The organism is Pseudomonas sp. Pseusp11 (assembly GCF_047304405.1).
Classification (GTDB): domain Bacteria; phylum Pseudomonadota; class Gammaproteobacteria; order Pseudomonadales; family Pseudomonadaceae; genus Aquipseudomonas.
This window is the reverse complement of the sequence record NZ_JBGLZF010000024.1, coordinates 1-96,201: the sequence shown is the minus strand read 5'-3', so window position 1 is coordinate 96,201 and position 96,201 is coordinate 1. Positions and strand designations below refer to the sequence as shown.

General features: G+C 59.7%; 60 protein-coding genes and 1 tRNA gene. 41 read left to right on the top strand and 20 right to left on the bottom strand.

Annotated elements, in window-relative coordinates; all coding sequences use genetic code 11:
- On the top strand, positions 1-1,164 hold a 1,164-nt coding region (gene alr, locus ACCC96_RS19925; RefSeq protein WP_413696708.1), incomplete at its 5' end, for an alanine racemase.
- Between the two features lie 63 nt (positions 1,165-1,227).
- Here the strand turns inward: alr and ACCC96_RS19920 are convergent.
- The gene (locus tag ACCC96_RS19920) at positions 1,228-2,793 is read right to left on the bottom strand and encodes a carbohydrate porin (RefSeq protein ID WP_413696707.1); all 1,566 of its coding nucleotides are present in this window, start codon (positions 2,791-2,793) and stop codon (positions 1,228-1,230) included.
- 167 nt (positions 2,794-2,960) lie between these two features.
- On the opposite strand from ACCC96_RS19920, the gene ACCC96_RS19915 reads away from it, so the two are divergent.
- From ACCC96_RS19915 to ACCC96_RS19890, 6 genes are all read left to right on the top strand, one after another.
- The gene (locus tag ACCC96_RS19915) at positions 2,961-4,235 is read left to right on the top strand and encodes an ABC transporter substrate-binding protein (RefSeq protein ID WP_413696706.1); all 1,275 of its coding nucleotides are present in this window, start codon (positions 2,961-2,963) and stop codon (positions 4,233-4,235) included.
- Positions 4,236-4,256: 21 nt separating this feature from the next.
- Complete coding sequence (locus ACCC96_RS19910) at positions 4,257-5,219, top strand: carbohydrate ABC transporter permease (protein ID WP_019578674.1); 963 nt, start codon at positions 4,257-4,259, stop codon at positions 5,217-5,219.
- Positions 5,216-6,058, top strand: a complete 843-nt coding sequence (locus ACCC96_RS19905; RefSeq protein ID WP_413696705.1) for a carbohydrate ABC transporter permease — start codon at positions 5,216-5,218, stop codon at positions 6,056-6,058. Before ACCC96_RS19910 ends, ACCC96_RS19905 begins: the two co-directional genes overlap by 4 nt.
- A 27-nt stretch (positions 6,059-6,085) precedes the next feature.
- A complete protein-coding gene (locus ACCC96_RS19900) occupies positions 6,086-7,219 on the top strand; it encodes an ABC transporter ATP-binding protein (RefSeq protein WP_413696704.1) in 1,134 nt (377 codons plus the stop codon).
- Positions 7,216-8,706: a glycoside hydrolase family 32 protein gene (locus ACCC96_RS19895; protein ID WP_413696703.1), complete on the top strand. Its 1,491-nt coding sequence runs from the start codon at positions 7,216-7,218 to the stop codon at positions 8,704-8,706. The genes ACCC96_RS19900 and ACCC96_RS19895 overlap by 4 nt, the downstream gene beginning before the upstream one ends.
- A gap of 75 nt (positions 8,707-8,781) precedes the next feature.
- The gene (locus ACCC96_RS19890) at positions 8,782-9,774 is read left to right on the top strand and encodes a LacI family DNA-binding transcriptional regulator (RefSeq protein WP_413696702.1); all 993 of its coding nucleotides are present in this window, start codon (positions 8,782-8,784) and stop codon (positions 9,772-9,774) included.
- Positions 9,775-9,811: 37 nt separating this feature from the next.
- Here ACCC96_RS19890 and ACCC96_RS19885 read toward each other — a convergent pair whose 3' ends face one another.
- The gene (locus tag ACCC96_RS19885; RefSeq protein ID WP_413696701.1) at positions 9,812-10,447 is read right to left on the bottom strand and encodes an FMN-binding negative transcriptional regulator; all 636 of its coding nucleotides are present in this window, start codon (positions 10,445-10,447) and stop codon (positions 9,812-9,814) included.
- A 129-nt stretch (positions 10,448-10,576) separates the two neighbouring features.
- Here ACCC96_RS19885 and ACCC96_RS19880 point away from each other — a divergent pair, with 129 nt between their 5' ends.
- Together ACCC96_RS19880 and ACCC96_RS19875 are read left to right on the top strand one after the other, a co-directional pair.
- A complete protein-coding gene (locus ACCC96_RS19880; protein WP_413696700.1) occupies positions 10,577-12,100 on the top strand; it encodes a PLP-dependent aminotransferase family protein in 1,524 nt (507 codons plus the stop codon).
- Between the two features lie 83 nt (positions 12,101-12,183).
- Positions 12,184-14,181, top strand: a complete 1,998-nt coding sequence (locus ACCC96_RS19875) for a peptidase U32 family protein (RefSeq protein WP_018928889.1) — start codon at positions 12,184-12,186, stop codon at positions 14,179-14,181.
- 171 nt (positions 14,182-14,352) lie between these two features.
- On the opposite strand, the gene ACCC96_RS19870 is transcribed toward ACCC96_RS19875, so the two are convergent.
- Positions 14,353-14,427, bottom strand: a tRNA-Gln gene (locus tag ACCC96_RS19870).
- Between the two features lie 224 nt (positions 14,428-14,651).
- Between ACCC96_RS19870 and ACCC96_RS19865 the strand changes: the two genes are divergently transcribed.
- The 6 genes from ACCC96_RS19865 to ACCC96_RS19840 all read left to right on the top strand — a co-directional run bounded on the left by ACCC96_RS19865 (position 14,652) and on the right by ACCC96_RS19840 (position 38,448).
- Positions 14,652-15,764 (top strand): CapA family protein, encoded by a 1,113-nt coding sequence (locus ACCC96_RS19865; RefSeq protein WP_413696699.1) that lies wholly within the window; start codon positions 14,652-14,654, stop codon positions 15,762-15,764.
- A gap of 154 nt (positions 15,765-15,918) precedes the next feature.
- Positions 15,919-17,658: a dipeptidase gene (locus ACCC96_RS19860; protein WP_413696698.1), complete on the top strand. Its 1,740-nt coding sequence runs from the start codon at positions 15,919-15,921 to the stop codon at positions 17,656-17,658.
- A 154-nt stretch (positions 17,659-17,812) separates the two neighbouring features.
- Positions 17,813-19,789 (top strand): preprotein translocase subunit YajC, encoded by a 1,977-nt coding sequence (locus ACCC96_RS19855; protein ID WP_413696697.1) that lies wholly within the window; start codon positions 17,813-17,815, stop codon positions 19,787-19,789.
- 342 nt (positions 19,790-20,131) lie between these two features.
- Positions 20,132-24,325, top strand: a complete 4,194-nt coding sequence (locus tag ACCC96_RS19850) for a DUF5801 repeats-in-toxin domain-containing protein (RefSeq protein WP_413696710.1) — start codon at positions 20,132-20,134, stop codon at positions 24,323-24,325.
- A gap of 365 nt (positions 24,326-24,690) precedes the next feature.
- Positions 24,691-32,106 (top strand): DUF5801 repeats-in-toxin domain-containing protein, encoded by a 7,416-nt coding sequence (locus ACCC96_RS19845; RefSeq protein WP_413696696.1) that lies wholly within the window; start codon positions 24,691-24,693, stop codon positions 32,104-32,106.
- A 282-nt stretch (positions 32,107-32,388) separates the two neighbouring features.
- Entirely contained in the window at positions 32,389-38,448 is a 6,060-nt protein-coding gene (locus ACCC96_RS19840) for a DUF5801 repeats-in-toxin domain-containing protein (RefSeq protein WP_413696695.1), read from the top strand.
- A 117-nt stretch (positions 38,449-38,565) separates the two neighbouring features.
- On the opposite strand, the gene ACCC96_RS19835 is transcribed toward ACCC96_RS19840, so the two are convergent.
- The 4 genes from ACCC96_RS19835 to ACCC96_RS19820 all read right to left on the bottom strand — a co-directional run bounded on the left by ACCC96_RS19835 (position 38,566) and on the right by ACCC96_RS19820 (position 44,354).
- Positions 38,566-39,282 carry a LuxR C-terminal-related transcriptional regulator gene (locus ACCC96_RS19835; protein WP_413696694.1) on the bottom strand — a complete coding sequence of 239 codons (717 nt, stop codon included), beginning with the start codon at positions 39,280-39,282 and terminating at the stop codon, positions 38,566-38,568.
- A 620-nt stretch (positions 39,283-39,902) separates the two neighbouring features.
- Positions 39,903-41,282: a TolC family outer membrane protein gene (locus ACCC96_RS19830; protein ID WP_413696693.1), complete on the bottom strand. Its 1,380-nt coding sequence runs from the start codon at positions 41,280-41,282 to the stop codon at positions 39,903-39,905.
- 2 nt (positions 41,283-41,284) lie between these two features.
- Positions 41,285-42,598, bottom strand: a complete 1,314-nt coding sequence (locus ACCC96_RS19825) for an HlyD family type I secretion periplasmic adaptor subunit (protein WP_413696709.1) — start codon at positions 42,596-42,598, stop codon at positions 41,285-41,287.
- On the bottom strand, positions 42,576-44,354 hold the full coding sequence (locus ACCC96_RS19820; protein WP_413696692.1) for a type I secretion system permease/ATPase: 1,779 nt from the start codon (positions 44,352-44,354) through the stop codon (positions 42,576-42,578). The genes ACCC96_RS19825 and ACCC96_RS19820 overlap by 23 nt, the downstream gene beginning before the upstream one ends.
- 210 nt (positions 44,355-44,564) lie before the next feature.
- Here ACCC96_RS19820 and ACCC96_RS19815 point away from each other — a divergent pair, with 210 nt between their 5' ends.
- Positions 44,565-45,239, top strand: coding sequence for a class I SAM-dependent methyltransferase (locus tag ACCC96_RS19815; RefSeq protein WP_413696691.1), 675 nt, complete (start codon positions 44,565-44,567; stop codon positions 45,237-45,239).
- Positions 45,240-45,717: 478 nt separating this feature from the next.
- Positions 45,718-46,758, top strand: a complete 1,041-nt coding sequence (locus ACCC96_RS19810) for an ABC transporter substrate-binding protein (protein ID WP_258673850.1) — start codon at positions 45,718-45,720, stop codon at positions 46,756-46,758.
- Between the two features lie 182 nt (positions 46,759-46,940).
- On the opposite strand, the gene ACCC96_RS19805 is transcribed toward ACCC96_RS19810, so the two are convergent.
- A complete protein-coding gene (locus ACCC96_RS19805; RefSeq protein ID WP_413696690.1) occupies positions 46,941-47,813 on the bottom strand; it encodes a DNA/RNA non-specific endonuclease in 873 nt (290 codons plus the stop codon).
- Between the two features lie 255 nt (positions 47,814-48,068).
- Positions 48,069-49,142, bottom strand: coding sequence for a GlxA family transcriptional regulator (locus ACCC96_RS19800; protein ID WP_413696689.1), 1,074 nt, complete (start codon positions 49,140-49,142; stop codon positions 48,069-48,071).
- A 75-nt stretch (positions 49,143-49,217) separates the two neighbouring features.
- On the opposite strand from ACCC96_RS19800, the gene ACCC96_RS19795 reads away from it, so the two are divergent.
- The 3 genes from ACCC96_RS19795 (at position 49,218) to ACCC96_RS19785 (ending at position 51,556) form a co-directional block, all read left to right on the top strand.
- On the top strand, positions 49,218-49,859 hold the full coding sequence (locus tag ACCC96_RS19795; RefSeq protein ID WP_230139023.1) for an HD domain-containing protein: 642 nt from the start codon (positions 49,218-49,220) through the stop codon (positions 49,857-49,859).
- Positions 49,860-49,956: 97 nt separating this feature from the next.
- The gene (locus tag ACCC96_RS19790) at positions 49,957-50,838 is read left to right on the top strand and encodes an NmrA family NAD(P)-binding protein (RefSeq protein WP_230139022.1); all 882 of its coding nucleotides are present in this window, start codon (positions 49,957-49,959) and stop codon (positions 50,836-50,838) included.
- Positions 50,839-50,935: 97 nt separating this feature from the next.
- Positions 50,936-51,556 (top strand): glutathione S-transferase family protein, encoded by a 621-nt coding sequence (locus ACCC96_RS19785; RefSeq protein WP_019648980.1) that lies wholly within the window; start codon positions 50,936-50,938, stop codon positions 51,554-51,556.
- A 117-nt stretch (positions 51,557-51,673) separates the two neighbouring features.
- Here the strand turns inward: ACCC96_RS19785 and ACCC96_RS19780 are convergent, their stop codons facing one another.
- Positions 51,674-52,270, bottom strand: coding sequence for a TetR/AcrR family transcriptional regulator (locus tag ACCC96_RS19780; RefSeq protein ID WP_258673844.1), 597 nt, complete (start codon positions 52,268-52,270; stop codon positions 51,674-51,676).
- Between the two features lie 529 nt (positions 52,271-52,799).
- Here ACCC96_RS19780 and ACCC96_RS19775 point away from each other — a divergent pair.
- From ACCC96_RS19775 to ACCC96_RS19740, 8 genes are all read left to right on the top strand, one after another.
- Positions 52,800-53,813, top strand: coding sequence for an SDR family oxidoreductase (locus ACCC96_RS19775; RefSeq protein ID WP_019648982.1), 1,014 nt, complete (start codon positions 52,800-52,802; stop codon positions 53,811-53,813).
- A gap of 80 nt (positions 53,814-53,893) precedes the next feature.
- Positions 53,894-55,414 (top strand): class I adenylate-forming enzyme family protein, encoded by a 1,521-nt coding sequence (locus tag ACCC96_RS19770; RefSeq protein WP_258673842.1) that lies wholly within the window; start codon positions 53,894-53,896, stop codon positions 55,412-55,414.
- Positions 55,404-56,015 (top strand): HAD-IB family hydrolase, encoded by a 612-nt coding sequence (locus ACCC96_RS19765; RefSeq protein WP_018927948.1) that lies wholly within the window; start codon positions 55,404-55,406, stop codon positions 56,013-56,015. The genes ACCC96_RS19770 and ACCC96_RS19765 overlap by 11 nt, the downstream gene beginning before the upstream one ends.
- A 3-nt stretch (positions 56,016-56,018) precedes the next feature.
- On the top strand, positions 56,019-57,782 hold the full coding sequence (locus ACCC96_RS19760) for an FAD-dependent monooxygenase (RefSeq protein ID WP_258673841.1): 1,764 nt from the start codon (positions 56,019-56,021) through the stop codon (positions 57,780-57,782).
- A 118-nt stretch (positions 57,783-57,900) separates the two neighbouring features.
- Entirely contained in the window at positions 57,901-58,986 is a 1,086-nt protein-coding gene (locus ACCC96_RS19755; RefSeq protein ID WP_018927946.1) for an acyl carrier protein, read from the top strand.
- Positions 58,987-59,070: 84 nt separating this feature from the next.
- Positions 59,071-62,481: a beta-ketoacyl synthase N-terminal-like domain-containing protein gene (locus tag ACCC96_RS19750; protein WP_258673840.1), complete on the top strand. Its 3,411-nt coding sequence runs from the start codon at positions 59,071-59,073 to the stop codon at positions 62,479-62,481.
- Positions 62,482-62,540: 59 nt separating this feature from the next.
- Positions 62,541-63,017, top strand: a complete 477-nt coding sequence (locus ACCC96_RS19745) for a polyketide cyclase (protein ID WP_019578642.1) — start codon at positions 62,541-62,543, stop codon at positions 63,015-63,017.
- Between the two features lie 84 nt (positions 63,018-63,101).
- The gene (locus ACCC96_RS19740) at positions 63,102-63,800 is read left to right on the top strand and encodes an outer membrane protein (RefSeq protein WP_026345792.1); all 699 of its coding nucleotides are present in this window, start codon (positions 63,102-63,104) and stop codon (positions 63,798-63,800) included.
- Between the two features lie 197 nt (positions 63,801-63,997).
- Here ACCC96_RS19740 and ACCC96_RS19735 read toward each other — a convergent pair whose 3' ends face one another.
- Positions 63,998-64,774: an alpha/beta fold hydrolase gene (locus ACCC96_RS19735; RefSeq protein WP_019648987.1), complete on the bottom strand. Its 777-nt coding sequence runs from the start codon at positions 64,772-64,774 to the stop codon at positions 63,998-64,000.
- A gap of 818 nt (positions 64,775-65,592) precedes the next feature.
- Here ACCC96_RS19735 and bcsQ point away from each other — a divergent pair.
- The 10 genes from bcsQ to ACCC96_RS19685 all read left to right on the top strand — a co-directional run bounded on the left by bcsQ (position 65,593) and on the right by ACCC96_RS19685 (position 82,899).
- The gene (bcsQ, locus tag ACCC96_RS19730) at positions 65,593-66,678 is read left to right on the top strand and encodes a cellulose biosynthesis protein BcsQ (protein WP_413696688.1); all 1,086 of its coding nucleotides are present in this window, start codon (positions 65,593-65,595) and stop codon (positions 66,676-66,678) included.
- Positions 66,675-68,906, top strand: coding sequence for a UDP-forming cellulose synthase catalytic subunit (gene bcsA, locus ACCC96_RS19725; RefSeq protein ID WP_413696687.1), 2,232 nt, complete (start codon positions 66,675-66,677; stop codon positions 68,904-68,906). Before bcsQ ends, bcsA begins: the two co-directional genes overlap by 4 nt.
- Positions 68,903-71,206 carry a cellulose biosynthesis cyclic di-GMP-binding regulatory protein BcsB gene (bcsB, locus tag ACCC96_RS19720; protein WP_413696686.1) on the top strand — a complete coding sequence of 768 codons (2,304 nt, stop codon included), beginning with the start codon at positions 68,903-68,905 and terminating at the stop codon, positions 71,204-71,206. Before bcsA ends, bcsB begins: the two co-directional genes overlap by 4 nt.
- Before the next feature lie 7 nt (positions 71,207-71,213).
- Entirely contained in the window at positions 71,214-72,455 is a 1,242-nt protein-coding gene (gene bcsZ / locus ACCC96_RS19715; protein WP_413696685.1) for a cellulose synthase complex periplasmic endoglucanase BcsZ, read from the top strand.
- On the top strand, positions 72,431-76,291 hold the full coding sequence (locus ACCC96_RS19710) for a cellulose synthase subunit BcsC-related outer membrane protein (protein WP_413696684.1): 3,861 nt from the start codon (positions 72,431-72,433) through the stop codon (positions 76,289-76,291). The genes bcsZ and ACCC96_RS19710 overlap by 25 nt, the downstream gene beginning before the upstream one ends.
- A gap of 17 nt (positions 76,292-76,308) precedes the next feature.
- Positions 76,309-76,977: an SGNH/GDSL hydrolase family protein gene (locus tag ACCC96_RS19705; RefSeq protein ID WP_413696683.1), complete on the top strand. Its 669-nt coding sequence runs from the start codon at positions 76,309-76,311 to the stop codon at positions 76,975-76,977.
- On the top strand, positions 76,974-77,648 hold the full coding sequence (locus ACCC96_RS19700) for an alginate O-acetyltransferase AlgF (protein WP_413696682.1): 675 nt from the start codon (positions 76,974-76,976) through the stop codon (positions 77,646-77,648). Before ACCC96_RS19705 ends, ACCC96_RS19700 begins: the two co-directional genes overlap by 4 nt.
- Before the next feature lie 18 nt (positions 77,649-77,666).
- The gene (locus tag ACCC96_RS19695) at positions 77,667-79,076 is read left to right on the top strand and encodes an MBOAT family O-acyltransferase (protein ID WP_413696681.1); all 1,410 of its coding nucleotides are present in this window, start codon (positions 77,667-77,669) and stop codon (positions 79,074-79,076) included.
- A complete protein-coding gene (locus tag ACCC96_RS19690; RefSeq protein ID WP_413696680.1) occupies positions 79,076-80,230 on the top strand; it encodes an alginate O-acetyltransferase AlgX-related protein in 1,155 nt (384 codons plus the stop codon). Before ACCC96_RS19695 ends, ACCC96_RS19690 begins: the two co-directional genes overlap by 1 nt.
- 245 nt (positions 80,231-80,475) lie before the next feature.
- Entirely contained in the window at positions 80,476-82,899 is a 2,424-nt protein-coding gene (locus tag ACCC96_RS19685; protein ID WP_413696679.1) for a glucose/quinate/shikimate family membrane-bound PQQ-dependent dehydrogenase, read from the top strand.
- Between the two features lie 59 nt (positions 82,900-82,958).
- Here the strand turns inward: ACCC96_RS19685 and pcaG are convergent, their stop codons facing one another.
- The 3 genes from pcaG to pcaQ all read right to left on the bottom strand — a co-directional run bounded on the left by pcaG (position 82,959) and on the right by pcaQ (position 85,328).
- Complete coding sequence (gene pcaG, locus ACCC96_RS19680; RefSeq protein WP_413696678.1) at positions 82,959-83,564, bottom strand: protocatechuate 3,4-dioxygenase subunit alpha; 606 nt, start codon at positions 83,562-83,564, stop codon at positions 82,959-82,961.
- 11 nt (positions 83,565-83,575) lie between these two features.
- Positions 83,576-84,295, bottom strand: a complete 720-nt coding sequence (gene pcaH / locus ACCC96_RS19675) for a protocatechuate 3,4-dioxygenase subunit beta (RefSeq protein WP_413696677.1) — start codon at positions 84,293-84,295, stop codon at positions 83,576-83,578.
- Positions 84,296-84,398: 103 nt separating this feature from the next.
- Positions 84,399-85,328, bottom strand: coding sequence for a pca operon transcription factor PcaQ (gene pcaQ / locus ACCC96_RS19670; RefSeq protein WP_413696676.1), 930 nt, complete (start codon positions 85,326-85,328; stop codon positions 84,399-84,401).
- Positions 85,329-85,575: 247 nt separating this feature from the next.
- On the opposite strand from pcaQ, the gene ACCC96_RS19665 reads away from it, so the two are divergent.
- Together ACCC96_RS19665 and ACCC96_RS19660 are read left to right on the top strand one after the other, a co-directional pair.
- Positions 85,576-86,622, top strand: coding sequence for a Rieske 2Fe-2S domain-containing protein (locus tag ACCC96_RS19665; protein ID WP_413696675.1), 1,047 nt, complete (start codon positions 85,576-85,578; stop codon positions 86,620-86,622).
- Positions 86,619-87,569: a PDR/VanB family oxidoreductase gene (locus ACCC96_RS19660; protein ID WP_413696674.1), complete on the top strand. Its 951-nt coding sequence runs from the start codon at positions 86,619-86,621 to the stop codon at positions 87,567-87,569. The genes ACCC96_RS19665 and ACCC96_RS19660 overlap by 4 nt, the downstream gene beginning before the upstream one ends.
- A 10-nt stretch (positions 87,570-87,579) precedes the next feature.
- Here ACCC96_RS19660 and ACCC96_RS19655 read toward each other — a convergent pair whose 3' ends face one another.
- The 5 genes from ACCC96_RS19655 to ACCC96_RS19635 all read right to left on the bottom strand — a co-directional run bounded on the left by ACCC96_RS19655 (position 87,580) and on the right by ACCC96_RS19635 (position 94,050).
- A complete protein-coding gene (locus ACCC96_RS19655; protein ID WP_413696673.1) occupies positions 87,580-88,293 on the bottom strand; it encodes a GntR family transcriptional regulator in 714 nt (237 codons plus the stop codon).
- Between the two features lie 83 nt (positions 88,294-88,376).
- Positions 88,377-89,618, bottom strand: a complete 1,242-nt coding sequence (locus ACCC96_RS19650) for a thiolase family protein (RefSeq protein ID WP_413696672.1) — start codon at positions 89,616-89,618, stop codon at positions 88,377-88,379.
- Complete coding sequence (locus ACCC96_RS19645) at positions 89,615-91,498, bottom strand: feruloyl-CoA synthase (RefSeq protein ID WP_413696671.1); 1,884 nt, start codon at positions 91,496-91,498, stop codon at positions 89,615-89,617. Before ACCC96_RS19645 ends, ACCC96_RS19650 begins: the two co-directional genes overlap by 4 nt.
- A gap of 143 nt (positions 91,499-91,641) precedes the next feature.
- Positions 91,642-93,090 carry an aldehyde dehydrogenase gene (locus ACCC96_RS19640; RefSeq protein ID WP_413696670.1) on the bottom strand — a complete coding sequence of 483 codons (1,449 nt, stop codon included), beginning with the start codon at positions 93,088-93,090 and terminating at the stop codon, positions 91,642-91,644.
- A gap of 129 nt (positions 93,091-93,219) precedes the next feature.
- Complete coding sequence (locus ACCC96_RS19635) at positions 93,220-94,050, bottom strand: p-hydroxycinnamoyl CoA hydratase/lyase (protein WP_007895816.1); 831 nt, start codon at positions 94,048-94,050, stop codon at positions 93,220-93,222.
- A gap of 212 nt (positions 94,051-94,262) precedes the next feature.
- Here ACCC96_RS19635 and ACCC96_RS19630 point away from each other — a divergent pair, with 212 nt between their 5' ends.
- The gene (locus ACCC96_RS19630; RefSeq protein WP_413696669.1) at positions 94,263-94,751 is read left to right on the top strand and encodes a MarR family winged helix-turn-helix transcriptional regulator; all 489 of its coding nucleotides are present in this window, start codon (positions 94,263-94,265) and stop codon (positions 94,749-94,751) included.
- 6 nt (positions 94,752-94,757) lie between these two features.
- Here the strand turns inward: ACCC96_RS19630 and ACCC96_RS19625 are convergent, their stop codons facing one another.
- Complete coding sequence (locus ACCC96_RS19625; RefSeq protein WP_413696668.1) at positions 94,758-96,068, bottom strand: OprD family porin; 1,311 nt, start codon at positions 96,066-96,068, stop codon at positions 94,758-94,760.
- Positions 96,069-96,201 lie beyond the last annotated feature (133 nt).

Genomic DNA, 96,201 nt, shown 5'->3' with positions numbered 1-96,201 from the left:
CCTCTGCTCGACCCCACCCCCGAACACCCACGCGCCGACAACCAACCAGGCCAGGCCAACACCTGGCTTGAGATTGATCAGGCCGCCTTCGAAGGAAACATCGCCAAACTCCAGCAACGGCTGGCGGGTAAAAGCCAGATGTGCGCCGTGATGAAAGCCGACGCTTATGGAAACGGCATTGGTTTACTGATCCCTTCCGCCATCCGGATGGGCATCACCTGTATAGGTGTGGCGAGTAACGAAGAGGCACGCGTTGCACGGGCAAAAGGCTTCAAGGGCCGCCTGATGCGTCTGCGCAGCGCTACCGTCGATGAAGTCGAGAATGCGCTGCGCTACAACATCGAAGAACTGGTCGGTAACCTGGAGGTTGCACGCCAGCTCAACGAACTGGCCACCCGCAAAGGCGTGAAACTGCCGATTCACCTGGCGCTGAATTCGGCGGGCATGAGCCGCAATGGCCTGGAAATGAGTACGGCGCAAGGGCAGCAGCAGGCGCTGGAACTGACTCAGCTGGATCACTTGGATATCGTCGGGATCATGACCCACTTTCCCGTTGAAGAGCGCGAGGATGTTCTGCGCGGGCTGGCCACATTCAAGGAGCAATCGAACTGGCTGATCGAACACGCCAAACTGGCCCGCAGCCGGATCACCCTGCACTGCGCCAATACCTTCACCACCCTCGAGGTGCCCGAAGGCTGGCTGGACATGGTTCGCCCGGGGGCTGCGCTTTATGGCTATCCAGTGGGTGGGCATAACGAGTTTCAACGGGTGATGCAGTTCAAGTCGCGGGTCGCGGCGGTCAACGCCTACCCGGCGGGCAGCACCATCAGCTACGACCGCACCTTTACCCTGAGCAAAGACTCATTGATCGCCAACATCCCGGCCGGCTACTCCGACGGTTATCGAAGAGCCTTCTCCAACAAAGCCTCAGTACTGATTCACGGCCAACGCGCGCCGGTAATCGGCAAGGTCACCATGAACACGCTGATGGTCGACGTCAGCGGTATCAAGGGTGTGCAGGCGGGAGATGAAGTGGTGCTGTATGGCAAACAGGGCGATGAAGAGATTACCCAGACCGAGCTTGAGACCATCAACGGCGCGCTGTTGGCCGACCTCTACACGATCTGGGGCAACTCGAATCCGAAGGTGTTGAAGTCCAGGTAAGGATGGACGTGTGGGAGCAGCCCTCGGCAGCTCCTACACAAGCACGTTCCGATCACCCGAAAATCAAAACCAGGTTTCCATCTGTATCCCGTATTGCCACACACCGCCGGCGTTGAAGTCGGTCTTGCCGAAGTTGTCTGTGGAGCTGTATCGGTCCAGGTCCGAAGACCAGTTCATGAAGCTGGCGAATACGCGCAACTCGGGGCGTGTGAGCAGGTCTCCAACGTCGGGTTTGAAGGTCGGGGCGATGGTGAATTTCCAGAAGTTACCGTCCACCGCATTACGTTGCAGGTAGCCCTTGGGGTCGAGGTTCATGGTTTGCCAGCTCATTTCGTAGGCCATCTCGAAATTGCTGTTGATTTCATTGGCCAGCCGCATGTTCAGGGTCATCCAGCGATAGTCGTCACCCTTGACGTAGCGATCCTTGCTTTGTTCAGCCAGTAAGCTGGGGCCGATACGCCAGTGGGGTGCAATCGGTGTTTCGCCGTACAGCGCCAGGCGCAGCGCACGGGCGTCGTCGATCAGTTCGCCGTCCGAGCCGATGTTCTTGACCTCGGCCCCCAGCCCTTGCCCGTAGAGCAGCGCCGTCTTGAAGAAGCCTTCCCTGCCGAAAAAGTTTTTCTGGTGGTTGGCCACCATGCTGTGCAAGCCGGAGTCCGCAGGCTTCAGGCCCGCTTCATTGGTGCGAGTGCTAAAGTCGTTTTTCTTTGAGCCAATACCATTGAACATCCACTGCCACTGACCATTATCGAAGAACTGGTTGGAGGTGAGGATGTAGCTTTCCACATCGGCATTGACACCGCCCTCACTGAAATCCCCGTAGTTACGCCCGATCAACGAGTAATTCGAGCGCCAGTTCTTGTTCATCTGCACGTCGTAGATACCACCCCCGGTGCCGGCCAGAAAGACGACGTCGGAGTCCAGCCAATGGATATCGAAGTTGTCCCTGTCGAATCGCTTGCCTGCCCACAGGGTGGCGTTCTCGAACGTCGAATTGCCCTTGAATGCGGCGAGATGATCGAGTTCCGTAAATACCTGGCGCACATTCAGGTTACTTTCGGCGGCCGTCCAGTCATTGGAGCTTTCCACTCCATCGGCGATGGAAACCGTGAATTTGGAATGGGTGCCGTTCTGCGCATAGGCTTCTTTCGACAGGTCTATACGCATGTAAGTGTCGTCTTCGTTACCGAGTCGCCCGACTGCACCACCGACTGAACCGGCAGGCGTCGTATAAGGACCGCCACGCCCACCACCCAGGCCATCGTTGATCAGCAATCCGGAGCGGGCGTAGCCCTTGAAGCTGAACCCGTCGGTGAGGTGCCCGGTACCGCCCTCCTTCTCCAGGCTTTGCTGACGGGCTTCGAGTTTTGCCAACCGCGTATCCAAACTGGGCGCCACAGTGGCGGTCGCAGTGGACGCAACAGGCTGCAAGGCGGGAGTGGACTGTTTGAGCTGCTGCAGTTCCCTGGCGAGTGCCTGGGTTTGCTGTTCGGCGGCGGCTGCACGTTTTTCCGCGGCGCTGGCACGGGCTTCAAACGCGGCCATGCGTTCTTCCAGAGTCGCGGCCTGAGCGGTGGCCGCCGAGGTGCCGAGTACGCCTGCGAGTAGCCAGCTTGATGCTTTCTGCATGGGGGATTTCCTGTTTTGTTTTTATTTTTTGTCCTGCGACCGGCCTTTTTTTCGTGAATTGTTAATTGTCAAAATCTACGAAAAAAAGGATGCCTCATCGCAAATACGCTGCTACATTTGGCGATGTTAACGTTAACTTTTCTAAAAACAAAAATAAAGAGGGCTTTATGAAACAGCTCAAATCACTCTTTCCAGCAGCACTGCTTGCCCTTTGCGCCGGGCTTCCATCCCTCTCCAGCGCAGCCAATCTGACGATTTCCTGCGGTGCGGTGGGCGCGGAATTACAACTGTGCAAAGAGGCCGTCGAGGCGTGGTCTCAACAGACCGGCAATCACGTCGAGGTGGTGTCCACGCCTAACTCGGCAACCGAGCGGTTGTCGTTCTATCAACAGATCCTCAGTGCGCAGTCCAGCGACATCGACATCATTCAGATCGACATGGTGTGGCCGGGGATGCTGGCCAAACATCTGCTGGATCTGCGCGAGGTGCTGCCCGCCGACGCAACCCAAGGCTACTTCCAGGCACAGGTGGACAACGCCACGGTGAACGGACGGCTGGTGACGATGCCGTGGTTCACCGACTCGGGCCTGCTGTATTACCGCAAGGACTTGCTCGAGAAATACAACAAGCAAGTCCCCCAGACTTGGGAGGAAATGACCGCTACCGCCAAAGATGTACAACAGGCCGAGCGCAATGCCGGCAACGCCAACGCATGGGGCTACATCTTTCAAGGGCGCGCCTACGAAGGCCTGACGTGCAATGCGCTGGAATGGATCAGCAGCCAACCGGACGGCGGGCTGGTCAATCCTCAAGGCGACATCGTGGTCAACAGCCAGGCCTCAAGAGCGGCGTTGACCCTGGCCAAAAGCTGGGTAGGCGACATCTCCCCGCGTGGCGTGCTCAATTACACCGAGGAAGAAGGACGCGGCGTGTTCCAGTCGGGCAATGCACTGTTCATGCGTAACTGGCCTTATGTCTGGGCCTTGGTGCAAAGCCAGGACAGTGCGGTAAAAGACAAGGTCGGGGTCGCTCCCCTGCCCCGCGGCGGCAACAGCGGCACCCATGCCTCCACCCTCGGCGGGTGGGGTTTGGCGGTGTCGCGTTACAGCGCTAACCCGAAGCTTGCCGCCGAACTGGTGAGCTACCTGACCAGCGCTCAACAGCAAAAAAATCGTGCGTTGATTGGCGCCTATAACCCGGTGATCGAGTCGCTCTACCAGGATCCCGAGCTACTCGCGGCCATGCCTTATTACAGTCAGCTGCACAGCATTCTCAACGACGGCGTCATGCGCCCCGCTTCAATAACCGCTGCTCGTTATCCACGGGTCACCAATGCGTTCTTCGATCAAGTGCATGGCGTGCTGGCCGGCGAGTTGCCGGTCGATCAGGCGCTGACCGAACTGGAAGGCGAACTCACGCGTATCAAACACCGGAACTGGTAAGCCACAAGGAAGAAAATCACCATGTCTGTCTCTATTGCCCATGCTCCCTGTGACGAGCTCCTGCTCACCAGGGAAACGCCGGTACAGCGTCGCCGAGTGCGCGCTGCCTGGCTATTTCTGACGCCGATGTTGCTGTGTCTGGCCCTGGTGGCGGCCTGGCCGTTGCTGCGGACATTCTGGTTCAGCCTGACCGACGCCAACCTGGCGGACACCGCTGGCGGCACCTTCGTTGGCCTGAGCAATTATCTGTTCCACAACGGTTCCAGCTGGTCGGGCATCCTGGTCGATCCGCAATGGTGGAATGCAGTGCGCAACACCTTGCATTTCACCGTGGTGTCGGTGGGGCTGGAAGTCGTGCTGGGGCTGCTGGTGGCGTTGCTGCTGAACATCCAGTTCGCCGGCCGTTCCCTGGTGCGAGCGTTGATTCTGATTCCGTGGGCGATTCCGACCATTGTCTCGGCGAAGATCTGGTCGTGGATGCTCAATGACCAGTTCGGCATCATCAATCACCTGATGCTCAGCCTCGGCCTGATTACCGCGCCTCTGGCCTGGACCGCAGATGCCGATCTGTCGATGTGGGCGGTGATTATCGTCGACGTCTGGAAGACCGTGCCGTTTGTCACCCTGCTGATGCTCGCCGCCTTGCAGATGTTGCCGAGTGACTGCTACGAAGCCGCCAGGGTCGATGGTATTCATCCGCTGAAGGTGTTCTGGCGGGTCACGCTGCCACTGCTGATGCCCGCATTGCTGGTGGCGGCGATCTTCCGCATCCTCGACTCCCTGCGGGTGTTCGACGTGATCTATGTGCTGACCTCGAACTCGTCGAGCACCATGAGCATGTCGGTCTATGCCCGCCAACACCTGGTGGAGTTCCAGGACGTCGGTTACGGCAGCGCCGCCTCGACCCTGCTGTTTCTGGTGGTTGCAGTGATCGCCATGCTTTATCTCTACCTCGGACGCCGTCAACTGGAGGTCCGGTCATGAGCCCGCGCCAACTGAAAAAAGCGCTGTTGCGCTTCGGGTTCTGGTGCCTGATCGGGGTGTTGCTGCTGTATGCGGTGTTCCCTTTCTACTACGCCATCGTCACGTCGCTGAAGCCGTCCAGCGCCTTATTCGAGGTGAGTTACTGGATCAAAAAACCCGACTTCTCCAATTACGCGGCGGTGCTCAACCAAGCCTCATTCCTGCGGGCTATCGGTAATTCACTGGTGGTTGCACTTAGCGTGGTGACGCTGGCGCTGTTCCTTAGCCTGACCGCTGCTTATGCCTTGGGCCGGGTGAAATTCCGTGGGCGTGGCACGGTGTTGATGATGGTCCTTGGGGTGTCGATGTTTCCCCAGGTCGCAGTGCTGTCGGGGCTGTTCGAGGTGATCCGCGCCTTGGGCCTGTACAACACGCCCTGGGCATTGATCCTCAGCTACACGATTTTCACCCTGCCCTTCACTGTCTGGGTGCTGACCACGTTCATGGGCCAACTGCCTCATGAACTGGAGGAAGCGGCAATCATGGATGGCGCCTCGCCCTGGGTCACGCTGACCCGAGTGCTGTTGCCGCTGCTCTGGCCCGCACTGGTCACCACTGGCTTGCTGGCTTTCATCGCGGCATGGAACGAGTTCCTGTTTGCCTTGACCTTCACCCTCACCGACACCCAACGCACGGTGCCGGTGGCCATCGCCCTGATTTCCGGCGGCAGCCCCCATGAGTTGCCTTGGGGTTTGTTGATGGCGGCATCGGTGCTGGTCACCGTCCCTCTGGTGATTCTGGTGCTGATCTTCCAGCGCCGAATCGTTTCCGGCCTCACTACCGGCGCGTTAAAGGGTTGATGCCCGACAACTACAAGGAACAGCATCGTGATCAAGTTGAAACTGGATAACGTGAACAAACAATTGGGCGGCGCGCGGATTCTGCGCGACGTCAACCTGGAGATCGCGGCGGGTGAGTTCGTGGTGTTCGTCGGCCCTTCGGGCTGCGGCAAATCGACCCTGCTGCGACTGATCGCCGGACTGGATTCGATCTGCGCCGGCGACCTGCTGATCGACGGGCGTCGGGTCAACGACCTGGAGCCGCGCGAGCGTGGCGTCGGCATGGTGTTTCAGTCTTATGCGCTGTACCCGCACATGAGCGTCTACGACAACATCAGTTTTGGTCTCAAACTGGCCAAGACCGAAAAGACCAGCCTGCGCGAACGTGTGCTGAAAACCGCGCAAATCCTGCAACTGGACAAACTGCTGCAACGCAAGCCAAAGGAATTGTCCGGTGGGCAGCGTCAGCGTGTAGCCATGGGCAGAGCCATGGCGCGGGAACCGGACATTCTGTTGTTCGATGAGCCGCTCTCCAACCTGGATGCGTCCTTGCGGGTGCAGATGCGCAACGAAATCGCCAGGCTGCATGCCCGGCTGGGCTCGACCATGATCTACGTCACCCACGATCAAGTGGAAGCGATGACCCTGGCCGACAAAATTGTCGTGCTCAATGGCGGTCGTGTCGAACAGGTCGGCTCACCACGCGAACTCTATGAGCGCCCGGCCAGTCGCTTTGTCGCCGGCTTTCTCGGCTCACCCAGAATGAACTTTCTGCCGGCACGCTTGCAGGCACCAGGCGAAACCAGCCTGGTCGACAGCCCCGTGTTGGGGATGACGTCCCTGCCCTTCGACAGCTCGAACCTGGCGACGGACGCTCCGCTGAGCCTGGGGATTCGCCCGGAGCATGTGTCGCTCAAGGCAGCGGAAGGAGCCGCCGGCATCGTGGTGACCGCGGTCGAATACCTGGGCAGTGAAACTTATGTGCACCTCGAGACAGGTCAGGACGAGCCACTGATCTGTCGTTGTGAGGTCCACGCTGGATGGCAGGCAGGCGACCGAGTCGAGCTGCTGCTGGACATCGACAACCTGCACCTGTTCGACGCCGACGGCACGGCCTTGAAGCGTCATCCACATGCCATTGAAACCGTCCCACTGCGCCCGGCACGAGCAGGCGCCCTATGACTTTGTCTTTGAATACCATGAACGATTCAATATCTGCTGCGCAGCGAGCGCTGAGTGATGGCCTGTCTCGGGTCATCCACGATTACCGCCCCGGTTATCACCTTGCCCCCCCGACAGGCTGGATGAACGACCCTAACGGGGTGGTGTACTTCCGTGGCGAGTATCACGTTTTCTATCAACACCACCCCTTTGACGCGAAGTGGGGCCCGATGTACTGGGGGCATGCCAAGAGTGCCGACCTGGTCCATTGGCAGCATCTGCCGATTGCCCTGGCGCCCGGTGATGACTTCGATCGCGACGGTTGTTTTTCCGGTAGCGCGGTGGTGTGTGGAGACACCCTGGCGCTGATCTACACCGGGCACACCTGGCTGAAGGACGTGGGTGATGAAAGCTCGATCCGTCAAGTCCAGTGCCTGGCCACCAGTGTCGACGGCATTCGCTTCGTCAAGCATGGCGCTGTCATCGAGACTGCGCCGCACGACACGATCATGCATTTTCGTGACCCCAAGGTCTGGCGGGAAGATGACTATTGGTTCCTGATTGCCGGCGCACGGCTGGGTGATAAGCCGCTGCTGCCGCTGTACCGTTCCACGGATCTGCACACCTGGGAGTTCCTCGACTATGTAGCCAGCGGCAGCGAGGGGGATGGCTATATGTGGGAGTGCCCGGATCTGTTTCGCCTGAACGGGCGCGACGTGCTGCTGTACTCCCCTCAGGGCATGCAACCCCACGGTTACGAACGGCTCAACAAATACCAGACCGGTTATCGAGTGGGCCAACTCGACAGCCAATGGCACTTCACCGGCGGGCCTTTTATCGAGCTGGATAACGGCCACGATTTCTATGCCGCGCAAACGCTGGTGGCCGCCGATGGTCGGCGCCTGGTATGGGCGTGGCTCGACATGTGGGAAAGCCCGATGCCGAGCCAGGCCCATCACTGGTGCGGCATGCTCGGTTTGCCGCGCGAACTTGAACTGCATGACGATCGCCTTTGCGTGTATCCGGCACGGGAGCTCACCGCACTGCGCGAGGCGCCATTGCCGGGTACGTCCTGGTGGGATGGTTCGGGGGCCCGGCGGGTACCGGAAGTGAATGGCGACCTGCTGGAAATCCATGTGCATCTGGATCTGCTCGGTTGCACCGACGGGCACTTGGGCATCGCCTTGCGCTGCAGCGACGATGGCCGTGAAGAAACCCTGCTCTATTACGATGCGGCATTACAGCGCCTGGTGCTGGACCGCAGCCGCTCGGGTGCGCAAGTCAGCGGCCAGCGCAGTGTGCCGATAGACCCGACACAAGAGCGACTGCAACTGCGCGTGTTTCTCGATCGCTCGTCCATCGAGGTGTTCGACGAAAACGGGCGCTTCAGCCTCAGCAGCCGCCTCTATCCGCGGTCCGACAGTCTGGGGGTGAAGTTGTTTAACCACGGCAGTGGCGGGCGTGCTTCGATTCCCAGGGCATGGCCTCTCGCTTCAGGTTGGGTATGAGCGTTGTCATTCGAGTCGCGAGAAGCCCGGGCCCTGTGTCATGATTCTGCGTCAACCTGACCGGCCTCGCCTCGCATGACTTCAGTGAAAGACGTTGCACAACTGGCCGGCGTGTCCCTGATGACGGTTTCTCGAGCGCTCAACAACCCGGAAAAACTGAGCCCCGAGACCCTTCAGCGGGTGCGTCGCGCCATTGATGAACTGCAATTCGTACCGAGCCTGTCGGCGCGCAAGATGCGCGGCGACAACCTCCAGTCGCGCACCATCGGTGTGTTCGCGCTGGACACCGCGACCACACCGTTCGCGGTGGAACTGCTGCTGTCCATCGAACAGACCGCGCAACAGGCTGGCTGGAATGTCTTCATCCTTAACCTGTTGAGCAACCCGCCCACTGACCAGAACATCGACCTGATGCTGTCGCACCGCCCCGACGGGCTGATCTTCAGCGCCATGGGCTTTCGCCACGTCAGCATTCCCGAGCGCTTGAAGAGCAAACCGCTGGTACTCGCCAATTGCCTGGCCGATGACAGTCGCCTGGTCAGTTACGTACCGGACGACGAAACGGGGCAGTATCGCGCCGTGCATCACGCGTTGAGCCAGGGCTATCGGCGCCCACTGTGCATCAATCTGCCAAAACAGAGCCTGGCCTGGGGGCTGCGACAAGAAGGCCTGCTGCGCGCCTGTCAGGCATTCGGGCTGGCGCCTGACGCGCTTCTGCAATACGACCTTTCCGAGCATGACGCCTACGGTGAAACCGCAGCCATCCTCGACCGGCACATTGTTGAGGGTCGCCCACAATTCGACATTCTGATCTGTGGCAACGACCGCATCGCGTTTTGTGCCTATCAGCTGTTGTTGAGCCGAGGCCTGAAAATTCCCGGCGATGTCGCCGTGCTCGGCTACGACAACATGATCGGTATCGCCGAACTGTTCATCCCGCCGCTGACCACGGTGCAACTGCCGTACTACGAAATCGGTCGCAATGCAGCCCGGCACCTGATCGAAGCCCTTGAGGTAGAGGGAGCCCAGCCGGTTGATTGTCCATTGGTGGTCAGGGCGTCGCTATGAGTGCGAGCGCCGTAGACCAGCCAGTGTACGAGGCGTCTCAGGATTTGGCATCGACACCCGCGAGCATTGCCTCTCCCAATACGATTTTTCCGCTGTCCTTGAGTGCCTGAGCGGCACCACGGATGTCTCTCGCTTCCTTGTTCTGACCCAGCTTGAACTTACCAACCAGGCGGGTGATCTCGATCTCTATCCCTACGATCGCCTTAAGCATTGAGGCAATGTAGTCCTTCGGGGCGTCCGTCATTTTCCATGGCTCGGGCTGGGATGACTCATGGGTTCGGGTCAGGAGCGCCACCAACCCACGGACATAGCGCTCATCATCGCGAATGGTGATCCTCCCATGGGCGTGCACCACCTTGTAGTTCCAGGTCGGAACCTGTTTATGGGTCTTGTGCTTGCTCGGATACCAGGTGGGCGAGATGTAAGCCTCGGCACCGCGAAAAACCACCAGCACTTCGTCCCCGTCTTTCACGTCTTGCCAGACTGGGTTGGCGCGCGCGACGTGCGCCTGGAGAACACCGAACTGCCCCTGCGCAGCCTTCAACTCGAAAGGAATGTGGTTGGCATCCAGTCCGCTTTCACCGTTGGTAAACAGAATGCCCAGCGGGTGCTGCACGATCAGTTCATGAAGGGCTTCGGCGCGAGGCTCATCAAAATGGGCAGGTACGTACATATCAACTCCTTCAATCGTTCAAGGGTGGGGACAGCGCGCCAGTGGTGAGGTGGCCTTCGTGTGAATTGTGTGGATGAACTGGCCCATGGTATAGAGCCAATATCCAACATAATCACTGAGCCAGAATTGATGGCACGAAAAGCCAACGTTGTTGAAATTCCATCACTGGGCACGCTGGATCGAACCGCCGGTCAATTGGGGCGACAGCTTGCTCAAGCGCTGCGATCCGCGATCCGCAGGGGCGACCTCAAGCCCGACGAACTGCTGCCATCGACGCGCATTCTCGGAAAGTCGCTGACGATTGCCCGAGGCACCGTCATCGAAGCCTTTGAGCAGTTGATCGCCGAGGGCTTCCTGGAATCCCAAGGCAGAGCGGGCACGCGGGTGGCCCGCTCTTTGGCAGAAGCGTCGCCAACCACCCGGCAGGAACAAGGTCGGCCAACTGAAACCAGGTCGTGGACGCCCTCTTCCCGAATCGAACGGTTCGCTCAGGTGGCCCGGCAATTTGCAGCAGCGCCGCAGATTCCGTTCTCGGTCTCGGTGCCGATTGGCAAAGCGGCGCCTGATGATATTTGGCGTCGCCTTGGCAATCGCATCAGGGCGCGAGGGGCTGGAGCGCCCTCGGGATACGGCGATCCACAAGGCGCGCTTGAGTTACGGGAAGCGGTAGCGGATTACGTACGCAAGTCACGCTCTGTGCGCTGTGAGGCGAGCCAGGTGATCATTACTTCCGGCACGCAACAGGGCCTGTATCTCGCCTGTCAGGTGCTGCTCGACGTGGGGGATTTCGCGTGGGTGGAGGATCCGGCCTACCGGGGTATCACAGGAATTCTGGAAAGCGCAGGCCATACAAATCAAATGATCCGCGTCCCGGTTGATGCCGAGGGGCTGAATGTTGAAAACGGCATAGCGCAATGCCTCCAGGCACGGGCAGCCTTCGTGACCTCGTCACATCAATATCCACTCGGCATGCCAATGAGCATGGCCAGGCGCGATGCCTTGTTGTCATGGGCCAGGGCGTCCGATGCCTGGATCGTCGAGGACGATTACGACAGTGAACTGCGTTACGCCGGCCACCCTTTTCCATCCTTGCAGGGGCTGGACCCCGACCGGGTGATCTACCTGGGGACGTTCAGCAAAATACTGTTCCCCTCGTTACGACTCGGCTACGCAATCGTTCCGCCTTATCTGGTGCAAGCCTTTTGCGGTGCGCGGGTCCTGATGGATCGGCATCCCGCCAACGCCGATCAGCACGTGCTCGCAGCATTCATCGCAGAAGGACATCTGGACCGGCACATCCGGCGAATTCGCGGCGTGTACGCAGACATCCACAAGCAAATCATCGAGGCGGTTGCCAGACTGATTCCTCGCGAACTTGCATGGCTGGAGCCGAGCGATCAGGGCATGCATCTGGTGCTTTGGCTGGCGGAGGGTATCGACGATCAGTGGGTCGCCGCCAAAGCTTCCGAAGTTCAGGTATCGGTACGTGCCGTGTCGCCGATGTATGCCGGTGGCAATGGCCGTTCGGGATTGATTCTGGGCTTGGGCGGTTTCAGTGCCGAAGACATTGAGTCCGCGACCAGGCGCCTTGCGCAGGTCATCACGTTGGCTGCGCGGCCCTCAGCGGCGGCCAAAGACTCGATCACAACGTAGCCATCGGGCAGCATACGGGTGCCGGTCAAGCGTTTCGCCGCTACAATGCGCACCTTGACCGTGACAAGCCAGACTAAAAAAACATGTCCCTACCCAAGCATCACCTGGAATTGCTCAGCCCCGCCCGTGACGTGGCCATCGCCCGCGAGGCCATCCTGCATGGCGCCGACGCGGTGTATATCGGCGGCCCGAGCTTCGGCGCCCGCCACAACGCCTGTAACGAGGTGAGCGATATCGCCCAATTGGTGGAATTCGCCCGTCGCTATCACGCGCGGGTGTTCACCACCATCAACACAATCCTGCATGACAACGAGCTGGAACCGGCGCGCAAGCTGATCCACCAGTTGTACGACGCCGGCGTCGATGCGCTGATCGTCCAGGATCTGGGCGTGATGGAGCTGGACATTCCGCCGATCGAGCTGCACGCCAGCACCCAGACCGACATCCGCACCCTGGCGCGGGCGAAGTTCCTCGATCAGGCCGGTTTCTCGCAGCTGGTATTGGCCCGCGAGCTGAACCTGCAGGAGATCCGCGCCATTGCCGACGAAACCGACGCAGCCATCGAGTTTTTCATCCATGGCGCGCTGTGCGTGGCGTTCTCCGGCCAGTGCAACATCTCCCATGCGCAAACCGGGCGTAGTGCCAACCGTGGCGATTGCTCCCAGGCTTGCCGTCTGCCGTACACCCTCAAGGACGAAAAAGGCGGTGTGATCGCTTACGAAAAACACCTCCTGTCGATGAAGGACAACAACCAGAGCGCCAACATCCGCGCGCTGGTGGAAGCCGGCGTACGCTCGTTCAAGATCGAGGGGCGCTACAAGGACATGGGCTATGTGAAGAACATCACCGCCTACTATCGCCAACGCCTGGACGACGTCCTCGAAGACCGTCCGGACCTGGCTCGCGCTTCCAGCGGCCGCACCGCGCACTTCTTCCTGCCCGATCCGGACAAGACTTTCCATCGCGGCAGCACCGACTACTTCGTCAGCGAGCGCAAGATCGACATCGGCGCCTTCGACTCGCCGACCTTCACCGGCCTGCCGGTGGGCGTAGTGGAAAAAGTCGGCAAGCGCGACCTGCTGGTGGTCACCCACGAACCGCTGTCCAACGGCGACGGCCTCAATGTGCTGGTCAAGCGCGAGGTGGTGGGCTGGCGTACCAACATCGCCGAACCGAAAGGCGAGTTCGAAGAAGACGGTGAAAAGCGCTACCGCTACCGTGTCGAGCCCAACGAAATGCCGAAGGGGCTGCACCAGTTGCGGCCGAATCACCCGCTGAGTCGCAACCTCGACCACAACTGGCAGCAGGCCCTGCTCAAGACCTCCGCCGAGCGCCGGGTGGGCCTGGCCTGGGTCGCTCGCCTGCGTGAGGATCGCCTCGAACTGACCGCCACCAGCGAGGAAGGTGTCAGCGCCAATGTCGCCCTGGACGGTCCATTCGGCCTGGCCAACAAGCCAGAACAGGCCCTGGAGCAACTGCACGACTTGCTCGGCCAATTGGGCACCACGCAGTACCACGCCACGGATATCAAGCTGGATGCACCGCAGGCGTATTTCATTCCGAACTCGCAGCTCAAGGCCTTGCGCCGCGAAGTCATCGAAGCGCTGACCGCGGCCCGCATCGAAGCCCACCCACGGGGTGGTCGCAAGGCCGAGACCAATCCGCCACCGGTGTACCCGGAGTCCCACCTGTCGTTCCTGGCCAACGTCTACAACCAGAAAGCCCGCGACTTCTATCACCGGCACGGCGTCAAGCTGATCGACGCAGCCTACGAGGCTCACGAGGAAACCGGCGAGGTGCCGGTGATGATCACCAAGCACTGCCTGCGTTTCTCCTTCAACCTCTGCCCGAAGCAGGCCAAGGGCGTCACCGGCGTGCGCACCAAGGTCGCGCCGATGCAGCTGGTGCACGGTGACGAGGTACTGACGCTGAAGTTCGACTGCAAGCCTTGCGAGATGCACGTGATCGGCAAGATGAAGGGGCACATCCTTGGTCTGCCGCAACCGGGCAGCGTGCAGCAGGTTGTCGGGCACATCAGCCCTGAAGACCTGCTCAAGACCATCCCTCGCGCGCCCCACTGAGTGACGGGCGAGCGCGCCGCCACGGCGTCGCGCTCGCTGCGTTCGGAGGGATATTTAACCGACACAAAAAAACGCCAGGCCGAATCGGCACTGGCGTTTCTCGTAAACACGACCATCCTGGACTCGCGCAATACTGCCGACTGAGTCATGACTGGATGAGTGTAAGGAAAATGGCAGGGGCGGCTGGATTCGAACCAACGCATGGCAGGATCAAAACCTGCTGCCTTACCGCTTGGCGACGCCCCTGTAGCTGTTGCGACGAGTGCCTGGCACTGTCTTTCTGAATGTGCAGCTTGCGAGCAATATCGAGCTGCTGCGTCCCTACGCTGCAAGCCCTGTAAGGGCCTCTGCAAGAACGCGCGGAAATTTATCAACTTTCGTTGCGTCTGGGAAGCCCAAAAACAAACTAATTTGTTTTAAAACAGACATTTACTGTTGATCCAGGCTATTCGGGATATCCGGAGGGTGCCATGGCAGCTGTTACCGATACGCTGAAGCTGTTTCTCACCGGCGATGTCATGACCGCCCGAGGCATCGACGCAGTGCTGCCGCATCCTGGCGATCCGCGGCTTTACGAAGACTATGTCAAGAAAGCCGGCGATTACGTCCGGCTGGCAGAAAGACACAATGGTCCGATCCCCCACCCGGTCGATTTCACCTATATCTGGGGCGTTGCGCTGGATGAGTTCGAACTTCGCCATCCATACGCACGCATCATCAATCTGGAAACAGCGGTGTCCCGACGCGGACGACCGGAGCCAAAGGGCATCAATTACCGCATGAGCCCGGAGAACTTCCAGGCCATCAGTGCCGCCGGTATCGACTGCTGCGTGCTGTCCAACAACCATGTGCTGGACTGGGGCGCACCTGGCCTGGTCGATACGTTGGCCACCCTGGCGAGCAACGGCATATGCAGTGCCGGCGCTGGGCACAACCGGCAATCCGCCGAAGCGCCCGCCGTGCTGGCGCAGCCTGACGGGCGGCGCTTGCTGGTGTTTGGCCTCGGCGCTCCCGACAGCGGCATTCCACCGCAGTGGGCCGCCACGGATAGCCGCGCGGGTGTCGCGCGGCTGGAAGATCTGTCGATGCAAAGCCTGCGCCCTGTCGCCGAACGAATTCTCAAGTACAAAAATCCGGGGGATCGGGTGGTCGCCTCCATTCACTGGGGCGGCAACTGGGGGTTCGAGATCCCGCAGGAACAGGTCCGGTTCGCCCATGCCTTGATCGACGAGGCTGGAGTTGACGTGGTGCACGGCCACTCCTCGCACCACATCAAGGGCATCGAGGTGTACCGCGAACACCTGATTCTCTATGGCTGCGGGGATCTGCTGAACGATTACGAAGGCATCGGCGGCCACACCACCTATCGCGGCGACCTGGGGCTTTTGTACTTTGCCTCGCTGGCCCCGGACGGGCACCTGCAGACGCTGGAGCTGATACCCACTCGCCTGCAGCGCTTTCGCCTCTGTCACGCCGAAGGGGATGACCGTCAATGGCTGCAAGACACCCTTTCTCGCGAGTGCAAACGCTTGGGCAGCGGCCTCCAGACGGACGCGCAAAATGCCTTCGAGTTGCATTGGTAGGCTTTTTCATTTCTGCGTCGCTTTTGCATTTCTGTGCGACAGATCGCACTTCAGGTACTCCCGTACTACTCCCTCTTGGTGGTAGTTTGGAAAAGTTTCTGACTAATCAATCAGATATTTCCTACCAACCACCTGCAAAGGAATGCCCCCAGCAATGGATTTCTCACTCAAGCACCTGGCCGCGACAACCCTGATGCTGGCCAGCCTTTCGTCGTTCACCACCTCAGCGCACGCCAACATTACCCCGCAACAGAGCGCGACCATCCTCAAGACCTTCAGCGATACATCGGTAACGGATTTCAGGCAGTTCCTGGAACGCCTGGCCAAGAGCGAGCTTGCCAAAACCGGCAATCTTGGCCCGACAATCAGTGCTTTCCAGGGCAACAAGCCCCTTTCCGCTGAGCAGCAGAACGAGATTCATCGCCTGCTTGGCCTCTATGCGCGGGTGAAGTACGGCAACGCTGCCACCGAGACCTTGCGCGAACTGGTGGCCATCCCGACCTTCCGCGTGGACGGTGTGGCCCAGCACGAGAACCCTGAATTCATCAAGATCGCCGACAAACTCAAGGGCCTTGCCCAGGCCTTCGACCTGAACTTTCGCAATATCGACAACCGCGTCTATGAAATCTCCCTCGAAGGGGCTGGCGACGAAATCGTGGGCATTCACGCACATGCCGATGTGGTGCCAGTGACGCCGGAGAACTGGGTCCTGAAAGACGGCACCCGCCTCGATCCGTTCAAGGTCACCCTGGTCGGCGATCGCATGTATGGCCGAGGCACCGAGGATGACAAGAACGGCATCGTGGTCGCGCTCTACGCCATGAAGATCATCAAGGAAGAGAAGCTGCCGCTGGCTCGCCATTTCAAGCTGCTGGTAGACACCACCGAGGAAACCACCGGCGACGCCATCCCTTACTACTTCGAACACAACCCGACACCCAACTACAACCTGGCGCTGGATGGCGGCTACCCGGTGGTGATTGCCGAGAAAGGCTACGGCACCGTCATGGCGAACTTTGCCCGGCGTAACGCTCAGGGCAAGGGCGCCGAAATCACCTCAATGACGGGCGGCCTGGCAACCAACCAGATTCCGTCGACGTCGGTCGCCACCCTTGTGACTGACAAGCCCGCCGAATTGGCCGCCAGTCTGCAGAAGGCAGGCAGCGATTATGCCAAGCGCAATGGCGGCAACTTCGAGGTGACTGCCAAGGTCGTCGGCAAGGACGTCAAGCTCACGGTCACCGGCGTTTCCGCCCACTCATCCGAGCCCGAGTCAGGCATCAACCCGGTGGCTAGGATGCTGGGCTTCATCAACAGCCTCGACGGCAAGGTCGCGCTCAAGCACAACCACATTACCGACGCCGCCCGTTATGCCGTCGACAACTGGGGGCTGGACTACCTGGGGGGCAAGTTGGGGGTCGGTTTTTCCGATGCCTTCATGGGCCCGCTGACCACCTCCCTGACCTACGTCGGGATGGATGAAAAAGCCTTCAAGCTCGCAGTTAACCTGCGCGTGCCGAAGGGCAAGTCCCCGGAAACGCTCAAGGCCGAAATCGCCGAAAAGCTGGGTGCCTGGAGCAAGAAGACTCACATTGCAGTGGCTTTCGACTACAAGATCGCCGAGCCGATGTACCGCAACCCCGAGGGTGAATGGGTCAAGGCGCTGTTGGCGGTGGCCAGCGAAAACCTTGGCATGGAACACAAATTCGGTACCTCTGCCGGCGCCACCTCGGTCCATGAGCTGCCCAACGGCGTGCAGTTCGGTTTGGCCAGGCCCGAGCTCAAGTACACCGGCCACAACGACAATGAGTTCAAGACCGTCGACCAGTTTCTGCTGGACCTGCAGATCGTGACCGAGATGATGGGTCGCATCGGGCAGTTGCCGGCACTCTGATCCCCCTTTCGGACCCGCCATTCTGGCGGGTCCATCTTTTTGATCGTCTTGCCATGAACCGGCGGCTATCGCATAACTGACCTATTCTTTATCAACCGACAAGGTGTCAAACCCTTCCGGCATACCGGACTCTTACAGCAATGGAGGCTAGGCGATGAAGGAGCAATCGATTGAGTTCCGCGCTGGAGATGGCGACTTTGGAGAGGGGCACTCTGCGCTCCTCGCCATGACCCACGCCACCCAATCTCCCACGACCAATAGCCGCATCGAGCTTTACACCCAAGAGCCGATGGTCAACTGGCTAGGCCCGTTTCAGCTCATGCGTACGGGCATGCAATCGGCCGCCGCCACCACCATGGGTGCCTTCGCGGACCCACGCGATGTGCTGGCCATGCTCAACCCCCGGGACTCCAACCCGCCCATCCAGGTGGCTGCCGACGGTGACGTGTGGATCGACTATCTGGCGGATACCGGCGATGGCTGGGACTCCACCTATTCCATGGCGCTGTGTGTCAGTCAGGATGCCAAGTTGCCGAAGCTCACGCTGCCGCGCGGCGACGTGTTGCTGCTGGGCGGCGATCAGGTCTACCCCACACCGGCCCAATCCGGCTATCGCACCCGTTTCCAGGACCCCTTCCGCGCCGCCTTCCCCGCGCCGGTCCCCAAGGTGCGCCCGAATGAGCAGGACCAGCCTGTACCGCAGCCCGGTGCACCGTGGATGGTGGCGACGCCCGGTAACCACGATTGGTATGACGGCCTGCGCGGTTTCTCCCAACTGTTTTGCGAGCAGAAGCCCATTGGCGGCTGGGAAACCCGTCAGCGCACCAGTTACTACGTGCTGCAACTGCCCGATGGCTGGTGGATCTGGGGCCTGGACCTGCAATTGGAGTCGTTGATCGACCGACAGCAGAAGCAGTACTTCGAAGAGATGCACGCCAAACTGCAGCCAGGCGACCGCGTGATCCTCTGTACACCCGAGCCAAGCTGGGTGGACGAAGCCGAGCGACTCGCACGCGTGGGGAGCAAGACCTTGCCCTCGATCGAGACCCAGACCCTACGCTTCAGCAGCCTGCGCGAGATCGAGGAGCTCTTGGGTGACCAGTTGGCGGTGGTCCTGGCCGGGGACTCGCACCACTACGCGCGCTACCAGCCAAAAGCCGGCACCTTGGCGCCGCAACGCATCACCTGTGGAGGCGGTGGCGCCTTCCTGCATGGCACTCATCAACTTCCAGATCCGCCTGAGCCGATCAGCGTCGGCGGAACCCGGCAACACTACGAGCTGGCGGCTACCTACCCGGACAAAAAGACCTCCGAACAGCTGCGTAATCGGGCATGGCGGCTACCCACCCACAACCTCTCGTTCTGCGGCATGTTGGCTATCTTGTACCTGCTGTTCGACTGGATGGTAGAAAGCGCCAGCAAGGTGCCCCACCCGGCGCGCGATAACCGTAGCCTGATCGAGGTATTGTCTGGCCTTGAAGCGTCTATTCCCAACCTGCGTGAGGTTTGGCGACAGCTGGTCCTGGTCCTGGCACACAGCCCATCGTCGGTGATGCTCGCCGTGACCATTGTTCTGGGCTGCGCAGTGCTCTCGGCCGCTGGGGTCAAGCGCACCCGAAAGCTTGCCTATGGCGTCGGGGCCGTTCACGGCTTGCTTCACCTGGGACTGGCGATCGGGCTGCTGTGGCTCATGGGCCGTATCAACATCCACTACTTGCAGTTCGAGGTAGAAAACCTGCTCCAGGTCTTGTTGTTCCTGGTGGGAACACTGGTGCTCGGCGGTGGTTTGGGAGGCTTGCTGTTCGGTGCCTGGATGGTCATGGGCAATACCTTTTGGGGACTACATAGCGAGGTGGTTTTTTCCTCGCAACGTATCGCCGACCACAAATGCTTCCTGCGCATGCACTTCAACGGCGACCAACTCACCCTTTACCCGCTCAAGCTGGAGAAGGTCTGCCGGCGCTGGTCTGTGGCGTCGGGAGTCGCCAAACTGGCGAAGGTGCAGCGCACCTGGAGGTTGCGGGCAACGCCTGAAAGCACTGGCCCGCGCTTCGTGCCAGCCTCGGGTGAGCTCGAACTGCAGCTGATTGAGCAGCCCATCGTGATTCGGCGTGGAGGAAGCACCTCATGAGCTCGCCTGCCTTTATGGACAAGGGTTAGATTTGCATGACGCTGGCGGCATACCAGTGTCATTGCGTGATCCCGGCCGCCCGAGCTGACTCAAACTCAGCTCGACGCGCTCGCGGTTAACGCCCGGGCGGCCTTAGAACCCCGGCGTCTTGTCCTCATTCACAACCGCAATAAGCGACACGCTACGCCTTCGCGCCCTCCTCCCCTTTCCCCTCCCAAGTAGTCTGAAACTCCCATCCCGCATGGGAGTTTCGGCCGATGCGCAATTGCTGGCGTTTATCCATAGTTGCGGCCAAAGGTCAACGGTCAGGCCTCGATGACCGCACTTGCTCTGGAGAAAGTCATGGCTATCGGCGAGCAAAATTCATCGCTAACGGGCGATCCATCCTCTCTATACATTCCGACCCTCGACTCGGTGGTCAACGCTCTAGGTGTTGTGGCCTCCGGCGCAAGCGTTTCGCTGGACGAAACGGCCGGATTGCAGAACGCCACCGCCACGCCAAGCCCCGCGGGAGACGCTGACGACAACGATATTCTGGTGGCGTCCCTGCCCTCGACTTTCTCTACCCGTTTGACCGCACTGGGGGCAGGTACCGCAACGGGTGCGGCCTTGAGTGGCTATACCGGTGCCGCAGGCAATACCGGCAGCAATGCATTCACCCTCACTGTTGACCCCGGAGCAAGTATTACCGATGTCAGCTTCGTCGACAGCGCCGGCGCACCGCTCAATGGCCTGGACAGCGGACTGGATACCCTCGATGGCACCAGCATCCTTCTCTACACCGATACCAATAACAACAATATCGTAGTGGGCCGAGCCGGAAGCGCAAGCGGCGCGATCGTGTTCGCGGCCTATATCGAAGAAACCGGATCGCCGGTCTCGGGCGGCAAGATCTGGACTGTGGAATACCAACCGCTCAAGCATCCGGATATGACGAACGCCGATGATTCGCTCAATCTGCTGAATAAGGTGTTCATCGGAGCCAGTCAGGACGCGGAATTCAGTCTGGACAAAGCACCGTCGGGCCAGCAATTGTTCCTGATGTTCACGACCGTGGGCGCGACGGCCGATGCGAACGGCCGGATTCCTGGCGTCTCGATCGTCGTCACCGGCAGGGATCCGCTGGATCAGTCGGCAAGCGGTGCTGCCATCACCAGCGCCGACACGGTCAACAGCAGCCAGGGCGGCGGCAACACGACCCTGGGCACCAATAACCAGGCGATCACCGAACAGGAAGGCCTGCGCTTCAGCTTCGTCAGCGGTGCCAAGGCGGACTTCACGATCCCCAACCTGACCCCGGGCGAAGCGGGTATCGAACAGAACATCGACTTCACCCAGTACTTCGGCGCCCGCTCCGCGACCTTCAAGGTCGTGCAAGAGACGGGCGGCACGACTGCGAAGCTCTTGCTCACCGCCGTCAAGAACGCCGACAACGTCAGCGGGTCGCAGAGCGGTGTCAACTTCGTCAACAGCTACGCCAACGACAGCACCGAAAAGGTCGCGATCACCAACGGCAGTGTCACCGTGAAGACGTTCGCGGGCGCCATCGTCAGCACTGCCGTCATCACCTACAACGCCGACGGCACGGTGTTGATCACCGGCGTTCCGACCGACTCGCAGATCACCTACGGCACGGCGACCGACCACAATCGCGTGATGATCGAGAACGCCGGGTTACTGACCGACAAGAACGGCGACAAGACGCACGCTGACTTCGACATTGGCGGCTTCAAGGTGCTTCAGTCCAGCACGTCAACCGCCGAAATCGGCTCCAAGATGATTTTCGAGGACGACGGGCCGAGTATCAGCACCACCGGCACCGAGCCAACACTGACGGTCGACGAGTCGGTGCTGGCGACCAACGATACCAAGAGCTTTGCCGCCAACTTCACCTCGGCGTTTGGCGCTGACGGTGCCGGTACGCTGACCTATGCGCTGGGCGTGGTAGCGGGAGGCTCAGGGTTAACGGACACCGCCACCGGTGAGGCAGTCAACCTGTCGCTCAATGGCGGCGTGGTCGAAGGCCGCACGGCCACCACCAACCTGCTGGTGTTCACGGTCAGCGTGGCCGCCAATGGTGAGGTCACCCTCGACCAGATCCGCGCCATAGTGCATCCCGATGCGACCAATCCCGATGATTCGAAGACGTTGACCTCGGACACTCTGGTGACGCTGACGGCAACCAAGACCGATGGAGACGGCGACAGCGCCCAGGCCACCCTCAACATCGGGCAGAACCTGGTGTTCAAGGATGACGCCCCCAGCATCAGCACCACCGGCACCGAGCCAACGCTGACGGTGGACGAAACGGTACTGGCAACCAACGATACCAAGAGCTTTGCCGCCAACTTCAGTTCGGCGTTTGGCGCCGACGGTGCGGGCACGCTGACCTACGCGCTGGGCGTGGTGGTCGGTGCCTCCGGGCTGACCGATACGGCCACCGGTGAGGCAGTCAACCTGTCGCTCAACGGTGGCGTGGTCGAAGGCCGAACGGCCACCACCAACCTGCTGGTGTTCACCGCTAGCGTCGCCGCCAATGGTGAGGTCACCCTCGACCAGATCCGCGCCGTGGTGCATCCCAACACCAGCAATCCCGACGATTCGAAGACCCTGACCGCGGACAATCTGGTGACGCTGACCGCGACCATCACCGACAAGGACGGCGACAGCACCCAGGCGACCCTCAACATCGGCCAGAACCTGGTGTTCAAGGATGACGGGCCAAGCATCAGCACCACCGGCACGGAACCAACGCTGACGGTGGACGAAACGGTGCTGGCGACCAACGACACCCAGAGCTTTGCGTCTAACTTCACCTCGGCGTTTGGTGCCGATGGCGCCGGCACGCTGACCTATGCACTGGGCGTGGTGGTGGGGGCCTCCGGGCTGACCGACACGGCCAGCGGCCAGGCGGTGAACCTGTCGCTCAACGGCGGCGTGGTCGAAGGCCGCACGGCCACCAGCAACCTGCTGGTGTTCACGGCCAGCGTGGCCGCCAACGGCGACGTCACCCTTGACCAGCTCCGCGCCGTGGTGCATCCCGACGCCACCAATCCGGATGATTCGAAGACCCTGTCGGCGGACAACCTGGTGACGCTGATAGCAACCAAGACCGATGGAGACGGTGACAGCGCCCAGGCGACCCTCAACATCGGGCAGAACCTGGTGTTCAAGGACGACGGCCCAACACTCGCCTTCGGCAACCTGATCGGGACCGGTAGCATCCTTCCACAACAAGGGTACTGGGATCATTCAAACGGAGCCGACGGACTGGGTGCAACCGGTCTGGATATTTCGTTGGTGAATAACCAGTTCACCCTCGTCCGGCCAGACAACACGACCACCACCGGAACCGGCACGCTCACCGAGCAGTCACCTTCACCGGACGTCAACGGCGCGTTCCACTTTGCAGGCACGTTGACCGGCGATTTCGACAACAACGCCGCCACCGCGAATACCACCGTCGACTACACGCTGACCGCCTTAGCCAATGGCACCTATACACTGGACCTGGTGCAAGGCTTCAGTTCGCAGATCGTACTCAGCAGTGCCGACGGTTCGCTCAGTGCCGGTGGCCCGGATCCGGTGCGCACACTGTTGATCCCGGCGCAGAATCCACCGACCATTCCTTCACCATCAGAGGAGATTGTGTTCTTTTCCGCGAAGGCGCTTGCGTCGACTTCGGACATCCTGACCGGCATCGGGGTCGGGAAACCCGACCCCACCGAAGCCCAGCTACAAACCACCCCCCTGCCGTCGTACATTGACCCGGCGGCCATGAACGTCAGCACGTCCGGCATCGGCGTCGCCAATAACATTCTCCAGGGAGACAACCTGGTGGCCATCAGCAATGCCGATGAAAGTTTCGTGATCAATCCGGAAAGCTTGCTGGCGGGCATGAAGATCTTCATCGATAACTCCGTGGGGGGTTACAACACGGCGACCGAGGACCTGTACTACAGGGCCTACTACGAGGATGGCACGTTCTCGGCCCTCACCGAGGTGAACACCGTAACACCGGAAGCCGGCGGACAAGTGTCCTTCCTCGTTCAGCAGCAGGGCACGAAGTTGATCGACGCGGTTCAGCTCACGATGGGCCGAGGCGATGTCAAGATCCCGGTGATCGAGTTCATTAAACCGACCGAAAGCCTGGCCAGCGATATCAAGCTGGCATTCAACGCGACGCTGACGGACAAGGATGGGGACTCGGCGACAAGTGCGTTTGACGCCAACCTGTTCGCCAACGACCTGGGCACCACCTTCGACTTCACGCTGGTGGGCACGGCCGGTGAGCGGGATGCCTTCAACGTCGATTTGTCATTCGCCCAAAACAAGTACCAGATCACCGGCTTCGATGCGAGCGCAGGGCTGCGCGACACGCTGGTGCTCAACGGCGACCAGAGCTCCGTTGCCCAGATCGACAACAGCGGCGCAAACAGCATCGTGACGGTTACCGAAACGGGCGGACAAATCACCACCATCACCCTGGTCGGGGTTGATCTGCTGAGTACCGACATCGTCCATGGCAGCGCCTGAGGCAGCGCGTGTGTGAAGGATGCGAGGGTGGTGAAAACCACCCTCGCTTTTTTTTGCAGTTCCGGGAGGTGAACAGACGCTTCGGCAAACGAGATTTCATCTATCTGCGCCCTCCGCACCCTGCTACTTGAGCCTGACTCACGCGCTGGCGGTTAAAGCCCGAGGGAGCATCAGCGGCCTGTGCTCATTCACAAACGGAATATGGGCAGCACGCCTTCGCGTCCTCATCCCGTTTCCCCTCCCAAGTAGGCCGAAACTCCCACCCCGCTTGGGAGTATCGGCCGATGTGCAATTCCCGGCGATTAGTCATAGTTGCAGAGGTCAATGGTCCGACCTCGATGACCGCAATGGCTCAGGAGAAAATCATGACTATTCGCGAGCAAAACTCATCGCTAACGAGCGATCCGACTTCCCTCAACTTAACGTCACTTACGGCCAACGCTCTGAGCGTGGTGCCCGGCGCGAACGTTACGCTGGACGAAACAGCCGGGTTGCAGAACCTCACCGCCACGCCAAGCCCCGCGGGAGACGCTGACGATAACGATATTCTGGTGGCGTCCCTGCCCTCGGCCTTTTCTACCCGTTTGACTGCACTGGGTGCAGGTACCGCAACGGGTGCGGCCTTGAGTGGCTATACCGGTGCTGCGGGCAACACGGGCAGCAATGCCTTCACCCTCACCGACCCGTCCGGCGTTACCGATATCCGCTTCGTCGACAGCGCTGGCGCACCGCTCAATGGCCTGGATAGCGGACTGGATACCCTCGATGGCACCAGCATCCTTCTCTACACGGATACGAGCAACAATAACATCGTTGTGGGCCGCGCCGGGGGCCCAGCCGGCGCGATCGTGCTCGCTGGCTATATCGAAGAAACCGGATCGCCGGTCTCGGGCGGCAAGATCTGGACTGTGGAGTACCAACCGCTGAAGCATCCGGATATGACGAACCCCGATGATTCGCTCAATTTACTGAATAAGGTGTTCATCGGAGTCACTCAGGACCTGGGATTCAGCCTGGCCGGTGCGCCCTCCGGTCAGAACCTGTTCCTGATGTTCACGAAAGCGAACCCGACCGTTGTCAATGATGGTGGTGTCATGCGGATCACCGATCCCACCATCATCGCCACCGGCAAGGACCCTGCAGACCAGTCTAGTGGCGCCAATATAAACACCGGCGACACGATCAATACCAGCCAGGGCGGTGGCCCGACCACCATCGGCACCAATAACCAGATGATTACGGAACAGGAAGGCATCCGCTTTTCGTTCGTCACCGGCGCCAGGCAGGATGTGACCGTTCCCAACCTTAGTCAGACCGAAGCCGATGTTGAGTCCAACATCGACTTTACCGGCGTCTACAATTCGACATCGGCCAATTTCGACGTCGTGCAGTTGCAAAGCGGCAAGAGTGCTGTGGTAAAAATCAGCGCATTCAATACCGCTGCTGAACCTGGCGCGAATTTCATCAACGGCTATGCGAATGACGCGCCGGTTGCCATCACCAATGTTCAAGTCATCAACAATAGCACCGGGCTGGTGATCGAAAATTCCGACGGCTCTGTGAATGATCCGACCATCACCATCAGCTTTACGGGTGGGGTTGCAACACTCACCGGCATTAAAGCCGGCTACCAGATTGAATACACCACAACTTCGGATCACAACCGCGTACTCATCGAGAACGGCGCGGCCCTAGACGCCAGAGGCGATAACCACGCCGATTTTGATATCGGCGGCTTCTCGCTGCGCAAAGCCTCCACCTCGACCGCCGAAATCGGCTCCAAGATGATCTTCGAGGACGATGGGCCAAGCATCAGCGCCACCGGCACGGAACCAACGCTGACGGTGGACGAAACGGTGCTGGCCACCAACGACACCCAGAGCTTTACCGCCAACTTCACTTCGGCGTTTGGCGCCGATGGCGCGGGCACGCTGACCTATGCACTGGGCGTGGTGGCGGGCGGCTCCGGGCTGACGGATACCGCCACCGGTGAGGCAGTCAACCTGTCGCTCAACGGCACAGTGGTCGAAGGTCGAACGGCCATCACCAACCTGCTGGTGTTCACCGTCAGTGTGGCCGCCAATGGTGACGTCACCCTTGACCAGATCCGTGCCGTGGTGCATCCCGACACGACCAATCCGGATGATTCGAAGACGCTGACCTCGGACAATCTGGTGACCCTGACCGCAACCATCACCGACAAGGACGGCGACAGCGCTCATGCCACGCTCAACATCGGGCAGAACCTGGTGTTCAAGGATGACGGGCCAAGCATCAGCACCACTGGCACGGAGCCAACCCTGACGGTTGACGAAACGGTACTGACCACCGACGCCACCCAGAGCTTCGCGGCTAACTTCACCTCGGCATTTGGCGCTGACGGTGCGGGCACGCTGACCTATGCGCTGGGCGTGACTGCCGGCCCTTCGGGGCTGACCGATACAGCCACCGGTGAGGCGGTGAACCTGTCACTCAACGGCACCGTAGTCGAAGGCCGCACCGCCACCACCAACCTGCTGGTGTTCACTGTCAGCGTGGCGGCTAATGGCGACGTCACCCTCGACCAGCAACGGGCCGTGGTACATCCAGACCCAACCAATCCGGATGATTCGACCAGCCTGACCTCGGACAATCTGGTGACGCTGACCGCCACCATCACCGACAAGGACGGCGACAGTGCCCATGCAACGCTGAACATCGGCCAGAACCTGGTGTTCAAGGACGACGGACCGAGCATCAGCACCACTGGCACGGAGCCAGTCCTGACGGTTGACGAAACGGTACTGACCACCGACGCCACCCAGAACTTCGCCGCGAACTTCAGCTCGGCGTTTGGCGCCGACGGTGCGGGTACGCTGACCTATGCATTGGGCGTGGTCGCGGGCGGTTCCGGGCTGACCGATACCGCTACCGGCCAAGCGGTGAATTTGTCGCTTAACGGTACAGTCGTGGAAGGCCGCACGGCGATTAGCAACGATCTGGTATTCACCGTCAGCGTCGCCGCCAATGGTGACGTTACCCTCGACCAGATCCGCGCCGTGGTACATCCCGATGCAACCAATCCGGATGATTCGACCAGCCTGACCTCGGACAACCTGGTGACCCTGACCGCCACCATCACCGACAAGGACGGTGACAGTGCCCATGCCACGCTCAACATCGGGCAAAACCTGGTGTTCAAGGACGACGGGCCCAGCATCAGCACCACCGGCACGGAACCAGTCCTGACGGTCGATGAAACAGTACTGACCACCGACGCCACCCAGAGCTTCGCGGCTAACTTCAGCTCGGCGTTTGGCGCCGACGGCGCGGGGACGCTGACCTATGCGCTGGGCGTGGTAGCCGGTGCCTCCGGACTGACCGATACGGCCACCGGTGAAGCCGTCAACCTGTCACTCAACGGCACCGTAGTCGAAGGCCGCACGGCCACCACCAACCTGCTGGTGTTCACCGTCAGCGTGGCGGCTAATGGCGACGTCACCCTCGACCAGCAACGGGCCGTGGTGCATCCCGACCCAACCAATCCCGATGATTCGACCAGTCTGACCTCGGACAACCTGGTGACCCTGACGGCCACCATCACCGACAAGGATGGCGACAGTGCCCATGCCACGCTGAACATCGGGCAGAATCTGGTGTTCAAAGACGACGGACCGAGCATCAGCACCACCGGCACGGAGCCAACCCTGACGGTTGACGAAACGGTACTGACCACCGACGCCACCCAGAGCTTTGCAGCGAACTTCAGCTCGGCGTTTGGCGCCGACGGTGCGGGGACGCTGACCTATGCGCTGGGCGTGGTGGCGGGTGCCTCCGGGCTGACCGACACGGCCACCGGTGAGGCAGTCAACCTGTCACTCAACGGTGCAGTGGTCGAAGGCCGCACGGCCACCACTAACCTGCTGGTGTTCACTGTCAGTGTCGCCGCCAACGGTGACGTCACCCTCGACCAGCAACGGGCGGTGGTGCATCCCGATCCAACCAATCCGGATGATTCGACCAGTCTGACCTCGGACAATCTGGTGACCCTGACCGCTACCATCACCGACAAGGACGGCGACAGTGCCCATGCCACGCTGAATATTGGACAGAACCTGGTGTTCAAAGACGACGGACCGAGCATCAGCACCACCGGCACGGAGCCAACCCTGACGGTTGACGAAACGGTACTGACGACCGACGCCACCCAGAGCTTCGCAGCTAACTTCAGCTCGGCGTTTGGCGCTGACGGTGCGGGTACGCTGACCTATGCGCTGGGCGTGGTAGCCGGTGCCTCCGGACTGACCGATACGGCCACCGGTGAAGCCGTCAACCTGTCGCTCAACGGCAGCGTAGTGGAAGGTCGCACGGCCACCACCAACCTGCTGGTGTTCACCGTCAGCGTGGCGGCTAATGGCGACGTCACCCTCGACCAGCAACGGGCCGTGGTGCATCCCGATCCAACCAATCCGGATGATTCGACCAGTCTGACCTCGGACAACCTGGTGACCCTGACCGCCACCATCACCGACAAGGACGGCGACAGTGCCCATGCCACGCTGAACATCGGGCAAAACCTGGTGTTCAAGGACGACGGGCCCAGCATCAGCACCACTGGCACGGAACCAGTCCTGACGGTCGATGAAACAGTACTGACCACCGACGCCACCCAGAGCTTTGCAGCGAACTTCAGCTCGGCGTTTGGCGCCGACGGTGCGGGCACGCTGACCTATGCGCTGGGCGTGACTGCCGGCCCTTCGGGGCTGACGGATACAGCCACCGGTGAGGCCGTCAACCTGTCACTCAACGGCACCGTGGTCGAAGGCCGCACCGCCACCACCAACCTGCTGGTGTTCACTGTCAGTGTCGCCGCCAACGGCGACGTCACCCTCGACCAGCAACGGGCCGTGGTGCATCCCGATCCAACCAATCCGGATGATTCGACCAGTCTGACCTCGGACAACCTGGTGACCCTGACCGCCACGATCACCGACAAGGACGGCGACAGCGCCCATGCCACCCTGAACATCGGGCAAAACCTGGTGTTCAAGGACGATGGTCCAAGCATCAGCACCACCGGCACGGAGCCAACCCTGACGGTCGACGAAACGGTGCTGGCCACCAACGACACCGAGAGCTTTACCGCCAACTTCAGCTCGGCATTTGGCGCTGACGGTGCGGGTACGCTGACCTATGCACTGGGCGTGGTCGCGGGCGGTTCCGGGCTGACCGATACGGCCACCGGTGAGGCGGTGAACCTGTCACTCAACGGCACCGTGGTCGAAGGCCGTACGGCCACGACCAACCTGCTGGTGTTCACGGTCAGCGTCGCCGCCAATGGTGACGTCACCCTCGACCAGATCCGCGCCGTGGTACATCCCGATACCACCAATCCCGATGATTCGAAGACGCTGACCTCGGACAATCTGGTGACCCTGACCGCCACCATCACCGACAAGGACGGCGATAGTGCCCATGCCACGCTGAACATCGGCCAGAACCTGGTGTTCAAGGACGATGGTCCAAGCATCAGCACCACCGGCACGGAGCCAACCCTGACGGTCGACGAAACGGTGCTGGCCACCAACGACACCGAGAGCTTTACCGCCAACTTCAGCTCGGCATTTGGCGCTGACGGTGCGGGTACGCTGACCTATGCACTGGGCGTGGTCGCGGGCGGTTCCGGGCTGACCGATACGGCCACCGGTGAGGCGGTGAACCTGTCACTCAACGGCACAGTGGTCGAAGGCCGTACGGCCACCACCAACCTGCTGGTGTTCACCGTCAGTGTCGCCGCTAATGGCGACGTCACCCTCGATCAGATCCGTGCCGTGGTGCATCCCGACACGACCAATCCGGATGATTCGAAGACGCTGACCTCGGACAATCTGGTGACCCTGACCGCAACCATCACCGACAAGGACGGTGACAGTGCCCACGCGACCCTCAACATCGGGCAGAACCTGGTGTTCAAGGATGACGGACCCAGCATCAGCACCACCGGCACGGAACCGATCCTGACGGTCGACGAAACGGTGCTGACGACCGACGATACCAAGAGCTTCGCGGCGAACTTCACCTCGGCGTTTGGTGCCGATGGCGCGGGCACGCTGACCTATGCACTGGGCGTGGTCGCGGGCGCTTCCGGGCTGACCGACACCGCCACCGGTGAGGCGGTCAACCTGTCACTCAACGGCGGTGTGGTGCAAGGCCGCACGGCCACCACCAACCTGCTGGTGTTCACCGTCAGCGTGGCTGCCAACGGTGACGTCACCCTCGACCAACAACGGGCCGTAGTGCATCCCGATCCAAACAATCCGGATGATTCGACGAGCCTGTCAGCGGACAATCTGGTGACCCTGACCGCAACCAAAACCGACAAGGATGGCGACAGCGCCCATGCGACGCTGAACATCGGGCAAAACCTGGTATTCGAGGACGACGGCCCTACACTCGCCTTTGGCAACCTGATCGGAACCGGTAGCATCCTCCCACAACAGGGATACTGGGATCATTCAACCGGAGCCGACGGACTGGGTGCAACAGGTCTGGATATTTCGTTGGTGAATAACCAATTCACCCTCGTCAGGCCAGACAACACGACCACCACCGGGACCGGCACGCTCACCGAGCAATCGCCCTCACCGGATGTCAATGGCGCGTTCCACTTCGCAGGGACTCTGACCGGTGATTTCGACAACAACGCCGCCACCGCGAATACCTCCGTCGACTACACGCTGACCGCCTTTGCCAATGGCACCTATGCACTGGACCTGGTGCAAGGCTTCAGTTCCGAGATCGTGCTCAGCAGCGCCGACGGTTCGCTCAGTGCCGGCGGCCCGGATCCGGTGCGCACATTGCTGATCCCGCCGCAGAATCCGCCGACGATTCCTTCGCCATCTGAGGAGATTGTGTTCTTTTCCGCGAAAGCAACGGCGTCGACTGCGGACATCCTGACCGGTATCGGGCTTGGAGCCCCCGACCCCACCGAAGCCCAGCTACAGACCAACCCGCTGCCGTCGTACATCGACCCGAGGGCCATGAACGTCAGCACGTCCGGCATCGGCATCGCCAATAACCTGTTCCAGGGAGACAACCTGGCGGCCATCAGCAATGCCGATGAAAGCTTCGTGATCAACCCGGAAAGCCTGCTGACGAGCATGAAGGTCTTCATCGACAACTCCGTGGGGGGTTACGACACGGCGACCGAGGACCTGTACTACAGGGCCTTCTACGAGGATGGCACGTTCTCGAACCTGATCGAGGTGAACACCGTGACACCGGAGGCCGGTGGACAGGTGTCCTTCCTCATTCAGCAGCAGGGCACGAAGTTGATCGACGCTGTTCAGCTCACGATGGGCCGAGGCGAGATCAAGATCCCGACGATCGAGTTCACTCATGAGACCGAGAGCCTGGCCAGCGATGTCAAGCTGGCGTTCAACGCGACGCTGACAGACAAGGATGGGGACTCGGCGACGAGTACGTTCGACGCCAACCTGTTCGCCAACGACTTGGGCACCACCTTCGACTTCACGCTGGTGGGCACGAGTGGTGAGCGGGATGCCTTCAACATCGACTTGTCACTTCCTCAAAACAAGTACCAGATCACCGGCTTCGATGCGAGCGCAGGGCTGCGCGACACGCTGGTGCTCAACGGCGACCAGAACGCCGTTGTGCAGTCGATCGACAACAGCGGCGCCAACAGCGTCGTGACGGTTGCCGAAACGGGCGGACAAGTCACGACCATCACCTTGGTCGGGGTTGATGTTCTGAATACCGACATTGTCCATGGCAGCGCCTGAGGCAGCGCGTGCGTGAAAGGATGCGAGGGTGGTGGAAACCACCCTCGCATTTTTTTGCAGTGCCAATATCAGATCCGCACGGATCGCATTCGTTGTGAGCGCTCTAGCACCACAAGCCTTGAACACTGGCCCCCTGCGGCCAGGTCTGCGACGAGGACGACTAGTCTGAAACTCCCAGCCCGCGTGGGAGTTTCGGCTGATGCGTAATCCCCGGTGCTTCTCCATAGTCGACCAAAGGTCAACGGTCAGGCCTCGATGACCGCACTTGCTTTGGAGAAAATCATGGCTGCTATTGGCGAGCAAAATTCATCGCTAACAAGCGATCCTGCCCTCCTGTACATTCCGACCCTCGACTCAGTGGTGACAACATCGGTTACCACCAATGCCATGAGCGTCGTGGCCAGCGGCGCGAGCGTCACGCTGGACGAAACGGCCGGGTTGCAGAACGGCACTGCCACGCCAAGCCCTTTGGGAGACGCGGATGACAACGACATTCCGTTGGCGTCCCTGCCCTCGACTTTCTCTACCCGTTTGACCGCACTGGCAGCAGGTACCGCAACGGGTGCGGCCTTGAGCGGCTACACCGGTGCCGCAGGCAACACCGGCAGCAATGCGTTCAGCGTCACCGCTGACCCCGGAGCAAATATTACCGATATCAGTTTCGTCGACAGCGCCGGCGTACCGCTCAATGGCCTGGATAGCGGACTCGATACCCTCAATGGCACCAACATCCTTCTCTATACCGATACGAACAACAACATCCTTCTGGGCCGAGCCGGAAGCGCAACCGGCGCGATCGTGTTCGCAGCCTACATCGAAGAAACCGGATCGCCGGTCTCGGGCGGCAAGATCTGGACCGTGGAGTACCAACCGCTCAAGCATCCCGATGCGACGAACCCCGACGATGCAGTCAATCTGCTGAATAAGGTGTTCATCGGAGCCGGTCAAGACGCGGAGTTCAGTCTGGCCAATGCGCCGTCGGGCCAGCAGTTGTTCCTGATGTTCACGACCATGGGCGCGACGGCCGATGCGAACGGCCGGATTCCCGGTGTCTCGATCATCGTCACCGGCAGGGATCCGCTGGATCAGTCGGCAAGCAGTGCTGCCATCACCAGCGCCGACACGGTCAACAGCAGCCAGGGCGGCGGCAGCACAACCCTGGGCACCAACAACCAGGCGATCACCGAACAGGAAGGCCTGCGCTTCAGCTTTGTCAGCGGTGCCAAGGCGGACTTCACAATCCCCAACCTGACCCCGGGCGAAGCGGGTGTCGAACAGAACATCGACTTCACCCAGTACTTCGGCGCCCGCTCCGCGACCTTCAAGGTCGTGCAGGAGACGGGCGGCACGACTGCGAAGCTCTTGCTCACCGCCGTCAAGAACGCCGACAACGTCAGCGGGTCGCAGAGCGGTGTCAACTTCGTCAACAGCTACGCCAACGACAGCACCGAAAAGGTCGCGATCACCAACGGCAGCGTCACCGTCAAGACGTTCGCGGGCGCCACCGTCAGCGGCGTTGTCATCACCTACAACGCCGACGGCACGGTGTTGATCACCGGCGTTCCGACCGACTCGCAGATCACCTACAGCACGGCAACCGACCACAACCGCGTGATGATCGAGAACGCCGGGTTGCTGACCGACAAGAACGGCGACAAGACGCACGCTGACTTCGACATTGGCGGCTTCAAGGTGCTGCAGTCCAGCACGTCAACCGCCGAAATCGGCTCCAAGATGATTTTCGAGGACGACGGGCCGAGCATCAGCACCACGGGCACCGAACCGACGCTGACGGTGGATGAAACGGTACTGGCGACCAACGATACCAAGAGCTTTGCGCCTAACTTCACCTCGGCGTTTGGCGCTGATGGTGCCGGTACGCTGACCTATGCGCTGGGCGTGGTCGCCGGTGGCTCCGGGCTGACCGATACGGCCACCGGTGAAGCAGTCAACCTGTCGCTCAATGGCACGGTAGTGGAAGGCCGTACGGCCACCACCAACCAACTGGTATTCACGGTCAGCGTCGCCGCCAACGGCGACGTCACCCTCGACCAACTCCGCGCCGTGGTGCATCCCGATGCGACCAATCCGGATGATTCGAAGACGCTGACTTCGGACACCTTGGTGACGCTGACGGCAACCAAGACCGATGGGGACGGCGACAGTGTCCATGCCACCCTCAACATCGGCCAGAACCTTGTGTTCAAGGACGACGGACCGAGCATCAGCACCACCGGCACGGAACCGACCCTGACGGTCGACGAGACGGTGCTGGCGACCAACGATACCCAGAACTTTGCCGCGAACTTCACCTCGGCGTATGGCGCTGACGGAGCCGGCACGCTGACCTATGCGCTGGGCGTGGTGGTGGGAGCCTCAGGGCTGGTGGACACAGCCACGGGCGAGGCGGTGAACCTGTCGCTCAATGGCGGCGTGGTGGAAGGCCACACGGCCACCACCAACCTGCTGGTGTTCACCGTCAGCGTCGCCGCCAACGGCGACGTCACCCTCGACCAACTCCGGGCCGTGGTGCATCCCGACACGACCAATCCCGATGACTCGAAGACCCTGACCGCGGACAATCTGGTGACGCTGACGGCGACCAAAACCGACAAGGACGGCGACAGCGCCCAGGCAACCCTGAACATTGGGCAGAACCTGGTATTCAAGGACGACGGTCCGAGCATCAGCACCACCGGCACGGAACCTACGTTGACGGTGGACGAATCGGTGCTGGCGACCAACGATACCAAGAGCTTTGCCGCCAACTTCACCTCGGCGTTTGGCGCTGATGGTGCGGGTACGCTGACCTATGCGCTGGGCGTGGTGGCGGGAGGCTCCGGGCTGACCGACACCGCCACCGGCCAAGTGGTGAATTTGTCGGTTAACGGCGGCGTGGTGGAAGGCCGTACGGCCACGAGCAACGACCTGGTGTTCACGGTCAGCGTCGCCGCCAATGGTGACGTCACCCTCGACCAACTCCGCGCCGTGGTGCATCCCAACACGACCAATCCCGATGATTCGAAAACGCTGACGTCGGACAGCCTGGTAACCCTGACGGCGACCAAAACCGACAAGGACGGCGACAGCGCCCAGGCTACCCTGAACATCGGGCAGAACCTGGTGTTCAAGGACGACGGGCCAAGTATCAGCACCACCGGTACGGAACCGACGCTGACGGTCGACGAAACGGTGTTGGCGACCAACGACACCAAGAGCTTTGCCGCCAACTTCACCTCGGCGTTTGGCGCCGACGGTGCGGGCACCCTGACCTATGCGCTGGGCGTGGTCGCGGGAGGCTCCGGGCTGACGGATACGGCCACGGGCCAGGCAGTCAACCTGTCGCTCAACGGCGGCGTGGTGGAAGGCCATACGGCGATTAGCAACGACCTGGTGTTCACGGTCAGCGTCGCCGCCAATGGCGACGTCACCCTCGACCAGATCCGCGCTGTGGTGCATTCCGTCACGACTAACCCCGATGACTCGACGGGTCTGACCTCGGACGATCTGGTGACCCTGACGGCAACCAAAACCGACAAGGACGGCGACAGCGCCCAGGCCACCCTCAACATCGGGCAGAACCTGGTGTTCAAGGATGACGGGCCAAGCATCAGCACCACCGGCACGGAACCTACGTTGACGGTGGACGAAACGGTGCTGGCGACCAATGATACCAAGAGCTTTGCCGCCAACTTCAGCTCGGCGTTTGGCGCTGATGGCGCCGGCACCCTGACCTATGCACTGGGCGTGGTCGCCGGTGGCTCCGGGCTGACCGATACGGCCACCGGTGAGGCAGTCAACCTGTCGCTCAACGGCGGCGTGGTGGAAGGCCGCACGGCCACCACCAGCCAGTTGGTGTTCACGGTCAGCGTCGCCGCCAATGGTGAGGTTACCCTCGACCAGATCCGCGCCGTGGTGCATCCCGATGCGACCAATCCGGATGATTCGAAGACCCTGACTGCGGACACTTTGGTCACGCTGACAGCAACCAAGACCGATGGTGATGGCGACAGCGCCCAGGCCACGCTCAACATCGGACAGAACCTGGTGTTCAAGGATGACGGGCCAAGCATCAGCACCACCGGCACCGAGCCAACGCTGACGGTGGACGAAACGGTGCTGGCGACCAACGATACCAAGAGCTTCGCGGCTAACTTCACCTCGGCGTTTGGCGCTGACGGTGCCGGCACGCTGACCTATGCGCTGGGCGTGGTCGCGGGCGGCTCCGGGCTGGTGGACACAGCCACGGGCCAGGCGGTCAACCTGTCGCTCAACGGCGGCGTGGTAGAAGGCCACACGGCCCTTAGCAACGATCTGGTGTTCACGGTCAGTGTGGCCGCCAATGGCGACATCACCCTCGACCAACTCCGCGCCGTGGTGCATCCCGTCACGACCAATCCCGATGATTCGAAGACCCTGACCGCGGACAACCTGGTAACCCTGACGGCGACCAAGACCGACAAGGACGGCGACAGCGCCCAGGCGACCCTCAACATCGGGCAGAACCTGGTGTTCAAGGACGACGGACCGAGCATCAGCACCACCGGCACGGAGCCGACACTGACGGTCGACGAGACGGTGCTGGCGACCAACGATACCAAGAGCTTTGCGTCTAACTTCAGTTCGGCGTATGGCGCCGACGGTGCGGGTACGCTGACCTATGCACTGGGCGTGGTGGTGGGGGCCTCCGGGCTGACCGACACGGCCAGCGGCCAGGCGGTAAACCTGTCGCTCAACGGCGGCGTGGTCGAAGGCCGCACGGCCACCAGCAACTTGCTGGTGTTCACGGCCAGCGTCGCCGCCAACGGTGACGTCACCCTCGACCAACTCCGCGCGGTGGTGCATCCCAACGCCAGCAATCCCGATGATTCAACGACGCTGTCGGCGGACAACCTGGTGACCCTGATAGCGACCAAGACCGATGGGGACGGCGACAGCGCCCAGGCGACCCTCAACATCGGGCAGAACCTGGTGTTCAAGGACGACGGCCCGTCACTCGCCTTCGGCAACCTGATCGGGACCGGTAGCATCCTTCCACAACAAGGGTACTGGGATCATTCGAACGGAGCCGACGGGCTGGGGGCAACCGGGCTGGATATTTCGTTGGTGAACAACCAGTTCACCCTCGTCCGGCCAGACAACACGACCACCACCGGAACCGGCACGCTCACCGAGCAGTCGCCCTCACCGGACGCCAACGGCGCGTTCCACTTCGCAGGGACGTTGACCGGCGATTTCGACAACAACGCCGCCACCGCGAATACCAGCGTCGACTACACGCTGACCGCCTATAGCAATGGCACCTATACACTGGACCTGGTGCAAGGCTTCAGTTCGACGATCGTGCTCAGCAGTGCCGATGGCTCGCTCAGTGCTGGCGGCCCGGACCCGGTGCGCACCTTGCTGATCCCGGCGCAGAATCCGCCGACGATTCCTTCGCCCTCCGAGGAGATTGTGTTCTTTTCCGCGAAAGCGACGGCGACGACCGGAGACATCCTGACCGGCATCGGGGTTGGGAAACCCGACCCCACCGAAGCCCAGCTACAGACCACCCCCCTGCCCTCGTACATCGACTCGGCGGCCATGAACGTCAGCACATCCGGCATCGGCGTCGGCAATAACCTTCTTCAGGGAGACAACCTGGTGGCCATCAGCGCTGCCGATGAAAGTTTCGTGATCAATCCGGAGAGTCTGCTGACGGGGATGAAGATCTTCATCGACAACTCCGTGGCGGGGTACAACACGGCGACCGAGGACCTGTACTACAGGATCTACTACGAGGATGGCTCGTTTTCGAACCTCACCGAGGTGAACACCCTGACACCGGAGGCCGGCGGACAGGTGTCCTTCCTCATTCAGAAGCAAGGCGCGTTGCTGATCGACGCGGTTCAGCTCACGATGGGCCGAGGCGAGATCAAGATCCCGGTGATCCAATTCATTCAGCAGACCGAGAACATGGCCAGCGATATCAAGCTGGCGTTCAACGCGACGCTGACGGACAAGGATGGGGACTCGGCGACGAGTGGTTTCGACGCCAACCTGTTCGCCAACGACTTGGGCACCACCTTCGACTTCACGCTGGCTGGCACGGCCGGTGAGCGGGATGCCTTCAACGTCGACCTGTCATTCACCCAGAACAAGTACCAGGTCACCGGCTTCGATGCGAGCGCAGGGCTGCGCGACACGCTGGTGCTCAACGGCGACCAGGGCGCCGTTGCCCAGATCGACAACAGCGGCGCAAACAGCATCGTGACGGTTACCGAAACGGGCGGACAAATAACCACCATCACCCTGGTCGGGGTCGATCTGCTGAGTACTGACATTGTCCATGGCAGCGCCTGAGGCGGCGTGCGCGTAAAAGAATGCGAGGGTGGTGGAAACCACCCTCGCATGTCTTACAGGTCTGATATGGGATTCACGGACGGCGACACAGTGACGGCCTGGGCGCCCCAAAGAAATTCAGCGCAGTTCCACCCAAGTGGACTCGGGCGGTTCTTCGTTGTTGGTGAGCCCGTGCTTCTGTGCATATATCAGCAAGTCGATACGGTTAACGAGATTAAGCTTTTGATAAATGTTACTGAGGTGGTTGTGCACGGTGTGCTCGCTGATACCCAGGCGCCCGGCGATGCACATGTATTTGGCAGACGGATCCCCCACGATGGCGCGAATCAGTTCCCTTTCACGCAGCGTCAACCGCGCCTGTTTCGCCTGCTCCGAATTGCATTTCAAAGGTATATGCCCGGTCGCGGCATAGTCAGAAAGCCCACCGACCCAGGCTCTATCCAGCCCGATGTCGCGATGGTGGACCTGGATGATGGCTCGGATGATCGATTCTGTCGGGTCTTCCGCCAGCACGACGCCGCGTGCGCCCGCCTCTATTGCCTGGGCAACAGGGACGGTTTCGTACAGGCTCTTGAGCACCAGGACTTTCATTTCGGCGCTATGGGCGAGCCCCGCGACGACCGCCAATGGATTCAGCGCATCCGGAAAAAAACTGAAAAAAATGACATCGGGACGCAACTGATCGGCAAGATCCAGCGCTTTGGTATAGGTGGTGGCCTGCCCGCTCACTTCCATCTGAGGCTTGCGGGCATTGATTAAGTCTTGAAGGCCCATAAGAACAAGGGGACGACAGTCGATCAGCATCACGCTTATTGGTTTTATTTGGGTCGTCATTACCGTCCTGACTCCCTTGAAAAATGCACGATGGCCTCCACCCGTTGGCCTTCCTGGATCAGCAACTCAATCACCTGGCCACCACGATTGAAGGACAGATGCGAGCGCCGACAGGCCTTGACAGTGCCCGCCCGGTATTAGCCTTTGGGACACTTCCACCCGTTGCACCGGCAGGGATTGCGGACGTTCCCAGAAGCCGGGCAAAAGCCATCGAAACAACAGAAATAGGAATAATCATCAATAGTTTGCGTTTGATGATGTGCTCCTTCGAACCGCTCAACTGAGTCTAGGCCAGCCCGGCGCACTGCCAGCCTAGCCATTTGCCAGTCGTCGACTTAGCCTCATACAGGTAGCCCGGTCGACGTACCCAAGGGCGCCCTCACCCCTAGAAAATCAAGGTCTTAGGCTCGCCGCCGACGACCTGCGGTCACAGCCTGATCCGATCAAAATCGTCAATTAACCGACGAATGGCGCGCAGCAAAGTATGACAATAAAACAACCGTCAATTTATCGGCGAAATCTACCTCGCCGAACCACCCGCAAGCCGGCCTCAGGCCCGTGGGGCAGGCACTGAAAAACCAGTCTGGGGAGGGTATACAACGTCGGTATTGCAGGCAGGATCAGGGGGATGTGAGTTTTTTGCTGGAGCTGCCGGGGCTCAACCAGGCATTGACGTTTTCGACACTCTCGACAGGAGGCTTGCCCGCCCAGCGATTGAGCGTGAAGACATTGGTGACGAAGTCGTATTGCGTCTTGAGCAGATCACGACGAGCCCGGAATTCGTTGCGTACGCTGGTCAGTACATCGACGGCATTGACCATTCCGTAACTGAGTCCTTTTTCTGCCGCCACTCTGGACAGCTGTGCCGAGGCCAAAGCATGCCGGCTCGCACTGATCTTCTCTGCGCTCGAGTTGGCGGTCAGGTAAGCAGTGGTGATCTCCTTGACCACCTGGCGCTGGACTGCTTCCAGTTGCTGCTCCGCCACAATCTGATCCTGGTAGAGCCCCCGCACCCGCGCCGAGGTTGAACCACCGCTGTATATCGGCACTTGCACGCCAATACCGGCGACATAGCTGTCGGTACGCGGCGCCAGGGAGTTGTTGTAGCCCTCGTTGGTCTGTTGCGCGCTCAGAGACAGGCTCACGGTCGGATAGTGCCCGCCCTTGCCGCCGCGCAACGCAGCGCCTGCGGCCTCGACACCACTTTCGTTGGCCTTGAGCGCCGGGTTTTGCGCTATACCCTCGCGGACCCAGGTTTCAAGACTCTGCGTCGACACCTGTAGTTGCACGTCATCGCGAATCCGGTTGAGCTTCTCCTTGACCGGCCGGCCGACGATTTCCGCCAGTGCCTCGCGGGTGATACTGGCCTGGTTCTGGGCATCCAGTTCCTGCGCCACCAGCAAATCGACCCGGGCCTTGAGGTCGAGCTGATCGGTAATCAATGCCAGCTGCTTTTCGTACAACGCATTGACCCTGTCCAGGCTCTTTTGCGTGGTTTGACGCTCCGCCTTTACCAACTCCAGTTCATCCTCGGCCGCCAACGCGGCGAAGTAACGCTGGGCCAAATCCACTGTGGCCTCGGCTTGGGCCTCCTGCGCTTCTGATTCGGTTTGCTTGGCCAGGCTTTTGAATCTTTGGTAGTTCTCCCACGCGGCCTTGTTGTAGAGGTACTGACGCAGCACCAGGCTGTAGATTTCGCTATCGTAACTGCGCTGCACCAGGTCGCTCTCCTGATGAATCCGGTTCTGCCCGGCGTTGAGCGATATCTGTGGTAACAGCGAGCCCAGGGCCTCGCGCTGATGTTCCTCGCCCGCCTTCGCTCGCGCATACGAGGCCAATACTCGCGGATCTTCCAGCCGGGCTTCGCGATACAACTGCATGAGGTCAGTGGAATACGTCGAGGCATTGACCCCGGTCGGCTTTGCTTCAGTGGTTTGCGCCAGAACGGCACCCGCGGCAAACATGAACGCCCCGCCCAGCAGAACTGTCGACGCTCGCATGATCACTCCTCGATCAACGCTTGAGAGATGACATTGCGGGCCGGCTGCAGAAGGTACTGCAACAGCGTGCGTTGCCCCGTGATGATCAACACGTCCGCAGGCATCCCCGGCAGTAATTTGCGATCACCCAAGGCGCGCACACCGGCTTCGGTGACCCGGACCCGGGCCAGGTAATAGGGAGTCCCGCTCTTTTCGTTGACCAGCCGGTCCGCCGAGACATTGATGACCTCGCCCTGGATCACTGGCGTGGTCGCACTGTTGAACGCGCCGAAACGGATATCGGCACGCTTGCCGATGGCGATGCGATCGATATCGACCGGCGCCACCTGGGCCTCTATGACCAGTTCAGAAACCGAGGGAACGATGTCCAGCAAAGGCGTCGCCGAGCGCACGACGCCGCCAATCGTATGCACCGTCATGCCTATCACCATGCCCGATTCGGGTGCGCGGATGATGATATGGCTGAGCCGGTCTTCCAGGGCGGAAGCCTTCTCTTGCAGGTCGTAGATTTTGGTCTGGACATCGGCCAATTGTTTGGCGACATCGGCATTGAAGTCTTTATCGACTTGTAGAATCTGCAGCTGTGTTTCGTTGATCTGCAGGCGCGTCCTGGTGATGGTCGAACGATGGTCGGCCAATTCGGACTTGACCATTTCCAGCTTGCGCTGCTGCTCAAGCAGGCGTTGTTTGTCGACGAACCCTTGTGACAACATGTCTGTCAATTCAACGATTTCACCGCTGTAGGATTTATTCAGTTGGCTCTTGACCCCGATCATCGCCTCCAGCCCCTTGATCTGTTGATTCAACTGACCAATACGCTCTTGCAGCACCGATATCTGGCCCAACCGTGAGCCCCGTCGTGCGTTGAATACCTGGGTCTCGCCCTGGCGCGCCTCGGCACCTCGCAGGCTGTCGGCATCGGTCATGACGTCAAAGCCAATCACCGACAGATTGTCCCGCTCAGCCTTGAGTCTTGCCTCCATGGCTCTGGCGGCAATGAGCTGGCTTCGGGTCATCTCGTATTCGGATCGCAGCTGGGCATCATCGAGAATAATCAGCGGGTCATCCTGCTTGACGATGTCACCGTCATGGGCCAACACCTCTTTGACGATGCCACCTTCGAGGTGTTGTACCGTTTTCCGGTAAGCCTGCACGGTAACCACACCAGGCGCGTAAGCCGCGCCATCGATCGGTGCGACCGCCGCCCAGGTGCCGAACACCCCGAAGGTCATCAATAAAATGCCAAAACCCAGGCGACGGATCTTTCGATCAGATACCGCCAGGTCGGCGAAGTTATCTGTTTGACGACTGAGCATCGTACTGTTCATCGGCATCACCCTTGCGAGTAGCCACCGAAGCCACGCTTGCGCCTGCTTGCGTGGCGTGCTTTTGTGCCCGCTGCGCGAGTTCGGCCAGCACTTGTTCGCGTGGTCCATAGAGACTGATGGCGCCATCACTCATCACCATCAGCCGGTCAAGTTGGGACACAATGTTGGTTCGGTGGGTAATCACAAAAACGGTTGCACCTGTCAGCTTGAGCTGCTGGATGGCCACCGCCAGGGCACGATCACCAACTTCGTCGAGATTGGAATTGGGCTCGTCGAGGATAATCAGCCGCGGGTTGCCATACAGGGCACGGGCCAGGCCGATGCGTTGGCGCTGCCCTCCCGACAGCATGACGCCATCGCTGCCAATGACGGTGTCATAGCCATCGGGCAACAGCAGAATCATTTCGTGAACGCCGGCAGACTTGGCCGCCAGAACGACTTTCTCGGAGTCGACCTCGGCGAAGCGGGCAATGTTCTCGCTGACGCTGCCTTCGAATAATTCAATGTCCTGGGGCAAGTAACCTATGTACGGCCCGAGTTCATGCTTGTCCCACGCGCTGATGTCCGCGCCATCGAGCCGGACCACCCCATGCTGCGCCGCCCATACCCCCATCAGTGCCCTGGCCAGGGTGGACTTGCCCGCGGCACTTGGACCGATGATTCCGACAATGCAGCCGGCAGGTACGCTGAAACTCATGTTTTTGATGATCGGGATTTTCGAGCCAGGTGCCGCGACGATCAGATTCTCCACCTGCACATGCCCCTGAGGTGCAGGCAGTGTCATACGCTCGGGCTGAGCCTGTTGTTTGTCGAGGATGTCGTTGAGACGGCGGTACTGCGAACGGGCCGCAATAAAGCCCTTCCAGCTGCCGATAATCAGATCGATGGGGGCCAAGGCGCGCCCTAGCAGCACGGACCCGGCAAACACCATGCCTGGCCCCACCTGGTGATCCACGGTCAGGTACGCCCCCAGACCAAGGATCAGTGATTGCACCAGGATCCGGAAGGACCTGGAAAGCGTGCTGATGATGCCACCTCTGTCGCTCGCCCCGGACTGCAGCAACAGGACATTTCTCTGGCGACGCCCCCAACGGTCCATCAGGGTTTCAAGCATGCCCATGGACTCGATGACTTCAGCGTTGCGCAGATTTTTCGTGGTGTGGAGCGTCGCGCTGATATGTTCCTTGTTAGCCTGGGCAAGTGCCGGCCCCGTCAACCTCTCGTTGAGAAACGCGAGCAATAACAACAACAACGCACTGCCCACCGCTACCCAGCCATACCAGGGATGGAACATGAACATCACAGCGACATAGATAGGCAACCAGGGCGCATCGAAAAAGGCGAACAATCCATTGCCGGAGAGAAACTGTCTCAAGCCCGTCAAGTCGTTGAGCGACTGGGCCGAGGCATCCATGCCGCCACTTTCCAGCGCCCGTTTGAAACTGGCCTTATAGACCTGGCGACCCAGCAACACATCCAGCCGGGTACTGACCCGAACCATGATGCGTGAACGCACCCATTCCAGAGAACCGAGTGTTACCACCAACCCGGTCATGATCAGCGTCAGCATCGCCAGGGTCGTCAGACTTCCGCTGGTGACCACTCGTCCATACACCTGAAGCATATAGAAGGTAGGAACGAGCATCAGCGCGTTGATGAAAAAGCTGAAAAAACCAACAGAAACAAAGCTGTCTCTACAGGCTTTCAACGCTATTTTCAGACTGTTTTCAGGTGTGTTTCGCATGGAAACCCCTGCTCGAAAAGCCATACCTTGAGGAGCTTAGATCATGCCGAACGACTGTGCGCAGCCGTTGGCCAGATCGCCCCGGACAACGGGTTTCACCCCCGGGCTGGCGGTCTTTTCGACTGGATGCAAGTAAAGCGTCACCGACAAGATCCGTTCCGCCAGTACTTGTCCTATCCTTCCCTCCAACCCATCACTGCGGACATCAAAATGCCCAGCCCCGAATCCACCCTCCTCCAGAGCTGGCACCACAACGCCAAGCCCTGGATCGAGGCTATCCGCACCGGCACCATCGAAAGCCGCCTCAAGGTCACCGACCAGGCAATCCTGCTGGCGATACTGGGCCGCCAACCCGAGCGCGTGCTCGACCTCGGCTGCGGCGAGGGCTGGCTGTTGCGTGCTCTGGCTGAACGGGCCATCGAGGCGGTCGGTGTGGATGGCGATGCGACACTGGTCGAGGCAGCGCGGGCGGCGGGCTCTTCGCGGGTGCATTTGGCGAGCTATGAAGAGCTGGTAGAGGCGAAGGTGGACATCGGCAGCGACTACGACCTGATCTGCGCCAACTTCGCCCTGTTGCACCAGGACATCATCCCCCTGCTCGCCGCCATGAACGCCCTGCTCACCCCCGGTGGCGCGCTGGTGATCCAGACGCTGCATCCGTGGACCGCGGCGGCGGGCGACTATCAGGACGGTTGGCGGGAAGAAACCTTCGCCGGGTTCAAGGGGCAGTGGCAACCCATGCCGTGGTACTCGCGCACCATGTCCAGTTGGCTCAACGCCCTGGACATGGCCGGTTTTCGGCTGGCCGCCCTGCAGGAGCCGCAGCACCCGCAAAGTCCGGTGCCGCAGTCGTTGTTGTTGGTGGCTGAGCAAACGTCCGCATGATCGCCTGCCGCGCCCACTGCTGAAGCAATGTTGTTCACTTAAGCCATTTCAGCCGCGACGCATTCCTTGTAGCAGCTGCCGAGCTCGCGAGGCTGCGTTCGGCTGCGCAGCAGTCGTGAGTCCGGCTACCGTGGTGTATCTGACGCACCGCATTGTCTTGTTTGACGACTGCTGCGCAGCCGAACGCAGCCTCGCAAGCTCGACAGCTGCTACAGATCGCCTTACGGCATAAGTGAATATGCATTGCACCGCTAAAGAGCTTTTTTATAGCTCCCAAGCATATTTTTAATAATTTTCCTCTTCCGATTGATGCCGCACTATCAAACCGCACTGAGCACCTCTGGTCCGGCTTTCCCGGATGAAAGCTTTTTTCATAACGATGCCGGCCCCAAGAGCCCGGCACGGTGGAACCTTATCGGCCTCTGGCCAGCACTGCCCGGCTTTACACCATTCTAAAAACCAGCTGTGGGAGCGTTCCATGTCTTTATCCTTACGTACCTGTGTTCCTATTTCCCTGGCCCTGTTGTGCACCGGCGTGCTCGCCGAGCCCCAGGCCCTGACCGTCATTTCGTTCGGCGGCGCCACCAAGCAGGCCCAGGACAAGGCCTATTTCCAACCCTTCAATGCAAGCGGTGCAGGACGCATCGTCGCCGGCGAATACAATGGCGAACTGTCGAAGATCAAGGCCATGGTCGATGTGGGCCATGCCACCTGGGATGTGGTCGAGGTGGAGAGTCCGGAACTGTTGCGTGGCTGTGATGCCGGCTTGTTCGAGCGGCTGGACAAGGCCAGTTTTGGCGACCAGGCCCAGTTCGTACCGGGGACCTTGACCGAGTGTGGTGTGGCCACCTACGTCTGGTCGATGGTCATGGCCTTCAACAAGGACAAGCTGGCCAAGACCCCGACTTCCTGGGCGGACTTCTGGAACGTCACCGACTTTCCGGGCAAGCGCGGCCTGCGCAAAGGCGCCAAGTACACCCTGGAAATCGCTCTGCTGGCCGATGGCGTCAAGCCTGACCAGCTCTACAAAGTGCTGGGCACCCCCGAGGGCGTGAACCGAGCCTTTGCCAAGCTCGACAAGATCAAGTCAAGCATCCAGTGGTGGGAGGCTGGAGCCCAACCGGCGCAGTGGTTGATCGCCGGTGACGTGGTGATGAGTGCCGCCTACAACGGTCGTATCGCCTCGGCGCAAAAAGAAGGTATGAACCTGAGCATCGTCTGGCCCCAGAGCCTGTACGACCCGGAATACTGGGCCGTGGTCAAAGGGTCGCCGAACAAGGCCCTGGCCGAGCGTTTCATCGCGTTTGCCAGCCAGCCGCAAGCCCAGAAGGTTTTCTCGGAAAACATCCCTTACGGCCCAGTCCACCGCCAGGCCCTGGCGCTGCTGCCGGAGCCAGTACGCCAGCAATTGCCGACGGCCGAAGCCAACCTGGCCAAGGCCCGGTCGGTAGATGCGGAGTTCTGGGTGGACCACGGCGAGGAGTTGGAAGAACACTTCAATGCCTGGGCGGCGCGTTAGCCGCGACACACTCTCTGTAGCAGCTGCCGAGCCTGCGAGGCTGCGTTCGGCTGCGAAGCAGTCGTGAATCCGGCTGACGCGGTCTGCCTGACGCACCGTAAGTTCTGGTTTTACGACTGCTGCGCAGCCGAACGCAGCCTCGCCCCGGCTCGACAGCTGCTACGGATTAATCAATCAAGCCATCAAGAGCGCCCCACGGAACCTGTGACCGGTAGATTTCCCAGCAAGTTGAGCCCGGTACTCTTCACGAAAGCGTCATAGTCCATCGGTTTCTCGATGCGAGTTTCAGCGTTGGGCAGTACGTAAGCCCAGGCACGCTTGGACGATGCGTCGTAAACCAGTTTGAACAGGCGGGTCGGCACCCAGACCTTGTTGTCGCCGACGGTGCCGTGGCCTGAATCAAAGAGCGGGCCGGTAAAGACAAAGACATTGCCATCGGCTCGTTTGGCAAACTTTCTGACATCGGACTCGACCTTACTCCAGATCTTCCGGTTGTTGGTTGGGTCTTGCGGCACCATGTTCGACAGCGCAAAGGATTGGGCCATTGCATTGGGGTTCGGTGCATCGGCCGCCGGGGATTGATGGCCACGGTCCACGGCCGGATGTTGGCTACGGTAGTCGCTCAACTCTGCCCGCCCACTCTTGGGAATGCGTGGGTCCGGATAGAACTGGTTGGTGCGCTCCTCCCCTTTGGCATCCTGCAGCTGGGCCGCATTAAGGCGTTCGACCACTACCAGCGGCGTCTTGCTGGTTTGCGAGTACAGCACCGCGAAGTTGTCGGAACACAGGGCCAAGGGTTTCATTGTGGCAGGCACGGTGGCCATGTTGATCGGTTTCGCGGCCGGGAACAGATCCGCGCAGCCGTCAAACGATGCCTGTTTCTGTTTGTTTGAATAGAGTTCCAGGGCCGCGTTCTGGCTGATCGAGCCCGAGTGGGACGCCTGTTCCTGATGGGGGCTGGGGGGCTTGAGGAGGTCCAGCAGACTGCGGGCTTGTGCCCCGGTCGAGAGCAAAACAAGGGCCGACAGCCCAACTGCAATTTTGCGTAGGTGCATGCTTTAAATCTTCGAATTGGATTGAGGGGTAAACGTACGGCGAGTCCCGATTCACGGAACCAGGTGGAGGCGGTTGCTGACTATATTGCGGTGAGCATGCTTTCACTGTCCTTGATCAAATTGCCGATGCGGATCCGGTCGGCGCCGGGCAGTACGACCGCTGACGGTCGCGCGGGGTGTATTGACCATCACAAGTCACATTAGTGCTGAGCAGCGTTCACATTCTACTTGGCCATGCTCGTCGAATGGGCATACCTAAGCGGGCTGGTTAACTGGCGCGAAACGTTGTGCGTACTCCTTTGGACTCACGCCCATGCGTCGCACGAAAGCTTTTCTGAGCACGTCGACGCTGTGGTAGCCGCATCGGCGCGCAACCTCTTCCATCGAGCGTCTTCCCAGCTCGATTTGCCGACAAGCCGCTTCGACCCGGACGTCCTCGACGTACTTCGCAGGCATTGTCTTGAATTCCCTCTGAAACATGCGAATCAAGGTCCTGACACTGGTGGCGAGCCTGTCTGCAAGTATCTCGACCGTCAGCTCCGTATGCAGATGCTCACTGATCCATACGCATAACTCATCGAGGTTCGAACCTGTCGCATGCTGCGACTGGAGCGCGACGCTGAACTGTGCCTGACCGCCTGGACGTCGCAGAAACAGAACCAGATTTTTCGCGACCTCCAAAGCGACGTCATCACCCAGGTCTTCGCTGACCAGTGCGAGCGCAAGATCGATTCCCGCCGATATGCCTGCCGAGGTGTACACGTTGCCGTCCTTGACCCAAATCGGGTTGGGGTCAACCTGCACAGTGGGATAGCGATCGGCCAGGCTGCGTGCCATCCGCCAGTGGGTTGTTGCCTTTCGGCCATCCAGAAGCCCTGTTTCGGCCAGGGCAAAGGCCCCGACACAGATCGAACACACACGCCTGACATTTCGGGCTCGCGTGCGGATCCACTCGATGGCCGTCTGATCCAGATGATCCATGGCTTTCCAGCCCGACGTCACGATCAAGGTGTCGATGGGCTTGTTATCAAGACGCTCCTGTTCAAGCGTCTTGTGCGCCATCAGTGCGATGCCGGTGCTGCTTTCCAGGTGTTCATTGGCACCCGCACAAACGAGTTCGAGTGTGTAGGGAGCAGAGTCACCGCGGTGCAGATTGTTCGCATAGGCAAACACCTCTGCCGGGCCGATCACATCAAGCGAATCCACGGGCGGCAAACCCAGAATCACCACTCGCTTTTGCGCCACGCCAACAAAGGAAGGGTTTGATTTCGTCGTTTTTCTCACAGCGATCTCCCGCTTTGACCTCGAACGCATATTGGCACAAATCATCTTAAAATAGTCAATTTTGCCATTTGCGACTATTTAGAATGAACGGCGAGCCAACCTAATCCCCCGGGAGCAATCATGGGTACACCTATCATCATCGGCGGCTTCAGCGCTCCAGACTCTGAACTCGCTCGCAAGGCCTCCTTCCTCGTCGAGCGCGTTCACTCGACAGTGCTCCTGCACCATGTGCATCGCACCTGGTGGTTCGCTGAATTCCTCGGCCAGCAGCGAGGCCTGAAATATGACCGCGAGGCCGTCTATCTCGCCGCCCTGCTGCACGACCTGGGTCTGACGTACGAGTTTGCGGCCGACCAACGTTTTGAGGTCGACGGCGCCGACGCTGCCAGCCGCTTCCTGTTGGAAAACGGTTACCCGGAATCGAAAGCCGAGCTGGTTTGGGATGCAATCGCCCTTCACTCCAGCGCCGGCATCGCCGACCGCAAACAGCCAGAGATCGCCTTGATCTACATGGGCGCCCATGTCGACGTGATGGGATTACGGCTGGAGGAAATCACTCCGTCGCTGGTCGACGATACGCTGGCCCTCTACCCCCGCATTGGCATGAAAGCCGCGTTTACCCAAGCGGTCGCTGAAGTGGCCAGGAAGAAACCTCACACCGCGATTGGCACTGGGCTCGCTGACGTCGGACGTCGTCATGTGCACGGGTTCGATTGCCCGAATGTGTGCGACCTGATTGATCACGCTCCTTTCGATAGCTGACGGCGGTGCGCTACTGCGCAACCTTCTGGAATGGGTAACGCCTGATACGTGATATCGGCGCGAGCAATGTGTGTTCCTTTACTTTGGAGTATTCACCATGCAGCAACGTAAATACCTCGTCACCGGCGCTACGGGAAAAACGGGCGTCTACACCATTCGCCACCTTCTCAACGGAGGTCATGCAGTTCGGGCTTTTGTGCATCAGGAGGACGAACGCAGCGCAGCGCTCCAGAGCGAGGGCGCCGAAATATTCGTTGGCGACCTCCTTGAACATGACGACATCATTCGTGCGATGGAGGGGGTCACAGGCGCCTATCTGTGCTATCCCGTGCGCCCTGGCTACATTCAGGCGACCGCCTATTTTGCCGATGCCGCCCGGCGAGCCGGCGTCGAGGTCGTGGTGGAAATGTCGCAGATTTCCGCTCGGGAAGATTCATTGAGCCACGCCGCGCGCGACCACTGGATCGCGGAGCGCGTACTCGACTGGTCTGGAGTGCCTACCGTCCATATCCGCCCGACGTTCTTTTCCGAGTGGCTGATCTTTCCGTGGGTGCTTGATCAGATCGTGAAGGAGAACAAGATCACGCTGCCATACGGCACCGGCCGACATGCCCCCATCGCCGCTGAAGACCAGGCGCGACTGATCGCCACCGTTCTCACGCAACCGTCTGGCCATATCGGGAAAACCTACCCGTTGTACGGTCCTGTCGAGTTGAACCATCAAGAGATCGCCGACGTAATCAGCGGCATCGTAGGCCGCACCATCACCTACAGCCCTTCGACCCTGGAAGAGTATCGCCAGCATCTGGAGACTTACGATTTGCCGGAGTTTGTGATCCAGCACTTCCTTGCAGTCGCGGTCGATTACCAGAATGGGATCTTTAGCGGTGAGGACGGGGTTATCAGCGAAATCACCGGGCAAGCGCCTCAAACGGTGGGTGACTTCGTGCGCGCAAACCGGCAAGCGTTCGAGGGGTGATCATGATGGGCGTATGCGCCTGGTCTTGTAGACAGGCGCGTATGCCGCTTTTCACTTAGCATCCAGTAATCATCCATTCATTTTCAGGGAGTGTCTGATGAACCCGAAAATAGAGCTGTATGGCGCGCCTACCGGCAACAGTCTGAGGGCTGCAATAGCCTTGGAGGAAGCAGGTATCCCCTACACCGCACGAAGACTGAACTTGCAGGCAAATGAGCAACGCGACTTGTCGTACCTGGCGCTTAATCCGGCAGGAAAAGTCCCAACCTTGGTCGACCATTCATCGACACCACCGCTGGTCATTAACCAATCGAACGCAATCATTCAGTTCGCTGATGCAAAAGCTCCGGGTCGGCTCGCACCAGCGCATCGTGGACCAAAACGCGACCGGGTGTTTGATCGTTATTTCTTTTTCGTAACGGACGTCATCGGGCCCAGTCATGCTGCATTTTCCCTGCGCCAGGCAGGATTTAATGATGCGGCCACAGTTATCGATCAACGCGTCATTGAACAACTCGTCTACGCAGAACGGTTTCTTACCGACGACTTTATGGCCGGAGATCAGTTCTCCATGGCGGACATCTCCGCTTTTACCATTGCAGCATCATTTCGTGATCGGCTGGATTGGGCAGTGCTTTCACGCTTATCACGCTGGTTCGACGCGATCGAAGCCAGGCCCGCCGTACAGCGAGGATTGAAAGTGTTCCAGAATCACTGAGCGCTACTGCGCAGACCTTATTGTGTGCGCTAAAGATGGGCATGGCAGCTCGCATCCTGCCCGAGGTCTGAGCCCCGGACATGCGAATATCGTATGTATCACAAGAATGGCAGCGTTCTATAAGGGCTCTGCTGTCTGGATAAGCGAGTTCAACACCAGTTTTATTTCAGAGGCCGGGTCTTTATGCCCTTGCAGTATCAAACCTTCCGACAAAGCGGTGAAGGTCCTTGCAAGAGCGGCATTCGCCAAAGGAGGCTTCTTGCCTGCATGATTAAATATGATGGTTATCAACTTACCCAAGGCTTCACTATTTTCCTGATGCAGATCGTAGTAATGCGTTGAGAACTCTTCATCACGCAAGGCGATCAGTTGCAACTCAGCATCAAGAATCGCGCAACTGGTATTATTTTTAAGCGTGTCAATATAGGCATTCAATCCATGGGTCAGCTCTTCCGATGAATACCCTGAAGTCAGGGTGACACTCAATCGATCGATCTCAACTCTCTTGAATCTCTGAGTCAACTGCAGAAGCAAGTCCGACTTACTTGTAAAGTTTGAAAAGAAGGCCCCCTTCGAAAAGCCGGCGTCCTCGGAAATAGCGTTGACACTGGTGGCGTGAAAACCTTTTCTCACCATAAGGTCAGTGGCGGTATCGAATAACTTATCCCTTGTTACTTGCTGACTTTCTTCTCGACCTAATCTCTTTTTAATCACGCCTTCGGCTCCTTTGGCCAAACAAATCTATTTGTAACTGGATGCAACGGATCTGCCACTCACTGCGCAAACCTGTTTTAACTATCATATCTTATACTAAGCCCTCTTAATCACTTTGCGTTTAAACTTTTAAGGAGTGCCATGTAAATGCCATGTATTGGGCCCCGCACGTTCAGGCGCCTTGGTATCCAGCCTGACGCGTGCCCCTGATGAATCCAGTCAGCCAGGGTGTCTTTTGACTCCCCCCAGAAGGCAGGCGACGGACGGCGAAAATGTCTTGCGATGACCTCGATCCGCTCGATTCAGGTGAATGTCTGTTGTCGACAACGCTCTAAACCGCAGGATTTTCGTGTTTCAGGTCGGGTTCAAGGACGTCGACCTTGTGGCGACTGTTAAATACCGCTTGATTTCCAGATACCGAATGGTTTTTACTTGCCGCCGTTGACGCCCCCCCGCCTGATCAAAGCATCGAGCGCGGTGACATCAATCTCAATGCAGTAGCAGGTTACCCCACAGGAGCTGGATTTTAATGGAATATGCCTTTGTTACAGGCGCTACAGGCCTGCTCGGCAATAATGTGGTTCATGCGCTTTTAAAGCGAAACATCAAAGTAAAAGCACTGGTCCGCTCCGTCGAAAAAGCCAAGAAGCAGTTCGGCAATCTGCCTGTCGAATTTGTCGAAGGCGACATGCTCAATGTCGACGCCTTCAGCCATGCCTTGCAAGGCTGTGATGCCTTGTTTCATACGGCCGCCTATTTCCGCGATAGTTACAAAGGTGGAAAGCACTGGCAGAAACTGTATGACACTAACGTGACCGGTACCGAGCGCCTGTTGCAGGCCGCTTATGCCGCAGGCATTCGTCGTGCAGTCCATACCTCCTCCATTGCCGTCTTGAAGGGCGATAAAGATCAGGTGATCGATGAAACCATGTCTCGCAGTGAATCGGAGGCTGACGATTACTACCTGAGTAAAATATTGTCTGAACAGAAAGTTCAGGAATTCCTGGCACGGCACCCGGACATGTTCGTTGCCATGGTATTGCCTGGCTGGATGTTTGGCCCTGGGGACATCGGCCCGACCTCATCAGGACAGTTCCTGCTCGACTTTGTCGGAAAAAAATTGCCCGGCGTACTGCCTGGAAGTTTTTCCGTTGTCGATGCCAGGGATGTAGCAGAGCATCAACTCGCGGCGATCACACGCGGCCGATCCGGAGAACGCTACCTGGCAGCCGGTAATCACATGGACATGAAAAGCATTTTCCAGGCGCTCTCCAGTGTCAGCGGCGTAAAAGCGCCGGAGCGCAAAGTGCCACTGTTCATGCTGCGTATAATTGCCTTGATCTATGAAGGTTATTACCGAATCACGAAAAAGCCGGTGCTCATCAGTACTTCCACTGTCAAACTCATGGAACAAGAGCAAGGGCGCACCCATTTCAGCCACAACAAAAGCCTGAAAGAATTGCAGTGCAAGTTTCGCCCCGTGACGGAAACATTGACCGATACCCTGGATTGGTATCGGAAAAATAACTACATTGATGCTTAATTGAAACAATTTATATATAGCCTGCCTCTGTAGTACTTTTTTGTCTGACCATAAATTCAAGGATTGAGAGAGGTTGGTAAATGAAAAGCCTTTCATCTAAAGAAGGTTTTCTGCATCGGTTCGTCGGTTTTTCAGAGTCGTTCCCCGAGCACATTGCTATCAGGAATCTGGACGCGGAAGAAGATACCGTCACTTACCGTGAGTTGCGTATAAAGGCTGAAGAGTGCAATGGCGCACTCTCAGCATTAAATGTATTGCCTGGCGACAAAGTAGCGCTCGTTCTACCCAATGGGGTGGAATTCATCGCTTACTATTTGGCGATCATCGGTCGCGGTGCGGTTCCGGTCATTCTCAACTACAAACTGACGCCATTCGAAATGAACAGCGTCATCAGCATCGCCAGACCGACGCTGGTAGTGACCACCGAAACGCTATTCGAGCAGCATAGCGAGACATTTCAACCTGCCTGCGGCGTTAAGCACTCCTTGGTGTTGAACGCCGCAAGCGAGCCGTCACCGCCCCTGCCCGACAACGCAACGGCAGACTCTCGGCTTCCCCGACAGACCGAGCCCTTGTTACTGCCCGAAGGCAATCCGATTGTCTCGGTACAGTTCACCTACCGGGGCATCGGTAAACCGCTGGCCGTTTCTCACCGCTACCTTGACCTGACGCAATCGAGTGATGGCCTGCATGAGCAGTTTCATCTTCAAGGTGTCGGTTCCGTTCATCTGGTGACGCTGCCGCTGTACGCCATCTTCGGCCTGTCGGTGATGATGGTTTTCCCCTTGAGCGTGGGCGCCACACTGTTAATGACTAACACCCTGCTCAACAGGGATCTGGCAGAAGTCTTGTCCCAGCATAAGGTCACCTTTGCCTGCCTGGTGCCCGACGTCATTCGCTACTTCAATACACGACTGGCCAAACGCAAGGGCGCGCTGTTGCCGTTGCACCCTCACCTGATGATTTATTCGGGTGGCAGCCATTTACCCGCAGACGAAGCCGAGAAGCTGGGAAGGCTGCTGGGGTGCAATCCGGTGCTGCAAGGCTATGGATTGACCGAGAGCATGCCGGTGATTGTCCAGAGCTCGATTGGCAAGGTCCATCGCGGCGCCATGGGACAACCGATCAGAGGCGTAGAACTAAGGGTCGTCGATGCCGAAGGGCGGGATGTCGCACCTGGACGCATTGGCGAACTGCTGATTCGCGGCTCGATGGTGATTGACGGCTATAACGATGCAGAGGACGCCAATGCCCGGTTCTTCCGTGATGGTTGGCTACACACGGGTGATCTGGTCTGGCGGGACGACGACGGGCATGTGTTCTTCTATTGCCAACGCCTGCGAATCTCGAAGATCAAAGCGCAAATGGTCGACCTGACTGAAATCGAATCCATTGCCCTGAAGCACCCGGACGTGGTGCGCGCGAAAGCTTACATCGTCCCGGACAACAAGGAAGTCAACGTACTGCACCTGTGCGTTGAAGGAGGCGGCGACCTGACCCAGAGCGCTGTCTCTACCCTGCTCTCGCGCTACCTCTCGGGCTTCAAGTTGCCCAAAACCATCGAGATCATCTCTCTCAAGGAAGAGATTCATGCAAGCTAATGGCACACAACCGGTACTGGCCGTGTTTGACTTTGACGGCACATTGACCGACAGACATACGTTCTGGCGCTACATGCGTTATATCGTGGGAACCCGATCGTTCTGGCTCAGGATCATTCCCCTGCTGCCCAAAATGCTCAGTGTAATCGTTGGCATCACGCCATTGATGCAAGCCCGACTGGCATTCATTGCCTGCTATCTGGGCGGTCTGTCCGTTGAGCAAGAACGCGAGCATGCCAAGTATTTCATCAGCGAGCTGCTACCGCTCTGGCTCAGGCCCGAGGCCCTGCGCCGGCTGCAATGGCATCAGTCCATGGGGCATGTCACTGCGCTGGTCAGCAACTCGCCGGAAAACTACCTGATTCCCTGGGGTCAGGCAGCAGGGTTTGACTATGTCTGCGGCACCCGCCTGGCGACTGCGAAGAACAAACTGACCGGCGGAATATCAGGTACCAACTGTGTTGAGAGAGAGAAAGTCACACGGCTCAAGGGCTGCCTGAGCAACCTTGATGACTTTTACATTTATGCCTACGGGGATTCATCCGGTGACGATGCCCTGCTCGGCATTGCCAACTCTCCCTTCTACAGAAACTGGTACTAACCGATGAACACTCTGAGCACTTTGGCCCCCAAGCACTTCAGCCAACCCGGTAATACCCCGACAGTCATGATCGTAGGCGCCGGCCCGATTGGCCTGTCCCTGGCAATCATGCTGAAAAAGTGGGGCGTCTCTTTTCGCATTATTGAAAAGAATGCCGGTCCCTCGACCGCTACCAAAGCGATGGCCATCCACTCCAGAACCCTGGAAATTTTCCGAGATCTGGGAGTTGCCGATCAGGCCATCAGCGACGGATTCACTATCAACCAGTTTTCGGTGCAATCGAACGCCAAACGGGTGCTGAACTACAACTTCTCCTACCTGGACGCCACCTATCCCCTGCTCCTCAGCCTGCCACAGCCGCAGACAGAGAAGATTCTGCTTGAGCGACTGAACAAGTTGGGAGCAGATGTTGAATGGAATACCGAGCTGGTCGATATAGAAAACCAGCCGGGCTCAGTGCAGATGACGCTTCATCATGCGGACGGCAGCGCCGAATCCTTTTCCAGCCGCTGGGTGGTCGCGTGCGACGGTGCTCGCAGCAATATCAGAAAACGTCTTGATATGACCTTCGAAGGATCGTCCTACGACCGCTTCTTCATGCTCGCCGATGCCGATATCGAGTGGTCTGGAAGTAAGGACGAAGGCGCTTTCTTCCTGGGTGCACAGGACGGTTATGTCGCGGTCGCGCCGATCAGCGCTCAATCCCGTTATCGACTTTTCATCGAGATGCCCTACAACCTGCCGCCAGAAGGTGAGCGCCCCTCCTTGAGCCTGGAGAACTTTCAGCGGTTGTGCGAAGGACGCGGGCAAAAGATGACGCTGTCCAATATTTCATCGACCACCATCGCCTCTTTCCAACATCGCCGCGTGCAGTCGTTGCAGCAAGGCTCTGTGTTTCTGGTGGGCGACTCGGCTCATATCGGCAGCCCGATCGGTGGCCAATGGATGAACCTGGGGGTTTCCGAGGCCTATAACCTGGCGTGGAAAATGGCCTATGTCGATCAGGGCCTGGCTGATCCATCGTTGCTGGAAAGCTACAACGAAGAGCGCTACCCGGTGGCCCTGGAAGTCGAGAACACGGCACATCGACTGACCGGACTGATTACCGTCAAGCATCGCGCCCTCGTTTGGCTGCGCGACAATGTTCTGCCACTGATAAGCAACCGGCGCAAGGTTCAGCGCAAACTGCCGTCGATGATTTCCGGTCATCAGTACCACTACGGCAAGAGTGATTACATCCAGGAATCGCTGACGAAAAAGCAGCGCATGAATTGGGATAAAAAAGGCAAGAAACCTGAATTCCAGACGTCGGTGCCTCGCGCCGGACAACTGGCTCCCGATGTCGAGTTGTGGCAACTGCAAGGTATGCCGCCAAAGCGCTTGATCGACTTGTTCCACGGAACGTTCACGCTGTTGATTTTCAGCGCAGCCGATCAGTTTTCCCCGTTGTTGCCGGGCTATTACTCGCTGGCCGAGTCGGTGGAGAAGGACTACCCGGGCATCAAGGCTTATTGCGTTATTGATGCCCTGAGCAGCGCCGAACTGCCTTCCTGGCACTCGACGTTGCTGGACCCCGATTGGCGGCTGCACAAGCGTTACCATGCCAAAGCGGGCACGTTGATGCTGATTCGTCCTGACGGCTACATCGCTTTCCAGGGAGCCGATGCAATAACGCTCTTCACTTATCTGAACGTAAGATCCGGGCTGCTCAAGGGAGCCAGAAAAACAACATCTTCCGAGATCGACGCAGTGGAACTCCAACTTTAAGTCGCTATATGGCTACTGCCAACTTGGTTCATTGATTCACACAAGGCCCAACCCTGGGCCAAGACTTGTTATTTCTTGTTTGTAGAAAACATATACCGACTTTGGTTAGGAGAACCTCATGCGCTTCCAACTCAACGATGTTGTGCAGGAATTCATCGTGTCCAATGGAAAAATAGCCAACAGCTATTTTTCTCTTTCAGAAAAAATCATTGATTCACTGTGCGAGTCCAATATCGCAAAAGAATCAATATTGATGCGTTTGCTGGAGCAGGCAGAATCCGTCACCGCGCATTACTTCAATGCTCACCAACAAGTCCTCGAGGGCGTTTATGCCAATGGGATTGAAGCCCCCGTCAATAAAAACCTTGCGGTGCTGGAGCCCGTACACTCGAACCCGGTAATACTGGAATCGACACCTGTTGCGGAACAAACACCCGCCCTCAACTACGGGCAATGGCTGCGCGCCGAAATAAGTACGGTCACAGGATTCAAAAAAGAACAAATCGACTTCGATCAAAGTTTCGAAAGCCTGGGGATCGACTCTCTCGGCATGGTCGATATTTTCGAATCCCTGGCCCAGCATTTCCCGGAAAAGAAAGAGCTCACCTCGCAGCTCTTCGATGCCCCCACTCCTACCGCCTTGCTGGCGCGGCTTGAAGCCGATCCGCAGGCACCTGCCGTGGATGTCGAAGCATGGGTACTGGAACAACTGGCAAATATCACCGGTTTTACGGTTGACCAGATCGACCAAAAACAAAGCTATGAAAGCCTGGGCCTGGACTCCCTCGTGCAGCTGGACTTCCTGGAGTCGGTCGTCGCATTGTGGCCGCAACTCAAGGCCAACAGCACTGAGCTGGCCAACGCCAAGTATCCGCAGGCAACAATCGCCCTGATTAAAGCCGCCCTGGCCGCCCCCGAGTCGACATCAACACCCGCTACCGAAGTGCAAGCACCTGCCACAACGGACGACCAAGGGCAGGCAAGCAACCTGCTTTTCAACTCCCTGTCCCCCCTGATCCCGGACGCGCCACAGTCGATCGACATTGAGACGCCCTTTGCACAGTTGGGACTCAACGGTTTTGCCCGAGAAGCACTCTGCCAATCAATGGCGCAACAGTGCTCTGCCAGCGAGTTTGCCGGTGAAGCACTGATGTCGCGTCGTACGCCGCAGGACGCCTTGTCGCTTCTGGCACGACTGAGCTGAAGCACTGAGCCGCTGTAAAAAAATGGCATGGAATCCGGGTGATCGGACAGATCACCCAGCATTTTGGCAATCAGGAGACAGGGTATGAATGGCGCGGTAACAACAGAGGGCGACTTTTGCTTCAGCGCAATGGCCGGCGAGTTTCCCGGGGCTCCGTCAACGGATGCGCTATGGCACTTGCTCTCGCAAGGACAGATCGCTCCGATCAATTCGATGCTGACCCGCTGGGAACTGGATAAGGCGTCAATCTATTCAGCGAAGACAGGTGAAAAGGATCGCGTTTACCTGGACAGTGCTTTTTGCCTGACCGATGACGCATCAACCCCTTCACGGCATGAAGGACGGCAGGTCGCCATCGGTAAGAAAGTACTGCAGACACTCCTCGCCCAGCTTGCCGGACAAGGCTCGACACTGATCAAGGAACGCACCGCATTGGTGGTCGCAACATCCTGGAGCGACGAGAGTTATTTCGTCACAGGCATGTCCGGAAAAACCGAAGCACCACAGGGCTACACGCCGGGTGAACAAGTGGCTGAACTGGCGGCGGCTTTTGCCTTCGGTGGCCCGGCGTTATCGGTCGACACCGCCTGTAGTTCGTTCCCCTATGCAATCGACATGGCTCAGGCCCTGGTCAATAGCGGACAGGCGGATAACGCGATTGTCATGGCTCTGAACACCGTGCTGCCACCGGCACTGTTTCTGGGGTTCTCGCAGTTGACCGCTTTTTCCGCCCGGGCCCAAATGCAGGCATTCGGTCAGGACGCTGACGGTATTGTGCCGGGCGAATGTGCAGTCGCCTTTTTGGTCGAACCTGTATCGCAGGCCCTGATTGCGCAGCGCCGCCCCCTGGGCGTTTTACGGGCATTGGGAATGTCCGCCGATGGCGCCGAAGGTTCAGTGTTTGCGCCTGGCAAACAGGCCCAGTACACGGCTTACCAGCGTGCCTATATCGGTCTTGATCCCAATGACGTGGACTACATCGAAACCCATGGCACCGGTACTCCGCTGGGTGATGCGACAGAGCTGGACTCGCTGAACAGCTTCTTCGCCCCCCATTGCACAGACGGCAAAAAAATCACCATCGGTTCGATCAAGTCCGTCATTGGCCACCCACTGGCCGCCGCTGGAGGCGCTTCGCTCGCCAAGGCGCTGATGATCTTGCGTCACAAAGGGATTCCACCTCAGCCCGACTACCGAACCAGCGCAAAAGTCGACGAGACCAGCCTGCGACTGGCCACAAAGCAGATACAGCCCCTCGCGGACCGGCAGTCGGCGATCCGTATAGGCATCTCGAGTTTTGGCTTTGGCGGCGCCAATGCGCATCTGGTGGTGGATGAATATATTCCCGATAACCGCCCTGCCGTCCCTCTAAGCGCCCCCGGCGTGTTGATGCTGGACCTCGCGATTGTCGAGGCTGAAGCAGCGATCGGCAGTCACGGTTCATTGCAGTCATTCAAGCAACAGCTCGATCGGCCGGCAGCGCCATCGGTCAGCTTCCCTTATGGGCGTTTCGTTGATTACTCCCCTGCCCCAGGTCAGCCGTTACTGGGCCAATTCCTGGCGCAGGATCGCGTCATTGATATCGACGGTTTCGGCATGGGCCCCAAACCTCTGGCCCATGTCGATCCGTTCAAGTTGTTGATCACCGATCGCGTCAATCATTTGCTGCGACGCCTGCCGGGTGTGGCCGGCTCACCCGGCACGGCGATGGTCATGTGCTGCAACATGGGTGGGGAACGCTTCAGCAATGCGTACAGCAGCGCTCACACCTTCTACTCCCAGGCTCAAGGCACGCCACCGGGCGTGGAAGTAGCGGACGTGGCAACCATGTTGCCAAACATGTTGTCCGGCTACCCGACGCAGATTTTTGACTTCAAGGGTTTCCATCAAACACTGGTCGGAACCCCGGGTCTGTTCTGGCAAACCTTGCTGGCATCGCAGCAATGGTTCAAGAACGGCATAACCACACTGTTGCTCGGTGCAGGGCGCTTTATCAGCGGTGAAATCGAGATCGAGCGCGCCCGACATTCAGCGACGGTGCAAGGTGAAGGACTGGGGCTGATTGCGCTGCGTCCCTATCAACCAGACGCCAGCGACAAACCTTTACTGGTGATCCGCGCGGCGGTTCTCGCCCATGCCGCGAACTCGCTGGAAGAGGCTTGCCAACTGCTGGGCAAAGAGCGGAGTCAATACCAGAACATTGAAGTCTGCGAGCTGCAACCTGAGGCGACTCATGCCAGTGGATCTCTGCAAGAGATTACCGGTTTCCTGGCTGAAGCCAGTGGCATCGAAACCCTGTTGGCGGTGATGTTGAGTGCATCGGCTCACACGGTGATCGAGGTTCGCGAAGCCGGCAAGGCAGTGATGTGGTTGTTTACTGAAAAGCTTCGGGAATGGAGCACGGTGGCCGAACCCGCTCCTGCCATCAAGCATCCCTTTACCCTGCGTTTTGCTCACTCGGCCCACCACGAACTGCAGCAGGTGATCCCGCCTGCCCGTCCTGTCAGCCTTGTCCGCGAACCACAAAACGACGGCGTCGACGTGCTGCAACTCAGCGACATGCTGACCAACACTCTGCTCTCAGGGCTGCGTGTCCGGGTTCGCGCCATGGAGAGTCTTTTCGCCCTGCACCGTGGCACTGAAGTCCAGCGCCCAGCGCACTGGCAACGTTGCCCGGAAAACGTCGTAATCACCAACGTCCAGCGCGGCCCCCAGTCACTGCGTGCCCAGCTCGTGGTGAATGAAGCGCACCCTTATTTCTTCGATCACCCTCTTGATCACATCCCCGGCATTCTATTGCTCGAGGGCGTGTTGCAACTGATTGAACTCGCCATGCCGCCACTGAGTGGACGAGTCGCGTATGTCAAAACCCTGAATATCAAGTTCCAGCAATACGTACAAAAGGAGGGTGTGATTGATCTGCATCTGGAACAGGAAAAAGACTCCCAGGTGTTCAATGCCAAGGTCATGCAAGCCGGAAAGCTGATGTGCACCTGCGTCCTTGGGATGGCCTACAGCTCGGCGTTCGAGAAATCGCCCGCCGGCGAGTTCACGGCCACTCGCTGCCGTGACAAGGCCTTGCTGCACAAGGCCAGGGAAGAAAACGTCATCGTCAGTGACATGAGCGGCATCGCTCAGGGCTTGAGCGTGGACACGCTCAAACTGCCGGATGAGCACTTCTTCCAGGAGGGCGACCCCGAGCACTATTCGATGGTGTATTTCCTCGAAGTTGCCCGCCAGTGCTACATGCAAATTGCCCACAGCCATCTGCGGATTCCACTCAACACCCCGATGAACCTGCTGGCCTTGAGTTTCACCCTGGATCGGCCAATCCCCAGGAACAGTCCGCTGTCATTGGCACCGCAAGCGGGTTTTGACGCACAACAGCCGTTCAAAACCAATCGCATCTATATCGACCTGTTCAACCGGGGCGAGAAAATCGGTCAAGCCAGCATTACAGCTCAAGTGCTGAGTCAATCCGCACCCGCTGCCTGAGGCACTCAATTGATCCCACTCTCCCGCATGACCGTGCCCCCAACAATCAAGGTGTCGCCGTGAACGATGTCAAAGTGCAAGTCATAGTCAAATCGCCGCGTGCTGAAATCTGGAATATCTGGAGCAATTTTTCAGAAGCGCCGCTATGGGATACCGACGTTCGCCAGTGTGAACTCAATGGCCCGTTTCAACCTGGAACGCGAGGCAAATGCGTCCTCAAAAATGGCCTGAACATGCCGCTGAAACTAGAAGCAGTGAAGCTGCATGAAAGCTATCGGAACACGGCAAGACTGCTGTGGATCGACCTTGAGTTCGATCACCAGATGCGCAGGCTTTCCCCGAATGAAACCCAGGTCATCCATAGCGCGAAGATCTCTGGCCCCTTGAGTTTTTTATACCGCGGGCTGCTACGCAAAATGCTGACCGCGGCAATGACCACGGCACTGCGCAACCTGTGCACGTTGGCTGAACAACGAGCGAATGCCATCAGTACCCCAGGGCTCGAAAAACCTGGAAAGCATTTGCACCGTGTATGAAATATCCCGGGAGGGAGCGTGTTGAACGCTCGCTCCCTAACACCCCCCGCTTACTTATCGATAACGGCACACTTCGGACCGAGCATGAACCTATTTAAAAAACCTCTGCATCTCATGATGGGCGTCATTGGCATGGGCCTTATTGCCCCTGAGTCCAGTTCCGCCGACACGCTCGGCCCCTACGTCAGTGTCATGGGTGGTCTGAACTGGGTGGCTCCGCAGGACCTTAACCAGAACAACCTCGACTTTGTCGAGATGGAATTCAACCAACCGTTACACTCCGGCTACGCCACCGGACTGGCACTGGGCTGGCGATTCCCCATCGGGCTCAGACCTGAAGTGGAACTCAGCTACCGCAAAAACACCCTGACCCAGTTCAATAACCGGGTCTACGAAGGCGGCGGGAGCATCGACGGTAAAGGCGAAGAGGAAGCCACCAGCGTCATGGCCAACCTCTGGTATGACGTCTTGAACCTGCCAGCACCCTTCAGTCGGTTCACCCCTTACATCGGCGGCGGCCTGGGTTACACCACGCTGTCGGTCAGTGGCCTGGAAGCCGGCGGCGTCCAGTTCGGCGGCACTCATCGCGACACCGTATCGGCCTATCAACTTGGCGCCGGTATAGGTTACGAACTCACCGAACAATGGTCCATGTCCCTGGATTATCGATACCTCAAGACTCGCGATGCGCACTTCGGTGACATTCAGGGCCTGCCCCAAGGCGATGTACGCACTGACTACAGCGCCCAGTCATTAATGCTCGGCCTGCATTATTGGTTCTAAGCGGTTAAACAGATCGGCGCCTTGCAAGGCGTCGCTACGGCAAGCCGGTGAAACGCTTCGGCGCAGGGGCTCACCGGCTGATTAACTGACTGACGACCACCCGTTCAAAAATCGATCAAGGCACAAATGAGTTCCTCACTTGATGCCTTGATTCGATACTTGACCCTCTGCCTACCTACACTTCACAAGTGCAGGAATCACATCGCCGCAGCCGCTTTTTCAATCAGCCGGGCTACCGGTTCCGGGTTTGAAACCATCACGACATGGGAAGCCCCTTTAACGACTTTCACCACCTTGGCCTCGGCTCGCTTGGCCATGAATTCCATGGCCTGCGGTGGAATGTTCTTGTCCTTGTCACCATAGATGTGCCAGGACGGAATGTGCTTCCAGGCAGGTGAACCTGACTGCTCGTTCAGCGCCGCTTCGGTAACCGGGCGCTGAGTCGCTGCCATCAATGCCGCCTGCGCGGCGGGGACGTCAGCGGCGAACTGATCGTGAAACTTGTCCTGCTGGATGTACAAATCCTTGCCACCATCAGCCAGTGCGACAGGCGCTGCGAGGGCTGGGCCGAGGGTACTCCCCGGGAATTTGCCGGCTAGCCCGGCGACCGTTTCGCCCGCCTCGGGCGCGAAGGCGGCGACGTAAACAAGTGCCTTTACATTGGCATGGTCGTTGGCCGCTTCGCTGATGACGTTGCCACCGTAGGAGTGGCCGACCAGCACAACAGGCGACTTGATGCCATCGAGCAACGCAGAAACAGCAGCGCCATCACTCTTCACACTGCGCAATGGATTGGCGGCGGCCACAACGGGGTAGCCATCTTTTTCGAGGATCTTCACCACGCCATTCCAACTCGAAGCATCGGCAAAGGCGCCGTGTACGAGAACGACAGTAGGCTTTTCAGTTTGCGCCGACGCGTTGGCGCCGATGATCAGGCTAACGGTGCAGGCCAGAGCGGCCATTACTTTTTTCATTGGAAACTCCTTGGGTGGTTGAACTATTGAGCGAATCGCGAGAAGGCGAAGTCGTGGTTCTGTACTCCTGCACAACTTTGTATCAACTGCCTTGATCGCAATCTTGAGCAACTGTGCTGTCTTGGACGTTGGCCGCTACCGCGCCAAGGCTGAGCACGGCAAACATTGAAGTGATGCTGAGGTTCTTCCAGTTCATGTCGATATCTCCAGACGTTGAGTGATCCTGTGAGACGGCTTGTGCTGTCTCGTTGGAGTTCATTTGACGCCGATCAGGTATCCCGGATGTGTCACCAACCGCCCATAAAAGAAACAGTCCGTATCGGCATGCGGCCTGGATACACAGAGATACATTTGTGCTAGCAGTGGTGAAACTTGATAAACATAAAAAAGAGACCGATGTTGCTCTTTTCAATTTTCACAAGCTTAAACGAAAGCCAATAGAACAATAACTTTAGCGAAAAACGCGACTCACACTCCGCCCCATTGAAATCGAAGAGATTTCTTTTATCCCTGGAACAGGAATACTCGGAAATTATTTCTTCCGACAAATGCACTTATTACCTGTTACCGCACCACACATCATTGGACAGTTATTATTTTTGCGCACTTCAACATTCACACTTTATACAAACATCACAACACACAAATAACACTTGGACAAACACCAACATGACTCGCTGACTTTTTATAACAATTATTGACACACCTACATGGAAACCCTAAATTAATGGCACTCTGCCAACGCCTAGACGACGCATCAACTTTGTTAAGTTAATGGAATGCTGAGTTTCTAAGTTATTTCATTCCTGGTACAACGCATGAAATATGTAGATGACATTACGAAACTCTTTACACGTTTTGGCGCAAATGCAGAGACTTACCAGGAAATACAACCAAACTATAAAGATTTCAAAGACGACCCGGTTATACCTGCGGTGGCTGAGCCAGAACCGCCGGTCGAGCCGGTGAAAAACACTGTCCTCTCGCCACCATCGCCCAAATCCCCTCCCCTGACCGAACCACCTGCGAGTTCCGCTACCGGTGACCGTCAGCGTTTGAGCGACCTGTTGCGTGAACTCAACCAGGTTCGCCGAGACGGTCTGCCAGAAACGATTCACAAGCGGACGAAGGCGAAGGTCATTGCCATCGTTTCAGCGAATGGCGGGGTGGGTAAAAGCACCGTCGCCGCTGGCCTCGCGAAAACACTTCGGCACCTTGGCGGGCGAGTCATCGCGATTGATCTGGACCCTCAGAACGCGCTGTCCAGCCACTTGGGTATCACCCGGCCGGCTCCCGGGCTGATCCAGCTCAAAGAACAGGACGCCGACTGGAGCGCTCATCGCCTGCCGGGCTTTAGCGAGAGTGAGTGCCTGCCCTTCGGCACTGGCGAGCTGAACGAACGCCGCTTGCTCAGGCAGATGCTGCTTGAAGATGCTGACTGGTTGAATCAGCACCTTGCGTCGATGAACCTCAGCGAAAACGATACCGTGATCCTGGATACGCCTTCGGGTGCGACCGTCTATTCGCAACAGGCACTCGACGCCGCCGATCTGGTGCTGGTGATGACGGTGGCCGACGCGGCCTCCTACCTGGCACTGGACACCATGACCCAGTGGCTGGAAACCAGCCTGCGACGCGCACAGCGGCAGCGGTATGTGCTCAACCAACGGGATGACTCCCGTGCGTTCAGCAGGGACATGGGCGTGCTGTTTCAGCGACGGCTCGGCGCTAACCTGATCGGGACGATTCGCCTCGATCACCAGTTCAACGAGTCGCTGGCCTATGGTCGGGACCTGTTGCAGTACGCACCTGAGAGCATTGGCTGTCAGGACATTCTGTCGCTATCAGCCGCGGTCCATTCCCTGCTGTTCGCGGATGCTTCCAGCCAGCAGGGCACGCCATGACCGTCCAGCTGAATCAGCTACCTGCAAAGACCTGGTGGTTGCAGAAGCTGCTGGATAGCTTCCAGGATCGCTTTAGCCAATGGCCCCTGCGTTGGCGCCTGGGCCTGAAAATCTCAGGCGGGCTGATTGCAGCATTGCTGGTGCTGGGTATCCTCACTGCGCCGCAGAATCTGTATTCCCAGGCCGTGTTTGCCTCCGTCTGTTTTGCCGCCAGCCTGATCATCCGCAAGCAAACCGGGCGTCTGGCGATCCTGACCCTGATCACCCTCTCGCTGATCGCTTCGTTGCGTTACATGTACTGGCGCCTGTCCGACACCCTGGACTTCGACAACTGGCAGGATGCCGTATTTGGCTACGGGCTGGTGCTGGCAGAACTGTATGCCTTGCTCGTCCTGGTCTTCGGCTATATACAGACCGCCTGGCCGTTGCAACGTAAACCGCAGTTTCTACAGCAGCCACCCGCGCAATGGCCGACGGTGGATGTGTTCATTCCCACCTATAACGAAGCATTGGGTATCGTCAAACTGGTGGTACTCGCGGCTCAGGCCATTGACTGGCCCGAGGGCAAACTGCGGGTGCACGTGCTCGATGACGGACGCCGGGAGGAATTCAAGGCTTTCTGTCAGAAGATTGGTGTCAACTACATCACCCGCGATAACAATCAACATGCCAAGGCCGGCAACCTCAACGAGGCACTCAAGGTCACCGATGGCGAGTTCATTGCCGTATTCGACGCCGACCACGTGCCCACCCGCTCCTTCCTGCAAATCACCATGGGCTGGTTTTTAAAGGACCCGAACCTGGCGTTGCTGCAAACGCCGCACTTTTTCTACTCACCCGATCCGTTCGAAAAAAACCTCGATACCTTTCGCTCGGTACCCAATGAAGGTGAGCTGTTCTACGGCCTGGTGCAGGACGGCAACGACCTGTGGAACGCGGCATTCTTCTGTGGCTCCTGCGCGGTCATCCGGCGGACTCACTTGCTGGAAGTCGGCGGCATCGCCACCGAGACCGTGACCGAGGATGCGCACACGGCACTCAAGCTCAATCGCCGTGGTTTCAACACCGCTTACCTCGCCATTCCACAAGCGGCGGGACTGGCCACCGAAAGCCTTTCCCGACACATCAGCCAGCGCATACGCTGGGCACGGGGCATGGTGCAGATTTTTCGGACCGACAATCCCTTGTTTGGCAAAGGGCTGAACCTGGGGCAGCGCATCTGCTACCTCAACGCCATGATGCACTTTTTCTACAGCCTGCCCCGCCTGGTGTTCTTGACCGCACCATTGGCCTACCTGTTTTTCGACGCGCAGATTTTCCATGCCTCGGCGTTGATGGTCACGGTCTATGTGCTGCCGCATATTTTCCACTCCAGCCTGACCAACTCCAGCATCCAGGGGCGCTTCCGCCATTCCTTCTGGAACGAAGTGTATGAGTCGGTGTTGGCCTGGCACATCATGCGACCGGTACTGCTCGCCCTGATCAGCCCTTCGCTGGGCAAATTCAACGTAACCGACAAGGGCGGCACCGTCGAAAAGGACTATTTCAACTGGAAGCTCGCGCGGCCTTACATCGTCCTGCTGACCTTGAACATGATCGGTCTGGCGATCGGCGTGGTGAAACTGGTCGGGAGTGATTCGGCCGAGGTCACTACCCTGCTGATCAATCTGGTCTGGACCGTGTACAACATCATCATCGTCAGCACCGCCGTGGCGGTGGCCACTGAGTCCTCTCAGGTGCGCAACGAGCCCAGGGTGCCCGCGGATCTACCCGTGCGCGTCTATCGCGAAGACGGCACATCGTTCGATTGCATAACCCGGGATTTCTCACAAAACGGCGTGGGTCTGGTACTGCCACCGCAGGTTCAGCTCAGCGCCAAAGAGAAGCTGCGGCTGTGCATTCTGCGCACACCTCCCTCAAGCCTCTTTCCCGCAACAACGATCTTCAGCAACGACAACGTGGCAGGCGTGAAATTCGAGGGTTTGACCCTGCGCCAGCAAAGTGAGCTGGTGCGACTGACCTTTTCACGGGCCGACACCTGGGCCAACACGTGGGGCAACGGCCGCCTCGACGCGCCAATGTCGGCGTTGCGCGAGGTCAGCAGCATTGGCTTGCGCGCCATCCTGCGCTTGTTCGTTGCCACCCTGAAGGACAGCCAGGCGCTGCTGCGCAAACGCCCGGACACTCCATCCCCTATCGACCCCACCGCGGACACGCAACGATCTTGAAGCCTTCCACTCGCCGGACCTTTCCTCCTCGTCGCTCACTCATGCTGCTCGCCTGCTCACTAGTGGGCTGGAGCGACTGGGCGTTGAGTGCTACTACCCCAATCAGCGCCACAGAGCCGGCGGTGATGCCGGTCGCATCGTTGCCCGGGACCGATGCCCCGAGCAACAGCTATACCCGCACCCTCAAGGAGCTGGGTAAAAGCTATTCGATGAACCTTAAAGGCGTGGAGGCTACCGACAGTGTGAATTTCGATGTGCGCGCCGATGAAGTCGTCACGGCTGCGCAGGTCACACTGCAGTACAGCTATTCACCGGCGCTGCTGGCCGACCTTTCGCAAATCAACGTGCTGATCAACGATCAAGTGGCCGCCAGCCTGCCCCTCCCGAAGGAAGAGGCCGGTAAATTGCAGACCCGGACCGTGCAGATCCCGCCGCAGACCATCACCGAATTCAACCGGCTCAGCCTGCAGTTCATCGGTCACTACACGATGCAATGTGAAGACCCTCTGCACTCCAGCCTGTGGGCCAAGATCGGCAACGAGAGCCAGCTGAGCCTCCAGGTGTCCTCGATTAAACAGCCCAACGACCTGTCCGCTCTGCCTCTGCCCTTGTTCGATCGTCGAGACGCTTCGCCCCTGAAGCTGCCCTTCGTGTTCACTGCGCGCCCAGGCGGCCCTGAGCTTGAGGCCGCCGGTATCCTGTCGTCCTGGTTTGGCGCCCTGGCCAGCTACCGCGGCGCAACCTTCCCCGCCAGCCTCACCAGCCTGCCGGCCAAAGGCAACGCCGTGGTGTTTGTCAGCGGCGGCGAATCGACGGCCTTGAGTGGCTTGCCGATCAAAGAGGCCACGGGGCCGACATTGACACTCGTGAGCAACCCGAATGATGCTCAGGGCAAACTATTGATCGTCTCCGGGCGCGATGGCGCCGATCTCAAGGTCGCCGCGACCGCGCTGGCCCTCGGTGGCTCGGCTTTTTCCGGGCAGAGCGTGGTGATCGACCGGATCGACTCGCTCAAGCCACGTCGACCGTACGACGCGCCTAACTGGCTGCCCTCCGACCGCCCGGTTCGCCTGGGTGAACTGGCGAACCCCGCAGAACTCAATGTGTCAGGTTACAACCCGGGACAAATGACGGTTGCGCTGCGCTTGCCACCCGACCTGTTCAACTGGCGTGAGCCCGGCGCGCAACTTGACCTGAAGTACCGCTATACGCCGCAACCGGTCTCCACCAATTCCTCGTTGCTGGTCAACTTCAACGATACCTTCATCAAGTCGATCGATCTGCCTTCGATCGAGAAACTCGGCAACAGCGACAGCCTGCTGGCGATGCTCAAAACCGACGACAGCCTGGCCCGCACGTCACGCATGCTGTTGCCGCTCAATTCCGTAGCGCTGCAATCACGCCTGCAATTTCGCTTTATGTATGACTACATCAAACAGGGTGACTGCCGCGACATCATCATCGACAACATGCGCGGTGTGATTGACCCGGACTCGACCCTGGACCTCAGCCAATACGAACACTTCATGGCCATGCCCAACCTCGGGGTGTTCAAGGACAGCGGCTTCCCGTTCACCCGCATGGCCGACCTTTCTGAAACATCGGTGATCCTGCCCAATGAGCCAGGTCCGGCCGATCTGAGCGCCTATCTGACCGTGCTGGGCCGCTTCGGCGACTCCACCGGTTATCCGGCCACCGGCGTAAAGGTGGTCCACGCCGACCAGGTGGCCGAACAACGCGACCGGGATTTGCTGGTGCTCGCCTCGGGCAACAATCAGCCGCTGTTGGAGCAATGGCAAAGCCTGCTGCCGGCCAAGGACGAAGCTGCTGCGCAGTACTTTGAACTGTCTGACCTGCCCTTGCGTCTGCGCAACTGGATCAGCCCGGATACGAAAACCAATCTGCGTGAAGCACGCAACAGCTTCAGGTTCAGTGCTGACGACGGCAGTGCTTATCTGACTGGATTCGAATCGCCGCTCAAGAGTGGGCGCAGTGTGGTGTTTATCGCCAGCGCAAGACCCAACGGCTTGGCCGACGTGACCAACGCCCTGCTCAGCAACGAAGAAAACACCCACGAGTTGCAAGGCAGTCTGGTGGTGGTCAAGGGCAAGCATGTCAAATCGCTGGTCGCCGAACAGGACTACTACGTCGGGAGCCTGGGGCCATTGCGTTATCTGCAGTGGTACCTCTCGCAAAACGTAATGGCGCTCATGCTGTTCACACTCCTCGGGGTCCTGCTGCTTGCTTCGATGACTTACCTGGCCCTGCGCTTACGGGCCAAACGTCGTCTTGGCCAATGAGCTGCGCATGCCTGTGTCGTCCATGAGCAGCCGGGCTGTTTCACTTCGCCAGTACCTGCGCGGTAACACGCGCAGGTTGAGCGTTGTGCTTGCGCTCGCCCTGCCGGTGCCTGCGATAGCCGCTACAACTCCCTGTGAGTTGCCGGCCTGGCCACTGTGGCAAACCTATGCAACGCGCTTCGTCCAGGCCGACGGCCGGGTTCTGGAATCGAGCCTGGAGAACAATCACAGCACTTCTGAAGGGCAATCCTACGGCATGCTCTTCGCACTGATCGGCAACGATCAGCCACGCTTTGACAAACTCTGGCGCTGGACATCAGCCAACCTCGCAGGCTCCGCCACCGCCACTCGCCTGCCAGGCTGGTTATGGGGGCAAGGCACGGACGGTCAGTGGCGCCTGCAGGACGCCAATTCGGCTGCCGACGCCGACCTGTGGATCGCCTACGCCCTGCTCGAAGCCGCACGCCTGTGGCATCGGCCGGACTATCGCCAGGATGCCCTGCGCCTGATGGCGATGATTGAAACGCAATTGGTCGTCACGCTGCCCGGGTTGGGCCCGATGGTATTGCCTGGTCCACAGGGTTTCGTCCTGCCGGATGCGCTCTGGCGCCTGAACCCCAGCTACCTGCCACTACCACTGTTACGGCGGCTGGCCAAGGAAGCCCCCAACGGGCCCTGGCAAGCGATTGCCAACAACACCGCAACGATGATTGCCCAATCAAGCCACCACGGTTTCGTCGCTGACTGGGTCGGTTATCAAGGCACCTCCGCGCAATCGGGTGTCTTCGTAAGCGACCCGATCAACGGCGACACGGGCAGCTACGATGCCATTCGCGCGTACCTCTGGCTGGGCATGAGTGACACCTCCGAACCGCTGGCAGCGCTCCTGCTCAAACGGCTGGACGGCATGGCTCGCAGCACTGTCGCGACGGGCTCCCCCCCGGAAACAGTCCGGATTCTCCACGGCAGTGTTCAGGGTCAGAGCCCGTTCGGATTCTGGGCTGCACTGATTCCCTACCTTGAGGTCAAGGGGCATCCCCGGTTGGCCGATCAACAACGACAGCGCGTGGGGCTCGCCTTGCAAGAGGCGCTGGCCAGGCCTGATGCCGACGCCAGTCCGCCGCGTTACTACAACTTCATGCTTAGCCTGTTCGCGCTCGGCTGGGCAGATAAACATTACCGATTCCGGGAAGACGGAACGCTGAAACTCTCCTGGGAGACCGCATGCACGCGCACCACCGCACGCTAGCCATCGCCGTCATGAGCGCATGGACGGCTGCTGCACACGCTCAAAGTCCGGCGCCACAGACATTACTCGTCGAGCAAGGGCAGTACTGGCAGTCGCACAACAACCCTCAACGCGCTGCGGAAGTCTGGCAGAAAGTCCTGCTGCTGGACCCGGTCCAGGTTGACGCACTCTATGGCCTGGGCTTGATCGGCGTGCAACAGGGCAAGCCACAACAAGCGCAGCAATACCTCGCCCGCTTGCAAGCCATCCAGCCAACGCCTCGACAGGCTCTGCAATTGGCGCAGGACATCGGCATGGCCCAACCGCAGAACCAGCAGCGCCTGGAAGAGGCTCGGCGCCTCGTCGATGCCGGTGAGCGTGACAAGGCGACCGCCGTGTTTCGCTCGCTGTTCGATGGCCGCCCACCTCAAGGTACGATCGGCCGCGAGTATTACAACAACCTTGCCTTCAATCAGGCTGACTGGGCGCAAGCACGCAGCGGATTCCAGCGCCTGCAACGTGAGATGCCCAACGACTCGATCGTCGCGCTGTTTTACGCCAAGCATCTGGTCCGTCGTGAAGACAGCCGTGCCGAGGGCATTCGTGCACTGGCCGCGCTGACCCAGCGTACCGACATTGCCGGTGATGCCGACGAAAGCTGGCGCCTGGCACTGACCTGGATCGGCCCGCCCAATCCGGCACAAGTACCGTTGTTCGAGGCGTACCTCAAGACGCATCCGGATGACGTGGAAATCCGCGCGCAGATGAACAAGGGCAAGCAACAGCCGGCAACGACGGCCAGCAAGGAATGGCAACCGCCCGCCGAAGTCGCGCGCGGCCTGAAGGCGCTCAAAGCAGGCGATCAGGCCACCGCTGAGCAGGCGTTTCAAGCACGCTTGAAAACCCAGCCCGATGACGCTGACGCGCTGGGCGGCCTTGGAGTTATTCGCCAGCAGCAACAGCGACTGGCCGAAGCGGAAAAGCTCCTGGGTCAGGCCACGCGACAACACAACGGCAGCCGCTGGCAAGTGGCGCTGAACGAAGTGCGCTACTGGTCTGCGTTGCAGCAGGCCCGCGATGCCCAGGCCAAAGGCCAGACAGCCCAGGCACAGGACTTGGTGAACCAGGCGCTGCGGCAGAATCCAAACGGGGCGGATGCTCTCCTCGCCCTGGCGGATATTCAGGCCAGCGCGGGCCAGTTCGATGAGGCTCAGCGCAACTATCGGCAAGTTTTGAATCTGCGCCGCGACGACCCTCGAGCACAGGAAGGGTTGGTTAATGTGCTGCTCAAGAGCGGCAAGAACGATGAAGCCCTGCAACTGATCAACAGCCTGCCAGCCACCGGACAGGCAAAGACCGGCCAGTCTGCACGCCTGCAAGCCTTGCGCGCGACGCAACTGGCCGCCCTCGCCGAACAACGCAACGACCTGCCCGCTGCGCGCAACGCCTTGCAAGACGCGCTGCGCGTTGAGCCGGACAACATCTGGACACGTTTCGCCCTGGCCCGCCTGAACCTGGCGATGGGCGAACCGCAAAAGGCTCGGGACCTGATCAACACCATGCTCCAGGCCCACCCCGACAATGCCGATGCGCTTTACGTCAGCGCCTTGCTGTCGGTCCAGATGGGTGAGTGGAAAGCGGCCCAGGCAACCTTGGGACGCTTGCGCCCCGACCAGCGCACCCCGGACATGGAAGCGCTGGCCGCAGATGTCAGCCTCAACCTGCAACTCAGCCAGGCGATCGGGTTGGGCAAGCGCGGACAGCGCCAGGAAGCCCTGACCTTGCTCGATCGTATTCAGCCGATGGCCAACAACAGTCCAGATCGCACGGCGAGCCTGGCCTCGGCCTATGTCGAGATCGGCGAGCCGACCCGAGCGCTGGCCCTCATGCGCGGCCAGTTGCAACACACCCCTGCGCCCTCGGCGGACTTCATCCTGCAATACGCCGCGGTCCTGCTTGAGTCCGGAGAAGACGCGCAAGTCAACGAGATTCTGCGCGACCTTCAGAACAAGCCCTTGAACGCACCGACTCGCAAGCGTTTCGACGACCTGCTCCATCTCTATCGCATCCGCCAGGCTGACCATCTGCGTGAACAAGGCAATCTGGCCAGCGCTTATGACACGCTGGCGCCCGCACTGGCGCAACGTCCCGGTGACAGCGCCGCCGTCGCGGCGCTGGCGCGAATGTATTCGGCCAACGGCGACACGGCAAAAGCCCTCGAACTCTACAAACCGCTGTTACAACGTCAGCCAAACGACCCGCAACTGCTGTTGGGTGCCGCCGACGCGGCGGTGTTGGCACATGACACAGGCTTTGCCGAACAGGCACTGCAACAGTTGCTCAAGACCGAATCCGGCAACCCTCAAACGCTGACCGAAGCCGCACGCCTCTACCAGAACATGGGCAAGACCGGCACGGCGACCGATCTGCTGCGCAAGGCAGTGGCCATCGAACAGAGCGAGAAACGCAGAAACCAGAGCGGCCAACTGGCCGGTTCGACAGTGGCGCCCAACCCTTTTGCGGGGGTGTCGGGGCCACGTAGCGAGGTCAGTCGCGACACCTTGCTGGCAGCGATCCCGCCACCGGCTCAGGAAATGCCGGGCAGCGTGAGGTCTACCTCCCCTTTTGGCATCGACGCCCTGCCAAGGCCCCAGCAGGCGAGCAATCCATTCGAGTCGCAGCTGCCGCGCGCAGCACTGGTGAGTGAAGACATCAGCCCCGCGCAACTGGCGCTGAATAAAATCCTTCAGGAGCGCAGTGCCTACGTCACCCAGGGCGTGAGCATTCGCAGCAACAACAGTGAGTCGGGGTTGAGCAAACTGACCGATATTGAAACGCCGCTGGAAATCAATATCCCGCTGGATGAAAACCGCGTCGCCCTGCGCGTGACACCGGTCTCGCTGAACGCCGGCAGTGCCAGCGGCGAAGCACTGCAGCGCTTCGGTAGCGGTGCGCAGAGCGAAGGCGCCGGCTCGCAAAAAGCCGAGGGTGTCGGTCTTTCCGTCGCTATTCAACGGCCCGCGGATGGGCTCAAGGCCGATCTCGGCACCACCCCGCTCGGCTTCAAATACTCCACCGCCACGGGCGGCATCAGCGTTGATCGCCCCATAAGCGACTCCTCTAATGTCCGCTACGGGGTGAGCGTTTCCCGGCGCCCGGTGACTGACAGCGTTACCTCGTTTGCCGGCACCACGGACAAACGCAGCGGGCAGTCCTGGGGCGGTGTGACCGCCAACGGCGGACGTGGCCAGTTGAGCTATGACGACAGCGAAGTCGGCGCCTATGGCTACGCCTCCTGGCACCAGCTATTGGGCAACCATGTCGAATCCAACAACCGCAGTGAACTGGGCAGCGGTGTCTACTGGTACCTGCAAAATGCAACGGACAGCAAGCTGACCGTCGGCCTGAGCATGACCGGCATCAGCTACGCGAACAATCAGGACTATTTCACCTATGGACACGGCGGCTATTTCAGTCCGCAGACGTTCTTCGCCCTGGGCGTACCGGTGACCTGGGCACAACGCACCGGGCGCTTGACGTATCAAGTCAAGGGCTCGGTCGGCGTGCAGCATTTCGAGCAAGACAGTGTCGACTATTTCCCGACCGACAAAGCCCTGCAGGCGGCCACGGGCCTGCGTTACGCCGGGCAAAACAAAACCGGGATCGGCTACAGCGTCGCCGCGGCAGCTGAATACAAGGTCGCTTCGAACTTCCTGCTGGGCGCCAATCTGGGCCTGGACAACGCCCACGACTACCAACAATTCAGCGGTGCCCTGTCTTTGCGTTACCTGTTCGAGGACATCAGCGGCCCCATGAGCCTGCCGGTCAGCCCGTACACCTCGCCTTATTCCAACTGATCATTCTGGAGTTTTCGATGCCCACTTCTGCCCTTGCCGGTCTGACTCTCCTTGTTCTTGGGGAGAGCCATATGAGCCTCGCGGACCATTTGCTGGAGCCGCTGCACGACAACCTGACTCGCCAAGGCGCCCTGGTTCACTCCATCGGCGCCTGTGGCGCCAGCGCTGGCGACTGGCTGATCAGTAAAAAGGTCGACTGCGGTGCCGAGCGCAAAGGCAACGAAAAGATTGTGATCAAGGGCCGTGACGCCACCACCACACCGATCCAGGACCTGATCGCCGCCGACAAACCCGACCTGGTGGTACTGGTCATCGGCGACACCATGGCGTCCTATGACAAGCCCGTGTTTCCGAAGGCCTGGGCATGGCAAAGCGTCACCGGCCTGGCCAAGGCCATCGCGGCCACCGGGACCCGTTGTGCCTGGGTGGGCCCGGCCTGGGGCAAAGCCGGCGGCATGTACCAGAAGAATGATGCCCGCACTCAGTTGATGTCGCAGTTTTTGGCTGCGAACGTGGCGCCTTGCACCTACATCGATTCGCTGACGCTCTCCAAACCCGGGCAGTGGATCACCACCGATGGGCAGCACTTCACCGTCGCCGGTTATCAAGCATGGGGTACTGCGATTGGTGGTGCGTTGGCCAAGTTGCCCGCCAACACCGTCAGCAGCACAGGAGCCGGCAAATGACCCGGTCCGCATGTGGCTGGGCGCTGTTCCCGCCCTTGATGCTGAGCCTGCACGCCCAGGCCGCCGACATTGCCCTGTACCCGACGGGCCCGGATCAAGACTCGGCCTTCTTGCGCTTTATCAACGCCGCCGACCGCCCCTTGCAGCTGCTGGCCGAAGGCTCGCGGGCCAGCCTCAGACTCGAGGGTTCGAATGCCGTGTCCGATTACCTGCCCGTGCCCGCCAACCAGCCGATCAAGGGCACCCTGGAACGCAACGGCAAAAGCCAGCCGCTGGACATCCAGGTGGCAGCAGGCGAATTCGCCAGTGTGATCGCTTTGCCAGACAGCGCTCAAGGTATCCGCCAGGTCGTCATCCGTGAGCAACCCGACGATTTCAATAGCCTGAGAGCCTCGCTGGCGTTTATCAGTGCCGATCCAGCGTGCACCCAGGCCGGTTTGCGTGCTGCGGGGAAAAACACCGAACTGTTCAAGGAGGTGGCCGACGGCAGCGTGCAACGCCGAGCGATCAACCCGGTCAGCCTGTCGGTTCAATTGGTCTGCGCCCAAACCAACGTCGGTGCCCCGCTGGACCTGGGCCAGCTCAAGGCCGGCGAACGCTACAGCGTTGTGCTGCTGCCTGGTGCAAATGGCCCGCACCTGTTGCTCGCGACTGACGTCCTGGCCCACTGATCGGATCGCGCCACCACCATGGTTTTTGCCTCTCTCGAGTTTCTGACGTTGTTCCTGCCGCTGTTCTTGTGCAGCTATGCAGTGTGCCCAGCCGCCTGGCGCAACGTCACGTTACTGATCGGCAGCTGGCTGTTCTATGGCTGGTTGAGCCCTCGGTTCCTCGCAGTGCATGCGGTGCTGACGATCACGGCGTGGGCCGGCGGCTTGCTGATTGACGCCTTGCGGGAAAAAGACAAGGGTCGCGTGCGGCTACTCGTGACATTGATCGTGCTCAACACGGCGGTGCTGTGCTGGTACAAGTACGCCAACATCGTCGCCGGTACGTTGATCGATGCCCTTGCCTGGTCTGGCGCCATGCCGCTGGACTGGCAGCGAGTCATCATGCCGGCCGGGCTATCGTTTATCGTCTTGCAGGCGATTTCCTATCTGGTGGATGTACACCGCCGCACCGTGCCGGTCGAACGCAGCTTCATTAATTACGCCACCTATATTTCGATGTTCGGCCATTCGGTCGCCGGTCCCATCATTCGCTATGACTGGGTTCGACGTGAACTGAACCAGCGTCACTTCAACTGGCAGAATTTCTCGCTGGGCGCACGCCGGTTCATGGTCGGGATGAGCATGAAGGTCCTGGTGGCCGACACCCTGTCGCCGGTGGTCGATGTGGCGTTCAATGTGCAGAACCCAAGTTTCTCTGACGCCTGGATCGGCTGCCTTGCCTACTCCTTGCAACTGTTCTTCGACTTCGCCGGCTATAGCGCCATGGCCATTGGTCTTGGATTGATGCTGGGCTTCCACTTTCCCGAGAACTTCAACCGTCCCTATCTGGCCAACAGCATCCAGGACTTCTGGCGCCGCTGGCATTTATCGCTGTCCAGCTGGCTGCGTGACTATCTGTATATTTCGCTGGGTGGCAATCGCAACGGCACCTGGAAAACCTATCGCAACCTGTTCCTGATCATGGCCATCGCCGGCCTCTGGCACGGTGGCGATAGCTGGAATTATCTGCTGTGGGGCAGCGCCCACGGCATTGCGTTGTGTGTGAGTCGTGTCTGGAACAGCTCTACCCTGCCCCCGTTACAGCCAGTGTTTTCCCATGGGCTGACCCTGCTGTTCGTCTGCCTGGCCTGGACACTGTTCCGCGCCCCCGACTTTCATAGCGCGCTGAGCCTGTATGCCGGACAGTTCGGCCTGCAGGGCATTACCCTCGGTGACGAACTGTCCGCGACCCTACGCCCGGTACACGGCCTTGCGGGTTTGCTGGGGGTGTTCGGTGTCGTTGCACCGTTGTTGCACCCTTACTGTGAGAAACGACTGGGCGGCCTATTGCTCCACACCACCGCCCTTTGGCCCATCGCCGGTTTCATGCTGTCGTTCGCACTGATCGCCAGTCGCGAAACCGTACCCTTCCTGTACTTCCAATTCTGATGACAAGCCTAAAGCACATCCCGCCCCCCACTCAGATAGATGATCTGGCGACACGCAGCAGTCGGTTGGCAGGCGTGGTACTGCTGATATTCCTGTTCGTCGGGCTGCTGTCCTCTGGCCGTCTGATCGTTTCAGAGCAGATCTCGCTGTTACCCGGTAAGGTGCTGACCTCGCAGATTCTTGACGGTGATATCACTCATCGGATCGCCAAGGAACTGTCGAACGCTTACCTCCCCACGACCTTCGCCGAGCTGGAGCGCGGAGTCAGTTGGCTGCTCCTGAACGACACCGGGCCGAGGGTTCGCTCAGGTTGTCCTGGCTGGTTGTTTTTGGCCGATGAGCTCAAGGTTAATCATCAAGCGCAGCGCAATGGCGATGCCAAAGCCCAGGCCGTGATTGATCTGAAGCAGCAGCTCTCCCAGCGTGGTATCAGCCTGCTGGTGGTCATCGTTCCAGACAAGAGCCGCATCGCTTCCGAGCAGCGTTGCACACTGCACCGCCCAGCTGCTCTCGAAGGACGCATCCAGGCCTGGACCTCAAAGCTGGATGCGGGCGGCGTGTCGAATCTGGACCTCACCGCTGCGCTGACGCCACTGGGCGCCAGTGCCTGGTTGCGCACCGATACGCACTGGAGCGAATCCGGCGCGAAAGCGGCGGCCGATGCCATCACACAGCGCCTGAAGACCCTGGGCATCAGCGCCACGCCAAGCAGGTCGTTCAATGAACGTCATGCCCCGCTCGCGGTTCGACCTGGGGATCTGGTCCATCTGGCGGGCATCGACTGGCTGCCGCTCAAATGGCAACCCGCACCCGACATGGTCGCCCAAACCAGCACCCACGAACTTCCCGTTGCGTCAGCCGCAAACCCTGACACTGAGGCAGACCTTTTTGGCGATGCCGACCTCCCCAACACCGCGCTCATCGGCACTTCATTCTCACGCAACTCCAACTTCGCAGGGTTTCTGCAGCAGGCACTGGGCGCCCCCGTGGGTAACTTCGCCAAAGACGGCGGAGCGTTCTCTGGCGCTGCAAACAGCTACCTCAACAACCCGGCTTCCAAAGAAACGCCGCCAAAGCAAATCATCTGGGAAATCCCGGAGCGGGACCTGCAATCGGCCTACATCGACCCCATTGCCTATCGCTCGTTGCGGTAGGCCAATCACACCTGGCTGAAGGCAATCTTCGCCAGCTCGCCCCGCGTGTTCAGGGGCAATCCTCTCGATTGTTACCATCTTCGCAACAGTGTTTCTCCTTTCCGGCAAATGACAATTTGTCGCAGGGTCCGATTTTTTTGATATCTTTGCGCTATTAACCAAATAGTTAACAACTATTTTCAGACTTGCCTTCACGACTCTTAACCCTCCCCACAAACGTTCATGCGTCAGTAGGATCATGCAACATGACTAAGTCTCGACCTTCGGCATCCGTCAGCCGCTGGCCCATCTGGGTCGTCGCCTTCGGCGTGCTGGTATTTGGATTATTCTTCGCAGCAGGTGGTGGTTACCTCGCCACGCTGGGTGGCAGCTGGTACTTCCTGCTCGCCGGTTTCGGTTTGATCGTCTCTGCCGTACTGCTCTTCAAGCAGCGTCTGCAGGGTGCCTGGCTGTTCGCGGCGGTGATGGTGCTGACCGTGATTTGGGCGCTGGCCGATGTCGGATTGAATTTCTGGCCACTGATCTCTCGCTTGTTCGCCCTGGGCGTGCTGAGCCTGTTGGTGGCATTGGTCTACCCCCATCTGCGCAAGGCCAATAGCCTGGCCAGCGGCCGCAGTGGCTACGCTCTGAGCGGTGTGCTGGCAGTCGCCATCGTTGCAGGTGGTGCCGGTATGTTCGTTCCCCATGCCCCTGTTTCGCCGACCGGTGACGGCCCAGGGCTGACCAAGGTCGACCCCGCCAAGGCCCAGAAAAACTGGGAACACTACGGTAACGACGAAGGTGGCGGCCGCTTCGCCGCTCTGGACCAGATCAACCGTAGCAACGTCTCGAAGCTGGTGCCGGCATGGACCTACAACACCGGGGACATCGCGATCAGCGACGGCAATGGCGCCGAAGATCAGATGACACCGTTGCAGGTTGGCGACAAGGTGTTCATCTGCACCCCGCACAACAACCTCATCGCCTTGGATGCCGACACCGGTAAACAGCTGTGGAAGAATGAGATCAACGCCAAGACCCGTGTCTGGCAACGTTGCCGCGGTATCGCCTACTTCGACGCTACCGCTGCACTCGCCCAGCCTGCTGACGGCAGCACACCTGTCAAACCCGTGTCGATACCGGCCGGCGCCAACTGCCAGCGCCGCCTGCTGACCAACACTATCGATGCGCGCCTGATCGCAGTGGACGCCGATACAGGGGAGTTCTGCCAGGGCTTCGGTAACAACGGCCAGGTTGATCTGAAGGCAGGTCTTGGCGACGTCCCTGACTCCTATTACCAGCTGTCATCGGCACCGCTGATGGCCGGGACCACCGTGGTGGTCGGCGGCCGTGTCGCCGACAACGTCCAGACCGACATGCCAGGCGGCGTGATCCGTGGTTTCGACGTCGTCACCGGCGAGATGCGCTGGGCATTCGACCCAGGCAACCCCGAAGACAAGCAGGCTCCGGCGGCCGGCAGCACCTACGTGCGCAGCACGCCCAACAGTTGGGCACCGATGTCCTACGACCCGGCGATGAACACCGTGTTCTTGCCGATGGGCAGTTCGTCCACCGACATCTACGGCGTGGAACGTACGGCACTGAACCACAAGTACGGCGCTTCCGTTCTTGCACTGAACGCAACAACCGGCGAAGAAAAGTGGGTCTACCAAACCGTCCACAACGACCTGTGGGACTTCGACCTGCCCATGCAGCCAAGTCTGATCGACTTCGCCAAAGCTGATGGCAGCAAGGTGCCCGCCGTCGTGATCGGCACCAAAGCCGGGCAGATCTTCGTGCTTGACCGCGCCACCGGCAAACCGCTGACCAAGGTGGAAGAGGTTCCGGTCAAAACCTCGAACATCCCGAACGAACCTTACTCGCTGACTCAGCCGAAATCGGTGGGCATGCCAGCGATCGGTGCGCAAACGCTGACCGAGTCGGACATGTGGGGGGCAACGCCGTTCGATCAACTGCTCTGCCGTATCTCGTTCAAGAAAATGCGTTATGACGGGCTGTACACCGCACCAGGCACCGATATCTCGCTGAGCTTCCCGGGCTCGCTGGGAGGGATGAACTGGGGCGGTCTCTCGACTGACCCGGTACACGGTTTTATCTTCGTCAACGACATGCGTCTGGGCCTGTGGATCCAGATGATTGCGGCGCAGAAAGATGCCAAGGCCTCCTCCGGTGGTGAAGCACTGAACACCGGCATGGGCGCGGTACCGCTCAAAGGCACCCCGTATGCAGTGAACAAGAACCGCTTCCTGTCGGTTGCCGGCATCCCTTGCCAGGCACCGCCTTTTGGCACACTGACCGCGATCGACATGAAAACCCAGAAAGTCGCGTGGCAAGTGCCGGTCGGCACCGTCCAGGACACTGGCCCGTTGGGTATCAAGATGCATCTGCCGTTGCCGATCGGCATGCCGACGCTGGGCGGTACGCTCTCCACCCAGGGCGGCCTGGTGTTCATCGCCGGTACACAGGACTACTACCTGCGCGCCTTCAACTCCGCCGACGGACAAGAGGCCTGGAAAGCCCGGCTACCCGTGGGCAGCCAGGGTGGCCCGATGACGTATGTGTCGCCGAAAACAGGCAAGCAGTACGTTGTCATCACCGCGGGTGGTGCGCGTCAGTCGCCCGATCGCGGCGATTATGTGATCGCTTACGCGCTGCCTGATAGCAAGTAAGCCAGTCACACCTGAAACCGCTGCCGCCGTGTGAACGTGGCAGCGGTTTTTTATTGCCTTTAAAAATCGAAGAACACCGTTTCACCCTCCCCCTGAATACGTATGTCGAAACGATAAGCCGCCTTGCCATCCACCTCGCAACGCTGCGCTATCAGCGTTTCGCGACGCTGCGGTTGTTCGATCAGGTTAAGCACCGGGCACTTCGCGTTGGCTTGTGGTTCATCGGCAAAGTACAGCCGGGTGTGCAGGTGAATATTGATCCCGCGGGCAAACAGCGACACATTGATGTGCGGCGCCATCGGCACCCCGGCGGCATTGTTCACCACGCCAGGCTTGATGGTATTGAGTGTCCACTCCCCTGCATCGAAGGTGGTGGCGGTTCGGCCGAAGCTGTTGAAGGCTTTTTCCGAGTCGAAGACCGGGTCGTAAACACCTTCATGATTGGCCTGCCAAAACTCCAGAAACGAGTCTCGTACCAGGTGACCGTTGCCGTCATAGACATGACCGATCAGCAGAATCTGTTCGCCCTCGGCACCCGGCTTGGCCATCTGATTCCAGATTTCCTCCGGCCGTGTCGGGTTGCCGGCAGCCGCCAGGGCCAGACCGATATGCACATAAGGGCCGGCCGTTTGCGAAGGGGTTTCGGGTAGCAGTTCGATAGGCATGGACGGACTCCTCAGCAGTTTTCGAAGTGGGTCTTGCGCTGGCCGCGCAGCACGATGTCGAAGCGATAGGCCAGGCAATCCATCGGATTGGCATTACCCATGTCGAGCCGGGCGATCAGGCTCTGTACCGCCTCTGGATTGGCGATCGACTTGACGATCGGGCACATCGGGATCAGCGGATCGCCTTCGAAATACAGCTGGGTGATCAGGCGCGTGGCGATCGATGGCCCGCTGATGGAGAAACGGATGTGCGCCGGGCGCCAGTCATTCGGACCGTTGCGCCAAGGATACGGACCGGGTTTCACGGTGCGGAAGCTGTAGTAGCCGTCACGGTCGGTCAGAGCCCGGCCGACACCGCCGAAATTCGGATCCAGTGGCGCCAGGTAGCGATCATTCTTGTGCCGGTAGCGACCACCGGCGTTGGCCTGCCACATCTCCACCAGGGTATGCGGGATGGGCTTGCCATATTGATCACAGACCCGGCCGGAAACGATGATCCTCTCTCCCACCGGCAACCCACCATTATTGAAGTTGAGTAGCAGGTCGTTATCGAACCGGCCCATTTTCAGGTGAGAGAAATCCGGGCCGCTGGTTTCGCTGGCCGACTGAGGAATGCTCACCAAGGCTTGGCGTGGAGAACGGGCGACAGAGGTTTTGTAATCAGGGGTCAGGGCTTTGGGGTGCCAATTACGGTCACGAATAACGAAACGACTGCTGTCTGCATCAGACATGTCGATCTCCTGTTGTTTGATTTATGGAGCACTGCCTGCGCAGTTTCAAACAACAGAAGGCTGGGGAATATTGAAAAGCCACCTTCAACACATAACCAAACGGTTATGGATAAAGCCCTTCGCGATACGCCTGCCCTACCTCGCGCAGCACCTCGACACACCACTGGGCCGCCAGTGACAAGGGCAAGCTGGCGTTACTGGAAATCCCCACCGAACCACCCGGTTCGCGCTGCCCCAGATTGATCTCAAACAGTTCGCCGCTTGCCAGATCCAGGCGCACGGCATCCAGTGGCGCGATCCAGATCGCCTCGCTGGACAACACATAACGACGGCTCAGGGTCACGGACAAGGTTTCCAGACGCTGCCGCGACTGGCTGATGCCGCATTGCACGAACAGGCTATCGGCATATTTGCGAATCGTCGTCCCTGCCAGCGGCAGCACCAGCGGGAAATTTTCCAGGGAGCTACGCTCCAGCGGCTCGGCCAGCAAGGGATGATCGGGACGCACCACCAGTGTCATGGATTCACTGTACAGATGCTCGAAGGTCAGCCCCTGAATCTCCGGGCTATCGGTCATACGGCCGACCACCAGGTCCACATCGCCCACCCGCAACTGCGACAACAAATAGGCGCTTGGCCCGGTCACCACACTCACCACCAGCGCCGAATGGCGCTCGTGCAAGCGCCGTACAACCTCAGGCACCAGCAAACTTTCCACTGTCGACAACACGCCGAGTCGAACCGTGCCTGCCGCATATTCGCCACCGCGCAAGGTGTTCACCCCATCACGCAACGCCTGCACCGAAGGCCCGGCATAACGCAAAAAGGCAACCCCGGCTTCGGTCAGGTTCACACCACTTTTACTGCGTATAAACAAGCTTGCTGCCAGCAGCTCCTCCAGCTCCTTGAGCGTCTTCGACATCGCTGGCTGACTCACCGCCAAGGTATCCGCCGCTCGCGCCAGGCTGCCCTGACGAGCCATTTCGAGAAAGCACACCAGATGACGGAATTTGATGCGGGTGTCGATGTTCACTACTGAGCCCCGTGAAGTTGCCTCATTGGTATCGAAACGTTTGCAGGCGATCTTAGCGTGCGTTCAATTTCCTGGCGACCGGAGGGTGCTGGATTTCAGAGACTCCCGGCGGCATTGATCCAGAAGAGCTCACAAGCGATTAATGGATCCACTAAATCGTTAACAAGCAGAATTAATTTGACAATACCCCATAAAATCACCACTAATGGATCCACTAAATAACAACAAACAACCTTGGAGAATCTCCATGTACCCCAAGAACACCTGGTACGTCGCCTGCACGCCCGATGAAATCGCTGGCAAGCCATTGGGCCGTCAGATCTGCGGTGAAAAGATGGTTTTTTACCGCGGCCACGAGGGCAAGGTGGCGGCTGTCGAGGACTTCTGCCCCCATCGCGGCGCACCGCTGTCCTTGGGCTATGTGGAAAACGGCAATCTGGTGTGCGGCTATCACGGCCTGGTGATGGGGTGCGACGGCAAGACTGTGGAAATGCCCGGGCAGCGGGTTCGCGGCTTCCCGTGCAACAAGACCTTTGCCGTGGTCGAGCGCTACGGCTTTATATGGGTCTGGCCCGGCGATCAGGCGTTGGCCGACCCGGCGCTGATCCATCACCTGGAATGGGCGGTCAGTGACGAGTGGGCCTATGGCGGCGGCCTGTTCCACATCCAGTGCGACTACCGCCTGATGATCGACAACCTGATGGACCTGACTCATGAAACCTACGTTCATGCGTCCAGCATCGGCCAAAAGGAAATCGACGAAGCGCCGCCGGTGACCACGGTCGACGGCGACGAGGTGGTCACCGCCCGCCACATGGACAACATCATGGCCCCGCCCTTCTGGCGCATGGCCCTGCGCGGCAACAACCTGGCCGACGATGTGCCGGTGGACCGCTGGCAGATCTGCCGCTTCACCCCGCCCAGCCATGTGCTGATCGAAGTCGGCGTGGCCCATGCCGGCCATGGCGGTTATCAGGCTCCCCAGCAGTTCAAGGCGTCGAGCATCGTCGTCGACTTCATCACGCCGGAAACCGAGACCTCGATCTGGTACTTCTGGGGCATGGCGCGCAACTTCAATCCGCAGGATGAAGCCTTGACCGCGAGTATTCGCGAGGGACAGGGCAAGATTTTCAGCGAGGACCTGGAGATGCTCGAACGCCAGCAACAGAACCTGCTCAGCCATCCCGCGCGCAATTTGCTCAAGCTCAATATCGACGCTGGCGGCGTGCAGTCGCGTCGCGTTCTGGAGCGCCTGATCGCCAGGGAGCAAGCCTCGCAGGAGTCAATGGCATGATCGAAGTGCTGGTGGTATCGCGCAACAACGAAGCCCAGGACATCTGCAGCTATGAGCTGGCCAGTGTCGATGAGCGACCGCTGCCGGCCTTCAGTGCCGGTGCGCATATCGATGTGCACCTGCCCGGCGGCTTGATCCGGCAATACTCCCTGTGCAACCACCCCGAAGAACGCCATCGCTACTTGATCGGCGTGCTCAAGGACCCGACCTCCCGCGGTGGTTCACTGGCCATGCACGAGCAGATCCACCCCGGCACGCGCCTGCCGATCAGTGAACCGCGCAACCTGTTCCCGTTGGTCCATGAGGCCAGGCGCAGTCTGCTGTTCGCTGGCGGTATCGGCATCACGCCGATCCTGTGCATGGCCGAACGCCTGGCACACAGTGGCGCGGATTTCGAGCTGCATTACTGTGCCCGATCACGGGACCGTGCAGCCTTTGTCGAACGCCTGCAGCACTCGCCTTTTGCCGACCGGGTGTTCCTGCATTTTGATCAGGAACCCGACACCGTGCTGGACGCGGCCAAGGTTCTGGCCACGCCGCTGAACGACGTTCATTTATATGTGTGTGGCCCCGGTGGCTTCATGCAGCACGTGTTGGACACGGCCAGGAAGCAGGGCTGGCAGGAACAATACCTGCACCGCGAGTACTTCGCCGCTGCGCCCGTCGACACTGGCGTCGATGGCAGTTTCTCGATCAAGCTCGCCAGCAGCGGTCAGGTCTTTGAGGTGCCGGCCGACAAGAGCGTGGTGCAAGTACTGCAAGACCAGGGCATCGAAATCGCCATTTCCTGTGAACAAGGCATTTGTGGTACTTGCCTGACTCGGGTTCTGGAAGGGGTGCCGGAGCATCGCGACCTGTTCCTCACCGAGGATGAACAGGCCTGCAACGACCAGTTCACCCCTTGCTGCTCGCGCTCGAAAACGCCGCTGCTGGTGCTGGATATCTGATAAACCGCGCTTATTCCGAGCGGAGAATGACCTTCATCCGCTCCTCGGCCGTCGCTGAGCCGAAGACCTCGGCGTAGCGCAACGTGGCGTTGGCGTGTTCGCGCATGATCGCTTCGGCACGCGCGCCCTGGCGGTTGACCAAGGCATCGAACACCGAATGGTGTTGCATGTGCGCATAGTTGAAACGTCGGTATTCCCGGACCATGTCGTTGCGGTCCACGGCCAGGGCGGTCACCGAAGCGAAGGGCAAATGATCGTTGCGCGCCAGGGCATCGGCGATCGCCGGGTTGTGGCTGCCCTCGACGATCACCTGGTGAAAACGCATGTTGAGGTCGTGATAGACCTCCAGGTCTTCTATGGTCACGTACCCTTTATCGAACAGTTGATCGCCCTGCATCAGGCACTGTTCGAGGGTCGCCCGGGCTTTGTCCGAGAGCCCGCGCTCGGCGGTCTGACGCGCCGCCAGGCCTTCGAGTACGCCCCGTACTTCGACCGCACCGGCAATGTCATCGGGGCTGACCGAACGCACCTGAAACCCGCGCCCGCCAAAACGCACCAGCAAACCTTCCTGTTCCAGCGTGCGGAACGCCATGCGCACCGGCATCCGCGAGACTCCAAACAGCTCAGCCGTGGGGATTTCCATCAACCGCTCGCCAGCCGCCAGCTCGCCCGAGGCGATCATCTTGCGCAATGCGACCAGCACCGTTTGACCGGGCTTACTCATCCAGGCAACTTCCAGAAAGGTGGGCCTGCATAGTAACGCAAGAGAGTGACGCCAGGTTTGGGCAGAGGCTGCGGTGTTCTGCCTCAGCCTTGATAGGCTGGGTTCTCGATCAGCAGCGCCATGCCCTGCCCGCCGCCGACACACGCGGCGGCAATGCCATAACACAGATTGCCCTCGCGCAGTTGCCTGGCCAGGGTCAGCACCAGACGCAATCCACTGGCGGCCAAGGGATGCCCCAGGGCGATGGAGCCGCCCCGCCGGTTGAGGCGGTCGCCGTCCAGTTCCAGCACCTGCGCCACGGCCAGCACCTGTGCCGCCTGGGCTTCGTTGATTTCCAACAAGCCGATGTCGTCAATGGCCAGGCCGCTGCGTTGCAGCAGCAACTGGATCGCCGGCGCCGGCCCGATGCCCATGAACTCCGGTGCCACGCCCACCACGGCACTGGCCAGCAAATGCGCCAACACCGGACGCCGCGCCGCAGAGGCTCGCCCCACCAGCGCGGCCGCCGCACCATCGACCACCGCGCAACTGTTGCCGGCCGTTTGCACACCGCCGGCATGCACCGCCCGCAACCGGCCCAAAGCGCTCAGATCGGTAGGTCGCGGGTGGCTGTCGCGCGTCACGCAGTCCACGCCCCGTGGCAACTGAATATTCCGTGGCTGATAGCCGGCCAACTCAAAACGCTCATTGCCGATCGCTACCAGTTCCGGTTCGAACCAGCCGTCGGCTTGCGCCTGCAATGCCAGTTGATGACTGCACAGAGCGTAGCGATCCACTTCGTCGCGGCTCAGGCCATGCCGCCGGGCCAGGTTGTCGGCAGTGGTGATCATGTCTACGCCCGGGGCCGGGTCGTAGAGGGCTTCCCAGAGAAAGTCCTTGAACGCCACCTCGGCACCGAGCCGGAAACCGCTGCGGTGGGTGTAAGCGGCAATCGGGTTGCGTGACATCGATTCGGCTGCCACACACAGGGCCAGCTGCACGCCGTCATCCAGTTGCCGCGCGGCCTGCCGCAAGAGTTCGAAGCCGGTGGCGCAGATGCGCTGCACCCCCAGCGCCGGAGTCTCTTGCGGCACGCCACTGTAGAGGCCGATATGCCGAGGCAGCAGGTAAGCATCGAAACTGGCCTGAGCCACGGAGCCGGCGAGCACGCTGTCCACCGAGGACGGATCGAGAGCAGCGCGAGCCAATACCTCGCGCCCGACCTTGATCCCCAGATCGATCGGCGAGACCTGAGCCAAGTCCCCGCCAAGGTCGACCCAAGGCGTGCGCAGGGCTTCGAAAATCGCCACATCGCTAAAGCTCGAATACTGCCCCGCACCGTTCACGGCAGAGGTCCGGCGCGCAGGATGGAAGGCTCTTCACCGCGATACAGCGCCTCGACTTTGTCAGCGCGCCACTGCAACACCGCACGCTGATTGATCGAGCCCTTGTCGGTGATTTCACCACGGTCGATGGAAGCTGGTTCGTCGAGCAGCGCGATCCATTCCAGACGACTGGCATTACCAGTGGCGTCGCGGTTGAGCCGCTGCAGCCAATCGCTGAACCACTGACGCACCGGCGCGCTGGCCAAGACTTCTGCATCGCTGGCGTGGGCACTCAAACCGGCCAGACGTCGGCATTCAAACAACCGGGGAAAGACCAGCGCCCCCAGGCACTCGCGGTCCGGTGCGGCCACCACCAGGTCCTGAACATAAGGAGAACCTTCGAGCACCGCGCGATTGCGCAGCGGGCCGACGCTGACAAACACACCGGAGCTGAGCTTGAAGTCCTCGGCGATGCGCCCGTCGAACATCAGCCCGAGTTGCGGATCACGGGGGTCAGCCAGTTTCAGCGCATCGCCAGAACAGTAGAAACCCTGTTCGTCGAACACCTCGGCGGTCTGCTGCGGCGCGCGCCAGTAGCCCGGCATGATGTGCGGCCCGCGAAAACGCCCTTCCAGCTTGCCGTCCACCGGCACCAGCCGCACTTCGCAACCAGGGGCCGGCAGGCCGATGTAGCCGGCCATGGACAGCGGCCCGGTGGTGAACGTGCAGGACGGTGACGCCTCGGTCATGCCGAGCCCGGCCATCATGCGAATGCGTTCGCCACAATGCTGTTCGGCGACCCGGTCCAGGCGATCCCAAACCCGTTGCGACAAACCGGCGGCAGCGAAAAAGAACAGTTTCATGCGCGAGAAGAAACGCTCGCGCAACTCGCCATCCTGCTCCAGAGCGTTGACCAGTTCTTCCCAGCCCTTGGGCACGGTCAGGTAGGCGGTGGGCGATATTTCCTTGAGGTTGCGCAGTGTTTCAGCAAAACCCTGAACGGTCGGCTTGCCGTCGTCCAGGTAAAAAGTGCCGCCGTTGTACAGCACGATGCCGACGTTGTGGCTGCCACCGAAGGTGTGATTCCACGGCAGCCAGTCCACCAGCACCGGAGGTTCTTCGCCGAACACCGGGAAGGTTTGCAACAGCATCTGCTGGTTGGCGCAGAGCATGCGCTGGGTGGTGACCACCGCCTTGGGCAGTTTGGTGGAACCTGAGGTAAACAGGAATTTGGCGATGCTGTCCGGCCCGGTAGCCGTGAAGGCGCAATCGGCCTCGGCACCGCCGGGTTGTTCCAGCAGGCTGGCAAAACTCGCCTGACGGCGGCCCGGTACTTGGCCATGCACGGTAATCAGCGGCGTTTCAGCCGGCAGCACCGCGTCGATCGCCCGCTGATAGGTCGCGGCGTCGCTGACGAACACCAGCCCCGGTTGCAGCAGATCGCAGACATGCCGCAGCTTGGCGAAATCCTGGGACAACAACGAATAGGCCGGGGAAATCGGGCTATAGGGAATGCCGGCATACATAGCGCCCAGGGCAATCTGCAAATGCTCGATGTCATTGCCCGAGAGGATCGCCAGTGGTCGCTCGGCCGACAGGCCATAACTCAGCAGGCTTTGGGCAATGGCGCGGACGCTGGTCAGCATCTCGGCGTAACTCACCCGGCGCCAGTCGCCGCCCTCTTGGCGAGCGGCAATAAAGGTCTGTTGCGGGCGAACCCGGGCCCAATGCACCAGGCGATCGAGCAAGCGTACGGGCAACTCGGCCAAGGGTTCCAGGGAGCGCATATGCAATATGCCCTGCTCTTCGCTGACTTCGACCGCAGGACAGCCGATGGATACCTGGCGATAGCGCGGTGCACTGGCTTCGGTCTGAGGTGGCGATCTGAATTCGGAACTCACGTGCTTGTTCTCCATCAAGGCACGCCACCGGTCCGCTGCGAAGCAGTCAACTGGGGCATGGCAGCCTTGTTATTGTTATATCTGGCCTGCAAGCGGGCGACGATCGCTCTAAAGCGTACGGCGCCCGACGCTGCGACAGCTGCTCAGATCGGGTAGTGCCGCGGTCCGTTCTGCAAGGTCACCCAGCGCAATTGGGTGAAGTGCTCGATGGACGCCTTGCCGCCAAAACTGCCATAGCCGCTGGACTTGACCCCGCCGAAAGGCATCTGTGCCTCGTCGTGCACGGTCGGGCCGTTGATATGGCAGATGCCCGACTCGACTCGCTGGGCCAAGGCCAACGCGCGACCGGTGTCACGACTGAAGATCGCCGCCGACAAGCCGAACTCGGAATCATTGGCCAGACGCAGCAGCTCTTCATCACCTTCGCCGCGCAGCACCACCGCCACCGGGCCAAAGGATTCTTCGCGGTACAGGCGCATGGCATCGGTGACGCTATCGAGCAAAGTCGGCTGCAGAATACTGCCCTCCAGCCGCCCCCCCGCGACCAGGGTTGCGCCCTTGTCGAGGGCATCGTCGATCATCACTTTGATCCGTTCGCCGGCGTTGCTGTCCACCAGGGAACCGAGCACCGAACCTTCCGCGTTGGGGTTGCCGGCGGGCAAGGTGGCGATCTTCGCCGCCAGTTTGGCGACAAAGGCATCGGCCACCTTGGCATCGACGATCAGGCGCTCGGTGGACATGCAGATCTGCCCCTGATTGAAAAAGGCACCGAAGGCTGCGGCCTCTACCGCCGCATCCAGGTCGGCATCTTCCAGCACCAGGAACGGCGCCTTGCCGCCCAGTTCCAGCAACGCCGGTTTGAGATGACGCGCCGACAGTTCGCCGACGATGCGCCCGACATGGGTCGAACCGGTGAAGTTGACCCGACGCACCGCCGGGTTGGCGATCAGCCGTTCGACAATCGCCGCGGCATCCTGAGGCGCGTTGCTAATGACGTTGACCACGCCATCACCGAGGCCGGCGTCCTGCAACACCTGGCCGATCAGCCGGTGCACCGCCGGGCTCAGTTCCGACGCCTTGAGCACCACGGTGTTGCCGCAGGCCAACGGCATGGCGATGGCGCGGGTAGCGAGGATCACCGGCGCGTTCCACGGCGCGATGCCCAGCACCACGCCGCACGGTTGACGCAGGGCCATGGCGAAGCTGCCGGGCACATCCGAAGGAATGACTTCGCCGGTGATCTGGGTCGTCATCGATGCCGCTTCACGCAGCATGTTCGACGCCAGATGCACATTGAAACCGTACCAGTTGGCCATGGCGCCGGTCTCGCCGGCGGCGGCGATGAATTCCGCGCTGCGGGCCTGCAACTGCTCGGCGGCGCGTAGCAACCGGGTGCGTCGTTCATTGGGGGCCAGGGCCGCCCAGGTGGGGAATGCCGCTTTGGCCGCAGCCACGGCGGCGTCGGCATCTTCCAGGGTGGCGGCGGCAACCCGCGACACGATTTCGCCGGTCACCGGATTACGCCGTTCGAAGGTTCGACCGTCTCGGGCGGGGCACGACTGGCCGCCGATCAGCAGGGGCACGTCCAGCATGGTGATTCCTCTTTGTTGTCTTTATCGGGAATACGTTCGAGGGGCTCACAGTAGCGCCGAGGCGCCGGGGCGAACAGCTGGCGGACGCTCGATCGCCCGGCCAGCTCGCCTTGTTCTCGACGCCGGGGCTCAGCGTTTATAAGCCTGCAAACCGGGCTTGATGCTCTTGTCGTCGAGGAACTGCTTCATGCCCTGCTCGCGGCCACCTTCGGTGTCCAGCAGGCGCGACTGATCGAGCTTGGCGTACAGGTAATCTTCGTTCTGCTCCCAGGTCAGTTCGCGGCAACGCTTGAAGCCATGCTTGGCTGCGCGCAGCACCACCGGGTTTTTCTCCAGCAGGTTACGCGCCAGCTCGATCGTCACTTCACGCAGTTGCGCCAGCGGCACGCTCTCGTTGACCAGGCCCATCTCGGCGGCTTTCTGCCCGCCGAAGGTCTTGCCGGTCATGATGTAGTACAGCGACTGGCGATGGCCCACAGTGTCGGCCATGGCCTTGCTCACCAGGTTGCCCGGCGGAATGCCCCAGTTGATTTCCGACAGGCCGAAAGTCGCTTCATCGGCGCAGATCGCCAAATCGCAGGCCACCAGCGGGCTGAAACCGCCACCGAAGCACCAGCCGTTGACCATCGCGATGGTCGGCTTGGCGTACATGCGCAGCAGTTTCCATTGCCATTGAGAGGCTTCGCGGCGGATTTTTTCCTGAAGGATTTCCGGGCCGGCGTCCACTTCGCGGAAGTATTCCTTGAGGTCCATGCCCGCAGTCCAGGCTTCGCCCGCACCCGTCAGCACCAGTACACCGGCGTCCGGATCCTGCTCCAGGGTTTCCAGAACGTCGATCATCTCGCGGTTCAGGGTCGGGCTCATGGCGTTGCGTTTTTCCGGGCGGTTGAGGATGACCCAAGCGATGCCTTCCTCGATTTCCACTTTGACCGTTGTCCAGCGACCTTCGTAATTGCTCATGGCGATGCTCTCTTGTTCTTGGCTTGACGATGGGTAAAAACTAAACCGCAAATATAGTTATGTCAATTAACTATTAATAAAATTAACCGAGTTGCTTTCGTGCCTGAAACGGGCGCAGCGCCCAGAAATCTGAAAGAGGTCGTGGCTATCCCCGGCCAATCTCGGCAAACTAGATAGCCTTCTTAACCGCCAGCCCGAGGATTTACCCTGCAATGGCCAAGTCTTCCAAGATTGCCGCCGCCCCCGAGGCTCCTGCCGACAGCGCCGAAACCCAGGCGTCGCTGGACGCAGCCCTCGACGACCTGATCGGTTACGCCATGCGCCGGGCGCAGTTGAAACTGTTCCAGAACCTGATTGGCCGGCTCTCGGCCCACGACTTGCGCCCGGCGCAGTTCTCGGCCCTGGCGATCATCGACCAGAACCCCGGGCTGATGCAGGCCGACCTGGCCAAGGCGCTGGCCATCGAGCCGCCGCAAGTGGTGCCGCTGCTGAACAAACTGGAAAGCCGGGCGCTGGCGGTGCGAGTGCGCTGCAAACCGGACAAACGCTCCTACGGGATTTTTCTCAGCAAGACCGGCGAAACCCTGCTCAAGGAGCTGAAACTGATCGCTGCCGAGAGCGACATGGATGCCACGTCCGCCCTCGACAGTCAGGAACGCGAAGAACTGCTCAGGTTGCTGAAGAAGGTCTATCAGGCCTGAAACGACTTACCAGATCGGCACGGTGTAGAGCACCAGAAAGCGGGTCTGGTTTTCATCGCGAAATGCCGCGCCGGCGGGGAAGTCATTGCGATAGATCGACTTGCGCGCCATCAGCCCGACGTTCTTCAAAGGGCCACTCTGGATCACATACCCCAGTTCCATCTGGAACTCCCGCTCCTTGCGGTCGTCGGCATTCAGCGCCGCCAGTTCGATATGATCACCGCGCACATAACGCAGCCGGCTCTTCAGGCCGGGCACCCCGGCGGCGGCAAAGTCATAGTCGTAGATCGCCTGCCAGGTTCGCTCCTTGGCATTGAGAAAGTCCGAGCTCATGGTCAGCTCACTCATGCCCATCAACTCGGTGCCCGACACGTAAGGCGTCGCGGTGTCACCACTGGAGTGCATATAGCCCAGGCTCAGGCGATGGCCGCCAAAGCGATAACCGAACAACGCCGAGAGGTTGCGGTTGTCCACCTTGCCGGCCTTCGCGCTGCCGTCCTCGTCGCTGAAAAAACTGCGCAAGTCAGTGGTCAACGTGCCCTCGCCCACCTGCAGCGTGTGCAGCAAGGCCAGGGTGTTCTGCTGGTACAGATCCGCCACTTCGGCGTGATAGGCACGCAGGCTCAGATCCTTGTTTACCTGGTAATCGCCACCGACATAGGCCATGTGCGATGAGGTGGCCGCGCCGTTGAAACGTCGGTTCGGCGAGGCGATGCTCATCGGCTGGTAGTTGGTGGAATCGCGCTTGTTGATGCGATCGATGTAACCAGTGTTGAAGGTCAGCCCGTCGATGTCCTTTGAACTGAGGGTGGTGCCGCGAAACGTCTGCGGCAGCAGCCGTGACGGACTGGCGAAAGCGAACGGCAGGAAGATCGATACATCGCCGGTTTTCACCGTGGTCTGGGCAAAACGCATCTTGGCGGTCATGGCCAGGCGCGAATACTCGTCCGCCGCACGCTTGTCGCTGGCGGACACCGGCAACAACTCGGTGCCACTGCGGTCCGGCGACGAGTCCAACTTGACGCCCATCAGGCCGCGAGCGTCCAGGCCAAAACCAACAGTCCCCGGAGTAAAGCCCGACTCCATATTCATAATGAAACCCTGGGCCCATTCCCGGGCCGCGGTCTTCGCCCCGTCGTCCTTGTAGTCCCGATCCAGGTAGTAATTGCGCAGGGTCAAGGTGCCGTGACTGTCATCGATAAAGCCTTCGGCCAGCGCCGGAGTGGCAATCACACTCAAACCCAACAGGGCCAGATGACGTGCGCGAACAGGTAAGGTTGAGATCGCCACGAGGGCGTCCCGAGGGAGATTTGGCATGTTCGATGTCCACTTATTGTTGTTGTTTTTTTGAACGGGATCGTCGGGTTGCCCCAAGGATCTCCGGTCAGAGAATGGAAACGCCTGAGGGTGGCGTCAATCCACAATGACCGACAATCGAACATTAATATTA

Excerpts from the sequence above, each read along its gene's own strand:
- ACCC96_RS19695 (WP_413696681.1), top strand. The coding sequence starts at position 77,667 with ATGGTTTTTGCCTCTCTCGAGTTTCTGACGTTGTTCCTGCCGCTGTTC.
- bcsA (WP_413696687.1), top strand. The coding sequence starts at position 66,675 with ATGACCGTCCAGCTGAATCAGCTACCTGCAAAGACCTGGTGGTTGCAG.
- ACCC96_RS19770 (WP_258673842.1), top strand. The coding sequence starts at position 53,894 with ATGAAAAGCCTTTCATCTAAAGAAGGTTTTCTGCATCGGTTCGTCGGT.
- ACCC96_RS19660 (WP_413696674.1), top strand. The coding sequence starts at position 86,619 with ATGATCGAAGTGCTGGTGGTATCGCGCAACAACGAAGCCCAGGACATC.
- ACCC96_RS19640 (WP_413696670.1), bottom strand. The coding sequence starts at position 93,090 with ATGCTGGACGTGCCCCTGCTGATCGGCGGCCAGTCGTGCCCCGCCCGA.
- ACCC96_RS19855 (WP_413696697.1), top strand. The coding sequence starts at position 17,813 with ATGAAGGAGCAATCGATTGAGTTCCGCGCTGGAGATGGCGACTTTGGA.
- ACCC96_RS19910 (WP_019578674.1), top strand. The coding sequence starts at position 4,257 with ATGTCTGTCTCTATTGCCCATGCTCCCTGTGACGAGCTCCTGCTCACC.
- ACCC96_RS19805 (WP_413696690.1), bottom strand. The coding sequence starts at position 47,813 with ATGCACCTACGCAAAATTGCAGTTGGGCTGTCGGCCCTTGTTTTGCTC.
- ACCC96_RS19875 (WP_018928889.1), top strand. The coding sequence starts at position 12,184 with ATGTCCCTACCCAAGCATCACCTGGAATTGCTCAGCCCCGCCCGTGAC.
- ACCC96_RS19840 (WP_413696695.1), top strand. The coding sequence starts at position 32,389 with ATGGCTGCTATTGGCGAGCAAAATTCATCGCTAACAAGCGATCCTGCC.
- ACCC96_RS19710 (WP_413696684.1), top strand. The coding sequence starts at position 72,431 with ATGCACGCGCACCACCGCACGCTAGCCATCGCCGTCATGAGCGCATGG.
- ACCC96_RS19890 (WP_413696702.1), top strand. The coding sequence starts at position 8,782 with ATGACTTCAGTGAAAGACGTTGCACAACTGGCCGGCGTGTCCCTGATG.
- ACCC96_RS19685 (WP_413696679.1), top strand. The coding sequence starts at position 80,476 with ATGACTAAGTCTCGACCTTCGGCATCCGTCAGCCGCTGGCCCATCTGG.
- ACCC96_RS19630 (WP_413696669.1), top strand. The coding sequence starts at position 94,263 with ATGGCCAAGTCTTCCAAGATTGCCGCCGCCCCCGAGGCTCCTGCCGAC.
- ACCC96_RS19790 (WP_230139022.1), top strand. The coding sequence starts at position 49,957 with ATGCAGCAACGTAAATACCTCGTCACCGGCGCTACGGGAAAAACGGGC.
- ACCC96_RS19655 (WP_413696673.1), bottom strand. The coding sequence starts at position 88,293 with ATGAGTAAGCCCGGTCAAACGGTGCTGGTCGCATTGCGCAAGATGATC.
- ACCC96_RS19765 (WP_018927948.1), top strand. The coding sequence starts at position 55,404 with ATGCAAGCTAATGGCACACAACCGGTACTGGCCGTGTTTGACTTTGAC.
- bcsQ (WP_413696688.1), top strand. The coding sequence starts at position 65,593 with ATGAAATATGTAGATGACATTACGAAACTCTTTACACGTTTTGGCGCA.
- ACCC96_RS19750 (WP_258673840.1), top strand. The coding sequence starts at position 59,071 with ATGAATGGCGCGGTAACAACAGAGGGCGACTTTTGCTTCAGCGCAATG.
- ACCC96_RS19690 (WP_413696680.1), top strand. The coding sequence starts at position 79,076 with ATGACAAGCCTAAAGCACATCCCGCCCCCCACTCAGATAGATGATCTG.
- ACCC96_RS19905 (WP_413696705.1), top strand. The coding sequence starts at position 5,216 with ATGAGCCCGCGCCAACTGAAAAAAGCGCTGTTGCGCTTCGGGTTCTGG.
- ACCC96_RS19885 (WP_413696701.1), bottom strand. The coding sequence starts at position 10,447 with ATGTACGTACCTGCCCATTTTGATGAGCCTCGCGCCGAAGCCCTTCAT.
- ACCC96_RS19760 (WP_258673841.1), top strand. The coding sequence starts at position 56,019 with ATGAACACTCTGAGCACTTTGGCCCCCAAGCACTTCAGCCAACCCGGT.
- ACCC96_RS19865 (WP_413696699.1), top strand. The coding sequence starts at position 14,652 with ATGGCAGCTGTTACCGATACGCTGAAGCTGTTTCTCACCGGCGATGTC.
- ACCC96_RS19920 (WP_413696707.1), bottom strand. The coding sequence starts at position 2,793 with ATGCAGAAAGCATCAAGCTGGCTACTCGCAGGCGTACTCGGCACCTCG.
- ACCC96_RS19795 (WP_230139023.1), top strand. The coding sequence starts at position 49,218 with ATGGGTACACCTATCATCATCGGCGGCTTCAGCGCTCCAGACTCTGAA.
- ACCC96_RS19740 (WP_026345792.1), top strand. The coding sequence starts at position 63,102 with ATGAACCTATTTAAAAAACCTCTGCATCTCATGATGGGCGTCATTGGC.
- bcsZ (WP_413696685.1), top strand. The coding sequence starts at position 71,214 with ATGCCTGTGTCGTCCATGAGCAGCCGGGCTGTTTCACTTCGCCAGTAC.
- ACCC96_RS19850 (WP_413696710.1), top strand. The coding sequence starts at position 20,132 with ATGGCTATCGGCGAGCAAAATTCATCGCTAACGGGCGATCCATCCTCT.
- ACCC96_RS19880 (WP_413696700.1), top strand. The coding sequence starts at position 10,577 with ATGGCACGAAAAGCCAACGTTGTTGAAATTCCATCACTGGGCACGCTG.
- ACCC96_RS19810 (WP_258673850.1), top strand. The coding sequence starts at position 45,718 with ATGTCTTTATCCTTACGTACCTGTGTTCCTATTTCCCTGGCCCTGTTG.
- ACCC96_RS19800 (WP_413696689.1), bottom strand. The coding sequence starts at position 49,142 with ATGATTTGTGCCAATATGCGTTCGAGGTCAAAGCGGGAGATCGCTGTG.
- ACCC96_RS19830 (WP_413696693.1), bottom strand. The coding sequence starts at position 41,282 with ATGCGAGCGTCGACAGTTCTGCTGGGCGGGGCGTTCATGTTTGCCGCG.
- ACCC96_RS19775 (WP_019648982.1), top strand. The coding sequence starts at position 52,800 with ATGGAATATGCCTTTGTTACAGGCGCTACAGGCCTGCTCGGCAATAAT.
- ACCC96_RS19895 (WP_413696703.1), top strand. The coding sequence starts at position 7,216 with ATGACTTTGTCTTTGAATACCATGAACGATTCAATATCTGCTGCGCAG.
- ACCC96_RS19625 (WP_413696668.1), bottom strand. The coding sequence starts at position 96,068 with ATGCCAAATCTCCCTCGGGACGCCCTCGTGGCGATCTCAACCTTACCT.
- ACCC96_RS19820 (WP_413696692.1), bottom strand. The coding sequence starts at position 44,354 with ATGCGAAACACACCTGAAAACAGTCTGAAAATAGCGTTGAAAGCCTGT.
- ACCC96_RS19860 (WP_413696698.1), top strand. The coding sequence starts at position 15,919 with ATGGATTTCTCACTCAAGCACCTGGCCGCGACAACCCTGATGCTGGCC.
- ACCC96_RS19815 (WP_413696691.1), top strand. The coding sequence starts at position 44,565 with ATGCCCAGCCCCGAATCCACCCTCCTCCAGAGCTGGCACCACAACGCC.
- pcaH (WP_413696677.1), bottom strand. The coding sequence starts at position 84,295 with ATGTCTGATGCAGACAGCAGTCGTTTCGTTATTCGTGACCGTAATTGG.
- ACCC96_RS19785 (WP_019648980.1), top strand. The coding sequence starts at position 50,936 with ATGAACCCGAAAATAGAGCTGTATGGCGCGCCTACCGGCAACAGTCTG.
- ACCC96_RS19915 (WP_413696706.1), top strand. The coding sequence starts at position 2,961 with ATGAAACAGCTCAAATCACTCTTTCCAGCAGCACTGCTTGCCCTTTGC.
- ACCC96_RS19845 (WP_413696696.1), top strand. The coding sequence starts at position 24,691 with ATGACTATTCGCGAGCAAAACTCATCGCTAACGAGCGATCCGACTTCC.
- ACCC96_RS19705 (WP_413696683.1), top strand. The coding sequence starts at position 76,309 with ATGCCCACTTCTGCCCTTGCCGGTCTGACTCTCCTTGTTCTTGGGGAG.
- ACCC96_RS19735 (WP_019648987.1), bottom strand. The coding sequence starts at position 64,774 with ATGAAAAAAGTAATGGCCGCTCTGGCCTGCACCGTTAGCCTGATCATC.
- ACCC96_RS19635 (WP_007895816.1), bottom strand. The coding sequence starts at position 94,050 with ATGAGCAATTACGAAGGTCGCTGGACAACGGTCAAAGTGGAAATCGAG.
- ACCC96_RS19700 (WP_413696682.1), top strand. The coding sequence starts at position 76,974 with ATGACCCGGTCCGCATGTGGCTGGGCGCTGTTCCCGCCCTTGATGCTG.
- ACCC96_RS19825 (WP_413696709.1), bottom strand. The coding sequence starts at position 42,598 with ATGCTCAGTCGTCAAACAGATAACTTCGCCGACCTGGCGGTATCTGAT.
- ACCC96_RS19835 (WP_413696694.1), bottom strand. The coding sequence starts at position 39,282 with ATGACGACCCAAATAAAACCAATAAGCGTGATGCTGATCGACTGTCGT.
- pcaG (WP_413696678.1), bottom strand. The coding sequence starts at position 83,564 with ATGCCTATCGAACTGCTACCCGAAACCCCTTCGCAAACGGCCGGCCCT.
- ACCC96_RS19665 (WP_413696675.1), top strand. The coding sequence starts at position 85,576 with ATGTACCCCAAGAACACCTGGTACGTCGCCTGCACGCCCGATGAAATC.
- ACCC96_RS19755 (WP_018927946.1), top strand. The coding sequence starts at position 57,901 with ATGCGCTTCCAACTCAACGATGTTGTGCAGGAATTCATCGTGTCCAAT.